The following is a 115343-nucleotide window of genomic DNA, read 5'->3' on the forward strand; positions in this document are numbered from 1 at the left end:
TGCTACAGACCACAAGGGAACACATCAAAACTATAACTTTCTTTGGGCGTTTGCGTTCAATATTATAATGATTGGGCAACTTTTAAAAAGCAAGCCTAAACAATGGTTTGTCAAATACTTGAAGTTTTTAGTTATCATGCTATGCCTCATGACATTACATTGGATTATTGGTGTTCAAGTGTTTGCTATAGCTCTAATCCCTCTGATGATAGCTATTTTTGTCAGATATGCTTATTTAGTCAATCACTTTTCTTCAAACAAAAGCGTATAACGGATTTTAACCTTTAAAGATGAAAATCAAAACTGCATACTGAAACCTACTGACCTCTGAAAAAAATAACGGTACTAAATGTTTTGATTAAAATATTTATATCTAGAAAAAAACCTCGTCTTTTAATATAGTATAGATCATACTGTAGCTTAAGTAAACTATCATCTACTGAAGACCCATATCTGGTTTTTACTTGGGCCCAACCAGTTAATCCGGGCTTAACAATATGCCTAGTTTCGTAAAAAGGAAGCAGATGCGATAATTCCCTAACAAATTCTGGACGTTCTGGCCTTGGACCAATCAAACTCATATCGCCTTTTAAAATATTAATAAACTGTGGGATTTCATCCAACCTGGTATTTCTCATAAATTTCCCAAATGGTGTAATACGTACATCATTCTTTTTTGCCCATTTCACACCATCTTTTTCAGCATTTTTTATCATAGTGCGATACTTAATGATTTTAAAAAGATGTCCGTTTTTACCTATTCTTTCCTGGGTATATAACAACGGACCTCTATTGGCTATAACATTTCCTAAAAGTATAAATGGTAAAAAAAACAATCCAGATACCAATCCAATCACAGATACCAATACATCAAAAAAACGATTGAAGAACAAGTACATTTTATTATGGTTACTCCTACTAAAAGGGAAGTATTTGTAAAAATCCTTACCTACGAATTGTACGGGGACCCGTTGCGTCATTTCTTCATATACCTGAGTATATTCTTTTATAGGAAAACCACCTTCTAACAACGTTATTAAATCTCGATATAAACTAGAAGTGATATTTTCAGAATTATAAGTTGCTACCACAATTTCCAAAATATTTCTGTCTTTAATGACATGAAAAATTTCTTTAGGACTATATTCCTTAATATCTTTAAACTTTACTTTTTCTTTTCTGTTTCTCTCACAATTAATAAAACCAACAATTCTATAATTGGGATCTGCAGTATTGAAAGCTTTTACAATAGCTTCTATATTAGAATTTTCTCCAACAATTAAAACATTTCTGTAAAATCTAGGAGAGACAATTAACGTAATATAAGCCCAACGCCAAACAAATAATGCAACTAGTATAGAAACATAAAAAAACACTATTTGCAAACGATTTTCAGGAAGAAGAGGTGTAAAAAAAGGTGTTAACAAATAAAAGAGTACCGTTACCGAAGTTGTAAGTATGATACTCGCTAAAATCCTATCTAACTTACTGGATTTTTGTAAATCATAAAGCTCAAAAATAGTACCAAATAAAGAGATGTACAAGACTAAAACAATGGCCCAATGCCAATTATTTTTAGTCAAAATAAAATAGTCAAAAGTAAAAGTATTTCCAACAAAATATAATACACCTAGCACAACTAGTACATCAAAAATACGAAGCAAAACCTTTCGTTCTGAGATGTTAAAGTGTATGTTGGTTTTGGGCATTAATCTTTCTCTTTTGCAATAAATATAATAAGTTTAACTGACTCTGAAGTTTAGGACAAAATTTTAAACCATTGATGTTTGACTACTTCCCAATCAAACAATTCTACTTTTCGTCTTGCATTATTTGTCATTGCCTCTATACTACTTGGTGTGTTCGTGAGGGTTTTAATTGCAAAGAGAAAAGCCTCGACGCTATTAGGTTTGACCAATAACCCGTCAACACCATTCTTAATTAAAAAGGGCATACCTCCAACATCGGTTGAAATTACTGGCAAACCCAAAGCCATGGCTTCGATAACGCTTACGGGTGTATTATCCACGTTGGTCGTATTAATGAAAATGTTATACTCCTTGGAAAGCTCTATCCATTCTTCTTTAGATAATTTACCTGTAAATTTTAGGTCTACATCAAGTACTCTAGCCAAATCTTTAACTTCATTTAAACTGCCATCGTTATCAGGACCAACCATGCAAAGTTCTGCCTTAATGTCTTCATCATTTAACGCTTTAAGGATTTGCACAGCTAAACTTGGATTATAAATATTTGAAAATGAACGCACCCATAACAATTTTACTTTATCAATACTTCTTTGTTTGAATGTATAATTTTTAAGTTCAATGCTATTGGGAATATATTCTAGATTTTTATAACCGGCTTGCTCAAAATTGAACATCAGGTATTTCGATGGTGCCACATTAATATGAGCGTTTTTGAAAATGGCTTTGGATAGCTTGGGTGATTTTTTTAGTCTATCTGGCAGTTGACCACCATGTAAAACAGGTATATACTTAATTTTTAATATCCTACACAACTGACTACACAGATAAGCGTAGTAAAAGTTCAACGTACTGTAAGTATCTATTAAAACATAATTTGAGGTATTCCTGTTAATATAAATATGATATAACATATCCAGTAAACGGATACCAATATTTTTTTTACTCGATGCTGTTATAACGTTAAGACCTTCCTGTTTAAAGTTATCACTCAAAGTATCAATAGTAGTAACCGTTTTATTGGCCAGTTTCAACTTATTACCTATGTAAAGTAGATTCTTCATCGATGGTCTTAAATCTAAGCTCTTATTTGTTCTAACTGCTTTACACCTCTTGGTTTAGTCTCATAAACAATATTCAATAAACATAACCCATAGACAAAAGCAGGCGCAGCTATACGCATGGCAGAATGATTTATAGTTAGTAACCAAAAAGCATAAAAGGAATAGAAAAATATATTAGTCTTATTTTTTAATCGCAGTATCAAAGGTGCAATTAACAAAATCAAAAAAGCTAAAATCCCAAATAAGCCATGCTCTGCCAAAATTCTACTCATTTCGTTATGAGATGCAGCTTCAATTCCTGTTTCGTTATAACGGACTTCTTTAACCTTTCCCACACCTATTCCTAAAAATGGATTATCTATAAACTCTTTAAATTCAAAAGCTAATAGATCTGCCCTTCCTGTAGTAACATCTTCCTTTGATCTTCCTGCGGCATCTTGATTAGCATAGCGTTTATCAATAAATCCGCTCGTTTCTAGAGAACTCACAAACCAAGTAAATAAAATAACTCCTAAAAAAACAAATATCGATAACCTGATACTTAGTTTCTTTTTTCTATTAACCTTTAAGTAGTACAACAGTAAAAACCCTAGAATCATTATGATTGCCGTAAGCACTCCTCCTCTACTAAATGTTACAATAGCTCTAAACCCCATTAGCCCAAGAATCCCCAAGTCTATTAACCTTGTTAATAAAATTTCATTTGACATAAAAAATCGAGTAGTCAAAACAAAAATACCCAGTCCTAGAACAGTTGCTACCTGATTTGGACCAAAACCTCCAGAAGCTGCAAAGTTAGAGGCAGTGCCTGTAACCACAGATTTTATATCTGGCGTAAAAAGAAATAAAAACACCAGCATACTAACCAATGGCAACAAAAATCCCAAAAGGATTATTTTAATTTGATTGAAAGTTATATTTCTTCGATAACAAAATATAGATACTAGCCCTAAACATACCGGACCACTTAAATTAAAGGCAATTGCCTTCCTGATGTTTGTCTCAAATCCCATATCTGAAACTGCCACAAAAATGGCTGGTATCAACAATAAAACATACAAAACATATATTAAGGCTTTACTGGTAAAACTAACGCTAAACATTCCAATCAAAACAAATAGAATAACTAGATATTTGCTAGCTTCATAAAAAAAAGTCCCTCCATTCATTCTTAAGAACACTTCTGCTCCAACCACATAAGCACTTGCCAATAGTACATAAAATGTCTTTTTTTGTTGTGAAACCATTACCACCTTGTAAAGACAGAAAAAAGTTGTAAACAAAAAATAGACAGTAGCCAATGGTTTCACAATAAAAACTGCAAAGCCCAATAAGCCATGAAAAATTAAAAGTTTGAAATATAGAGACAACTTCATTTTAAGTGAAGTTTATATATAGTTATTAATTTATTGACTACAGCAGTTTCAGAATAACTCTCAGTAACTTTTTCAAACAAACGTATTGCATTTTGAGTTCGTAGTCTTTTGTCGCTAATATATTTAATTATAGCCTCCTTTAAGGCTCCAATATCCTCTTTATTTATAAGTAATCCTTCTTTGAGAGAAGAGACTACCTTAATACAATCGCCTACATTAGTTACTACGACTGGTAATTTTGCAAAACCATATTCTAATAAAGCTATGGGTAAGCCCTCTGATTTAGAAGACAGAACACCAATATCACATGTTTTGAGGATATTTGATATATCCTGTTTACTACCATAAAAATACACACTGCTATTTAGTTGCAATTCACTTACCAAAAATTTCAAAGATTTGCTGTACTCATCTTCAAAATCTTTACCAACACAATGCAATGTCCAATCAGGATAAACTTTAATTACTTCTTTAAAGGCCTTCAACAAAGTTTTATGATCCTTTTGGGGTCTTAAATTCGCTAAGTGAATAATTCTCATCCCAGCTTCCCCGCTCAACCTTGTAACAGGTTTATTGTTATCAGGTAATGCAAAATTCGGTAGATAATCTATATAATTACAGTTAAGTTTGGTTTCTGCCCAGACTTTTAGTTTAGTATTCACACTTAAAACATGAGAAAAAAATCTGGAAGTAACAGGTAAAACCCCTGATTTTCTATGATTTATAAACTCACTGTTACCATAATGATCATGCCAAATAATTTTAACTTTAGGGTAAAGCAACTTGATTAAAACTGCCAAAAAGAAAGAACTGGAATGTGCATGAATCAAATCTATCTCATTGACTCTGATAAAAGTTTTTAATTTTTTGATAGCTTTAAAATCTATTCTTCTGTTCTTATCAAGAAATAAGTATTCAACGTTATCACTAATACTATCTTTTAAAATTCCTTCTTTCCGAGTAGCGCATAAATAGGATTTATCAATTCTATTCGATAATGCATTAGCCGTATTAACCGCAACTCGTTCAGTTCCTCCAACATCCAAAGAATCCACTAATTGAAGTACCTTCATATTAATTCAGAAGTTTTTTTATTTCAGATTCAAATACGTCTAAAGTATAATTCTGAGACCATTGTGCAGCCAAAACGGAGATTTCACTTAAATCGTTACCCCTATTTAGGTAATTAATAATACGCTTTACAGCCATATCTTTATTGGGCTCAATTAGAATCCCTCTTTTTCCCTCATTTAACATAAATGGCACACAAGATACTCTGGTAGAGATAGGGATAACTCCAAAAAACATGGCTTCTGCAATAACTTTAGGCCAACCTTCAGACTTTGATGGTAAAATCAAAAAATGAGCTTGTTTCAAGGCTTCTTTTATTTCTCGCTTTTGTTTGTTACCATGGATTGTAATAAATTCATCCAACTGGTTATCAGCAATATAATCTTGTAACTGTTTCTTTAAAACTCCATCTCCATAGAAGTCTAACGTAACATTTTCAACATCTCTTTTTAATAGTTCAATTATTTTTATTGTCAATAACGGTCGTTTACCCTCTACAAGACTACCCATAAAAACAAACTTCAAATTGTTGGAATAATCTCGTTTTTTTATTGGTTCTATCTCATTTTTAAAATAAGTAGCTGTGAAAAAGGATTTAATGTTTTTGGTCTGATTTTCCCAACTGCCATACACTAAAACATGTATATTCTTTGTTAAAAAAGTATTGCTTAAAATACGTTTCTGAATCTTGTAACTTAGCGGTTGTTTGGAATTAGGGTCCCAATTACCAGCATATTTGGCCGTTTTTATTTTAGAAGGAAATAACATTTGAACAAAACAACCTATCAAACCAATGTTTCCTGGACACCTCAAATGAATATGATCTGCTTTTCTACAGGCTTGAAATATTTTAAGGAAAATTAATGGTAGTTTTAAAATTGAGTTCAAAACCTTTTTAAGAGAAATAAATGCAATTTCAGGTATCTTTACAAAAGTTAAATTTTTATGTGCATAGGCTATATCTATATTAGAAAATTCTTCATTGCATAATGGAGCAACTACAGTTACATTGTCTACATGCTTAAACCATAAATTCATCTCCCTTACGTAGGGCGCATAACCATAAAAGTCATTTCCTGTTTTTTTATGTACAACGTGTGTAATTATTAAAAAACTCATGATTCAACCTTAGGCTTATTAAAAATCAAAGAAAACCAGCCTACTATACGCCCAATAGTTTCGGTAAAAGCCTCACTACTTTTTTTCGGGTTACGATTAAATACATTTGTAAATCTTATTATGGTTAACATAAGTGCAGTAGCATTCCATTTCAGCCTTGATTTTAAATTTGGTGAGGGATACTTAACCCTCCAAACATACCAGCCATTTCTTAGCACCATTTTACCATAACTAAACTGGTCGGGTCTTCCAGAAACATCATGATGATGTTCTAATTGGGCACCAGTATTAATATACAAGAATCCTCTTTTCGCAATTCGTAATGAAAAATCGGCATCTTCATACAAACCATATCCTTCAAAGTAGGGCGAAAACTTTAAAGTTTCAAAAACTTCCCTTTTGAAACTTGAAACACCACCCATTAACTGTTCAACTTGGTAAATTTTCCCAGTTGGCGGCAAAAAACTAACCGAACGCCCATGAGAAAAACTAGGCATAAAACCAGGAGCAACATCAGGCAGCAACCCCAAAAAGCGTCTGATTTTAAACCTTGAAGGTTCATTACGTATAAAATCATCAAAATAAAATTTTGACTTATCGTTTTTACCTTCTGATTGCTCCCAAACTACTTCATTTGTTACATAACCCCCAACCGCCAAAGCATCTAATTTTTTATCATAGGTTGATAGCAAAACTTCAAAATAATCAGGCCTTAACACGGTATCATCATCTAAAAAACAAATGATTTCTGTTGTCTTCGAAACCAAACTAATACCGTAATTACGTTGTTTTGTCAGTCCTCTATATCTATCCTCTACCTTGAAATATTTTAAATTTTTAAATTTGTGTGTTTCTAATTCTAGTTTAGTATCATCATTTATAGAGCCATCAACAATTAAAATTTCATTTGGATATAAAGTTTGTAAATTAACAGAACCCAACAATTTCAGCAAAACTTTTGGTCTCAAGTATGTGCATATAATAAGTGAAAACCTCATATTATTCAGTTCGCTTTCCTAAAGCCAATAATTTCTTAGCATAAAAAACAGATTTATTAAACTGTAATAATCTTTTAGGGAGTTTAATTAATCTCAACAACAATTCAACCTTTGGAGCTTTAGAAAAATAGAATACAAAATACTTTATTTTGTACTCTCTTCGTTGCTTTACTGTATAATGTTTGAAAAATTGATACATGATTGTTGGACTTGGCACTGGTACAATACGTTTAACCGGAGTATCTAATTCCCATGGTTGTTTTTTCCTTTTCTTTCCCTTAATTCTAGATTGCGTTCCCCAAAACCTATAACCTCCAATTGGTGGTTTTAAATGTAAATTAACGGAAAAAGGATTATGCAATACCGTTACTCCTAATTTTGTAATCGATAAACCAAAATCACTATCTTCACCATAACCTCCATCATAATTTATATCATTTCCAATTAACTTATCAACCACATCTTTAGATACGCAAGAATTAGCATTACTAAATGATTGAGCAGCCCCAACCTTCCAACGTTCATCGCCTAATTCTTTCAATTTAAAATCTAAATCGGTTAAATCTTGCTCCTGATAATCTGCTCTAATATCCAAACCATTACAGGCTTTAGCTTTGTACGTTTGTAATAACCTTATGTGATTTTCAATAAACTCAGGTTGAATTCTTATATCGTCATCTCCAAAAACAATGTAATCTCCACTACATAATTCTATGGCCTCATTTCTTGCCCTACAACTTCCTTTTGTGGTTTGCCATTTAAAAACTACATTGAAAGAATAGTTTTCATCATTATATAAAGACTCATCTCTTTTATCTTTAGGAGTTGCATCAACAACTACAACTTCAAACGGTTTATAAGTTTGATTTTCTAAATCATTCAACAGATTTAAAGTAAACTCCTGACGCAACATGGTTGGTATAATGTAACTAACTTTTGGAGTACCTTCAATTGGATTAATTTTTCTAGGTTTTAATTGTACTTTTTTACTCTTAAACTTATAATTACTATTGGCAAATCTGTATCCGCTAATTTCCTTTAACTTCCAAAATCCACGTCTAAAAAGCATATAAATACTATGAGATTTTTTGAAGTTTTTTTTATAAAATGTATAAATATCTTTTGTCGATATTTTTATATTTTCTTTAGATGATTCAAACAGACCTTTTACATATAACGGAATAGCACCTTGATAACGCAATGAATTAAACCCTAAATCCATAGCAGATGTTTGAATATTTTCATAATCAAGATCAAACCCTTTGAAAGTTTCCCAAACATGTTTTCTAATGGCAAAGGCTTTGGGGTTTATTCTCCAGCTTACACAATGGTCAAGATTATCAAAATCATTGGCATACCAGAAATACACTACGGTTTGGTAAACTATTTCTGGAAAAGCATTTTTATAACCTTGGTCTAAACTACTATGCCACACATCTCCTTCACCTAATGAAAGTTCATCAAGCAAGATTAAATTAGGGTTTCCTTTATAAAGAATAGCTTCTCCGTTTGGTGTTATATGTTCTTTAAATTCCATTAAACCTCTAATACTTTTTTATAAAATTCAATAGAACGCTTTGCAACCAAATTATGGTTGAACCTACTTCTAACTTTCTCTCTTGCAGCTTTTCCAAACTGTTCTTGTTTCGTGACATCATACAAAAGTTCTAATATCCTACTCGAATAATTCTCATGATTTGTTGGATGTACTAAAAACCCCTCTTTCCCATCATCAATCATTTCTCTTGCCCACCCAATATTTGATGCCACTATAGCTTTCTCCATAGCCATAGCTTCTAACCATGATACAGGAAGTGCTTCGGCAAAAGTAGGAAACACACAAACCGTTGCTTCTTTTATTAAATCCTGAATTTTGGAATAACTTACTGGACCAAGATAATTAACTTTTGCAATAGCTTCTTTACTAAATAAAGGCTTTATAAGCTTCCACGTTGAAGAAGATTCTGTTTTTATATCTCCGCTATCTTTCCCAACCAATACTAATTCCACCTCTTGATTTTCCTTATTTACTAAGTTGAATATTTTGGGTAATTCAAATAGTCCTTTTTTTCTAATTAGGGTACCAAAATAAAGAATACTCAATTTAGTATTCATTGATTTTTGTGGTTTAAACAATTCAGCATCAATACTATTTGGGATTACAGTAAAATCTCTTTCAAGCCCGAATAGTTCATTCGTTAAATTTCCCGTAAATGCACTTACGCTAATAACACCACTTGCATTTTTTAAAGCTCTTTTTTCTAAGAACTTATTTTTGTATTTAACCTTACGGCTATCTAAATAACAAAAATAGGTGTCACTTCCATTTTGCCTTATAACTAAGGGACATTGTGGTTTTATAAAAGACGTAAATCCCGTCCAATCTGGAGCTTCAACAATATCAATTTCACCAGATTTATATAATGAGTTTATTAATTGTTCAACCTTCTTTTGAGTTAAAATAAGTGATAGCCCTTTAATTTTAATATTTTTAATTTTATAAAAACTAATATTGTTTTCTTTGAAAGACTCATCTTTATCTTGACCATAAATTAGTAAAGTAACTTGATGTCTTAAATCAGTCAATGCAGCGGCTAAATTAAAAATACTTGTTCCAATGCCTCCAGACTTACCAGTTTTAGTATGAGGGTATTCTGGCGTTAAAAATGCTATCTTCATTATGCCAACAATTTCATATAATTTACTACCATTAAATCTATTGAATATTTGCTTTCTATCAATGTTCTTGTATTCGTTTTTATTCCAATTTCTCCTAAAAATATCGCCTCAATAATCTCTCTTAATTTCTTGGTATCTCTAGGCTCAAAAATATATCCATTTTCATTATTAGTTACAACCTCTTCATTCCCTCCAACGTTAGTGGTTATTACTGGCACATTTGCTGCTAAACTTTCAAGAATTGATAAGCTAAAACACTCCATATGTGTAGGTTGTAACATATAATCATATTGATGATAAATTTCATTTAGATTAGATACGCTTCCTTTAAAAGTAAATACGTTGTTTAATGATAGTAAGTTCACTTTAGCTTTAAGCTCATCTTCATATGGACCTTCACCATATAAATCTATTATTAATTTATCTCTAACAAAATCGGGCAACCCTTTTACAGCCTCTATTAAATCTTGAACACCTTTTGATTCTCTTAGATGCGATGCCACCACAAACTTTGGAAACTTTTCTTTTCTATTAGAATTAAATCTAATTTGATTAATAATAATTCCATTATAAATAACAGAAGTTTTAGAGTTTAAATGATTTCCAAAATCTTTTAAAACTTCAGTTGCAGTATATTGTGAAACACCAATAAACTGGTCTATACATTTTGAATATAAAAAACCTTTAATTCTCTTTTTTAATTTCTTTTTTAAAGGATAACCTCTTAATGGTCTTGGATTATGGTCTATTGCAACAATTTTAGCACCGGTTTTCTCTTTAAGCTTGCAATAAAACGATGTACAAAGCTCAACAAAATGAGTAAAGACTAAATCATATGTATTTTCAATTTTATTAATAACCGAAATTTCAAAGGACACATCAGATCCGGAAGCAACAATATGAAAGTCTGAATATCTACCATGATTGGAATAGTTTGGAAAGAACCAGCGAACATCAATATTATTCTCTTTGCATTTTTTATCAAAAACCCAAAAGAAATAGTCCATTCCTCCAACTCGATCCTCTAGAAGCTCATAGTTACAAATTACAGCTATTCTTTGAGTCATTTTAATAAATTATCAATTGTTTCAATTTATAATAGCACTTAATGCTACCCACATGTTTTTTGATGATTGTGTTGGTGTTTTTCCCACAACAATTTTGTACCACTTTAAAGCATCTTCAACATTAGATATTTTACCGCTTAGAACCTCTAAAACCAAAGATTCTAATTGGGTTTTATTTGTACAAAAAACAACTGCTTCTTTTGTAGGCATTGACCTAAAATGAACATATTTGTAATTTTGCCCAATGTCTCTAATTCCTTTTTTTAACTGTGGCTGCTCATAGTTGTAATATATGCAGGGTTTATTATGGGCTACAAAATCAAAAACAGTTGAAGAGCATACGTTGGTTACAAACTCGCTATGCTCACAAACGTTGTAAAGCATTTCTGAATCATCTATGGTGGGCAGCATATCACCTCTATTATCAATTTGATTCCAAAAAGGGTTTAACACCCTTATTACATCCTTATTTTTTTCAAGCACATCATTGTATCTATCAGATATATCAAAAGGGCACTTTCTATAAATTATCCCTAATTGGTTACCTTTTGTATTTAAGCTTTTTACCGCTTTTGCAAGATCTTCTAAATAATGTTGATCTAAAGGAGATGTTGTTCTATCATCTCCAGAAAAACATATGTACTTAGTATTAACATCTAAATTATTATTTCTAAAAAAAGTTTCCCTAGATTGTTTTAGGTTTTTATTGTAATGCATCTCAAATTGAGGAGTTCCTGTAACTATAACTTGTTTCTCTTCAATAAAAGGGTAATACTTTAATACTTCCTCCTTCATTAAGTCACTCCAAACAAAATAATAATCTGTCTCTAAAACTTGCATTGCTTTAGGAACATTATCCCATGACTGAACAAAACAGATTGTTTTTATACCCAAATCTTTGGCAGCAAGTAATGCACTTAATGCTTGTGTATTTCTTTGATTAGTACAAAAAACAATATCAGGTTTATGCTCTTGTAATTGTTGTTTACATAGATGGTACTTGTTATTTTTACGCTCAAACCTTTCAACTTTTCTCTTAAGCCTTTCTAATCCTCTTTTAGAACCAAATAAAGTTATTAGAAACAATATGAATAAACTTTTTAATGTATTTTTTAAGCCTTTAAAATTCAGAGGAAACTTATAAGAGTCATAAACTTCATCCTTAAAATCTTTTCTAGATATATTTAACTCAATACGTTTTCTAGCTCTTGAGTAAATATGTGTTAATGGATGAATAGAACTGCTTTCTATTTTTAGTTCATTATAATTAAATGTTTCTTTTATTGGAAAAGCACAGCTACTCCAATAGGTAATATCATATCCCATTTCATTACCTATTCTATTAAATGAAGAAAATACAAAATTTCTTAAACCACCACCATCTGGAAGAAGTACAAATACTTTTTTAGCACACATAAATAGTTAAAAAAACAATTAATTTTTCTTATACTTTAGTTTGTCTCTCTGCATTTTTTCAATTGGTAAGACATCCACACTTTTATAGTTTAAGGCTTTATATACTGCTTTTAAATCTCTAGTTAATTTTCTTAATCCCATAGGTTCTAATGAGGCAGCATGGTCTGTACCTTTCCAGGTTCTATCTAGTGTATAATGGCGTTCGATAATATTGGTTCCCAATGTATATGCAGCTATATCAACTGCAATACCTAAATGGTGACCTGAGAACCCGATATACTTCAACTTATCTCTATAGTTTTCAAGCAATAACTCAATATCCAACAAACAAACATCTTCAAAAGGTACTGGGTAACCTGATGTACAATTATATAACACTAAATCTTTGTTTCTTCTTTTATTTGTGAATAGATTCACAATTTCATCTATTTCTCCTTTAGTTGTCATGCCTGTTGATACATGGATTTCTCCGGTATAATTATCACATAACCATTCTAATAATTCAAAATTATTGTTACATGCCGATGGAATTTTTAAAAATAATGGATTTAATGATGCTATTTCTTTAGCAGAGGTTAAATCCCAAACTGAAGTAGAATATATAACCCCAATTTCTTCACAATACGCCTTTAGCAAAGTATGATCCTCTAAACTAAACTCTAAATATTCTCTATGTAATCCATACGTTTCTCCATAAGAGTTTGATGGGTTTGGATGTGGTTTGTTGTATTGTTCTTCTGTTAAAAGTTCTTTATTATTTCTTTTTTGAAACTTTACAGCATTTACGTTACAAAATATCTTCGCAACCTTAATTAATTCTTTAGCTATTTGAATATCACCCTTATGATTACATCCTATTTCGGCAATTACGAAAGGTTCATTATACTTTTTCATAAATAAACTTAGTTAAAATCTTTTATTATAATTTAAAATAAAAGTACAGGCTTCTCTAATAGCTCCTAAAGATTCTTTTGATAAAACAACATCTGCATTATGTTTAACTATATTAACTGCATTATTAGGCGTTAAAGACCAACCTACACTGCACATGTTTGCTAAATCATTTACATCATCACCCATATAGGCGATATTACCTATGTTTATATGCTTATCAGACATAAAGTGTTGTAACAATGCATATTTATCTTTAACCCCTAAAAAGGTATTATCAATTTTCAATTTTTTCATTCTTTGTTTAACCAATTCTGAATTCTCTGATGTCATTACCAATACTTCAATACTATTATCTCTTAAAATTTCTAATCCCATACCATCTCTCATGTCGAACTGTTTAGCAAATTCTCCATCTTTAGAGTAAAGCACTGTTCCATCTGTAAATACGCCATCTACATCTAATACAAAATGCGTAATTTTTTTTGTTTCCTTTTGCTTTTTCAATCGGTTAATTAACAAACTCTCTATTATAGACCAATCTGTTTCATTATCTATCTCATATAAAGTTTCTTCTGGCATTTTAACTAAACCTATGTTTCCGCTTACTCTATTCTTAGAATTTATAAATGCCTCTTTGGTAGTAGCATATACAGCACCATTTTCAATAAGTAAACCTTCAAAATCTTGTCTACGTGGTCTGTTAAACACATCATAATTTAAAGGTTTCCCATCTTCATTCCACACAAATCGATGTGTATTAACCACCGTTAAAGCCGAATCATAATCTTCATTTAAAACTAAATCTAGAGTATTGTTTATATCTGATGAAGTAGTTAACGGGGACGTTGCCTGTAACAGGCATAGAACCTGAAAATCATATTGTGTTTCTTCGCAAAACTCTATTAGGGCACTTTCAGTTGATGCTTTATCACTGGCGTTTTCTTCTCCTCTTAAAATTGCCTTTACTTTGTTTGTCCAATTATACTGATTATCGACAAATTTTATTATTTCAGGATCATCAGTAAAAACAAAAACTTCATCAAGACTTGAAAAAATAGCTTCTTTTAAAACCCAAGAAAACAATGACCTACCAACCAATTTCTTCTTGTTCTTATTTTTAATACTTTTCGACCCTTTACGCAGTGGGATACATCCAATTGTTTTCATAAATTATTCGTTAAAACTTTTATTTATAAATAAAGCGTCGGTTTTTGATGCTAAACCATTTTCTGTTATAGTGAAGTCGTAAAATCTAACTAAAGAAAAACCCAATGATTCTAGGTAAGATAAAATTTCGCCTACCGAGGGTTGCCCTATAAAGTTTTTATCGAAAAGGAGTTCTAAAAAAATAAACTGAATTTTATTTTGCATTAACATGCTTTTTGCTCCTTTCAAAATTTTTAACTCAAAACCTTCAGCATCACTTTTTAAAATATGGATTTTATCAACTTTATTCTTACCACAATAAGAATCGATACTAATAACTTTTACATTGTAAGTTTCTTTTAGGCTTGCTTTACCATAAGCTCTGTTTAAAAAAGAATTGATAGCATCCCAAGAATATTCGTTAAATTTTAATTCACCCTCTTTCTCTGCCACTCCCATATTATTAAGCATGATATTTGGTTCTTTACCAAAATCCTTTTCTAATTGGTTGTAACAATATTTACTTGCCTCAAAACCATGGATAATTGAATCAGGAAATATATCTTTAATTTTATTCAAGGTTTGCCCATGATTCATACCAATATCAAAAATTACAGGCGTAGTTTCTTTTATTTGACTCTTACATGCAGAAAAAGAGTTTAGGTTTTGTAATGAATGCTCACTGATTTTAGAAACAAGATAACCTCTTTTTAATAGGTATTTTTTCAAACCTTGTTTTACCTTTTTCATAATAACAACGAATTTAACTTTTGTCTCTCAGACGTTATCTAAACTTAACTTAGAGTTATATTTCCGTTTTAACAACATAAAATATCCTTACTCTACTTTTCAGAACCTCAAAAGGACATAAATTTTATTCAAATTTAAAAAGCATCACCTTTACTTAGTTTTTCTTGCAACCAATCCATAACTCATACCCCTAGCTAATGGATTTCTTAATTCTATTAGAGATTCTGCTCTAGCCTTTAACCAATCTTTTATTGATGCTCTTTTGTCTTTTTTATATTGAATATCAACAATGGCATATTCAATAATCTCAAAGCCTGTCCTTTCTAAAAACTCATATACCACATGTTTCCATGGGGTAAAAACATGGTTTTCTTTAAGATGCTTTTCCTGAAAGGCATAAAGACTACCCCTTATAAACAAACTTAAGGTATTTTTACTAGATTGCGGGTTTGGTGTGGTTAATATTAGAATTCCATTTTGCATCATATGGTTTGAAATATTTTGTAGCCCTAAAAGTGGATTATCTAAATGCTCTAACACCTCTAGAAAAACTACCATACCGGCCTTTTCAGATTGTTTTGGCGCCGGAATATTTAAATTCCAAATTGTTGCTTCATCAATTTTCCTAACATAATCAAAAGGTTGCCATTTTGCTTTAAGTTCTTCTACATGTTCTTGCATATGTCCATAACCAGCCCCAATATCACTAACTATTTTATTAGGGGATTGCGAAATATATTTTTTAAGCATGGCTTTAGCAAACTCTCCTCTATTTTTATAAATTTTAACGTTCTCTTTCACAACTGTTTGATTATATAACACTAAGCTTATTTTGGATTCCAATATAACACAGTTTCTGGAAGCCTTGAGTAATCATTAAATTCTTTTTTTGACAATCTATTAACACTCTTCACTAAACGTGGTGAGTTAATTATAATATCTCCTAATGCTTGTAAAATTGCTAAAAGAGCTTTCGTATCTCCTTTAAATACTTTTGTTTTGATTTGAATCCATAGCGTATAAACAAACCGTTTTGGAATTTGATTAAATGGATAAAACAAAATATACAGATACCAACCCGATCTTAATGAACGTCTTAGTCTAATTTGATAGTCTTTATGGGTTTTTCTACTTTTTACGTCTACCCTATGATGCACTAAAACGTTTGGAGTATAATGTACTTCCCAATCTTTCTTAAACAATTGATATGATGCAAAATCTTCTTCACCATAAAACACAAACCAGTCTGGATAGTTAGGTATATCTTTCCAAGCTTCCAATCTCCACGCATGACCACAACCTACAAAACCTTTAACCCTAGAAATATCCTGAAAGTAATTTAATTTTTCAGGCAATACTTTACCCCAAAAAATTCTGAATGCCATTACAGCACATTTCTTATTTGTGCTAAAATAATTTTCTATATACTCTAGTGTATCTTGAGAAACTAAATGAGCATCATCATCTAAAGTTATGGCATATTTTGCTTTGGTTAAATTAAGCAATCTGTTCCTGCTATGTATCAACCCTTTACTTTTATCATTAACAATTAATTGAATGCAGTTATAATTGGATTTAATGAAATTAGATGTTCCGTCTGAAGAACCATCATCACAAATAATAAACTCAATATCATCATCTTGAACAAAATCAGAAAGATGTTCTAAGGTCTTTTTTAAATCAGGAAGCCGATTTTTTGTTGTTATTAATATTGAGAATTGGGGTTCTTTTAATTTCATATCATACCTTTATAAGAGAGAGCATATGTAATTGTTCAAATAAGGCTAATCTTTTTAATCATATAAAATACTGTCTAGCATTAATTTAAAGTTTTTATCGCTAAAATAATTACCAAAAGGATATACAGGTTCATTCGACTTTAAACGAGCATCGATAAGTTCTTTAAGTTTAGATTTTATTTCTGATACATCATTCATATTTGCAACATATTTCTTGTCTGAAATAACACTTCTCAATTCACTCTTTTCTGGAGATATACACAGCACTGGTTTGTTACATGATGCTATAAAAGAAGCCTTACCAACCAAAATATTACAGTATACAGGGCCATTCTCTAAAATCACCAAAATATCCCTTTCATAAACCTGCTCATTATATGAGTTTGAAAAATCTAAAGTATCATAAATCTTAATATTTTCATGATCTTTATACTTATCCATCAGTTGTTTCGCACCATCTCCTTTTACTCTTAGCACAAATTCTGTCTGTTCTTTATAATTTGAGTTATCGCTTAATAAACTGCCATAAGCCTGTAACATATTTTCAGGATTCCTACCAAACATTAATGCTCCGCTATATGATATACTTATTTTTTTCGATTTCTTAACTACTTGTTCCGTATCAGACAAATTAAAAACAGATACATCAAATTGATGTGGTAACGTATAAAACTTCTTTTTTGAGGCATACAAATTTTGTAAATCATGAGACATATAATTTGCCGTAGTTGCACAGGTTTTTGCCTGATTCACAACCTCTATCATTCGCTTTAACCTAAACAAATCTAATTTTGAGGGCTTTTTGTTATAACCAACATACCAAGCTAAAGGATAAGGGTCATGAAAAACCAGTATTGCTTTTCTTAAAATAGGTAGATTATGAGTAGCCAAAATAGTTTCATGTTCTAAACCAGAGCTAGTCACAAGAATATGGTCATACTTTTCATAATTTATATTTGCTATAATTTTTGCATATTGATTTTGAACATAACGTTCATTTAAAGACTCGTGTAATAACCTCCAATAAAATCTATTTAAAAAAGTTATGTACCCTGGTCTTTTAGTGTTTACAATGTTCTTTACAATGTTATTAACGGGTAATAAATCTAAGTGATCTTCTGTATCTTTAAGTATAAAATACTGTACATCTATCTCAGCATTAGGGTAGGCTTTTCTTAGTTTAGCTAAAAAAGATCTTCTACCGACTCCAGCACTGCTTCCAACAACTCTTAAATCTTGTACTAAAACCAAAAATTTCATTGAATACTCTTTTTAACTTTCACAAATAATGACAAAAACCTCGAGTATTTATTAAAGGATAGGTATAACCAAAATAACTTTCCCCACCTTGAAGGGGTTTTCTTGTTATTCATTTGCACTTTTTCAAGCCTGTTGAATAAAGTATTAACAAACTCCTTTTGATATCCTCTCCCATATTCAATTAATAAATATCTATAAAACTTAAACCAAGCTTCATTTTTTTCTACTGAGTCTTCTTGTCCTGAAATATTTTTATTACTCATCCGAAAATAAACAATAGCATTGTTTATAGTAAAAATATTATTATTACTTGAAAACTCAACTACTGCCAATGTATCACTAGACCATGCCAAAGGAAAATCTTTAAAACCAATACTATCAATTTTTTCTTTTTTAAAAATATATTCGCTCAAAGAGCTTCTGGTTCCTCCCTTAAATTTTCGAATCAAAAAATCTGTAGCATTTTCTAATGGTGGATGTTGATATATCTTAGAAGTTATTTCACCCTTTTCATTAATTACCTGGGTGGCAAACCTAATTACCGAAGCCTCTTCTTTTTTTACTCTATCTAAGTTTTCATAAAAACTAGACACAAAATTAGCTCCTAATGTATCATCATCCCCTAATATTTGCACCCATATTTCATCTTCAACCATTTCTAAACATCTCTCCCATTGCTTTACCAATGATTTTCCACCCAAATTTGCTGAAAACCTATGATATGAAAACGAAAATTGGTCTTTATACTTTTCTAGCAGTTTATCTGGTGGCTCCAGACCAGCGTCATCACCAATATAAACATGAAACCTTTTATCTGTTTGTTGAGATAAAGACATAAGTGTTTCCTCAAAGAAATCATGCTTGTAATATGGAATAACTATAGCCAACATAATTATACCTTTATTTTTTCTTAAACTTTAAAAAAAATGGAAATAACTTTCTAAACACGCCCAATAACCTTATTTGTTTCAATACTTTTCTAATCATTAATCCCGCTTGGTAAGGGTTTGACTCTTTAACCTCACTTAATTTGTTTTTATATTTTTCTTGTTCTCTGTAGTATCTTGAAATCAAAACTTTTGACAACTTTTGATACTCATCTTCATTTAAAAAAGTTTTGAAACAGTCATAAGCTAAAATTTGATCATGATGTAAGCTCTTTGTTTTTGTTCTGCTTTTAGGGTTTTTTCTATATAAAACTAATGGTTCATTTAAGAAAACAGCCTTAGCTCCTTCATTGAATATTTTAACCCAAACAATCCAATCTTCTTGAGCAGTTAAATTTTCAGGAAACCTTACGGTCTGAAATAAAGTAGATTTAAAAAACCCACAATGGATTGGAATTGAAAAGGTATCATTCCATTTATAAAGCAAATTCTCAAAATCAAATTTTACATTTTGCAATTTACAATATGGTTCAAATTCTTTTTTAAAGTCTACCGACACCATATTAAAGTTAGTAATTACCAACCCTTCGTTAGCATTGTTAGAATAGTTTAGGACTTCTAATGAAGATTCTAATTTTCTTTCTTTTAAATAATCATCAGCATCTAAAAATTGTATAAATTGACCCTTTGCTATGTCTAGACCAAAATTTCTAGTTGCACTTACACCACTATTTTCTTTAAAATAATATTGGAACCTTTTGTCTTTTTCAACCCATTCTTTAGCTATGGCTTCAGAATCATCAAAACTTCCATCATTCACAATAATACACTCCCAATTGGTATAAGTTTGATTATAAACCGAGCATAAACTATGGTCTAAAAATTTACCTTGATTATAGCACGGAACTATTATTGAAACTAAATCATTATTCATTCCTTTATGATTTCATTATAAAATTGTCCCCATTGCTCATCAATCAAACTTTGAGAATACTGCTCACTTACAAACCTTGAAGCATTCTCTCCCATATCCTGTAAAACCTTTCTATTTTCATGTAAATATTTCACTTTTTCTACAACTTCATTAACATTAAACTCTTCACAAATAAAACCAGAAATTTCATTCTTTACAGTATACTTAACACCTCCTGAATCAAAAACTATAGCTGACAGTCCACACGCTTGTGCTTCTAAGGTTGCCAACCCTTGGGTTTCTCTTCTACCATTCTCAACAGGTACTGCTAAAAGCAAGTAAATATCATGTTGCCATAATACATCTCTAATTTCACTTGAATTTTTACTTCCTAATAACTTAATATTATTGGTGAGTTTATATTCATTAATTAAAGTTTCTAAGTTCTCTCTTTCCTCTCCCGCTCCAATAATACTTAATCTGGCTTCTATTCTAAGGTTTAACAATTGTTTTACAACCTCAATACAATACTTTTGACCCTTTACATTATCTAATCGACCAACCGTAATTAATTTTATAATGTTAGAATCCTTTTGAGTTGGCTTAGGATAAAAATAAGAGGTATTTACTCCAACCGGTATAACTTTTAATTTATCTTTTGAACATCCTAGACCTTCTATTTTATTTGATAGATACGGTGTATTTGCCGTAATAAATGAGTTGCTTGCAAACAAATCATTGTAATAGCCATTATTATCAATATAACCGTAAAGAGGAAAAAAAGCATCATGACCGTGAAATGTAACAATAACTGCTGGCTTTAAATATTTTATTTTTTTTAGTTTATCTATTGGGGTTGAATTTGTACCATATTGAATATGAAAGATACTTGCTTTATTAAACTTCTTATAAAACACTAATTGATAAAGCCAAGTTAAACTGAATGTTTCTTGTACTCTGTAATACCTAAATATATAATTGATATCACTAATATTCTGAATTAATAACAATATCCATTTTAAACTTCTTATAAATTTATTTTTAGGAATTCTGTAATCTTGAATTATAACTCTTTCCTGCAAATTATACTTTTCAATAAGGCTAATATTTTCTCTTATAAACTTTCTGGTGATAATTTTTATACTAAATCCAAGTTTAATAGCCGTTAAAATTTGTGCCACCAAAAAGGTTTCTGAAATATGCGGAAACTGTGGTATTTTAAAAATAACCTCTTTTGCTTTCTGATTGTAATTTCTTTTCTTGAACACTCTTGAGTTTTTAAGAAATTAAATACCCTATTTTTAATTGCCTCAAACCAAATACTATTATAAAACAGGTTAAAAAGCAAGTAACAGAAACTAATGCAATACTTAATAAAGGATTCATTAAATAAACATTAAAACCTATTAAGTTAAACAACTTAAGCACTAAAGGATGCATAAGAAATATGCCGTAACAGCACTGACTTACGATATTAGAAATTCTATTTACTCTAATATTTGAAGGCTTTATCTTGTTTAAGCTTACAAATACACCATAAGAAACCATAAGAGCATTTAGACTTAAATACTCGTAAAAGAAATCATAGAAACCACCATTTCTGATGGTCATAAAATAGGTGCCTAAAACTGTAATACTTAAGCCTGAAACTATTGCCAATACTGCCATCAACCTACTCTTAGTATTCCAGTTAGTAAGGTAAAACCCTAAAATGAAATAACCTATAAATCCAGAAAAATAAGCAAGATCTATTTTAGGCAAATAATTATTTAAAACAGGTATAGCAGCAAATAAAGTAACCACCCAGACACCCAAAACATACAAAACATTTTTACTCGTAGCATTTTTAATCCATGGTCTTAAAATTGGTGTAAATAAATAAAGACCAAGTAAAACATAAACAAACCATAAATGATACTCACTTCCATAAAATATATCTCTAAAAACCTTTTTTAAATCAAAAATTTCGTTATTAAAAAAATACCTATTTGCAATACTGTAAACTAATGACCATACAAGAAAAGCAGGCAAAATCTTAATAAATCTCTTTTTGAGAAAATCTTTTAGGTTGTAATCTCTATTCAATAACAAAGCACCACTAATCATAAAAAACATTGGTATAGAATACCTGCTAAAACTATCAAAAACATTCGCAACATTCCATTTGAATTGTGAAATCTCTCCGTACTGTACAACTAAAGGTCCTGAAACATGTATTATGATTACTGATATAGTTGAAATAATTCTTAACAATGAAATTCCAAATTGATTTTCAGAGGCAGATATTATTTTTCCTTTCATTGAAATAATGATTTAAATATTTGTCTTCTTTTTATGTTAAGAACCCAAAGAGCGTCATTAAAATCAAGTTTATAAATGGATTTTAACCTCCATTTTTTTGTAATTCCTTTTATGGAATTTGAAAAATACACTTTATAAAATATTTTTCTCTTAATTATTTTTAAAACGCTCTCTAAATCTTTTTGCGAGTATACTTTAGCATTTTTATTTACTTGTTTCAATTCATTAATCCAATTAATAAAACCAGAAAACTCACTCAATTTCAACTCTTTATTTAATAGTAACATTTTAGTGATTAAAGCATCTGAATATAGTTTTGCATTGTACTTTATTTTTTTAAACAAAAACAATTTTATAGCAACATCTCCTTGTTTTTGAATTTCTTTATATACCGCAGACACTTGTGTATTATGTGTTCTATATAAATAGAGTATTTCTTGAATATTATAAAATTTGCATGACCAAGCTATTCTAGACCAAAAATCGTAGTCCTCAACATGTACTTTTTCTTTATTAAAAGAGTATCCTTCAAATGCTTTTCTCTCAAACATAACAGCCCCCATAGTCATTGAGCAATGTATAAGCATATTTGCTACTATTTCATCATGAAATTCTTTATGCTTTATAATTTCTTCCTTATCTCCAAATGTTTTTAACCAACACCCACATACTTTTATGTCTTGGTCATTTTCTAATATAGCTAATTGTTTTTCAAACCTATCTGCTACACTTATATCATCACCATCCATTCTAGCTACATATTTACCTGTAGCTAAACTTAGCCCTAAATTTAAACAATCTATTAGCCCCGTATTGTTATCTTTTTCAACCAATTTAATACGTACATCATCATATTTTTTAATTAGCGCCACACTTTTATCCGTTGAGCCATCATCAATAATTAAAAGTTGAAAATCTGAAAATGTTTGATTCAAAATACTGTCTACAGCTTCATTTATATAACTTTCGTTATTATAAACCGGCATTAATACAGTTATTTTAGGTGCTATCATCTTAGTCAGTAGCAATACTTTGATATGTTTCCTCTAAAATTTGAATGAAATATCTTGAGTTTCTTGATTTCTCAATATCTCTAAATTGAGCATTGGATAGTTTTTCCGCTTCATCTTTATGGGTTAAAATTTTAAAACTTTGATCTACAAATTGATTAAGGTTTTTATAATGTGGATATACAGAATTGAATGCATTATTTGGATTTGGGAAAAAATCCCAACATATTAAAGGTACACCGGTAGTGCAAACATCAAAACCAGCATAACCTGCGGGTCTATCATTATTATACCCTTGAAACCATGACATATCAATATGCTCATTATTAATAGTACTTACTATACTTTCTTGATGGCCTCTAAAAAAAACCTTTTCTTTAATAGCCAAACGCTCAAGAAAAGAAACCACGCCTTCTTTAACAGGATCTCCACTACCAAAAATATGCAGTTCGCAGTTGGGTAATTTATCTAAAAGCAATTGAAAGCTATATAAAAAAGGATCTAAAGGTTTGAAACGATCTAACCTTGTGAAAATGGCTATTTTTTTAACTTCTCCATCAACAAAATTCCATTTATTCTCTTCAGAATTTATTTTTAAAACTAAAGGGAAATAGGTGTGTTTTACATTTTCAAACTGATTAAGTTCAGACTTTAACTCCTCGTCCTTAAAACCAGAAATAAAATGATAATCATATTTAAAATTAAAAGCCTTATAAATATCAGGCTCTTGAAATCTAGCTGTCATTATATGTATTAAACTCTTGATATTTAAACTTTCTGGCAGTGTATGTACAAAATTATATTCTCCCATCCAGTGTATAACATCATATGTGCTTAAAAAATTATAAAATGAGGTTTTCCATTTAGCTTTCTTTTTTTTAAAAGCATTATTTGTTAACTTATGAAATAAGCGCTCAAAAAAACTATGCTTTTCAGAAGTTAGAAATGCATCTATATAACTGATATTGGTTCCTAAATCTAAATGCTTCTTCTCATAGAACCTATTTTTCCAGGTATCTGAAGTTTGATTATCCTTTTCTAAACACAATATTGAAACCTTAAATTTATCTTTATTCAAAGCTGCATCAATCTCATAAGCAAAACGTTCTGCACCAGCTTGATGTAAAGAACCAACAACAAATAAAATATTATGCTTCTGCATTATTAATAATATTAATTATTTCATCTACATCTTCTAAACTCAATTCATAAAATAAAGGTAATCTTAATAATTTATTGGAATATTCATTACTCCAAAACAACTCATCTCCCGAATAAGAATCTTTATAAAATTCGCTTTCATGTAAACTTAAATAATGAAAAACAGCATGGAAATTCTTTTCTTTTAATTGCCCAATACACTTAGCTCTACTTTCTATAGAATCAAAAACTAAGTAAAAAATGTGTGCATTATTGGTAGCATAATCTGGAATATAAGGTAAATTCAACTTGTTTTTAGAACAATTAAGTCCATTATAATACCGATTCCATATTTCCTTTCTCTTATTTTGAATCTTATCCAAACACTCCAATTGCGCCCATAAAAAAGCTGCAACTATTTCAGAAGGCAAAAAAGAAGACCCAATATCTATCCATCCATACTTATCAACCTCACCTCTAAAAAAAGCTGATCTATTTGTACCTTTCTCCCAAATTATTTCTGCACGTTTAGCAAATTGTAAATCATTTATTGCTAACATACCTCCTTCTCCTGAAATAATATTTTTAGTTTCATGAAAAGAAAAAGTAGATAAATGCCCTATAGATCCCAAGGGGTTTTTAACTCCATCTTTACCTGTATAAAAACTGTCAATCGATTGTGCAGCATCTTCTACAACATAAATACCATGAGTATTAGCCAATGCCATAATAGAATCCATATTACAAGCTATTCCTGCATAATGAACTACCACTATAGCCTTAGTTTTTTTTGTAATTAATTTATCAAGTTTACTGACATCTATATTAGGGTTTTCCTCACTTGAGTCAGCAAAAATAATTTTTGCTCCCCTCAAAACGAATGCATTAGCTGTAGATACAAACGTATAAGAGGGCATAATTACCTCATCGCCAGGTTTAATATCTACCAAAATAGCAGCCATTTCTAAAGCATCAGTACATGAGGTTGTTAGTAAACACTTTTTAAAAGAATATCGTTCTTCAAAAAAAGTTTGACATAGTTTGGTATACTTACCATTACCAGATATTTTACCAGATGAAACAGCATCAATAATATACTGTGTTTCATTACCTGTTAAATATGGCTTATTAAACGGAATCATTATCTAATAAATTTAGCTGGGTTACCATAAAAAACTCCACTTCTACTTATAGCTTTTGTAACTACCGCTCCAGCCCCAATTTGAGTTTTTTTAGCAATTTTTAAGTTATCAATTATAGTGCAATTAATCCCTAAAACACATTCTTCTTCTATTGAAACAAACCCTGCAACTGCAACTCTAGGGGATAAAAAACAATGTTCATTAATTATTGAATCATGCGCTATTGAACAGCCTAAATTTAACACAGAATTAAACTTTATTATAGCCTTTTGATCTATTTCACACTTAGGATAAATAATACACCCTTCCTCTATAACCGCGGAAACATCTATCCATGAAGAACTATGTATTATAGTTGCAAAAGGTATTTTTTTATAATAAGTTTTGAATATCTTTTTTCTAACATTTAAATGTTTATACCCAATTCCTATGATAAGTTCATCAAAGTCTCCATTTTTAAATTTCTCTGATACCTCACTTATTTTTCCTAAAACATTAAAATCTCCTATTTTGTTTTTACTTGTAAAATCATCAAAATAAACCACTTTTTGGTAGTGTCCATCTGTAATGGCATAATGAGCTATTTGCTGTCCAAGATGTCCCGCGCCAACAATCGCAAGTGTTTTCATAAAATTAATGCGTTAAGAAATTACTAGAGTTTTCTCCTTCATTAAAAATTAAATCTAGTATAGAAACACCATGTTCAAATGGTGGATATAACTGATTATACTCTTTATATTTTGAATAATCCATCCATTCTAAATTTAAGTTATTATCATTAAATAGGTTTTCATCAATATAACTTTTTGCCGCTGGACCTGATATATAACTTGTTCCCTTAGATTGTTTAATTAAATCAATTAATCTTTCTGTTTTTCCTTCAATTAAATTATAATCTGTAGAAAAACTTAGTTTTGTTTTTATGTTTAAAAAATTACAAATGTTTTCTATGAAAATAAAATTAATTTCTGACAAACTGCTAGTTTTAGAAGCCTGATGATATAGGTCAAAAACAAAATCTTTATGGTTTTTAAAATACTTTGCCTTAGCATAATTAGCTTGCAAAGTTTTTATATGTTTAGTAACCCAATTATTATTTGATATCTGAGTTTGATTGATAGTTTGTGATAATTTCTCTACACGAACTGGTATGGTTATCCAACTAACTCCGGTTGGAGTTTTTATCTTATTTCTATTTCTCCAGTCGTTCTTGGTGTATTGCATTTCATCATAAATAATGAACTCATCTACAGATGCTATCAAATCAAAATACCCTTTCCATGGGATATAGTTTGACTGAAGAATAGCAATCTTTTTCATTAATTATGAGTTATTTATAACTGTCCATGACAAATCAGGTCTTATTAAACCATTAACTTTTCCAAGATAACCTGATTCTCGTTTTACATCCTTAATCTCAAATGATAAAAATTCTGTGTCTTGAAATAATTCTTTCCTTTCTTCAGAATTAATATATAAGTGAATCTGATAAATATTATTATTTAAAAAATTAGCTGGAATTTCACATTTTAGCTCAGTAACCGATTCAAAATTACATTTTAATTTTGAAGCTGAACCAAATACTACATCACCTTTAATAGTTATTAAATCATATCCCACAAAAATCAATGAATTTTCAGTTAGATTCAAAATCTTTAAACGAAAGTCAATTGCCGATGTCACATCTAAAACATCATTAATATTATCAGAAGTAGCATTTTCAATTCCGGCATAAAGAATTTTTATTTTATCATTTCCTAGGGACTCATCAACAGATTCAAAACTTAATATCCTGCTAGAAATTGAACTATTATTTAGATAATTAGAAACAACATCTGTTGGATTACCCTCATCTGTAACAACACCATTTTCTAAACTTATAACTCTAGTGCACAAAGTTTCAATTGCCGCCATATTATGACTCACAAATAAAACAGTTCTTCCCTCTCCCTCGCTAATATCTTTCATTTTACCTATGGCTTTCTTTTGAAACTCTGCATCTCCAACTGCCAAAACTTCATCAATCACCAAAATTTCTGGCTCTAAAAAAGCTGCCACCGCAAAAGCCAATCGAACTGTCATACCACTGGAATACCTCTTAACTGGGGTGTCTATGTAACGTTGACATCCAGAAAATTCAATAATCTCGTCTATTTTAGAACTAATTTCCTTTTTAGTCATTCCTAGGATAGCTCCATTTAGGTAAATATTTTCACGTCCAGTCATCTCTCCATGAAAACCAGTACCCACTTCTAATAAAGAAGCAATACGCCCTTTAGTTTTTATTTCTCCAGTAGTTGGAAGCGTTACTCTTGAAAGAATCTTTAAAAGGGTCGATTTTCCAGCTCCGTTTTTGCCAATAATTCCCAATATCTCCCCTTTGTTAACTTCGAAATTAATATTTCTTAAAGCCCAAACATAATCTGAACTTCCTTTTAAACTCCGGTCATTAGCTTCTCCAATTTTTAAATACGGATCTTCTTTACCTCTAACTTTATGCCACCACCTGTTTAAATCATGACTAATGGTACCTGTTCCTACTAATCCTAAACGGTATTGCTTACTAATATTTTCAGCTTTTAAAATAACGTGGCTCATAACTATACCGTATCTATAAACTGTTTTTCTGTTCTATTAAAAACAATTAAACCTATTAGAAAAACGAAAAGACTCAATAAAAAAGTGTAAATCAATTTTTCCCAACTAAACAACCCAACATTAAGTAACAAATACCTAAATCCTTCAATAATTTGAGTTAAAGGATTATACTCAACAAAAGGCACAACCCAATCTGGAAATTTTAAACGCGCCTCTTCAACTGGATATGGTACTGCCGACAAATACATTAATAATTGTACGCCAAAACTAACTAATACAGTTAAATCTCTGTATTTTGTTGTCATTGCAGATAAAAGCATCCCGAAACCTAACCCTAACAAAGCCATCATTAAAACATAAATAGGAAATATCAAAATTATTGGTTTCAAGTATAAATCATCTCCAGATATCATAAAATAACCGTAAAACCCAAAAAAGATAACTAATTGAATAACAAACTTTAAAAGGTTTGAAAATGTTACAGACATGGGCATTATAGCTCTGGGAAAGTAGACTTTACCAAAAATATTCTGGTTTTTAGTAAATGTATTTGAAGTACCAGTAAGACACTCTTTAAAGTAATTCCATAAAGTGATACCTGCTAGGTTAAACAAAAAAGGATTCACATCTCCTGTCTTTATTTGCCCTAAATTATTAAAAATAAGTGTAAAAATCACAGAAGTAAACAATGGTTGGATGATATACCATAGGGGACCTAAAATTGTTTGCTTGTACAAGGTGATTATATCACGTTTCACAAATAGAAACAATAAGTCTTTATATTCCCAAATTTCGATTAAATTTAGGCTAAACAAACTCTTTTTAGAAGAAATTGTGTAGAGCCAATCCTCAGATTTGTTTTTTTTTACCAAAATTATTGAGCTTAACTATTATCAGAGCCTCGAACTTTTAAAGTAGATTTCAACCTAGCAAAAAAACCTGAATCTTCCTGGGCATTTTCATGATAACCCTTAGCATAATTACCATAACCATAACCATAACCGTAGCCGTACCCATACCCCATACCATATTTAGCCTTTCTATTATAGGCATTATAAACAATACTTATATTTTTTATTTGCCCTGAATTGAACTTTTCATTTATAAAATTCAACATCCACCTTTTAGTATAATCTTGTCTCACTATATAGAGCGAAGCGTCTACGTAATCAAATAACTCCAAAGCATCGGCAACTAATCCCAGAGGTGGAGTATCTAAAATAACATATTCATATTGCTCTTTGAGTTCTTTTATCAAACTTTCAAGCCTCGAACCAATCAATAACTCCAAAGGATTTGGTGGAATAGGTCCAGACGTAATAACATCCAAGAAATCAATATTTGTTTTTTGCACAATCTCTCCTAATGATTTTTGACCTATTAGATAGTTAACTGCACCAACATCATTTTTTATATTAAAATCACCGAAAATCCTAGGTTTTCTTAAATCTAAACCCACTAACACCGTTTTCTTTTCACTAAGAGCAAAAACCGTTGCCAAATTCATGGAGCAGTATGTCTTTCCTTCACCACTTACAGTTGAGGTAACCAAAAGCGTCTTAGTACCTTTAATATCTTTAGTTTTATAAAAATATTGCAAATTGGAACGCATGGCACGAAAAGCTTCAGCAACTACAGATTTAGGCTTTTTGTGAACTATTAAATTATTTTCTAGTTTGCTTTTTGCAACAACGCCTAAAATTGGAATTGGCGATAACCGTTCAACGTCTATAGGACTATGCACCCTATTATCTACAATGGTGAGAATTAAAGCCAATAACATGGGGACAAGCAAGGCTACAAATAAGGCAAAAACATAACGAACATTTAGATTTCTACCAAGAAGTTGTGCGCCAGAATTTTTTGCGGAATCGATAATTAAAATATCTGAAACATTAGACGCTTTAATTATTTCTGCCTCTCCTCTTTTTGCTAAAAATACGTTGTAGGTTTGTTCACTTAATGAATACTGTCTCTCTATAGTAATTAACTGTTGCTGATCTTCTGGAAGTTTACTAAACTGAGTTTCAGCATTATTAAGTTTACCCTTAACAAGTTTAAGTTCTCTTTCCAGTACATCTGTTGCAGCCTTAATGTTCTCTTGCAATACATTTTTAAGCCCTTCAATTTGTCTGTTTAGGTCGTTAAACACAGTGGCATCACTTCTTACAGAGTACTGAAGTTTAGATTTTTGTACAGATAATTCATTTATTTTGGCAACATTATTTAATATGTTTACGTCTTTAATTCCAGCAATAGAAGGTGCTGGAATATCTGTAAACGAACTACTTGTTATTAGATAATTTTTAAGGTTAGCATAGTAATTAAGTTGTCTATCAATACTTTCTTTTTCAATATCTAAATTTGTGATTTTATCATTCAATAAGACACTTTCGTCATCTAAACTAAAAAACTTATTCTTCTTTCTGTAATTGTTCAGTGCCTCAGCATTATCTGATAGTTCGCTTTTCACTCTAGATATCTGCTCGTCAATAAACTTGATAGCTTTTGTAGCATAAAGGTTCTTTCTATACAACTGATCTTCAGTTAGAACAGCTACAGCCGTATTCAAATAATCTACAATCTTATCTGTGTTTTTATCTATAAGAGAAATATCAAGAATAGGTGAACCTTTAGGGTTAGAGACGCTTGTTCTACCATTATAACTAGCTACAACTCCATCAAAATTATTAAATTGAAAAAAGTAACTTTCGGTTTTACTAGGTTTGCTTCTTCCACTTAAATTCAATGTTCCTTTCAAGAAAGGTAATGTCAATTCTTCTCCAATTTTAAATTGCCTCTTAAAATTGCCAGGGCTTACATTTAACGAAGTAATTTCTTTATCAATATAATTTTGAGCACTTACTACATTACTGGTAAATTCTACTTCTAGCTCATAAATCTCTTTATCCAAAAAAGTTATCTTTATTGGAATTCCTATAAGTTGCGGATAATTATAATCATGATGAAATCTAAAAGGTGCAGATTTATATATATCCTGCTTAGTAAACCGCCCTTGTTTTAAATAACTTTTATAAAATTCTAAACGATCGACTACCTTTTCATGATGTGACCTGGATTTTAAGGTAACTATCATAGTCTGAAGTTTAGAGGTAACCCCACCCCAGTTAAATGTTAAACTAGCGTTGGATGTAAATAGGGGATTACTGTCGTCTTCAATTGAAATTTTTGTTCCTAATCGATAAGAGAACTCTTCCCTAATATTCTTTTGGTAAACATAAAAAATACCAACCATCAAAAGAATAACAAACAAGTACCAGTAACTTAATGCACGAAATAAAAACTTCTTTACATCGAAACTCGAGGCAGTAGGTTCTGAAACTTCAAACTCATCTACCATAGACTTTATAAGTTTTTAGTTAAGAAATACGTAGATACCAAAACGGAAAACAGGGATGCAATGGTTGTAAGATTCTGAAAAGCTGTTTGTCCTGCTCCAATGGCTTTTCGTTTTAGCGGCTTAACCAAAATCATATCATTTGGTTGAATAAAATAGTAGGGAGATGTCATTGCGGTAACATCTGTTAAATCGATATGATGTATTTTTTGTGCATCAGGATATTGCCTAACAATCATAACATCTGTGCGATCTCCAGTTTCTAAAATATCTCCTGCATTAGCAAGGGCCTCTATAATATTTACCCGATCTTGGTAAAGTGTATATACGCCTGTTCCACCAACTTCGCCGGTCACAGAATATCGAAGTCCCGCTAATTTTACAGTAACAAATATTTCAGCGGTTTCCTTAAAATATTGCTTCAGTAATTCCGATTTTACTTTAGTTTCTATTTCCTTGATTGTAAAACCTAAAACGTTTATTTCACCTAGAATAGGAAACTTAATATTACCATGTAAATCAACAGTAAAACCATTAAAATACAGACCTGCTTGCCCTTGCTGAGCAATATTATTATTTCCTCCTGTGTCTACCGGGTTAAAGATACTCACCAACTCCTCATCTAAAGCCTTTACATTAATACTTAGAATATCGTTTATTTGGACTCTGTAAGGTTTTGCCAACTCCTTAACCAGAATTGAATCTGAAATCACTGTTCCTTTATCTTGAAGATACACCACATCCTTGTTGGTAATACAGGAACTAAATAACAAACTTAACAGAATGATATAAAACCAAATATATTTTTTCATTCGGAGCTATTTGAATTAAAGCAAATATAACTTTTCATCATGAATAATAAAACTGATGCAGGATTTTATGGTTTTTTGTTCGTTATTTGCAAAAAAGGGCATCTTGAATTACTTAACAGTTGAAAACTTATCGAAATCTTACGGAGAGGTAGTACTTTTTGAAAACCTTTCTTTTAGTGTGCACAAAGACCAAAAAATTGCTTTTGTTGCAAAAAATGGTACTGGAAAAACCTCTATTTTAAAGATACTTTCTGGTGAAGATGAAGCCGATTCTGGAAATGTTATTTACAGAAAAGACATTAAGGTAGCTTTCTTATCACAAGACCCAAAATTCGACAATAATCTTACAATTGAGGAAACTATTTTTGCTAGTGACAACCCTATCCTTAAGATTATTCACAACTATGAACGGTCACTTTTAAATCCGGATGATACAGAAGCTTATCAAAAAGCGTTTGATGACATGGAGCACCATAACGCTTGGGATTTTGAAACACAGTACAAACAGATTCTATTTAAGCTGAAACTAGAAAATATAAATCAAAAAGTAGGCTTGCTTTCTGGCGGACAAAAAAAGCGCCTTTCATTGGCCAATGTCCTCATAAACAAACCTGACCTGCTCATTCTTGATGAGCCTACCAACCATTTGGACCTAGAGATGATTGAATGGCTCGAAGCTTTTTTTGCTAAAGAGAATATCACACTTTTTATGGTAACTCACGACCGTTACTTTCTGGAACGGGTTTGTAATGAAATTATTGAATTAGATAAAGGCCTCCTTTATGGATACAAAGGTAACTATTTATACTACCTAGAGAAAAGAGATGCCAGAAAGGAACGCGAAGCAGTAGAGGCAGGTAAGACTAAACAACTATTTAAAAAAGAACTAGAATGGATGCGGAGACAGCCTAAAGCCAGAACTACAAAATCTAAATCTAGAATAGATGATTTCTTTGAAATAAAACACAAGGCTCACCAACGTAGAAAGGAATATCAAGTCCAACTTGAAATTAACATGGAGCGTTTAGGAAGTAAAATTATTGAATTCCATAATGTTTCTAAATCCTACCAAGACAAGGTTATTCTAAAAGGATTTGACTATACCTTTAAAAAAGGTGAACGTGTTGGGATTATTGGGAAAAACGGTACTGGAAAAACCACATTTTTAAATATCCTTACCCAAACAGACCAGCCAGATGCTGGTAAAGTGGTAAAAGGTGAAACGGTAAAGTTTGGATACTATACCCAAAACGGCATAACAATCAAACCAGAACAAAAGGTAATTGATGTTATTCGTGAATTTGGTGATTACATTCCTTTAAAGAAGGGACGACAAATTAGTGCCCAACAACTATTAGAGCGCTTTTTATTCAGTCGTAAAAAACAATATGACTTTGTTGAAAAATTGAGTGGCGGTGAACGTAAAAGACTTTATTTATGTACGGTTTTAATCCAAAATCCCAACTTTTTAATTCTTGATGAGCCAACAAATGATCTTGATATTGTTACACTTAACGTCTTAGAGAGTTTCTTACTTGATTTCCCGGGATGTATCATAGTAGTTTCTCACGACCGCTACTTTATGGATAAAGTTGTAGACCACTTATTTGTTTTTAAAGGCGAAGGCGTAATAGAAGATTTCCCCGGAAACTATACTGATTATAGAGTTTATGAAGACAGCCAACCTGTAATATCAAAATCTACCGAAGAAAAAAAAGACAAGGATTCATGGAAACAAAATGAAGCCTCTAAATTGTCTTTCAATGAAGAAAAAGAACTCAGAAATATTGAGAGTAAACTGAAATCTTTAGCCTACGACAAAAAGCAATTAGAGGATAAATTCTTAAACCCCGATTTAAGACAAGAAGAGATAAATAAATTATCAGAAGAGTTACAGGAGATTATTGAAACCATAGAAACTAAAGAAGAACGTTGGTTTGAACTTTCGGAAAAGTTAGAGAATTAACCCCATGTGGTATCTAATTATTCAATACTTTAAGTTCTTATTAAAATCCACCAACCAACACGGTGTTCACTCCCCTTTTATTTACGATTTGATTACCAAGTGTTTTTATGAAAAAACAGATTATCCTGAATATAAAGACATTCAAAACTACAAGAGTACTCTAAAAAATAATGACGCCATAATATCTGTTGAGGACCTAGGTCCTGGCTCGCGAAAAACCAAAACCCATCAAAGAAAAGTTTCCCAAATTGCTAAAATATCAGGCACTAACCTTAGTAGGAGTAAATTGCTTTTTAGATTATCTAAATACTTTAAACCCAATCAAGTTTTAGAACTAGGCACTTCATTGGGAATAGCTACTCATGCGGTTCACCTTGGAACTCCAAATTGTAACATCTTAAGTATCGAAGGGTGCCCTAATATTTCTAAATTCACTTGTAATCGATTAAAACCTCTCAAAAATATTACAATTGAAAATGCTAATTTTTCCGAAGTTCTTCCTAACCTGTCAAAACATACTTTCGATTTGATTTTCTTTGATGGCAATCATCAAAAAGAAGCTACTTTAAATTATTTTGAAACTCTCTTACCTACAGCGCACAATAACTCCGTATTCATTTTTGATGATATATATTGGTCTAAAGGCATGACAGAGGCCTGGGAGACCATAAAAAAACATCCAAAAGTTTCGGTTACCATTGATACTTTTAATTGGGGGTTTGTTTTTTTTAGAAACGAGCAGGCGAAAGAAGATTTTGTTATAAGACTTTAGCTATCTTTAAACAAAGTTATATCTATGCTGCTTTACCTAGCGATTATATTTTTATTATTTGGATTAGTCAATCACAATTTTAGAAAAAATCAGAATAAACTGAGAAATAGAAGCACAAGAAATTTCCGTGAAAACTTTCAAAAGAAAAAAGAGACCAAAAATAAGGAATCGTTGTGATTTTGCTGGTTAAAGCCTTAACTTGCATAGTATGAAAGTATATACTAAAACCGGAGATAAAGGAACTACCGCTTTATTTGGGGGTACAAGAGTTCCAAAATACCATTTAAGGATTGATAGTTATGGTACAATAGATGAACTTAACTCTCATATTGGACTCATTCGAGACCAGAATATAAATCAACACCATAAAAATATTTTAATTGAAGTTCAACACAAACTATTTGTTGTTGGTGCTATTCTGGCAACCGATCCAGAAAAAGCTGTTTTAAAAAATGGCAAGGAAAGACTAAACATTAATAAAATAGACAGCGGAGATATCGAACTTCTAGAGCAGGAAATGGATGCTTTAAATGAGTCGCTCCCCCAAATGACACACTTTGTTTTGCCCGGAGGTCACCAAACGGTGTCATTCTGTCACATAGCACGTTGTGTTTGCCGAAGAGCAGAGCGTCTATCTACTGCACTCAACGATTCAGACCCTTTAGACGCTAATGTCCTAAAATACATTAACCGCCTTTCTGACTACCTTTTTGTATTGGCACGAAAGTTGACACATGAACTGGGAGCAGAAGAGGTAAAATGGATTCCTGAAAAGAACTCTTAACCTTTACGCCCAAGAATATCAATATTGCAAAAGTTTTTAAAAGTTTGTAACCCAAAAGAAAAACGCTCTTTTATTTTATGATTAAATAATTCAAATTTTTCTTGCACGTTTAAACTAAAAAATTATTTTTGCAGAAAATTAAACCTATAAGAAATGTATTGGACTTTAGAACTAGCATCTTATCTAAGTGATGCCCCATGGCCAGCTACTAAAGACGAGTTAATTGACTATGCTATTAGAACTGGTGCTCCATTAGAAGTGGTGGAGAATTTGCAGTCAATCGAAGACGAAGGAGATTCTTATGATTCCATTGAAGAGATCTGGTCTGATTATCCAACAGATGAAGACTATCTGTGGAATGAAGACGAATATTAAGCTATAAGATAAACCATAAAAAAAGTCTCTAACCGAGGCTTTTTTTTTATCCTTATTTAGGCTTAAAACCTAACAAGATGTATCTTTGAGTATTTACAAAAGATACAAGAACACATTAAAATTACACTAGGAAAAACCTAGATAAAATATACTACACGCTATGAGTTTTTTAAATTCAGTCTTAAAAGTATTTGTTGGAGACAAATCTAAACAAGACGTAAAAGCCATCATGCCAATCGTAGACAAAGTAAAGTCTTTCGAGTCTGCCTTAGAAGGGTTATCGCATGATGAATTAAGATATAAAACAGTTGAGTTCAAGGCTAAAATCGCCGAAGCCTGTAAGGATTTAAACGATCGTATAACTCAACTTACAGAGGAAGCTGAAAACACCGAGGATATTGATAAAAGAGAAGATATTTATCAAGATATCGATAAACTACATGACGATGTTTACGACATTACAGAAGGTGTTTTAAACGACATATTGCCAGAAGCGTTTGCTGTAGTTAAAGAAACGGCTAAACGCTTTGTTAACAACACTTCAATTACAGTTAAAGCTACTACTTTCGACAGAGAAATTTCTGGCAGCAAAGAATATATAACTCTTGAAGGAGACGATGCTACTTGGGCTAACTCTTGGGATGCAGCCGGTAAACCTATTACCTGGGATATGATCCACTACGATGTTCAGCTTATCGGTGGTATTGCCATGCACCAAGGTAAAATTGCCGAAATGCAAACCGGTGAAGGTAAAACGCTTGTTGCGACATTACCTGTTTACTTAAATGCCCTGGCTGGAAAAGGGGTGCACTTAGTAACGGTTAACGACTACTTAGCAAAACGTGATAGCGCATGGATGGCGCCGATTTTTGAATTCCACGGATTGAGTGTTGATTGTATCGACTACCACCAACCTAACTCAGACTCCCGTAAGAAAGCCTATAACGCCGATATCACTTATGGAACTAACAACGAATTTGGTTTTGACTACCTACGTGATAATATGGCACATTCGCCAGACGACTTGGTACAGCGTCCGCACCACTACGCCATTGTGGATGAGGTAGATTCGGTTTTAGTTGATGATGCCCGTACACCATTGATTATTTCTGGACCAATTCCTAAAGGTGATCACCATGAATTCAACGAGTTAAAGCCTAAGGTTGATGATATTGTTAGTGTGCAACGCAAATACCTAACAGGAGTTTTAGCCGAAGCAAAAAAACTTATCAAAGAAGGCGATACTAAAGAAGGTGGTTTCCAGTTATTACGCGTGTATCGTGGTATTCCTAAGAATAAAGCACTTATTAAATTCTTGAGTGAAGAAGGTATAAAAATGCTTCTTCAAAAAACCGAGAATTTTTACATGCAAGATAACAACCGTGAAATGCCAAAGGTTGATGCTGAGCTTTATTATGTAATCGACGAAAAAAACAATCAGGTTGAATTAACCGATAAAGGTGTAGAATACATTTCTGGAAAAGACAACCCTAACTTTTTTGTAATGCCTGAAATAGGTATGGAAATTGCAAAAATTGAAAGTCAAGGGTTATCGGCAGAAGAAGAAGCCAACCTTAAAGAAGATCTATACAAAGAGTTTGGCGTAAAATCTGAACGTATACACACCCTCAACCAGTTGTTAAAAGCATACGCCTTGTTCGAAAAAGACACACAATATGTGGTCATGGACAATAAGGTAATGATCGTAGATGAGCAAACGGGACGTATCATGGATGGTCGTCGTTACAGCGACGGTTTACACCAGGCCATCGAAGCCAAAGAAAATGTAAAGATTGAAGATGCTACCCAAACTTTTGCCACGGTAACCTTACAGAACTACTTTAGAATGTACCGTAAGCTATCTGGTATGACTGGTACTGCGGTTACCGAAGCTGGTGAGTTCTGGGAAATCTATAAATTAGATGTTGTTGAAATCCCAACAAACAAACCTATTGCACGCGATGACCGTGAGGATTTAGTCTATAAAACCAAACGTGAAAAATACAATGCTGTAATCGATGAAGTAACTGAATTATCTAAAGCCGGACGCCCCGTTTTGATTGGTACAACTTCGGTTGAAATTTCAGAGTTATTGGGAAAAATGCTAAGCATTAGAAAAATTCCTCATAACGTATTGAATGCAAAACAGCATAAAAAAGAAGCTGAAATCGTTGACCAAGCTGGTAGAAGCGGACAGGTTACCATTGCAACCAACATGGCGGGTCGTGGTACCGATATCAAACTATCTGATGAAGTAAAAGCCGCTGGTGGTTTAGCCATTGTAGGTACAGAACGTCATGACTCGCGCCGTGTAGACCGTCAGTTACGAGGTCGTGCTGGTCGTCAAGGAGATGTTGGTAGTTCTCAGTTCTACGTGTCTTTAGAAGATAACCTTATGCGTTTATTTGGTAGTGAGCGTATCGCTAAAATGATGGACCGCATGGGATTAAAGGAAGGTGAAGTCATTCAGCATTCCATGATTTCAAAATCTATTGAACGTGCCCAAAAGAAAGTTGAGGAAAACAACTTTGGGGTGCGTAAGCGTTTATTGGAGTATGACGATGTTATGAACGCCCAACGTGAGGTGGTTTACAAACGTAGAAAACACGCCTTACATGGAGAACGCCTTAGAGTGGATTTAGCAAATATGATTTTCGACACTTCGGAAGGTATTGCGCAAACCAATAAAGGCGCAAACGATTATAAAAATTTCGAGTTTGAATTGATTCGTTATTTCTCAATGAGTTCGCCAATTACTGAAGAAGAATTTGGTAAACTCTCAGAACAGGAAATCACTTCTATCATTTATAAAGCAGCCTTTGAGCATTACCGTGAAAAAATGGAGCGAAATGCCGACTTGGCCTTCCCGGTGATTAAAAATGTTTATGAAAATCAGCGTGATAAATACAAGCGTATTGTGGTACCGTTTACAGATGGTGTAAAGAGCTTGAATGTGGTTACCGACCTAGAAAAGGCCTACGAAACCAATGGTAAACAATTAATTACCGATTTTGAAAAGAACATTGCTTTAGCCATTATCGACGATGCTTGGAAAACCCATTTGCGAAAAATGGATGAGCTGAAACAATCGGTACAGCTGGCCGTACACGAACAAAAAGACCCTTTATTGATTTATAAGTTCGAAGCCTTTGAATTATTCAAGGCCATGATTGACCAAGTAAACAAGGATGTTATTTCATTCTTATTTAAAGGAGAATTACCACAAGAAACTCAGAATAACATTCAAGAAGCTAGAGCTAGGAAACAAGAAAAGGTACAAACCACCAAGGAAGAAATTCCTAATCTTGATGAACGTGCTGCCGAAAGTAGAGCTGCTGGAAACACCCAACGTCAACAACAAATTGTGGAAACCATTGTTCGTGATAAACCAAAGATTGGACGTAACGACCGTGTTACTATTAAACATGTTATGAACGGTGAAAACAAAACCCTTAAATATAAACAAGCAGAACCTCTAATTGCAAAAGGCGATTGGGTTTTGGTTGAGGATTAATGTCATGCAGAACTTAGTGAAGCATCTTTAATTTTAAGATTCTTCGTTTCACCCTGAATGACAAAAAAACTCCCGATAGAAATCTATCGGGAGTTTTTGTTTTGACAGCTATTGACTTTGTAAAAATTTTCGGCTACCTTCGTTTAACAATCGATAAACTTCATTAAAACGGAAGTCTATCTAAACGTTGTAAATAATTGTGAAACAAACATTCGTTATATTCTTAAACTTAGTAATTCTGATTTTTGTTGGATGTAAACCTGCCAATATCTCGGATTTAAATAAGCGGATAAATATTGCGAATAAAGTGAGCGTAGAAAATTCGCCATTTGACTCTGCTAAATCAATGGAAACTGAATTGAAAAGACAACTTGATTTTAGAGACAAATACACCAAAAAACTCGTAGAATTAAGAAATGAATATCCTAATCAGCCAATAATATTAACTGAAAGCTATATGTTTATTTGTATGGGTTGCGTAGCGGATTTTGTATCCATATTTACAGACGGAATACTATATGAATATACGTTGGATTCTGGGAATAAGGAATATGTTGAAAAATCAAAAAGTATAACCGTAGAAGATTTAGTTTTTGAAGGAGGTGCACAAGATGACATTAAGGAAATTTATGATGCTATAATTGCGAATGAAAATTGGAATGAGAATCCGAAAAAATACGGCGATGAAAACTGTTTTGATGGAAGTCAAACATTTTACACAGTTTACGATAGGTCGAGTAACTTTAAAAGTATGTATTTAAGATGTTGGACGCCAGCAGATTTCAGAACGAAAAACTGAGCGGAAACAACTATTTACAACAAAGTATAAAAATAATAGGGCAATGAGTACTAAACCCAATGGTAATAGCATATTTGCAAGGTCGCCAAATTTTTAAATTTGGCTTATTGAAAGAAAAGTAATAAGAAAAATTAAAAAAATTCGGCTTGTGTTCAACCGAATGGTTCGTGCGTTTTTTCCGCCCTACTATTTTTATACACGACCGTTAAACGAACTCAATCAAAAAAGTTTCAAAATTAGATTAGGATCAGGGCTATTTCTTGAATAAAAATCAAGATCCTTTCTAGCACAAACCCCAGGATAATCACCCGTATTGCCTTGCAAATCTTTGATAACTTGAAAATGTAAATGCGGTGGATAATTGCCATTTACAGTATCATCTCCTAAAGTTGCAATCTGTTCTCCTTGTTTAAAAACTTGTCCAATCATTAAACCTTGGATTGATTCTAAACTTAAATGGCCGTAAAGTGTATAAAAGGTTACATTAGCAACACTATGCTCAAGTAGTATTGTTGGGCCATAATCTCCAAAATTGGTGTTATTTTTAAAGCTATGTACCTTGCCCTCTAAAGGCGTGTAAATGGGAGTTTCTGTTTCACTCCATAAATCAATTCCCAAATGAATATTGCGTTCTTCTTGAGCTTGTTTATTAAAATGTTGGCTTCGCTTATAAATATTCCTAACCTCTAAATACCCGCCATAAGCCACAGTAGCATTATGAGATTTGATATAATTGTTTACAAAATCGCCTAATTTTTCAGTTGAAGAAACATCTACCTTATTCAAAGCGTTATTAGTTTCAGATAAATCTATGGGGATGTATTTGGAATTTGGAATGGGTGTATCCAATACACGAATCGGCTCCGAACTCAGAGTTTTCAAGACGTTTAAAAAATCTATGGAATGCATCAATTCAAAAATAAGAAAATGAATGATATGCAACCTTTAGATTGTATTTAGAAAATAACATGCTAAGCTACAACGTCACCATACAAATCAAAATCTTCGGCTTCAGTGATTTTAACAGTAGTAAACTCACCTGTTTTCAAATAAGTAGAAGAGGCATCAATTAAGACTTCATTATCAACATCTGGAGAATCAAATTCAGTTCTACCCACAAAGTAATTCCCTTCTTTCCTATCGATCACCACTTTAAAAGTCTGACCAATTTTCTCTTGATTCAATTCCCATGAAATCTGGGATTGAATCTCCATGATTTCATTGGCGCGATCCATTTTTATATCTTCGGGAACATCATCTTCTAAAGCATAAGCTCCTGTATTTTCTTCATGAGAATAGGTAAAACACCCTAAACGTTCAAAACGCATCGCCTTAATCCAATCTTTCAGCAATTGAAAATCGGCTTCAGTCTCACCAGGATATCCCACAATTAAAGTGGTTCTTATGGTCATTTCGGGCACTAGAGTTCTAAAGTCCTTAATTAACTTGGTCGTTTTTTCTTTGGTCGTCCCTCTTTTCATACTCTTTAAAATGGAGTCTGAAATATGCTGCAACGGAATATCTAAATAGTTACAGATTTTAGGTTCGCGCTTCATAACCTCTAATACATCCATGGGGAAACCCGTTGGAAAAGCATAATGCAAACGAATCCACTCAATACCATCTACTTTAACTAAGGCTTCCAACAACTCTGCTAAATTTCTTTTCTTATATAAATCCAGTCCGTAGTAGGTTAAATCCTGTGCAATGAGAATAAGCTCTTTCACGCCATTAGCAGCTAACTTTTCAGCTTCTATAACCAAATCTTCGATAGGCGTACTTTTGTGTTTCCCTCGCATAAGTGGAATGGCACAAAAGCTACATGGTCTATCACAACCTTCGGCAATTTTTAGGTACGCATAGTTTTTGGGTGTGGTTGTTAATCGCTCTCCTATAAGCTCATGTCTGTAATCGGCACCCAATACTTTTAATAACCCTGGAAGTTCGGTAGTTCCAAAATACTGATCTACATTTGGAATTTCCTTTTGCAAATCTGGCTTGTAACGCTCACTTAAACAACCTGTTACAAAAACTTTATCAACCTCGCCTTCCTCCTTTTTCTGCACATACTCTAAAATAGTATTCACACTTTCCTCTTTGGCGTTGTTAATAAATCCGCAAGTATTGATGACCACAACATTACCTTCCTCTTCATGAACAACGTCTTTACCACTGGCCTTTAATTGCCCCATTAACACCTCGCTATCGTAAACATTTTTACTACAGCCAAGGGTAACCACATTAATCTTATTTTTCTTTAGAGTTTTCGTTCTCATACCTTTCGTAAATGTGAGCGCAAAGATACGGAATGGTTTATGATATATTATTGTATATTTTAAACTTAAACCCTGAAGAGTTTTGAGGGTATAAATCATAAACGTGCTATCATGAAAAAAACAGTCTTTTCTTTCTTTTTCACTTGCTTGGGGATTCTTATTTCCTTTTCACAAAACACCAATAAAGATATCCTGTATTTCCCTCCTTTAAACAATAACGAATGGGAAACGATTACTATGGAGGAAACCCATTGGAAAACTTCTGAGGTTGAGCCCCTACTGAATTATATTGAAAGCAAAGGCACAAAGGCATTTATCATATTGAAGGATGGAAAAATTGCTTTGGAATGGTATGGTAACGGCGCCGATTCTAACTCAGTACTTCCCTGGTATTCGGCAGCCAAAACACTAGCCGCATTTACTATTGGTATCGCTCAAAACGAAGGCTATTTAAGCATTGAAGACCCTTCAAACAATTACCTTAGAAAAGGTTGGTCTAGTTTAACCGAAAGTCAAGAAAGTAAAATTACTGTGAAACATCATCTTAGCATGACAACCGGTTTAGACTACACTGTAATGAATAAGAATTGTACTCTGCCAAGGTGCCTAACCTACAAAAATGCTCCTGGGAGTTTTTGGTATTATCATAATGCTGGATACACAAAAACCCATAACATAGTAGCGGGAGCCGTAAAACAAAGCTTTGAGTCTTATTTCAATGAAAAGTTACGAGATAAAATAGGGATGCAGGGCGAATGGAAACGCCTTGGATATGCCAAACCTTTTTACAGTAATGCTCGAAGTATGGCAAGGTTTGGACTTCTTAACCTAAATAAAGGCATTTGGAATAACACTCCAATTTTAAAAGACCCTGAATATTTTAGCGCCATGGTCAACACCTCCCAAAATCAGAATGAAAGCTATGGTTATTTATGGTGGCTAAACGGAAAAGAAAGTTACAGATTACCCGGGTTAACAAAGAAATTTGATAGTAAACTAATCCCTAATGCACCAGATGACCTTATTGCAGGATTAGGTAAGAACGACCAAAAATTATACGTTGTACCGAGTAAAAATATAGTCGTCGTTAGGATGGGTGATAAAGCCAAGAAAACTAGGTTTGGACCAAGTAATTTTGATAATGAGTTGTGGGAGAAGCTAAATAAACTTATTGATTAATGTCAGTTAACCTATTGTCAAAAAAAAATTAATCAACAAAATGCACGTGGATTCATGCTTTCGCAGGAATGATAGATTATTTAAAGAAAGAATCTACAAACTCGTATTTATTGAACACCTGCAAATCTTCAATGCCTTCACCTACTCCAATGTACTTAACCGGGATTTGAAATTGATCGGAAATTCCAATTACCACACCACCTTTGGCTGTACCATCCAGTTTGGTTACAGCTAATGACGTTACTTCTGTAGCCGCTGTAAATTGTTTAGCTTGTTCGAAGGCATTCTGTCCAGTAGAACCATCTAGTACTAAAAGCACATCGTTGGGAGTATCTGCCACCACCTTTTGCATTACACGCTTTACTTTGGTAAGCTCGTTCATTAGGTTCACTTTATTATGTAATCTTCCTGCAGTATCTATAATAACAACATCGGCGTCTTGGGTAACGGCACTTTGTAAGGTATCAAACGCCACAGAAGCAGGGTCACTACCCATATTTTGCTTTACAATAGGAACATCAACCCTATCTGCCCAAACTTGTAATTGATCAATAGCCGCCGCTCTAAATGTATCTCCCGCACCTAAAACAACTTTTAGACCTTGTTTTTTAAACTGATAAGCTAGTTTACCTATGGTAGTAGTTTTTCCAACGCCATTAACACCAACCACCATGATTACGTAGGGCTTTTTATCACTGGGAACAACAAATTCGGTTTCCTCGCCTACATTGGTCTCACTCAATAAACCAGCTATCTCCTCTCGTAAAATTTGATTCAGCTCATCGGTTCCCAGATATTTATCCTTAGAAACACGTTCTTCAATACGCTCAATAATCTTAAGAGTAGTATTTACACCAACATCACTGGTTACTAATACCTCTTCTAAATTATCTAAAACCTCATCGTCTACTTTAGATTTTCCGGCTACCGCCTTACTTAATTTACCAAAAAAACTAGATTTAGATTTCTCCAAACCTTTATCTAGTGTCTCCTTTTTTTCTGAAGAGAATATTTTCTTAAAAAAACTCATTCTTTTGAATGTTTATTTGTTGATGTGTTTGTTCGTTTAACTTTCCTGTTATAATCTGAACTAACACAAATACCTGACCACAAAATTTTACTGCTATTTTGGCAGAAAAACGCTCAAATATAAACATAAAAAAACTGCTTTCTAAAAAAGAAAGCAGTTTCTAATATTATAAGAAAAGCTTGTGTTTACTTTTTGTTTAAAAAGTCATTTACTTGGTCTGGAGCCATAATAGACTCAACAAACATATAAGCTCCTGTTTTAGGTGACTTAACCATTTTTATGGCTTTAGTTAACCTTTTTGATCCTGTTTGTAACGATGCTACTGCTTTCTTTGCCATGACTTATTATTTTATCTCTTTATGAACTGTCATACGCTTAAGGATAGGATTGAATTTTTTAATTTCCATTCTATCTGGCGTATTTTTCTTATTCTTTGTTGTAATGTATCTTGAAGTTCCTGGTTGACCAGAAGCTTTATGCTCTGTACATTCTAAAATTACCTGGATTCTGTTACCTTTCTTTGCCATTTCTTAATTTCTTTTAAATGCAGCTATTATTTTAAAAATCCTTTAGCTCTAGCTTCTTTGATTGCTGCAGAAATCCCTATTTTGTTGATAGTCTTTAATGCAGATGTAGAAACTTTTAAAGTTACCCATTTATCTTCCTCTGGAATGTAGAAACGTTTCTTAACTAAGTTAGCATTGAATCTACGCTTAGTTCTATTTAATGCGTGAGACACGTTGTTTCCAACCATTGCCTTCTTCCCTGTAAGTTCACAAACTCTTGACATTATATATAACTTTAAATTTTTGTTGCTTAAAATCGAGGTGCAAATATACAAATTCTTTAGATTATGACAATCTAAATTTTATCTATTTTTAAAAATTTCTTTTAGGAGCATTTCAAGGGCCTTATTTACCCCTCTGTTAATTACTTTTATGCGGTGATTTCCAAGACTGAATTTTTCTGAATACACCCCATGTTTGGTAGCAATGGCGATAAAAACGGTGCCTATTTCTTCGTCAGATTCTCCTTTGGTTGGACCTGCATTACCTGTAGTAGCGACCGCAAAATCTGAGTTGAATAATCTTAGGGCATTACAAGCCATCGCTTCTGCTACTTGATGACTGACCACCGAATGCGTTTTGATAATGTCTGGAGAAACTCCTAACACGTTAATTTTAGATTCCGTAGAATAGGTTACCACGCCACCGTTAAAGTAAGCCGATGCACCTGAATGTTTTGTGAACTGTTCGGCCAAATTTCCTCCAGTACAGCTCTCAGCTATAGCTAAAGTCATTCCTAGTTTGGTTAGCCTTTTTGCTATGATAATTTCGGCCGACCCTTCTTCGTCTTCAAAACCGAAGAACTCATTTTTTATTAGTGGTAATACTTTATCTATTTCGGCATCTACCCTTTTTTTAAGTTCTGCTTCGTGAAAACCTTTTGTAGAAAGACGCAATCGCATTTTACCTAGATTGGGCAAGTAAGCTAACCTCATATCACTGGGCAGTGCATCCTCCCAAGATTCAATTCTTTGGGCTAAAGCACTCTCACCTAAACCATAAACCAACATGGTTTTATGGATTATATAAGGACAATTATATTTTTCTTTAAGCTTAGGAAGCACCTCATTTTTCATCAAAGACTCCATTTCATAAGGAACACCAGGAAGAGAGATAAACGTTTTATCTTCTTTATCAAACCACATGCCTGGAGCAGTGCCCATTTTATTCATAAGCGGTATTGACTTAGAGGGCACCAACGATTGGTCTTTATTTACTTGAAGTATTTTATCACTTATATGCCTTTTCCATAACCGTTCAATATTCTCTAGAACAACAGTATCTCTAACCAATGTATCATTGAAATACTCAGCAATGGTCTTCTTTGTAATGTCATCTTTTGTTGGTCCTAGTCCACCGGTAAGAATTATGATATCGGCTCGCTCTTCGGCTTCGTATAAGGTTTTGAGAATGTGCTCACGGTCATCTTGAATTGATGTGACCTGATAAATGGAAACCCCTATCTTATTAAGTTGCTTGGCAATAAAGGCGGAGTTCGTGTCTATTACCTGACCGATAAGAAGTTCATCGCCTATGGTAATAATCTCTGCCTGCATAACTATTACAAATTAAAGTCGGTTTTAATTTCTTCTAAAGCATTCTCTACTGCTGTAGCAACAGTTTCTAATTGTTTAGATATATCTTCACCTTCTTTGGTGAATTTACCCCAATCCTGCACCTCGATAAGTGTATCTAAAACCCCTAGCTCGAACAAATCTACTGTAGGTTTCATTTTATGAGCTGCTTGATAAGTCTCGCTATAATCTAATGCCGCAACAGCATTTTTTAGGCGCTCTAAGTCTGGCCCCATTTCTTCTATAAATGCCTCTGCTAGAGTTGCAATAAAATCCTCGTCGTTATCTGCTAACTCTTTTACTCTGAATAATTTGTAATGTTGTTCCATTATTTAACTATTATTGAAAACATCTCTTTGTTTTCTATAAATCCTTTCAATTTATCGTTAGCAATTATACTGCCAACACCAGCAGGAGTGCCCGTAAATATAATATCTCCAATCTTTAATGTGAAATATTTTGAAACATATTCTATAATTTCATCAATTTTCCATAACATGTGGCTCGTATTTCCTTTTTGAACAATATTATCGTTCTTTTTTAAGGAAAATTCAATGGCATTAATGTCCTCCACTTCAGTTTTTGGTATCCATTTACCTACTACGGCCGAACCATCAAAAGCCTTTGCTTTTTCCCAAGGCAGTCCTTTTGCTTTTAGTTTCTTTTGTAAATCTCTTGCTGTAAAATCTATTCCTAAACCAATTTCACTATAATATTTATGAGCGAATTTTTTATCGATATACTTCCCTATTCTATTGATTTTCACCAACACCTCAACTTCATAATGTATGTCTTCCGAAAAATCCGGAATAAAAAAAGGTTGTTTTTTTAGTAATATGGCCGAATCTGGTTTTTGGAAAACAACCGGTTCTTCGGGCCTTTCATTTTCCAATTCTTCAATGTGTTCGGTATAATTTCTACCTATGCAGATTAATTTCATGAAGCCTCCCCTAGCCCCTCCAATGGAGGGGAACTCTTAGTTTAATAGTTATACAATTTTCGTATTCATTTACTCTCGCAAAGTCGCCAAACCACAAAGTTCAGACTTAATTTTTATTTTTTATACCTGCTTCCTGCCCGAATTGCAAGCGGGCGCAGGAATGACAGGCTAAAACAATTTATTGTTAAGCCCTCTTAATTTAATATTGGTCAAGACCTTTTTGGTGTATAGCGGGAAATCTGCATTGAGTAACCAACCGAAATAACCCGGTTCCTTTTCTAAGATTTCTGTTACCAATTTACCTTTGTGCTTTCCAAATGAAAAACACTCCTCTCCATTTTTATTATAGGCTATAAAACCAGCAAAGTCTGCAAACTTTTTCCTTGAACTAAATTCGGCTAAAAACTTAGTGTTATTTTCTAATTCATCGTACTTTTCTAATTGTGCTTTTAAAACCTCATAAGTAGCATTGGTATCTGCTTCAGCACTATGGGCATCATCCAAATTTTTATCACAATAAAATTTATAGGCTGCACTTAGGGTACGCTGTTCCATTTTGTGAAATATGGTCTGAACATCGACTGCCTGACGATTTTTCATATCGAAATCGACCTCAGCTCGCAACATCTCTTCAGCTAATAACGGAATATCGAAACGGTTGGAATTGAATCCTCCTAAATCTGAATCCTTAATCATATTATGAACCTCTTTGGCCAGCTCTTTAAATGTTGGTTTATCTGCCACATCTTCATCATAAATTCCATGAATGGCACTGGACTCTTTCGGAATGGGCATTTCCGGATTCACGCGCCATGTTTTTCGTTCTTCCTTACCGTTAGGAAACACTTTTAAAACAGATATTTCAACTATTCTATCGCTGGTAATATTAATTCCAGTCGTTTCTAAATCGAAAAAACAGATGGGTTTATTGAGGTTGAGTTGCATTTAATTTTAGCGCTTTTAATTTATTATCGAATTCTTGTTTATAAATATCCCATCTTTTTTTTAAAAAAAGATTATCATAAGGCAACTTTGTTTCTGAAGATTCTAAATAATAATCTCCGTTTGGATGAAGAATTATCATTTTAAGCCCATCCGATATTTTATTAAACATCCTTTTAATTTGACCATCGTAGTCTTGATACCAAAATAAATCTTCTATCTGCTCAGGATGTCCATTATTTTTAAAATAAACGTTTAAATAAAGTATTTTTCTCTTCCATCGCTTGTAATAAAAGAACGCTCTTTTGCTTGAATCCAAAAAATCATCGTAAGTGATTTCAAATTCTTTAGTTGAATCATGACTACTAATGAATAAATTTTTAATCGGGTATTCCGATTTCGCTCTTAACGTATCCATATAATTGACAACGAACGTTTTGTTGGTATCAACCTTATATTTTTCTTTAAAAAAACTGTATAACTGATTCTTTTCTTGAGGGGTCAGTTTTCCAAAACAATATTTTGGTCTTAATTTGAAAATGGAGATTGAATCTGTATGATAATGATGGCTTGTGAATAAATCAGAATTAGCGCTTTTATGAAAAATTTCTTTTTCTAAGAGATTATTTTGCTCGTCTATGTAAATGGTTTTATTCTGAGAAAAACAAATAAAACAATTGCAGAAAAATAAAACCAAAAATGTAAGTCTGAACCTAAACATGGTGTGGAGTAAAGTTAAACTGTTTTAACAAAAAAACACTGAGGTTTTTAATTCGGTTTTATATCTCTCTATTCACATCCCAGGCCTCTAAATAATCTTTTACAGCTTTTACAAACATGCCGCCTAAAGCACCATTTACAACACGGTGGTCGTAGGAATGCGATAAAAACATCTTGTAACGAATACCTATAAAATCACCTTCTGAAGTTTCTATTACTGCGGGCACTTTTCTAATGGCTCCCAATGCTAAAATACCGACTTGGGGTTGATTGATAATGGGCGTTCCCATGATGCTTCCAAAAGACCCAACATTGGTTACCGTATATGTGCCATCTTGAATATCATCTGGTTTTAATTGATTATTTCTGGCTCTATTGGCTAAATCATTAACCTTGGTAGCCATACCAACTAAGTTAAGCTGGTCTGCATTCTTTATAACAGGGACTATTAAGTTTCCATCTGCTAAAGCTGTTGCCATACCAAGATTGATATTTTTCTTCTTGATAATAGAATCGCCCTGAACTGAAATGTTAAGCAATGGGTAATCACGGAGTGCCTTAGCAACAACTTCCATAAAAATTGGCGTAAAGGTAAGTTTCTCACCCTCTCGCTTTTGGAAATCATCTTTCACTTTATTTCGCCAGTTCCAAACTTTAGTTACGTCGGCCTCGATAAAACTTTGAACATGCGCAGAGGTTTTTAGTGACTCTGTCATGTGAGAAGCTACTAATTTACCCATGCGGGTCATCTCAATAATTTCGTCTTCCCCACTTGATAATACGGGTGCAACAACTTCCTTTTTAGCTGGTGTTTCAACTTTAGTTTCAGCAGGCTTTGCTATAACCTCTTCTTTAATAATTACTGGTTCCTGTTTTTTATGCCCTCTGTTTTCAACGTAATCCAGAATATCATTTTTGGTAACCCTACCATCTTTTCCTGAACCAGCAATTGCATCTAGCTCGTCTTGAGAAATACCTTCTTGCTTGGCAATATTCTTCACCAAAGGAGAGTAAAATCGTTTTCCGCTAGAAATAACTGGAGTTACCGTTTCTTTGGCAATAGCGATGGTTTCCTCAATGTGCTCAGCAGCTTGCTCTTCAATTACTTCTGGAACAGCCTCATTGACTGGTTTTTCTTCGCCTTCGGTTTCAATCACCGCAATAACTTCACCAATTTGCACAACATCGTCTACGTTAAAAAAACGTTCTACAATTACACCATCGACTTCACTTGGTACTTCGCTATCTACTTTATCTGTTGCAATCTCTACTATGGGTTCGTCCATTTCAATAGTTTCCCCCACTTCTTTTAACCAAGAGGTTATGGTTGCTTCTGCCACACTTTCCCCCATTTTTGGTAATTTAACTTCAAACTTTGCCATATCAATAAAGTAACGCTTCTAGTCTAATTTGCGTTTGCAAAATTAACGAAAAAGCACCGATTTATTTAAATTATCCCTAATAAATAAATTAGAATGTAATGATTTGTCCTCTACCTTTCGAATCATTACTTCCTATGATGAAGCTGGAATCTTTTGGTAGAATCTTGAATGTTAATTTTTTACCAACAGACAAATCTTGCATCAATGAAATCATCTTTTTATAGCTTATATGATTCGTATCGAAAATAATTTCATTGTTGGGTTGGATAGTTTCTAAATCGCTATCTAAAACAATTTCTTTACCCAAAACACTTTGTAGTTTAGGATTTATCTCCTTAGAAACCAACCGATACACATTCACTTCTGCTGTTTCAAGTTTGGCATGTTTTCTAAAAACATAGGCCATTCTTATACCTAGCCAGACCAAGGCATCAAAAAGATAATTTCTTTTGAAGTGCTTTCGGTAAAATATTTGCATAGCGCCATAAAACCTACGGGCGTAATTTTTATCTTTAAGTGTGCTTTCCCCTTTGAAATGTATGACACTCGTGCCTCCAAAATAATAATTCTTGTAGCCTTGCTTTAACACCTTATAAGACAAATCGATGTCTTCTCCATACATAAAGTAATCTTCATCAAAGCCTTGAACAACATCGTAAACATCTTTCTTCACGAACATAAAAGCACCAACCAGAACATCTACATCACCCGCTCCATTTTCGGATACATGATTGGCATAATAATACTTGGAATCACCAATCATCTTTTTAAATGCGGCTTTTACAACCGGAATATTGCGCTTGCTTTCTGGTAAAAACGTTCCACTACCATCTATTAACTTACAGCCAATAATGCCCAAATCATCTTTGGTATTATACAGTTTAAGCAGTTCACTAAAAGTATCTTCGGCAACAACAGTATCTGGATTTAAAATACACAGGTATTCTCCCTGCGCCTTACTTACCCCTATATTATTACCTTTAGAAAACCCTAAATTTTGCTTATTCTCTACAAGTTTCACTTCAGGGAAAAATGTTTTTACCATATCGCAACTATCATCTTCAGATGCATTGTCTACTACTATAATTTCTGAAGGAATATCGCTTGTAGCCGCTTTTACACTTCGCAAACACAGTTCTAAGAAATGCCTAACATTATAGTTGAGTATGACTACAGAGAGTTTCAATATTAAAGGCTATAGTTTTAGTGAAGATTCAAAAGGAATTCTATTAACGATACTTCGTCCCAATGTAATTTCATCGGCATATTCCAGTTCGTCTCCCACCGAAATCCCCCTGGCTATGGTTGAAGTAACTACGTCGTAATCCTGAATTTGCTTGTAAATATAAAAATTTGTGGTATCACCCTCCATAGTTGAGCTTAAAGCAAAAATAAGTTCCTTTATTTTCCCTTCCTTAACCTTATTTACCAACGAATCTATATTCAAATCTTGTGGCCCAATACCATCCATTGGTGAAATTTTTCCACCTAGTACATGATAAAGTCCTTTGTAAGAACTTGTATTCTCGATGGCCATGACATCCCTAATATCCTCGACTACACAGACCATCGCTTCGTTCCTGTTGTTAGCAGAACAAATTTCGCAAAGATCGTGGTCACTTATATTATGACAAGATTTACAGAATTTAATCTCGCTTCGCATTGCCTGTAAAGCTTCGGTAAGCGCTGTAGTCTGTTCTTTTGGTTGTCGTAACAAATGTAACACCAAACGCAATGCAGTACGCTTGCCAATTCCTGGAAGTTGAGACATTTCGTTCACCGCACGTTCAAGTATTTTTGAAGAAAACTCCATAATCGCGAAATTACAATATTATATTAATTGGGTGATAGGGATTTAATCATCTTTTTGATTCAAGTTCACAAGTAAACTTTATAATTTGTATTTTGAAAACCAAATATAATTTATGAGCGCTACTCAAATACTACTACTTATTGCCGCCTATTTTGGTGTTTTAATACTTATCTCATATTTTACTGGCAGAGAAGATACCAATGACGCCTTTTTTAAGGCTAACAAATCGGCTCCATGGTATTTAGTCGCTTTTGGGATGATTGGCGCCTCCCTCTCAGGAGTCACCTTTATATCTGTGCCTGGTGCTGTAGAGGCCAAACAATTTGGATACTTACAAGTGGTATTTGGCTATTTCTTTGGTTATCTGGTGATTGCCTATGTATTGCTACCCATATACTACAAACTAAATTTAACCTCGATTTACACCTATTTAAAAGACAGATTTGGAAACACAAGCTATAAAACTGGAGCTATAGCTTTTTTGGTTTCTAGAATAGTTGGTGCTGCTTTTAGGTTATTTTTGGTTGCCAAAGTGTTACAGCTTTTAGTTTTTAATCAATTTGGTGTTCCTTTTGCAATTACCGTAGTCATTACAATTGCACTTATATGGCTATACACCTTTAAAGGCGGCATTAAAACCATCATTTTTACCGATACACTGCAAACACTTTTCATGCTAATTTCTGTAATAGTTACCATTGTGTTTTTGGCTTCTGCCATGGACTTACATAATATTTCGGACGTCTATCAAAATATTAAAGAAAGTGCTATGAGCAAAGTGTTCTTCTTTGAGGATTTCAATGATTCGCAATACTTCATCAAAAGCTTTTTAGCCGGGATGTTCATTACAATTACCATGACTGGGCTAGATCAGGATATGATGCAAAAAAACTTAACCTGTAAAAATCTGAAAGAAGCACAAAAAAACATGATTTCGTTTAGCATTGTTCTTGTATTTGTGAACATCCTTTTTTTAGCTTTGGGTTTATTGCTTTCACAATATGCCTCCCAAAATGGTATAACAGCAAAAAAAGATGATTTGTTCCCAACCATCGCCATGCTTCCGGAAATTGGCATAGTTACCTCTTCATTCTTTTTATTGGGATTAATCGCGGCAGCATACTCTAGTGCAGATTCGGCTTTAACTTCTCTAACAACTTCATTTTGTATTGATATCATAGAACTCGACAACAAGCCCGTTCAAGCTCAAAAAAGCATTAGAAAACGTACCCACATAACCATTAGCATTATCTTAATTATTGTGATTATTCTTTTTGATGCTATTTTTAAGGATGTTTCTATTATTTGGGAATTATTCAAAGCTGCCGGTTACACTTATGGACCATTATTGGGGCTTTTCGCCTTAGGCATCTTTACCAAAATAGAGGTGAAAGACAAATACGTTTGGGTAATTGCTATCGTTGCGCCTATTCTATCTTATTTTCTTAATGCTTATTCTGTAGACTTGTTGAATGGCTATCAAATTGGTTTTGAAATATTGATAGTTAATGGACTCCTTACATTTCTTGGCCTAATATTGATTCGTAGAAAGTAAAACCAAAGTACAGGAAGCCTCAAAATGAATATCATTTTGTTTTAAGAGCTCAAACAATTCTGGATTTTCTGTTCCTGGGTTGTAAATTACCCTTTTAGGTTTTAAGGATATTATATAATCGTAATACTGCTTTTGCCTTTTGGGATTTAGGTACAACGTTATAGTGTGTATATCCTTGTAAAGCTCTAGTTCAGTATCTATCTCTACTCCAGAAACAACACCAGATTTCAATCCAAAGGCAAGGGTGTCAACTCCGTTACTAACTAGCCTTTGTATGGCGTAATTAGAATATCGGTTGGGCTTTAAAGAGGCTCCAAAAACTAATGTTTTTTTATTCATCCTTACTTGTTTTCTTCTATTTATTTAAAATTAGTCTAAATATTAAAAGATTTATCTAAAACTTTTGTTAAATGCAAGTGCTTAATCTGCTTAATACTTTCTCTTTGTGCTTTTAATCAAATCAATCAAAAAAAACGTAAAATGAAAAACTTATTTTTCATCTGCTTTATTCTTCTCTCAAATATTTCCTTATCCTACTCAGAAAACAATAATGACATAGACAATCGTGGTTCTATATCTGGAACGGTATTAGACGCTAAATTAAAGCAACCCTTACCATATGTAAATGTTATTATTAAAAACGAAAACAACGTAACTTTAACTGGGGGTATCACCCTAGATGACGGATCTTTTAAAATTGAAAAAATTGCCGATGGCAATATTGTGGTTAGCATCCAATACATTGGGTATAAAACCTTTTCAAAAAAAGTAAATATTACAAAGGGCAACTATAAGGTGAATTTAGGTAACATCTATCTAGAGGAAGAAGCCGAAAGTTTAGATGCCGTAACTGTTGTTGCCGAAACGTCTACCATCCAACAAAAGGTGGACAGAAAGGTTATTACCATTGGTAAAGACCTTACCACAGCCGGAGCCACAGCAAGCGATATTATGAATAACATACCCTCTGTAAATGTAGACCAACAAACGGGAAATATTAGCTTAAGAGGAAATGAAAATGTTAGGGTAATGGTCGATGGTAAACTAACCAATGTACCAATAGCCCAACTGTTAAGACAAATACCTTCTACTTCTATTAAACAAATAGAGTTGATTACCAATCCTTCTGCCAAGTATAATCCAGAGGGTATGAGTGGTATTATTAATATAAAGTTACACAAGAATACCAAACTTGGGTTTAACGGGAACCTTAACGTTGGGCTGACCAAAGAAATTTTTGCGAAGTTCAATAGTTCTATAGATATGAACTACCGAAACGGTAAATTTAACTTTTATGGCAATTATGGCAACAACATAGGTAACAACGATAATTTTGGAGAAATTAACAGGTTAGACGATAACTCTAGACAAGATTTTAAATTTGGCAACAACAATAAATCGCACCTTTACAAACTTGGTGTAGATTTTTATATGAATGACAATAACACCATTTCATTCTTTACAAACCAAAATATCTTTAATGGCGCTGGCTTTGGTAATACTTTAATTACCTACACTAATTTAGAACAGCAGCAATTATTCAAAAACAAGACCAAGAACAATTCTGGACAATACAATTTAGCTTTCAAACACAAGTTTAAGAACGAAGATGAAACCCTAGATTTAGAATTGGATTATAACGATTTTGAGAGGGATGAAATTGCAAATTTCGACTTTGTTAATTTCAATTTTCCACCAAACTATGTAGATGACGTAGACACAAAAAGAGACAGAACTACCATAAACTTGGATTACGTAAAACCACTTAATGACAAAGAAAAACTAGAATTAGGTGCAGAGGTAAGACTATTTAATTCTGATATTGACTACGAATCTACTGGTCTCTCTTTCGATTCCATAGGAAATACAATCCAAACGCCTAGTACGGTCTTCGACTACAGTCGAAACATATATTCTGTTTATGTTTCTTATGGAAAAACGATAAACGAAAAGTGGAATTATCAAGTTGGAGCCCGTGCAGAACAAGTTTTTGTAGATGCCGAACCTCTTCAGCTATTCAATAACAATACATCGTTGTTTTCTCCTTTTGAAAATAACTATTTTCAAATATATCCCTCGGTATTTTTAAGCTATAGCCCTTCAGAAAAAAAGACGTTTCAGTTTAGTATGAGTAGACGGGTAGACAGACCTGGTCTACAACAAGTCAATCCTATAAGGGAATGGAGTACGCCGCGAGTATCTTCTTTTGGAAATCCAGAACTGGTTCCTCAATTTACAAACTCGGCAGAATTTAACTTTACTAAAAACTTGAAAAATGGTTCTATTACAAGTGGGGTGTTTTTTAGGTTGATTGAAGACAATATAAACCGCTTTGTTAGAATTGACAGAGCAGACATTACTACAGGAAATGTTATACTGTCCTTTGATAATTTTGATAGTACTACCGCCTTTGGTATAGAACTATCTTCTAACTACAGGCCTACTAAATGGTGGAGCCTTAACGGTAGTTTCGATTTGTACTCTCAAACACAAACAGGTATTACTGAGTTTTTAGATTTAGAAACCAACGATTATTCATTGGCCACTATAGATGATATTAAAGCAAATAAAACTGAAGTAAATAACGTGGTATGGAATTTAAGATTGTTTAATAATTTTAAAGCTAGTAAGAAACTAAGTTTCTCGCTTTTTACGATGTATAGAGGAGAAGAAAAAGGTATTCAGTTTACTAGAAAGCCCATGTTTATGGTAAACACAGGTATGCGTTATTCTTTCCTTCCAGACAATAGAGCTACATTCAGCGTTAATTACAGTGATATTTTTAACACTATGATGTTCGAATTTGAGGCCAATAATCCATTTCCGGGCATTGGTGCTTTTAACTGGGAAAGCAATACCTGGAATATTGCGCTTGCCTACAGGTTTGGTGGAGGCAATTACAGAGCATTAAGAAGAAAACAGAGAGATAGCAATACAAAATCTAGCGGTGGCGGATTCTTATAGACTCAATGTACACTAGTCTTAAATATTTTTATTCCATTTGAAATCAAACCAAAAGTAATTCAGCTCAATTAATCACTCTTTGTAGACAAACAATATAAGAGGTAAAACAAGATGAATACTATCTGTAACAATTCTAAATAGAGGTGTTTCACTAAAGTTTTTGTTATATGGAGTAACTAATGCTCTTTATGGGCGTCTATCTAATATCAAATTCAATCAATCAAAAAACATCAAATGAAAAACTTATTTTTTCTGTGTTTTGCGCTCATGTGCTTAACAGCAAAGGCAAACACTACTCCAACAAACACCATTGATAATAGAGGTTCTGTTTTCGGTACAGTACTAGACGCTAAACTAAAACAACCTTTACCTTACGTTAACGTAATCATTAAAAATGATAAGAATGAAACTCTTACAGGAGGTATCACCTTAGACGATGGTTCATTTAAAATAGAAAAAGTTGCAGATGGTAGTGTGATAGTAAGTATTCAGTACATAGGCTACAAAACCTATTCTAAAAATATAACAATTGGTAAAGGGAGTTACAAAATTAATCTAGGTGACATCTACCTAGAAGAAGAAGCCGAAAGTCTGGAAGCCGTAACTATAATTGCCGAAACTTCTACAATTCAACAAAAAGTAGATCGTAAAGTAGTAAACGTTGGAAAAGACCTGGCTAATATGGGAACCGCAACAGATATCATGTCGGCCGTCCCTTCTGTTAGTGTAGATGCCCAAACGGGTGATATTAGCCTGAGAGGAAATCAAAACGTTAGAGTTATGGTCGATGGTAAACTGTCTAATATTCCTGCAGCACAATTGCTAAGACAACTACCCTCTACTTCGATAAAGCAAATAGAATTAATTACAAACCCTTCTGCTAAATATAACCCGGAAGGCATGAGTGGGTTAATTAACATCATACTCCACAAGAATACCAAATTAGGTTTTAATGGTGGACTTAGTACAGGATTGCGTTACCAAAGAGAAGCCAAGTTTAACAGTTCCTTGAATATGAACTACCGTAATGGAAAGGTAAACTTGTACGGTAGTTATGGAAACAATATTAGAAAAGGTGTAAATTTTGGAAGAATCAATCAGATAGAGAACAACACATTTCAGGCTATAGATTTACGTGATAACAATAAATCCCATTTATTTAAGATTGGAGTAGATTTTTATTTAAACGACAAGAATACCATTTCGTTTTTCACCAATCAAAATACCTTTAGCGGTAAGAACGATGCCACCTCAGATTTCACTTTTATTGATACTCCCTTAAATAATCAGAGACAGGTTACATTTTCTGAAAGCGACAATAATTCGGGGCAATACAATTTTAATTACAAACTGGACTTTACTAAAACCGGACAACATATTGAACTGGAAATTGACCACAATGCCTTCGATAATAATGTAGATACAGACAACGGACAGTTTGGAAATAGCGTAAGACCAGACTTTCTGGAATTTACTGAAACTGAAAGAAATCGAACCACTATAAATCTAGATTATGTAGACCCAATTAGTGAAAATGCCAAATTGGAACTAGGTCTGCAAGCTCTATTATTTGACAATGATATTTTTTACGAATCTGATGCCAGAGTTAGAAACGAAAATGGCATTTATATTCCAACAAGCACCGATTTCTTTTATGAGAGAGACATTTACTCCGCGTATGTTAACTACAACAAAAAAGTAGACAAATGGTCTTATCAATTAGGCTTAAGAGCCGAAAATGTAAACGTTGATGCTATAGCTTCAGAAATAGACCTAACTAATAATGAGGAACTGATAATTCCTTTTGAAAACCAATATTTTCAAGTATATCCATCTGTGTTTCTTACCTATTCACCTTCAGAAAAGCACTCATATCAGTTAAGCTACAGCAGACGTATAGATAGACCTGGAGTAGGTCAAGTAAACCCAATTCCTGTATGGAATACTCCTTTAGTTTCAAATTTTGGAAACCAGTCCTTAGAACCTCAGTTTACAAACTCCGTAGAATTCAACTACACTAAAAATCTTAAAATAGGAAATATTACGGGAGGGGTATTCTACAGGTTAATTGAAGATGAAATAAACAGAGCTGTTAAAGTAGATCGATCAGACTTACAATCCAATAGGTTTATATTAACCTTCGATAATTTTAGCAACACCACAGCCTATGGTGTTGAATTGTCCAGCAATTTGAGGCCTACTAAATGGTGGAGCTTAAATGGTAGTTTCGATTTGTATTCCCAAACTCAAAAAGGAATTGCTGAAAGTATAGACCCTACATTAACTAACCCAACAGAAAACGACATCGTGGAAGAATCTGTCGAAGTCGTAAATACAATTTGGAATTTTAGAGTATTCAACAACTTTAGCGTAAGCAAAAAACTAACTTTTACAGCATTTGGAATGTATAGAGGTAAAAACACTGGACTTAATTTTGAAGTTGACCCCATGTATTTTGTAAATCTTGGTATGCGCTATTCATTCCTTGATAACAAAGCTACCTTAGGCTTAAGTTTTAATGATGTCTTAAACACACAACGAATAGCTATTTTAAGTGAAAGACCGTTTTTACAAAATGCTAATTTCTCTCCAGAATTTAGAACATTCTCTCTAAATTTCAATTACAGATTTGGTAATAGTAAATACAGAGCAAAATCTAGAAAGCGCAGAGATAACAACGAAAAGCAGGTTCAAGGTGGCTTATAAAACTACATTTGTGGCCTAATTAATTTTTGATGGTTAGTGTTAAATTAGGTTACAGATTAAAAACCCCAGAGTTTATCAATTCTGGGGTTTTATTTTTTATTTAATATTTAAGACAATAAAAATAAAAGAACTTACGTTACCATAACATACAATCTAGCCATAACGAAACATAATTATTTAGAGTTAGTCGTCTTACACATTAAATTCGTATCAGATTTGTATATTTTCACAAGAAACTCGATACCAGAAGTATCGAGTTTCTTTGTTTTTACTGTTAAAATTAGTTAAATCTTCTGGGGACGTGCAATAAACAAGGCTTTTATCCGTCTAATAATTGAGATTCTTCACAATTAGTGTTAGTTGGAGTTGATTAATAGCTGGGGAACCCTGGAACTTTTTAAGTTCCAGGGTTTATTTATGTTACCAATTTATTACGACACTTCCCCAAGTAAACCCACTACCAAAAGCTGCAAGAATAACGTTATCATTCTCTTTTATTTTTCCTTCTTCCCAAGCTTCTGTAAGCGCAATAATTACCGAAGCGGCTGTTGTGTTACCATACTTTTGAATATTATTATAAACTTGGTCGTCTTTTAAACCAAACTTCTTTTGAATAAACTGGGATATCCTTAGGTTGGCTTGATGAGGTATCAACATATCTACATCTTCTTTGTTAAGCCCATTAGCTTTGAGCCCCTCTACAATAGCCTCACTAAATCTTACCACAGCATGTTTAAAAACAAACTGACCGTTCATGTAGGGGTAATACGAAGTATCATTGGGGTCATTAGCCTCTAATATTTCAGGAACCCAATGTTTAATACTTGGCCCAAGAACAGTTAATTCCTCTGCATATTTACCTTCAGAATGTAAATGAGACGACAATATACCTTTTGTATTATCCTCTGTTCTACTTAAAACAGCAGCTCCTGCGCCATCACCAAAGATTACGGTTACTCCTCTACCTCTTGTAGACTTTTCTAATCCTCCAGAATGATATTCAGAACCAATTACTAAAACATTTTTATACATCCCTGTTTTAATAAATTGATCGGCCACAGCAACAGCATAGACAAAACCAGTACATTGATTTCTTATATCTAAAGCACCAATGGTGGGCATCTCCAACATATCCTGAATTTGCACCCCACAACCCGGGAAATAGTAATCTGGACTTAATGTTGCAAAAACGATAAAATCGATATCATCCTTAGTTAGACCAGCACGCTCAATAGCGATTTTAGAGGCCTTTGCACCCATTACCGCTGCAGTATCTTCACTACCCGGTTTTATCCATCGTCTTTCTTCAATGCCTGTCCGTTCTCGAATCCATTCGTCATTAGTATCCATCATTTTGGAAAGATCATCGTTCGTAACAACATGTTCTGGCAAATATTTTCCAAGGCCAATTATTCTAGAATTGTACATAAGCATTTCGTTTAGTATTACAAATTACAATAACTACAAACAAATTCCAAGTACTAAATTCTAAGTCCCAAATAATGTATTACCTCTATTTAGATTTGGAAATTGGAATTTGAACATTGCTTTTTTGACAAAAAAGCAGTCAGTTTGTCACCTTTTTGCTCTTGGTATTTTTTTTGACTATTCAACTTTCAAGAAATTAAACTTATAATTAATTAGATTCCCGCCTTAGTGGGAATGAAAATAAATTTATTTATCATGACAAAAGGAAGTATTAATGTTTCGGTAGAGAATATCTTTCCGTTAATTAAGAAATTCTTATACAGCGACCACGAAATCTTTTTACGTGAGTTAATTAGTAATGCCACTGATGCCACTCTAAAATTGAAACACCTTTCTAACATTGGTGAAGCTAAAGTAGAATATGGCAACCCGCAGATTGAAATTAGAATAGATAAAGATGCCAAAAAGCTTCATATCATAGACCAAGGTTTAGGTATGACTGCAGAGGAAGTAGAAAAGTACATCAATCAAGTTGCATTTTCTGGAGCTGAAGAGTTTTTGGACAAGTACAAAGATTCAGCAAAAGATTCTGGAATTATTGGCCACTTTGGTTTAGGATTCTATTCTGCATTTATGGTAGCCGATAAGGTTGAAATTATCACCAAATCGTTTAAAGACGAACCTGCGGCACACTGGAGTTGTGATGGTTCTCCAGAGTTTACTCTAGAAGCACATGACAAAACTGAAAGAGGGACTGAAATTATTCTTCACATCTCTGAAGGCGAAGAGGAATTTTTAGAAGATGGAAGAATTAGAGAGCTTTTAACCAAGTACAACAAGTTTATGCCAGTGCCAATTAAATTTGGAACCAAGGAAATTAACGACCCTGAGCATGAACCAGCAACCATTACCGATAAAGATGGCAAAGAGACTAAAGAGCCCCACAGACAGATTACGGTTGATGACATTATAAACAATCCTAATCCGGCTTGGACTAAACAGCCAACCGATTTAAAAGATGAAGATTACAGCAGTTTCTACCGTGAATTGTATCCAATGCAATTCGAGGAGCCGTTATTTAATATCCACTTAAATGTTGATTATCCATTCAACTTAACAGGGATTTTATACTTCCCTAAAATGACGAACGACTTAAATGTTCAAAAGGATAGAATTCAATTGTACCAAAACCAAGTTTTCGTTACTGATAATGTTGAAGGTATTGTTCCAGAATTCTTGACCATGTTACGTGGTGTTATTGACTCACCAGACATTCCATTAAACGTTTCGCGTTCTTATTTGCAGGCCGATGGTGCTGTTAAAAAGATCTCATCTTATATTACTAGAAAGGTAGCCGATAAATTAAAGTCGTTATTCAACAATAACCGAGAAGATTTTGAAGCCAAGTGGAACGACATAAAGGTTGTGATTGAATACGGAATGCTTTCAGAAGAAAAATTCTTTGAAAAAGCAGACGCATTTGCTCTATATCCTACTGTTGACGGCACTTACTACACTTACGAAGAGTTATACAACAAGATAAAGGCAAACCAAACCGATAAGGATGACAAATTGGTAATTCTTTACGCAGCCGATAAAGATGAGCAACATAGTTACATTGAATCTGCCAAAGCTAAAGGTTACGAAGTATTGTTATTAGATTCACCTATTGTTTCTCACTTAATCCAAAAATTAGAAAGCACCAAAGAAAATGTTTCTTTTGCTCGTGTTGATGGTGACCATATTGATAATTTAATCAAGAAAGATGACACCACCATTTCTAAATTAGATGAAGACCAAAAGAAATCTCTAGATGAATTATTGAAAGAAGTTATTCCTTCAGAAAAATTTATGGTACAACTAGAAGCTATGGATAGTGAAGCATCGCCTTTCATCATAACGCAGCCAGAATTTATGCGTAGAATGAAAGAAATACAAGCTACAGGCGGCGGTGGTATGTTTGGTATGGGTAATATGCCAGAAATGTACAACTTAGTTGTTAACACCAATCATGAATTGGTAAGCGAAATACTTAATACAAAGACAAAAAAGAAACAAGAACGCTTAATCAACCAAAGTTTAGATTTAGCACGTTTATCTCAAGGTCTATTAAAAGGCGAAGAGCTTACCAACTTTATTAAGCGTAGCTACGATATGATTAAATAGATTATTGTTCTACCGAACAACATCTCATTATATTCTAAAACCATCTTGTTTATTCAAGGTGGTTTTTTTGCATAGTGACTTGGTGTAAATTATATTTGAAACTTAAAAAAACTATTATGAGATATTTTATTCCGATATTAACTTTAGTGCTCCTGTTTTCCTGTAAATCTGAAAGTGATGATTTATTTAAAGATTACAGAGCAGAAAACGAGCAAGAAATTCAAGATTATATTGCTCAAAATAATTTAAATGCAACGCGTAGCAATTCAGGACTATACTATGTAATAGACGAACCAGGAACGGGTGATCAACCTTCTTTTTCTAGTAATGTAACCGTGGCCTACAAAGGCTACTTAACTAATGGTAGCGTTTTTGACCAAAGTGATAGTTCGGGTATCTCGTTCGATTTACAACGTGTCATTCCGGGATGGACCGAAGGTATCACCTATTTTAAAGAAGGAGGAAGTGGTCTTTTATTAATTCCCTCGCATTTAGCTTATGGTAACCAAGGTATAGGTAACATACCTGGTGGTGCTGTTTTGATATTTGAGATTGATCTAATATCTGTAAATCAATAAAATAATCTAAAATACGCTCTATTCTAGTTCTTTATATTTGATTTTACAGCAACTTAGCGTTTAAATATACTTTTCTGAAGTTTTTTATGTATCTTATACATAACTAATTGGTTTAAAGTGTCTTCAGGAAATTCCATAAGTAAAGAGATTTTCAGAAATCTTTCTTTTTCAAAGGAAGAACTGGAAATAATCAATGCTGTTTTTTTTAAAGAAACATTCTGTAAAGGCACGCAATTACTTAAGTCTGGAGACTATGTAGACAAACAGTATTATATCATCGAAGGATGTTTAAGATCTTATTACACCAACTCCCAGGGCAGGGATTATACAGTTCAGTTTGCGGTAAAAGATTGGTGGATGAGTGATTACACCGCTTTCTTCTCACCTTCAAAAGCCATAATGAATATTGAAGTTATCCAAAAAGCTACCGTCTATGGCATTACTCATAAACACAAGGAATACCTTTATCATAAAGTTCCACAAATAGAATCTTTTTTTAGAAAAAAACTGGAAAGAGCTTTTGCGGCTTTTCAAAAAAGGATATTGTCTGAATTATCGTTAACCGCCTCCGAGCGCTATATTAATTTTATAAAGGCTTACCCCAATATTGAAAAGACAGTCAAAAATTATCATATTGCCTCTTACTTGGGTATTACAACAGAAAGTCTAAGCAGAATAAGGAAAGAACTTTCTAACAATTACATTTATTAACATAAGTCAAGTTTTTTAAAAATAATCCAACATACCTTTGCAGTTCAACATGGTGTTCAATTATAAAGAATAATGTGTTGGTTAATAGCTACCAAAGCGTATGGCCTAACCATACGCTTTTTTATTTAAGCAATATCTTTCTCTTAAAAACAAGTATTTCAGGCTTTAATGACAAAAATCATATATTAATACACTATCTATTTAGTCCTTTGCATAAGAATCTTAAAATTTAAATCTTATGCTCGAGAATAGAAGAATATACTTGCCCCCTTTAAGTTTAATTGGACCAGGAGCCTTAAAAGACCTGGGTGAAGAGTTAAAAACATTACCATACAAAAAGGCACTATTTGTTACAGATGAAATGCTGATAAAAATTGGAGTGGCCGAGAAAGTTATCGATGTACTCAATACTTCTAATATTCAGTCTGTTGTATTTAGTGATGTACAACCCAATCCAACAGTAAAGAATGTAAATGATGGCCTGGCACTTTTACAAGAAAACGAATGTGATTTTATAATAACACTTGGAGGAGGCTCGCCTCAAGATTGTGGAAAGGCTATTGGTATTCTTGCCAATAATGGAGGTAATATTGAAGACTACGAAGGTATTCACAAATCTCAAAAACTTTCTCTACCAATTATAGCCATTAATACTACCGCAGGTACCGCCAGCGAGGTAACCATCAACTATGTAATTACAGATGAAAAACGCCATATTAAGATGGTAATGGTTGATAAGAATTGCTTGGTATCTATTGCAGTAAACGATCCCGAGTTAATGCTTGGAAAACCTGCTGCACTAACTGCCGCAACTGGGATGGATGCCTTAACTCATGCTATAGAAACCTATATAACCAAGGGTGCTTTTGGCTGGTCTGATGCTCTTGCTCTGGAGGCTATTAAATTAATATCCGAAAGTTTAGAAAATGCCGTTAAAAATGGACAAGATTTAGAGGCGAGAAGTAAAATGGCTTGGGGACAATTCATAGCTGGACAGGCATTCTCTAATGCTGGCTTAGGGTATGTACACTCTATGGCTCACCAATTGGGTGGTATGTACGACTTACCACATGGTGTTGCCAATGCCATTCTCTTACCACATGTAGAACAGTTTAACCTTCCTGCTTGCGAGAAAAAAATGAAAAAAGTAGCAGAAGCTATGGGTGTAGACGTTTCTAACATGAACGACAAAGAAGGGGCTGATGCTGCTATCGAAGCCATTAAAACTTTATCTAAAGCGGTTGGTATACCTTCTGGATTAAAAGAACTAGGTGTTAAACCAGAAGATTTCGAGGAAATGGCTAAAAATGCACTTGCCGATGTTTGTACTGGAGGAAACCCAAGGGAAGTAAACCTAGAAGATACTATTGCCATATATAAAGCAGCGATGTAGAATTTACTCTAAAATGTTATATAATTAAATTTTAAAACCATAAGGGCTTAAAAATCCTTATGGTTTTTTTGTGATTGGTTTTTTAAGTTACTAACAAAACTAAATTTTAAATAAAAAACACCCCTGACATAATTCGACATTCACCCGTTTAATTTTGCATATAAGTTTAATCAATAAATCAAATTTAAAAATGAAAAATGCAATTAACTGGTTTGAAATCCCTGTGTCTAATTACGAACGTGCAAAAGAATTTTACAGCACTGTTATGGATTCTGAAATCATGGACCACCACATGCCTGAGCAAAATGTAAAATATGGGATGTTTGCTCACGATAACGAAAATAATGGTATTGGTGGTGGACTCATAGAAGGAGAAGGACAAACTCCAACAAGCGACGGACCAACTATTTACTTAAACGGTGGGGAAAACCTAGCTGTTCCATTAGGTAAAGTTGAAGCAGCTGGTGGTAAAATTATTATGCCTAAAACCGATATTGGTGAAAACGGATTTATGGCACAATTCATTGATACCGAAGGCAACCGCATAGCACTGCATTCGTTCAATTAACTGTAGAAACCGATTCAAAATTCATCGATGAAGACGTAAACAAAATTTACATCAATCAAAAAAAAGAGGATAGCGAATTGATTAACGGTTCGCTATCTTTCTTCGGTACAAACTACATTTTGTTTTCAATAACTAACAAAATCTAATTTCACCTCAGTAACCACTTCGATAGCATCTACAATTTTTTAATTTGATTTTTTTGTTAATTTTCGAATAAAAAAATTTTTAATCCTTTTGTATCTATGTCTCAGCTATCAAGACTCATATCTATTCTTACCATACTCCGTTCCAAGCGGCTCTTAACCGCGCCTGAATTAGCAGATAAGTACCATGTTAGCGTACGAACTATTTACAGAGACATTAGGAAATTAGAAGAAGCCGGCATACCGGTTACAACCATAGAAGGCAGAGGGTATTCTTTAATGGAAGGTTATCAAGTAGCTCCTGTTCAATTTACCGAGAAAGAAGCCAATGCCCTAATAACGGCACAACATCTTGTTAGCCAAAGTAAAGATGCTTCTTTTGCCAAAGATTTTCAGGAAGCACTTACTAAGATAAAGTCGGTGTTTAGAACGTCTATCTTAGAGAAAAGTGAATTATTAGATAGTAAAATCCATGTTTTCGATTGGGATTATGAAGATATTTCCAGTAATGCACTTTCCGAAATTCAATTGGCTATTACCAATTTAAATTTTGTTGAAATAAACTATCAGAAAGCAGATGACCCCAATATTACATTCAGAAAAATAGAACCTTATGCCTTTTATTCTACAAATCACAAATGGATACTTATTGCCTGGTGTCACTTCAGGAATGACTATCGCGCTTTTAGAATAGATAGAATAAAACATTTTAAAATATTACAAGAGCAATTTAAAGACCGTAAGTTTACACTCCAAGACTATTTTAAATATGATTCTTATGAGCATTAATAGATTCGTTTTATTTATTTTTAAAACATGATAATAACCTCAACCAATATAGCAAAACCTACTACCTTTCTTTGGAATGGAAAAGAAGTAACCACAGGCATATACAAAGAACCCATCAACACTCCTATATTCTTAGGTAAATCTGATGTTAAGAATGATGAAGTTACCGATAGAAAAAACCATGGTGGTGAATTTAAGGCCTGCTACCTTTTCTCTGAAGACCACTATGACTACTGGAAAAACCTTTATCCTAAATTAGATTGGAACTGGGGCATGTTTGGAGAAAACTTAACGGTTAAAGGGTTAAATGAAGACACCATAAAAATTGGAGATATTTACAAAATTGGAGAAACCCTAGTACAAATTACACAACCTCGTGAACCATGCTTTAAATTTGTTTATAAATTCGGCTCTCAAGACGTTTTAAAACAATTTATTGACCATGGCTATCCAGGCACTTATATTAGGGTTTTAGAGGAGGGGTACGTAAAAACTGGTGATACATTTAGATTGATAAAACAAGCTGAAAACAGCATAACCACAGCACAATTTTTCAGATTGTTATTTGCTAAAAACAAGGATAAAATCCTTATTGCCTCTATCGTAGATAATGATGCTTTACCTAAAAGAAAGAGAGATAGCCTAAGAAATTATCTCGTTTCTTCTTAAAAAGAAATTTCCTTTTTGTACTAATTCAAAGAAATTTCTGTTATATATTCACGCTTTATTAAATAATTTCGTGATTTCCTAGCGCGTTTTACCTTAATTAATCTATGGATTTAACAAACCCGTTAGTATACGGTATCCCTTGCTTTCTTGGGCTTATTTTAGTTGAGCTCACCTATAGTAAAACCCATAACAATAAACAGCTCTATAATTGGAAAGACCTCGGCTCTAGCCTGTTCATGGGAATTGGCTCAGTAGTTCTAGCCCCTTTAATTAAAACAATATCTGCTATAATTATATTCAATTATTTATATGATTTGTTTAATCCAATGGTTAATGGAGTTAGAACAAATATAATGGGGTGGGAATCTTTTGGGTATTCTTGGCCTGTTTGGATAGCCTGTCAGTTTTTAGACGATTTCACATATTATTGGTTTCATCGCCAGAACCACATGGTACGTTTTCTGTGGGCTGCTCATATTGTCCACCATTCTTCTGAGAACTTCAATTTGGGAACAGCTGTTCGTAATGGCTGGTTCACAATTTTGTACAAACCTCTATTTTATATGTGGTTACCTGCAATAGGTTTCCCACCAGAAATGGTTATTGTTTGTTTGGGTATAGAAGCGCTTTGGCAATTTCAACTACACTCTGTGTATATTCCTAAAATGGGAGTTGTAGAAAAAGTATTCAACACCCATACCATGCACCAAGTTCATCATGCTAAGAACTTAGAATACATGGACAAAAACCATGGCGGGTTCTTAAATATTTTTGATAAGCTATTTGGCACCTGGAAAGCGTTAGACGAAGATATTGATATAGAATATGGTGTAACCAAACCGCCAAACTCCTACAACCCATTAGTTATTCTTACTCACGAGTACAAAGACATTTGGAACGATATGAAAAAGAGTCCTAATTTATATCACAAATTCATGTATGCTTTTGGACCTCCCGGTTGGAGCCATGATGGTAGTACACTTACCATAAAACAGATGCGACAAAAGATTTCGAATAATAATAAATAAGTTTTTAGTTATGACCGAAGCAGAAAAAATTGCTAAACTCTTAGATATGCAACCACATCCCGAAGGGGGATTCTTCAAGGAAACTTATAGAAGTGAAGGCTCTATTGACGAAGCAGATTTAAACAATCATATTACAGGGAGACGAAACTACTGCACTGGGATTTATTTTTTGCTAACCTCAGGTTCTTTTTCGGCATTCCATAGGATTAACCAGGATGAAATGTGGCACTTTTATAAAGGCTCTTCCTTAAACTTGCACGTCATTTCAGAAGATGGAACATATTCCAAAATTATTATCGGCAACGATTTAGAAAAAGGAGAAGTACCGCAATTCACAGTAAAAGCAAGAGATTGGTTTGCTTCAGAAGTTATAGATAATGGTGATTACGCGTTAGTAGGTTGCACAGTATCGCCAGGATTTGACTTCAGGGATTTTGAACTTCCGAAAAGGGAGACTTTAATTTCTAAATTCCCTGAGCATCAAGAAATAATTACTAAACTTACCAGAGTTTAAACTCCCCCTAGTCTTTTATTGAAATGGTTTTTTAAAAAAGTTATCTGTACGCTAAACATAATTCCGAAGAGAATAACAGCATAAACAATAGTTTTTGATACTGACAAGTTCATAAAAGTGTCAAACAAATTATTATCGGATAACATACTGAAATTAACCCTATCAAATATTGAAGTTGCTTCCATAGAATTAGAATTATAAGCAAATGTTAACACCATTGCTATAACAAATCCAAATATTACAAACCAACCTTTTTTAGTAATCAACGGTTTGTAAACAATAGACGTTGACGACTTCAAATCTGAAATTTGAGTCATTACTGAAGCTGTAAAATCCAATTTCGGACTTTCCAAAGGCGCATTTTCAAATACCTCTTTTCCTAATTCATCTAAATATTGATCTGTTTTCTTATTCATAGCGCTCAATTATTTCAGGTTCTATGTTATTCTTTAAAATCTTTGCCAGTTTTTTTCGACTTCTAAAAAGTTTAACCTTAACATTATTAGGCGTTAAGTTCATGGCTACTGCAATTTCCTCTAAAGATTGCTCATCATAATAATATAAAGTTAGTAAAAAACTATCATCAGCTGGTAAAAGCGCAATACAACGCTTAATGGCCTCTGCTTTTTCTTCGTTTTCTAAGTTAGTTAAAGCATTATGTACCGTTTTTACTTGACTTTCAGTGTATTCATTTATAGCAACATTATTCAGAAATTTTTTATTCTTCTTTATCCTATCTAGGCTGGTATTGTAGGCAATTTTATAAACCCAAGTGGAAAATTTAGAATCGCCTTTAAATCTATTCAAGGATTTATACATTTTTATAAACGTATCCTGAGCTACTTCTTCAGCCTCTTCTCTATTTTTCAGCATTCTTACAGTTAAAGTATAAACCATATCCTTGTATCGGTCTACCAAAATTGCAAAAGCCTGGGTATCCCCATTTAAAGTAAGATTGATGTAATGTTGATCGTTAGTGGTCATTTTCAGGTAAGACGACCATAACTCTGTTTAGGTTACAGATTCGAAAAAAAAATAAAAATGTGTAACCTGATTAAAAGAACTGTCGTCATAAGGATAAACACATTAAAAATAATCAATTTAAAAACACACAGTTATGCATTCAGAATTAATCATTATACCCGTTGTATTTGGTGCCATCTTCGGAGTCTTTTACTTATATTTTTCTACAAGAAACAAAGAGCGCTTAGCTTTAATTGAAAAAGGAGCAGACGCTAGCATATTTTTAAAAGGCCGAACACACACTGCTCCAATTTGGAAGGTTTTAATTTTAAATCTAGCCTTATTGCTTATGGGTATAGGTGTTGGTATTTTCTTAGCTTCAATACTGGAACACTATACTACTTTGGGTGAAGTTGTATATCCGGCTTGTACGTTTATTACGGCTGGTTTAGGTTTGTTCTTGGGATTCAATATGACGAAAAACTTAGATAAGGAATAGATAAAACCGTTAATCAAAAAAAAAAAACCTGCTTTTCTTAAAAAGATTAGCGGGTTTTATTTTACGGGAAAATCGAAATAAGTTTTAGGATATGGCTCATCTTTTAGTGTGAAATGCCACCATTCCTTTGGGTAATTTTTAAAACCGTACTTAAGCATAATAGCTTGTAAAAACTTCCTATTGCTTCTCTGCTCTTGAGTAATTTTATCATATTTCACCCATGATTGCATACCAAAAAAATCAAAAACACTCCCCATATCTAGGGGTTCACAAGTAATAGTGTCTATAATAGTCAAGTCAACCGTACTTCCTTTACTATGTCCTGACCTGGCGGCTATATATTCTTCCTTAAAAAGATTCCGCTTCTTCACATCGGGATAATAAATAGATTTGTTAAGGGTATCATTTAAATCTTTTGCCCAACGGATAAAATGATTAACAGCTGTTTGGGGTCTATAGCCGTCAAAAACTTTGAGACTTAACCCTTTTTTATTTAATTCCTCTTGAACCAATTTAAGTGCCTCGGCCGTTTCCTTTGTGAGTAGGAGTTTATTAGCTTCATAACCGTCTACTCTTCTACCTAAGAAATTTTCATTTGAATAATATCTTAATTCTACTTCTATATTGGGGATAACTTCTTTAACATACACAAAACCTTGCTGTAACTGGGAAAACGCAGTATTTAAGAATAAGAATATTATGAATTTCACAAGGGTTTTCATTCCATGCTAATTTAGATAAAAAAGTTAGGAAAGTTATAAAAACAAAAAAACCGAGTTCCCTCAAACTCGGTCTTTTCTTAATTTGCTTTTTTATTACGAAGTAGATTTAGGGTCTCTATATCGACAACATAATGCAAATATTAATTAATTAATCCATTGAACTAAAAAGTGTGTTATTTAGTACACTTCAAAGATAGAATTATATTTCAATTACAAACGATTAAAAACCATATTAATCGATGTAATGCATTTTATTTTAACATTTAAAGATGAAAACATGTATTTCACCGATAAAACGTATGGTATTGAAATTGAAAAACAAATTAACCCATAAAAAAAGCACCTTAAAAAGGTGCTCTTTTACTAACTAACCAACCAAAAATATGAATTACAATTATTAAGTTTAAAGTAACCACTCAATAAACTATATAATAATTGAATGAATATACTTTTTAATAAACAAGCATCGTGCCAAACTAAAAAACACTCCTCGTTTAATTTTATATATCTTGTCATTTAATTCATAAAATACTTTTAATGAGTACTAAACCACTATTTACAGACGACAGCATTGTTTTTGGTCTGTTAATGCTTGCACTCGGTTTTGTTTTTTTTACATCATCAAGTAAAAAAAATTTCTGGAAATCATTTTACAATTACATACCCGCATTACTGATGGCTTATATGCTTCCTGGTGCCCTAACTACTCTGGGAATCATAGCACCAGAATGGACTACTGTTAGTGAATCTGGGGAAACAATAGAACATAAATCCCAGGTGTATTATATAGCCAGTAGGTTTTTATTGCCCGCTGCTTTGGTTCTAATGACTTTAAGTATCAATTTAAAAGCCATATATAACCTTGGGGCAAAAGCACTGGTAATGTTCTTGACTGGAACCATTGGTGTGATTATCGGCGGACCCTTAGCCATTTTGTTAATATCAATAGTTTCTCCAGAAACCGTCGGCGGTATTGGCCCTGATGCTGTTTGGAGAGGATTGGCCACTTTGGCTGGGAGCTGGATTGGAGGAGGTGCCAATCAGGCTGCTATGTTAGAAATCTATCAATATAATACCGATAATTATGCTGGAATGGTCATTGTAGATATCGTTGTTGCCAACATATGGATGGCTATTTTATTACTAGGGATTGGCAAATCAGAAAAAATAGATAAGTGGTTAAAAGCAGACAATACCGCCATTGAAGCTCTTAAAGCAAAAGTATCGTCCTACTCTGCTAAGATTTCAAGAAACCCAACACTTAGCGACCTGATGGTTATATTAGGTATTGCGTTCACCGTTGTAGGTATAGCACATTTTGGAGCTAACTTAATATCCGAGTTATTACTATCTAATTTTGAATTGGTTAGAGACAAGTCATCAGCTATGTCATCATTTGGATCTCAATTCTTTTGGATGATAACAATAGCCACTGCTCTAGGCATTTTGTTATCGTTTACCAAATTCAAACAATACGAAGGTGCCGGGGCAAGTAAAATTGGAAGTGTGTTTATCTATATCCTTGTTGCTAGTATAGGTATGAAAATGGATTTGACTAAAATTGCTGATAACCCAGGTCTAATTTTTGTTGGCCTCGTTTGGATGGCAATTCATGTTGGTTTATTGGTTGTGGTGGCTAAAATCATCAAAGCGCCTTACTTTTTCTTGGCAATTGGAAGTAAAGCGAACATAGGTGGTGCCGCATCTGCTCCAGTAGTAGCTGCAGCTTTTCACCCATCTTTGGCCACTGTTGGCGTTCTGCTTGCGGTATTTGGTTATGTTGTTGGTACTTATGGAGCCATGCTTTGTGCAGAGTTAATGAAAATTGCCGCGGGAGGTTAGCAAATAATTAATTTTTATAAGATATTTGCCAGCAAACAAAAATCTAAATGAAACAAATAGCACTCTTATTTCTTGCATTGTTAATTATTAGCTGTGGTGAGGAAAAGCACGACCTAACGGTTAAAGTAGACGTAGAGGGTCTTAAAAAAGGAACGATTTACCTAAAAAAAATTAACGATACAAGTCTGGTTACTGTAGATTCAGTATCGGTTAATGGAGCGTCTACATTGGTACTTCACAGTAAGCTAGAGTCTCCGGAAATGTATTATCTATACCTAGATAAAAACAGTGATGTAGAAGACCATATATCGTTCTTTGCAGATAAGGGCATTACAGAAATAAAAACCTCTTTGAAATATTTTGCGTTCGAGCCAAAAATTACAGGCAGTGATCAACAAAAGGTTTTTGAGGAATATCTAAAAATCGACTCACGATTTAAAAATGAAAACTTAGAGATTATCAAAGAGTCTTTTGAAGCGCAAAAAATTGGTGACACGGCCAAACTGAACGCCATTCAAAAACATTCTAACAGCTTATTAAAACGCAAATATTTGTATACCGTAAATTTTGCGCTTAATCACAGCGACAGTGAAGTAGCCCCTTATCTTGCTTTAGCCGAAATTTATGATGCAAGACTTAACTTATTAGATACCATAAACAATTCTTTATCTCCAAAAGTAAAAGCATCTAAATATGGTAAAGAATTAGAAGCTTTTATTGCTAAAATTAAAGCAAAGGAATCGCAAAGTGAATAGCGAAAAACATCTTCATAGATATAACAAAAAAGACCTTCCGTAATGGAAGGTCTTTTTTTTGAGCCGATAGAGGGACTCGAACCCACGACCTGCTGATTACAAATCAGCTGCTCTAGCCAGCTGAGCTATATCGGCTTTTAACGGGTGCAAATATAAAATCTAATTTATAATTTGCAACACTCTTGATAAAAATAATTACAACTTATTAATTTTACCTAATAAGGCTTTACCTTTATCTTCCAGCTGGCTACTTATTGATTTGAAATGTGCCTTGGCGTTATCTACATTTCTTTTATTTACTTGAGCTATCAAATCGTCAAAAGTTGCTATAGCTTCGTCTACTATAGCTTCGCTTTTTTCTGCATTTTTATCTAAGTGCTCTAAAGCTTCTCCAATAACATCTCCTAATACATTATTGATATCTTTTTTAAGGTCTCTTTTACTCGCCATTATTAAGGGTTTTTAGTTTAACTAAATATAAATAATTATTTCAACAACAAATTAGTTTCCTGAATAGGTAACAAAGTTTCTTGGTGTTTCGTATAAGGTAATCTCTAAATCTAAATCGGCATCTATTTTGGGTCTCATTTTATTGTAGATAACTACCGATATATTTTCAGCTGTTGGGTTTAAATCTTTAAATTCTGGTACTTCAATATTTAGGTTTTTATGATCAAAAGCCTCTTCTACTTCCTCTTTTATGATTTGCTTTAAAACCTTCATGTCTACAACATAACCTGTTTCCTTATCTATTTCGCCTGTAACGCTTACTATTAGCTCGTAATTATGCCCATGGAAATAAGGATTATTACATTTATCAAAAACCGATTCGTTTTTTTCATCGCTCCAATCTTTTCTATAAAGTCTGTGAGCAGCATTAAAGTGCGCTTTTCTACTTACTGTTACTCTCATTTGCAGTTACGTTTATATGTTCGTAGAATTTATCGAAAATTACCTTAAACCATTCTGTATACAAAGCTGGATTTAAACTTATGTCAAGCTTCACAGCCTCTAAAGGCATCCACTTCCAGCTAGCAACTTCATTAGGGTTGATTATTGGCTCATCATTGTATTTCCCCAATAAAACATGGTCATATTCATGTTCTGTAAGCCCATTATCGAAAGGCGCTTTATACATAAATGAAATAGACTCTTGAAGCTCTGTAACAAACCCCATTTCCTCTTGCAATCTTCTTTTTCCAGCTTGAATATTACTCTCACCATCCCGCTGGTGACTACAACAAGTGTTTGTCCAAAGTCCTGGAGAATGGTATTTATCTAATGCTCTTTGTTGGAGCATTAATTCATTTTTATCATTAAAGACAAAAACCGAAAACGCACGATGTAGTACCGCCTTTTTATGAGCTTCCATTTTAGGCATCAGACCTATTTGCTCATCGTTTTCGTTTACAAGAATTACTTTTTCTTCTTCCATAGCATAACAAAAATACAAACAAAATTATACTTGTTTGCAAAACAAGAACAAATAAAAAAGCACTTAAATCCTTAAGTGCTTTCTAATATTAATAATACGTCTTGAAATTTACATCTTTATAATTATAAACTCAGACCTTCTGTTAAGTTGATGATCTTCTTCTGAACAGCTTACACCGTCCGAACAGTTATTAATCAACTGAGTCTCTCCATAGCCCTTAGCGCTTTCAATTCTGCTCGCTTCAATCCCTTGACTAATAATATAATCTCTAGTAGATTTTGCTCTTCTATCAGATAAATCTAGATTATACTCATGTGTATTTCTAGAATCTGTATGGCTTTCAATCTTAATAACCATATTAGGGTATTGCATCATTAACAAAACAACTTTATTCAACTCAATAGAGGCATCATTACGAATAAATGATTTATCTAAATCGAAATAGATTATACCGATTTTGATTTTTAGTAAACCATCTTCCTCAACAATTAACCTATTTAAAGTCTCTAAACCTAAAGGCACAATGGTCTCACCAGATTCATCTAGTGTTTTTACCAGCTTATCTTTCTCGGTATACCCAGTTTTTGTAGCTATTACTTTGTAAGGCGTTCCACAGTTTAAAGTCTGATTGAATTTGTAAGCGCCATTAAGATCGGTTACAGAACTCGCTAACTCATCGCCTTCTTGTGAAACTAAAGCCATTTTTACATTTGCTATACGCTCACCGGTTAAAGCATTAGACACGTAACCCTTAATTAATTGGTCGCACGATGGTTCCGGTAATCTAACAAAAGAGTAAATATCGTCATCTCCTTTTCCGGTCAATCGGTTTGAACATACAAACCCTCTGTCCTCTGCCTCTTTAATAATAAATCCGAAATCATCCATTTCACTGTTTAAAGGTGCTCCTAAATTTTGTGGCTTAGTAAAGTTTTCATCAATAATTTTACTTTGGTAAACATCCAAACCACCTAGGCCTAAATGTCCATCTGAAGCCAAATACAAAGAGTTATTGGTAATAAAGGGAAACATCTCCCTTCCTGCTGTATTTACGTTTTCTCCCAGATTTCTTGGTTGCGAATAGCCATCTTCTAAAATATCTACCACAAAAATATCGGTTGCACCAATAGATCCGGGCATATCTGAAACAAAGTATAACAACTTACCATCTTCACTCACCGTTGGATGTCCAACAGAATAATCTTCACTATTAAATGGAAGTTCCATCACATTTTGCCATGTTAATGCACCTTCTTCGTCTTTTAAAAGTTCTGCGCTGTATAACTTTAAATGATTGGTGCCTTTATTATCTCTACCTAAATCGCCATTGTAATTATTTCTGGTGAAATATACTTTGGTTTCATCTGGCGAAAAAGCCAATGTAGCCTCGTGATACTTGGTATTCAATGCTTCTGAAAATTCACCTGATTGTCGCAAGTCTGATTCTATTTCGTTAAGGTCTCCAACAAACATATTCAAGAAAGGTTGTTCATTCCAATGATAAACCCTTGTGTGAAATACAGAGGAATCTACCGCCGAAGAAAAAATCAATTGATCTTTGTAATATTGCGCACCAAAATCTGAATACTTGGTATTAACCGACACATTCTTTAAAGTAAATCTCGATTCCAAATCAAGGATATCTTCAACTGTTAATTCTTCTTGACTTAAATGTTTGGCTCTAATGTCTTCCTTTTTTGTTCTTTTAGAAAACTCTTTCATCCAACGCTTGGCATCCTTATGTTTACCAATACCTTGTAACGTATGGGCGTATCTAAAGATATACTCTGATTCAACGCTCGAGTAAAACTCAGAAACCAACTTATCGTACCACTTATAGGCATCCTCCATATCGGTATTAAAGAAGTAGGCATCACCTGTTCTTTGAAGCAATCTTTTATATTCGGCTTCGTCGTAATCACTTTTATTAAGAAAAGTTCTTAGTTCCGTTTCATATAAAACTGCCGCTTCTTTGTACCATAATTTGTCAAATAATTTATCTGCCTTCTTGATTCCGCTTTGAGAGAACCCGAAGCTAGACAAACATAAAACCGTTATAATTAATATTTTTCTCATAGTTATTTATGTTAAAAGAAACGAGGTGATTTTAATTGTTTTTCTTTCGATTTTAATTCGAAACGTATCATAATCTCATGTGTTCCGTTATTAAAATTCTGAAGTTCAGTGGTTGTGTAATCATATGCATAACCAACCATGAGCTGAGGACTTAATTGCAAACCAATCAATCCACTAACAGAGTCATCCCATCGATATGCTACGCCTAATCGTAAAGTTTCATTGAACAAAAAGTTTGCTGAAACATCTGCTATTATAGGTGCTCCAACCACAAACTTCCCTAAGAAAGCTGGTTTGAATTTCACAGTGGGGCTTAAATCAAACACCTTTCCTGCAATTAAGAAATAATGCAATCTTTCGGCTGCAACGGCATCTTGAATTTCATCATAATGCTCATCGGTCAAAAAATTAGGTACAGATAATCCAACATAAGTATCTTCATTGTGCCAATATATTCCGGCTCCTATTGTTGCCAAGAACTTATTGTTTATGTTATTCTGAAAAATTGCTTCAGATTCTTGGTATAAGCCTTTAGTGAAATCAACATTTAGCATTCTTCCACCACCTTTAATTCCGAAGGATAATTTACTATTATCATTTAAGTGTACCGTATATGAGAAATTGGCATCAAAGAAAAACTCATCTGAAGGGCCTACTCTATCGTTTACAATAGAAAATCCTAAACCAACATTTTTCCCAACCGGAGACTCAATACTAAATGTTTGAGTCTCTGGAGCTCCGTCCAGTCCTACCCATTGGGTTCTGTGCAAACCTGTTACGGTTAAGTGTCCCCTAGACCCAGCATAAGCCGAATTTACGGTTAAGGTGTTGAACATATAATCTGTGAACTGAGGGTCTTGCTGTGCATTACCAGTAAACGTTAATAACAGCGCTAACACAAAGGTGCTTATTGACAAGCTTTGCTTGGTGTTTTTATCTATATTTTTATATTTTGAAAACATCTTCTTAATTTTTTTATCCGTTATTACCTTACTAAATATAACCATCCTGCTTTTTGTTTAGAGCCATCTCCTAGGTCCAGTACATAATAGTACGTTCCAACAGGTAGCTTTTCGTTTTTGTTTAGAACAGATCGTCCGTTAGACACTCCATCAAATGTGTTGTCATAACCTTCTTTGGTGTAAACTAGGTTACCCCATCTGTTATAAATCTTTAAAGTATTATTAGGATAATTGTTAATACAATCTATATAGAAGAACTCATTCTTTCCGTTTCCGTTAGGCGAGAACTCGTTATAAATTGTTAAACACTCTGGATCAACAGTAGCTGTATCAGAATCATTACTTCCGTTAGAATCAATTTGATCTAAGAATTGTAATGAAGCTGTGTTTAGATAATCGTTTACATCTAACACCGTTACTGTTATTTCTAATATTTCAGTTAAGCCAGCCCCTATTAAAGGTACTTGCCAAACACTTGTCTCCTCGCTGTAATTTCCTGATGAAACTGTAGCCGATTCAAAACGATACCCTTGAGGCAACACATCTAATATTTCTACAGATGTTGCATCTATGCCTCCTAAGTTCGACGCAGATATTGTAAACGTTATTACATCTAAAATACTTGGGTTAGCATCACTCACTTCTTTTACAATCTCAATATCAACTATTGGTGTATTTATTTGAGCATTGTCTTCATCATCTTCACTTTGGTCACCATTGTCATTATTTGGTGTACTATCTGGATCCCATTGATCTGCTGCAATAATTTCTGCAACGTTAACATATTCACCATCAACTAGTGTTGGCATATTAACCGTTGCCTGATAAGTGATAGTCAAACCTGTTAATGGTACTGTTAAGTTATTCCAGATGATTTCGTCATCATCTATGAATCCACTATTACTAATATTGACAATATTACTGTAACCAACTGGCACAATATCTTCTATGGCAACACCAGTAGCTTCGTTAGCTCCAGCGTTATCAATTTGAAGTGTAAAGGTTATAACTTCTCCAACATTGGCATCGACATTACTAACCGATTTGCTTAAACTTAAATCAGCTGTTTCAGTTAGAATTAAGATACCATCTTCATCATCCTCACTTTGATCACCGTCATCATTGTTTGGTGCAGAATCAGGGTCAAGAACATCACTGCCTGTTATCTGGGCTGTGTTCAGGTATTCATTGGTTGCTCCTGTTGGTGCATTGACCAACACATCAATAAATAATATTTGAGAGCTTCCACTTTGAATGGTTCCGGCATTCCAAACTCCAGTACTTTCATCATATAATCCAGAGGTAGCACTGTATAAAATGAAGTCGAATCCAGAAGGTAAAATATCGGTTACCTCTACACCTGTAGCAGCATCTGGTCCAAAGTTCGTTACCGTTATTTGGAAGGTAATCTCATCACCAACATTAGGTGTAACATCACCATCAACGACCGTTTTTTGTAATGACAAGTCTGCCATGGCCTCAACTGGAGTTACCAATACATTATTTTCATCATCTTCACTTTGGTCTCCATCGTCGTTATTTGGTGACGAATCATTATCCAACACATCGGATGCTGTTACTTGAGCTATATTCAAGTAGTCGCCAGATGTATTTACAAGTACATCAATCAATAGGGTTTCTGTTGCTCCGTTAGCTACAGTTCCTACATTCCATACTCCTGTGTTTTCATTATAAGTTCCTGATGTTGAACTGAACAGTACAAAGTCGAAACCTGATGGTAATAAATCTGTTACTTCAACACCTGTGGCATCTTCAGGACCATCATTAGTAATGGTTAAGATGAATGTGATTTCAGAACCAACTAGAGGGGTTAAATCACCGTCCACAACGTCTTTGGTTAAAGATAAATCTGCAACTGAAGCTATTGGTGTAATGACTTCGTTATCTTCATCATCTTCACTTTGATCACCGTCATCATTGTTTGGTGTAGAATCGTTATCTAAAACATCCGAAGCTGTTACCTGAGCTATATTCACGTAATCTCCGGTTGGATTAACCAACACATCTATCAATAAGGTCTGTGTTTCACCAGCGCTAACAGTTCCAACATTCCATAATCCTGTGTTTTCATTGTAGGTTCCTGCAGTTGAACTGAATAAGATGAAATCAAATCCTGATGGTAGTAAATCTATTATTTCTACTCCCGTGGCATCTTCAGGACCATCATTAGTCACAGTTATTTGGAACGTGATTTCAGTTCCTACTAATGGAGATGTATCTCCATCTACAACTACTTTGTTTAATGAAAGGTCTGCCATTGGAGTTACTGGTGTAACTACTGCATTATCTTCATCATCTTCACTTTGATCACCGTCATCATTATTTGGTGTTGAATCAAGATCCAATATATCTGAGGCCGTTATTTCTGCTACATTCACATAGTCACCTGATGTATTGACAAGAACATCTATTAATAATGTTTCTGTTGCTCCATTAGCTACAGTTCCAACATTCCATACTCCGGTATTTTCATCATAAGAACCTGATGAAGCACTGAATAATATAAAGTCAAATCCTGATGGCAGTAAATCTACAACTTCTACTCCAGTAGCATCTTCAGGACCATCATTTGTTACCGAAATTTGGAATGTAATTTCAGTTCCCATTAATGGAGACGTATCTCCATCAACAACTATTTTGTCTAATGAAAGGTCAGCTGTTGGAGTTACCGGTGTAACTACTGCATTATCTTCATCATCTTCACTTTGATCGCCGTCATCATTGTTTGGTGTAGAATCTATATCTAAAATATCGGAAGCAATAACCTCTGTTACGTTTACGTAATCTCCGGTTGGATTTACAAGGACATCAATCAATAGAGTTTCTGTAGATCCGTTCATAACCGTTCCGACATTCCATACTCCTGTATTTTCGTCATAAGTTCCAGATGATGCACTAAATAATATAAAGTCGTATCCTGATGGTAATAAATCAACTACCTCTACGCCTGTAGCATCCTGCGGACCGTCATTAGTCAATGAAATTTGGAATGTAATCTCAGTTCCCACTAATGGAGACGTATCTCCATCTACTACTATTTTATCAATTGAAAGATCCGCAATAGGAGTTACCGGTGTAACTACTGCATTATCTTCATCATCTTCACTTTGATCTCCGTCATCATTGTTTGGTGTAGAATCTATATCATATACATCTGATGCCGTAACTTCAGCAATATTTAAATAATCACCTGTTGCATTTACTAAAACATCAATTAATAAAGATTCATACTCCCCTGCTCTTACACTTCCTATATTCCAAACACCTGTATTCTCATCATATAATCCGGCTGTTGAACTGTATAATATAAAGTCATATCCTGATGGTAATAAGTCTACTACTTCTACTCCAGTAGCATCTTGTGGTCCATCATTAAACACTCTAATCTCAAATGTAATTTCAGAACCTATTAACGGTGTCAAGTCACCATCAACGACAAATTTAGTCAATGATAAATCTGCTTGTGCTGGAACGATAGTGAGTTCGTCCTCGTCATCGTCGTCACCGTTCGTGTCACCGTCCTCGTCAACGGTCTCGTCCGTGGTCGGGTCACTGTCAGGATCGTACTGGTCGCTCGCGGTTATCTGGGCTACGTTCGTGTACTCCCCGCTGGCCCCCGTAGGTGCGTTTACCGTTGCCTCGTATGTCAATACCACCGTACCGTTATTTGCAGCTACCGTCAATCCTGTCCACGTTGCCGTGTTCCCTGATTGAGAACCGCCGTCGTTTACTGATGTTAACGTATAACCTACCGGTAAAATATCCTCTACCGATACACCCGTAGCTACGTCAGGTCCGGCGTTGGTCACCGTCAAGGTGAAGGTTACCGTATCACCTACATTGGGAAGGTTATCGTTTATCGTTTTTACTATACTTAAATCCGATTGCTGTGGCACTACTGCCGCAGTCGCCTCATCGTCGTCAGAGATACCGTCGCCCATATCGTCTGCCGATTCATCGGTCGATGGATCGCTATCGGTATCGTACTGGTCGGCCACGGTTATCCTTACTCGGTTAACGTACTCGTTTGCAGCTCCAGTAGGGGCATCCACGGTAGTATCGAAGGTCAGGGTCACCGTATCCGTACCCAACGGTACGCTAAGGCCCGTCCAGTCGATAACGTTGCCCGTTGCTACACCAGAGTTGCTGATGTTGGCTATCGCACTGTATCCAACAGGCAATACATCCTGTACTGATACTCCTGTCGCCGCTACGTCGCCGGCATTGCTTATCGTGATGGTGAACGTCACTGTGTCCCCTACGTTAGGGGTAGCATCGCTCACGGTCTTGTTTATGGATAGATCCGAGGTCTGAGGGGTCACCGTGAAGCTGTCCTCCTCGTCCTCACTCTGGTCGCCGTCGTCGTTATCAGGATCACTGTCTGGGTCGTATTGGTCGGCAGCAGACACTTCAGCGATATTGGTATACTCACCGATCGCTCCAGTCGGTGCACCCACCGTTACCTGGTAGCTCAACGTAATGCTCGCTCCGTTGGCGATGCTCAATCCCGTCCAGTCTATCTGGTTCCCCGTTGCAGAACCACCGTTGTCTATGCTCGTTATTCCGCTGTAGCCCACAGGAACAATATCCGTTACCGATACGCCTGTGGCACTATCCGGGCCGTTGTTGGTCACTACGATTTCGAAGGTAACCGTATCGCCCACGTTAGGAGTGGCACTGCTTCCTGAGCTGATGCCCTTGGCCAGCTCTAAGTCCGCTTGTTCCGGTGTTACCGTCTCGTCGTCCTCGTCGTCCTCGCTCTGGTCGCCGTCGTCATTGTTTGGCGTACTGTCCGTATCGTATTGGTCGCTTCCTGTAATCTCCGCTGTATTATTGTATTCACCAGTAGTTCCCGTTGGGGCATTTACCGTTACCTGGTAGCTTACCGCCAATCCTGTCAACGGTACGTTCAATCCGTCCCATGTGATGGTCGTATCCCCGGCATTGTAAACACCGCCGTTGTCTATCGAACCACCTACCAAGGTATACCCCACTGGCAGTACATCGTCAAGGCTTACACCCGTGGCAACAGATGCCCCAGCGTTGCTGATAGCGATATTGAACGTTATCACATCACCTACGTTCGGCGTAGTGTCGCTTACCGTTTTATCTATTGAAAGATCGGATGTCTGTGGCACAACCGTGAAGTTGTCCTCGTCGTCCTCGCTCTGGTCGCCGTCGTCGTTGTTTGGCGTACTGTCCGTATCGTATTGGTCAGCAGCTGTTACTTCTGCTACGTTCCCATATTCTCCCGCTGCTCCGGTAGGTGCGTTAACGGTCGCCTGATAGGTCACCGTTATGCTTCCCGCTGCAGGTACGAACAAGCCTGTCCAAGTTGCCGTGTTACCGGCCCCTGTTCCCGCATCGTTCACCGTACCCAAGGTATAGCCTATAGGCAATACATCCTCTACCGATACGTTGGTAGCATCCTGAGGCCCTGCGTTGCTGATTACCAGCTCGAAGGTCAGTACGTCGCCTACGTTAGGCGTTGCACTCCCAGATGACAGGCTTTTTGCCAAGGACAGGTCTATCTGTGCAGGCGCAATGGTCAAGCTGTCCTCGTCATCGTCGTCTCCGTCCGTGTCGCCGTCCTCGTCAACGGTCTCGTCCGTGGCCGGGTCACTGTCAGGGTCGTACTGGTCGCTCGCGGTTATCTGTGCTACGTTGGTGTACTCGCCCGCTGCTCCAGTTGGAGCGTTCACAGTGGCCTCGTACGTCAATACCACTGTACCGTTATTTGCAGCTACCGTAAGACCAGTCCACGTTGCCGTGTTGCCCGATTGGGAACCGCCGTCGTTTACTGATGTTAACGTATAACCTACCGGTAAAATATCCTCTACCGATACACCCGTAGCAACGTCAGGTCCGGCGTTGGTCACCGTCAAGGTGAACGTTACCGTATCCCCTACATTGGGAAGGTTATCGTTTATCGTTTTTACTATACTTAAATCCGATTGCTGTGGCACTACTACCGCAGTCGCCTCATCGTCGTCCGCGATGCCGTCGCCCATATCGTCTGCCGATTCATCGGTCGATGGGTCGCTATCGGTATCGTACTGGTCGGCCGCTGTTATCCTTACTCGGTTAACGTACTCGTTTGTAGCTCCAGTAGGGGCATCCACGGTAGCATCGAAGGTCAGGGTCACCGTATCCGTACCCAACGGTACGCTAAGGCCCGTCCAGTCGATAACGTTGCTCGTTGCTACACCAGAGTTGCTGATGTTGGCTATAGCACTGTATCCAACAGGAAGCACGTCCTGTACCGATATGTTGGTTGCCGCTACGTCACCGGAATTGCTTATCGTGATGGTGAACGTTACCACATCGCCTACGTTAGGCGTAGCGTCGCTCACTGTCTTGTTTATGGATAGATCTGAAATTTGTGGTACAACTGTATAACTATCCTCATCATCTTCGCTTTGAGTACCATCATCATTATTTGGTATGCTATCAGGGTCGAATTGATCTGCTTCGGTTACCTCCGCAAAATTCCTGTATTCATCTAGTATACCAATAGGAGCTTCAATTGTAACCTGATAACTGAGTGTAATACTGGTTCCATTTGCAATATTTAAACCTGTCCAATCTATTTGATTATCTGTTACAACACCGCCATTTGTAACATTAGTAATTGAGCTAAAACCCGGTGGATTTAAATCTATTACTGCAACGCCAGTAGCATCATCAGGACCAGTATTAGTAACAATTATCTCAAAAGTCACCGTATCTCCTATATTTGGAGTCGCACTGCTCCCTGAACTTATTGTTTTTGTTAATTCTAAGTCAGCTTGCTCAATTGTAAATGTGGCATCATCTTCGTCATCTTCACTTTGATCGCCATCGTCATTATCAGGTGTACTGTCTGGGTCAGGTAAATCACTATTTGTAATTTGAGCAATATTAGTATAATCTCCTGAGCCATTGATTATCACATTGTAAGTTAATGTTCTAGAAAGTCCGTTGTTAAGAGATAAGTCACTCCATACTATTGAATTGTTTCCAATAATGTAAACTCCTCCATTTGAAATTGTTCCCGGCACTATATCATAACCTGAGGGTAAGAGGTCTTCAATATCTATTCCTGTAGCATCACCAGGTCCAAAGTTTTCTAATAAAATTGAAAAGGTTACTATATCTCCGACTGCTCCTGAAACAGGGGCGGCCGTTTTTGTTAATTGAAGGTCTGCTGTTTCCAAAGTTACCGAAGCGTCATCTTCATCATCTTCACTTTGATCACCATCATCATTACCAGGTGTACTATCTGGATCAGCTTGATCTGAAGTTGCTATTTCAGCTATGTTATTATATTCTCCAGTGGCTCCGGTTGGCGCATTTACAGTTGTTGTAATATTAATCGTAGCTGGTGTTGATGTGGTTACAGAACCAATGTTCCAAACTCCTGTACTAGAATTATAATTTCCGCCGGAATTATCACTTTGATAAGTAAAGCCAATTGGTAATTCATCCTGAACGGTAACATTTGTTGCAGTATCTGTTCCTGAATTCGTAACAGTAATGGTGAATATAACCGTGTCTCCTACACTAACATTTGAAGCAGAAGCTACTTTTTGAAGCGATAAATCTGATGACTGGATAGTCACAGACGCATTGTCCTCATCATCTTCACTTTGATCTCCATCATCATTATCTGGTGTACTATCTGGGTCTAGACTATCGCTTGCAGTTATCTCTGCTAGATTTGTATATGCTCCGCTACCATTTACTGTGGCATTAAATGTTAAATCTAAAGTATCTCCACTATCAATATTTAAATTGGTCCATGTAATGGTTTGAGTAGCCACTTCAAAAGACCCTCCGTTAGATACCGTACCTGGTACTAAGGAATAGCCTAGAGGCAATACATCTTCAACACTAATGCCGATAGCATCTGAATTAGGCAAAACACTATCATTGTTTAAAATAGAAATAGTAAACGTTACAATATCCCCAACATTTACAGAAGATGGAGCAACTGTTTTTGATAATTCCAAATCTGAAATTGGGGTTATAGTTAGTGTCATTGTATCACTTGCTTCGCTACAAGTTCCATTACTAACAGCCCATTCAAAAACATAGGTACCAACTGCCGTGCCCGTAACTTGAGTACCTGGATCATTAGCATCTGCAAATCCAACCGTAGTTGGTCCCGAAACTTGACTCCAAGTTCCTATTCCTGTAGAAGCTGGAGTTGCACCTAAGAAAACTGGAGTTAATTCTTGTAAGGTTTGATTTGGCCCTGCTTCAGCTGAAACAGGATCGGCAAAAATAACTATCTGCATTGAATCAGCTGATGAACAGCCTCCATTTTCAGCCGTCCATGTAAATTCATAAGTTCCCTGACTTAAACCTAAAACGAATGTATTAGGGTCATTTGGTGAATCTATAAGTGCTGGATTCCCTGCGGTTTGTGTCCATGTTCCAGTTCCTACTGTTACTGGAGTAGCATCTAAACTAGTTAAATTAGCGGAACAAAACTCTTGATCTGGCCCAGCATCTGCAGTAGATGGTGGGGTATCAGTAAAGGTGATTGTAACTGTATCAGATTGAGGAGCACATAGTGATGGACTTTGAAATGGATCTGATGGACTAGGAGGGTCTGATGGTGGAGGGTTGTTGGAAACCGTCCACTCAAGAACATATGTACCAACTTCAATATTAGTCATTCCTGTTATAGGATTATTTGGAAAGTCTATTGTTGTTGAATGTCCGGAAGGCCCGCTAATGATTGACCACGCTCCAATACCAGAAGTTGGTGCCGTAGCAGATGTTAAAAAATCTGTTTGACATGCATTGGTTTGATTAGGTCCCGCCTCAACTGGGTCTGGGACATTATACACTTCAACTCTAACAAAATCCGATTTATCGACACAGAAATTAGAATCAAAGTTTAATTCAAAGATATAAAGCCCTTCCTGTAGGCCACTAACATTTGTAGTAGCACTGTTATTAGGAGTATCTATAGTAACAGGACCTGAACCTGATGGTTGAGAAATTAGTCGCCATTCTGAAGTTACATCCCCAGGAATTGTGGGGACTTGAGGCGCTGGAGGGTCAGGTAAATTACCCGTTGTTAATGTTGCTGTTGTTGTAGAGCCTAGTCCTCCTCCAGTACAAACTACTTGGTCTTGACCTGCATCTGGATTTTGACTTGGACCGTTACTGACTGTTACAGCTACATCTTGTGGTGTATTGGAACACCCTACATAATCTGTTGTATACCTGAACACATAACTATTTCCGGGTACAACAGTAGCATTTGCAGTATTACTGTTACTTGGTGATTGCGTTGGTGTATGCGTAACTATTTCAGCTGGTGTTGGTGCGCCCCCATTAACAGAGAGAACACTCCATGTTCCTGTAGTACCTGTTGTGGCCTCCAAGAACACACTATTCACCTCACATAGGTCTTGATCTGAACCTGCCGAAGTAGCTGGAGCAAATACATCAACAGTAATCTCATCTGTAGAATCGGTACATAACGGAGAATCGCTAAATACAGTCCATCTGAAGACATAACTACCAGTATATAATCCTGTTATATTGGTTGTTTCGCTATTAGGTGAAGCTATTGTTGGTGTATTGGGACCTGAAACTACAGTCCATACGCCCGTACCAGTAGAAATTGGTGTCGCCGATATTATTGTATTATCTGCACACACTGTTCGATTTCCACCTATTATACTTGCTGCAGAAGCCGGTAAACCAACCTCAATAGTAACTGTGTCGGCAGCATTTGCACTTGTACAATTACCATAAGTAATTACCCATTCAAAAACATAGGTTCCATCTAATAAATTAGTGAATTCTGCTGTTGGACTATTAATATCATCAACTGTAAAACCAGTTAATCCAGATACTAGACTCCAAGTTCCAACACCACCAAAAGGCGTTGGGTCATCAGCATTCATTGTGAATGACAATCCAACTGGGTCTAGACATAATGTTTGATCTGGCCCTGCATCAATGGCAGCAGTAGTATCTGAAATAACCACTTCAACTTGATCTGAAGTTGAAGGACACGTATTTGTTGTTGGTGGCGTATACCCTATTTCCCACTGAAATACATATTGACCATTTACTAAACCGGTTACACCAGAAGTTGGGTCATTTAGGTCTCCAAAAGCTACCGAAGATGGACCCGATATTTGTGTCCATGTTCCTGTTTCATCTGTATCAGGTGTGTTAGCACTTAAATTTGTAATACTATTTGTGCCAGAAGACAGACAAATATCAGCTCCAGCATCTGCTATAGTTGGTGAATCTTCACTTCCTGTATCAATAGTAACCGTATCGGAAGCAGGCAAGGCACAATCTAGTTCTCCTGGTCTTTCATCTAATGTCCATGTTAATGTGTAGCTGGTATTAGCCGTTGTAAAACCATAAGCTATTGCATTTGGGTCATTAACATCTGAGAATGTTATACCCGGATCTGCTGAAGACCAAACTCCTATTTGATTATCTCGAGGAGTATCTGCATTCAACTGAACTGGAGCACTAATACAAACCGATTGGTTTACTCCTGCTTCAACTGGTAAATTACTTAAAGGCCCTACTCTAATCTCTACGTTATCTTCCTGTACATCACAGCCATTACCTGCAAAAACCGTATAAGTAAAATTATAAGTACCAGGCAACAAACCTATTAGCGCTGGCTCTTGAGCAAACCTATCGCTTATTACAGCATTTGTCATTCCTGACGGCCCGCTAATTAAAGACCATATTGAACTTTCACCTAATTGAATAGCACTTCCTGCTAAATTTCCATCGGTCTGACCACAAATAAAATCTTGATCGGTACCTGCATTAGCACCAACAGCCTCTGTTGACACATAAATATTAATTGTACTGTTGGCTGCATCACAACCTCCAACAAGTAAATTCCCTGTTCTTCTTCTTCTAAAATTAACGGTGTAGACTCCGGCTACATCAAAATTAATTGTAGCTGTTCCATTATTAGAACCCCCTAAACTAACATAACCTGTTGGAAAACTTATAGAAGAAGCACTTGGGCCACTTACTATACTATAATCCGTTCTATTACCACTTGAGGAAGTATATGGAATATTAAAAGTTAAATCGCCACAAGCTCCAGTAATATCGTTTCCTCCATTTGCGGTTATACTTACGGGATCTGAATTATAACTTAAATTTACAGTTGCACTAGTATCACAACCGGTGTTGGTATTAGTTATCGTATATCTAAACGAATATGAATTGGGTGCGGTTAAACCTGTAACCCTAGTTGTGCTGCTCGTAGGATCTTCTATGGTAATTGTAGCCGTAGGACCTGAAATTTGGGTCCATTCAACAGTTTCGTTAGTAAAATCTGGTAAAGACCCTACTAATGTAGTTTCTGTAATTGAAGCATCACAAAATCTTTGATTATTATCTGAAATAGATGCATTAGACACATCTTGTGTAGCAGCCGGAACGGTAATCGTTACGGTATCTGAACCAGACGCACATGGCCCAACTACATCCCATCTAAATTCATAAACTCCCTCAAATAAATCGGAAACTGATGTTGTGTTACTATTCGAGTTATTAATGGTTGGAGTTGTCGGCCCCGATACAAATGACCAAGTACCTATTTGTCCTCCTCCACCATTTCCTGCAAATGATGCATTCAAACTAGTGCTTTGCGAAACGGTATAACAGTTAGACAACGTCTGATCAGAACCAGCCTCTACAGGACTCTGACCACCATAATTAGTAACCGTAATTTCATCGAATGAGGAACAACCATTTCCGGAAATAGTCCAACGTAATGTTGTACTACCTGCTGAGGTCTCAGACAAATTTATTGTTGAAGTGGCCGAATTTGGTTGATTAATAGTAACTCCTGCATTATTACCTCCCTCTATGGTCCATACGCCAGTTTCTCCAGGATTTAAAGGAGAGTTACCGGTAATATTCAAAGACCCCGAACTATCGGGACAAGAATCTAAACCAGTACCAGCATCTGCAATAGTGATAGGGTTTACAGTTACACTAACCGTTTGAGATGGTGTATCTCCATTAAAACACTCGGCCGAAAGTTCAAAAATGTAAACGTTTCCAGCAATAGCTCCAGTAATAATGGGATCTTCGTCAGACGGATCGCTTATTATTACTGTTGGTCCACTTACCTGTCTCCAGGTTGGTCCAGCAGCATAAGTATCTGGAGTAGTACCATCTAGTTGAAACGTTTCATTAACACAAATTGTTTGGTCTAACCCTGCATTGATTGTACACGATTGTGCCTGTAAAGAACTGTGACCAAATAAAAAAACAACGAATAGCAAGAGCGTAAACTTAACACACTTAGCTACTTTGAATTGGAAGTAATTGTCCATTTAGAGTAAGTTATTATTAGATTAATTACAATCAAAAAGTAAAAGCTTTGGTAAAAGGGGACTTTAACTTTAATCGATTAAATGCAAATATATTCGATGAAATGCATTTATCCAAATTTTTATAGAATAATTTTAATTTTAATTTATTGTCCCAGCTCTTGATGATATAATTATGTGACACTCACCAAAATTTAAGGTCACTTTTTTATAACAATGATTTCAAGTCGTATTTTATAAAGTTATATTTGCCGAAATTTATTTTTATGTCTTTTTTACAAGAAATAGAGCGCAGAAGAACCTTTGGTATAATTTCCCACCCAGATGCTGGTAAAACAACATTAACAGAGAAACTACTTCTTTTTGGAGGTGCTATCCAGGAAGCCGGCGCGGTAAAAAGTAATAAAATAAAGAAAGGTGCCACTAGTGATTTCATGGAGATTGAACGTCAACGTGGTATATCGGTTGCAACTTCGGTGTTGGCATTTGAGTATAATGATATTAAAATAAATATTCTTGACACACCCGGTCATAAAGATTTTGCCGAAGATACTTTTAGGACCTTAACAGCCGTAGACAGTGTAATTGTAGTAATTGATGTTGCCAAAGGGGTTGAGGAACAAACCGAAAAGTTAGTAGAAGTTTGTAGAATGCGTAACATTCCCATGATTGTCTTTATCAACAAATTAGATAGAGAAGGAAAAGATGCTTTCGATTTACTTGATGAAGTTGAACAAAAACTAGGATTAAGAGTAACACCTTTAAGTTTCCCAATTGGTATGGGATATGAGTTTAAAGGCATTTATAATATATGGGAGAAAAACATTAATTTATTCAGCGGTGATAGTAGAAAAGATATCGAAGAAACAATTGAAATTTCAGATTTAAGTTCTTCTGAATTGGATACACTTGTAGGCGAACATGCTGCTGATACACTTAGAGAAGAAATTGAATTAGTTGAGGGTATTTATCCTCAATTTGATAAAGAAGCCTATAGAAGTGGAGAATTACAACCCGTATTTTTTGGTTCTGCATTAAATAATTTTGGAGTTAGAGAACTTTTGGATTGTTTCGTAGAAATTGCACCAACACCTAGATCGAAACAAAGCGATACAAGGTTGGTGAAACCTGATGAAAAAAAATTTACTGGATTTGTTTTTAAGATTCATGCTAACATGGACCCTAACCATAGAAACCGCTTGGCTTTCGTAAAAATTGTTTCAGGAGAATTTAAAAGGAATACGCCTTATTTACATGTTAGGAATAATAAAAAGTTAAAGTTCTCAAGTCCGAATGCTTTCTTTGCTGAGAAAAAAGAAATTGTAGACATATCTTATCCAGGTGATATAGTTGGTTTACAAGATACCGGAAGTTTTAAAATAGGAGATACACTTACCGAAGGTGAAGTCATGAATTATAAAGGTATACCTAGTTTTTCTCCTGAACACTTTAGATATATTAATAATGCAGACCCTTTAAAATCTAAGCAGTTAGCAAAAGGGATTGACCAGTTGATGGATGAAGGTGTTGCCCAATTATTTACTCTAGAATTAAACGGAAGAAAGGTTATTGGTACCGTTGGGGCATTGCAATATGAAGTTATTCAATATAGGTTAGAAAACGAATATGGGGCCAAATGTACCTATGAAAATTTAAATGTTGCTAAAGCTTGTTGGATAGATCCTGAAGATGAGAAAAATGACGAATTTAAAGAGTTTAAACAGGTGAAACAACGCTTCCTTGCTAAGGATAAGCAAGGGCAATTGGTTTTTCTTGCAGACTCTCTGTTTTCATTGCAAATGACACAGCAAAAATACCCTAGTATTAAGTTCCATTTTACTTCGGAATTTGAGTAAAGTCTAGATTTAAGACAGTCTATTTTAGATAAAATTTGGTTTTTTATCGATATTTTTATACATTTAGTCGATTAAAAAATTACCAAACCTGAATAAACAGCCCTGCTTATGGAAGTGAATGCCAACGAATTCAGTAATGAGGATATTACTGTTACCTACGACCCTTGTAAATGCATGTTATCCGGGACTTGTGCCAAAGAACTCTCTGAAGTTTTTAGTGACTCAATTATACCTTGGGTAAATTTAGATAATACAGAAACAGGTAAAATAATTGAGCAAATAGAACGATGCCCCTCTGGTGCTTTAAATTATTTTAAACATAGAAAAAGACAAGCCTCTTAAAAAAAAGCCTTGAAATATTTCAAGGCTTTTTTTACTCTATCACTTAGGATTCGATAAGGTTTATCAAAAGAATATTTAAAATTACTTTTAATAATCAGATGCTAAAATAACTTCAACATGATATATCTGTCAAATTTATGCTTCGCCTGTTGGTCCGAAATTTAAAGGAATTGGTGGTTGCTCGTAATCTTTGATTTCTCCATGTGCATTTTCAAATCTGTTTACGTTATCTGCTAATGCTTTAAGCAACCTTTTAGCGTGTTGGGGTGTTAGTATTATTCTAGACTTCACTTTATTCTTAGGAACCCCGGGCATAATATTAACAAAATCCACTACAAATTCTGAAACCGAATGGTTTATAATAGCTAAGTTAGAATAAGTACCCTCGGCAACTTTTTCATCCAATTCTATATTTATTTGACCTTGTTTTTGTTTATCGTTTTCGTCAGCCATAATTTCTAATTTAAATTAAAAAGCCTTCAAGTAAATTACATGAAGGCTTTTGTTTTATAGATTCCCGCCCTCGCGGTTTATCAATTCTTAGTTGTAATTCAACTCTTGCTTTACTTGCATCATTTCGTCAAATTCTTCTTTAGAACCTACGATGATATTAGAATAACTTCTCATACCTGTACCTGCTGGAATTCTGTGTCCAACAATTACATTTTCTTTTAGTCCTTCTAAAGAATCTACCTTACCTGCTACAGCTGCTTCGTTAAGAACCTTAGTAGTTTCCTGGAACGATGCCGCAGAGATAAATGATTTAGTTTGAAGTGATGCTCTTGTAATACCTTGTAATATTGGCGTTGCTGTCGCTGGACTAGCATCTCTTGCCTCAACAAGTTTCTTGTCTTCTCTTCTTAAAATAGAATTTTCATCTCTTAATTCACGAGGTGTAACAATTTGACCTGCTTTAAGATTTTCAGAATCACCAGCATCTTCAATAACTTTCATTCCGAAGATATCATCATTTTCTTTGATGAAGTCTGCTTTATGAACTAATTGATCTTCTAAGAAAATCGTATCACCAGAATCAATGATTCTTACTTTACGCATCATCTGTCTTACAACAACCTCGAAGTGCTTATCGTTAATCTTCACCCCTTGTAAACGGTATACTTCCTGTACTTCGTTCACTAAGTATTGCTGAACAGCTGAAGGTCCTTTAATATTTAAGATATCGTTAGGCGTAATAGAACCATCAGATAATGGCATACCTGCTTTTACGTAATCGTTCTCTTGAACAAGAATCTGATTAGATAACTTCACTAGGTATTTCTTAATATCACCTGTTTTAGATTCTACTATAATCTCACGGTTACCACGCTTGATTTTCCCGAAAGAAACCACACCATCAATCTCACTAACTACAGCTGGGTTGGATGGGTTACGAGCTTCGAATAACTCAGTTACACGAGGTAAACCACCTGTAATATCACCTGCCTTAGCAGACTTACGAGGTATCTTAACTAACACCTTACCAACATTAATCTTCTCACCGTCATCAATCATTAAGTGAGCTCCAACTGGTAAGTTGTAAGAACGGATTGTTTCTCCCTTACCATCCTCAATATGGATTGTTGGGATTAACTTCTTATTTCTAGATTCTGAAATTACTTTTTCTTGGAATCCGGTCTGCTCATCAATTTCTACTTGATAAGTTACACCTTGCTCGATGTTTTCGTATTTAATCTTACCAGCAAATTCTGAAATAATTACGCCATTATATGGATCCCATGTACAAACAACATCGCCTTTACTTAATTTCTGACCATTTTTGATTGCTAAATGTGAACCATAAGGAATGTTATTGGTACTTAAAGTAATACCTGTTTTCTCGTCTACTAATTTAACCTCAGATGTACGAGAGATTACGATATCAACTTCATTTCCTTCGTTATCTTCTCCTTTAACAGTTTTTAAATCTTCAATTTCAGCAACACCATCGAACTTAACGGCTAGCTTGTTATCCTCAGAAATGTTACCTGCAATACCACCTACGTGGAACGTACGTAATGTTAACTGAGTACCAGGCTCTCCAATTGATTGAGCAGCAACAACACCAACAGCTTCACCGCGCTGTACCATTTTACCGGTAGCAAGGTTACGTCCGTAACATTTCGCACAAATACCTTTAGTAGCTTCACAAGTTAAGGCAGAGCGTACTTCAATAGTCTCAATCGGAGAATCTCCAATAGCTTTAGCAATATCATCTTCAATTAACTGACCAGCTGAAACTAATAACTCATCGGTTAATGGATTGTACACATCATTTAAAGATACACGACCTACAATTCTTTCTTCTAAAGTTTCAACAACTTCATCATTCTTCTTCAATGGTGCAACTTCTACACCTCTCAGCGTACCACAGTCTTCTATGTTAATGATAACATCTTGAGATACATCTACTAAACGACGTGTTAAGTAACCTGCATCTGCCGTTTTAAGAGCGGTATCTGCAAGACCTTTACGAGCACCGTGTGTAGAAATAAAGTATTCTAAAATTGAAAGACCTTCTTTAAAGTTAGAAAGAATTGGATTTTCAATAATCTCACCACCACCTGCGTTAGATTTTTTAGGCTTAGCCATTAATCCACGCATACCAGTTAACTGACGGATTTGCTCTTTAGAACCACGAGCTCCAGAATCAAGCATCATAAATACCGAGTTAAATCCTTGTTGATCCTCACGGATACGTTTCATAGATAACTCTGTTAACTCTGCATTGGTAGATGTCCAAATATCAATTACCTGATTATAACGTTCGTTGTTGGTAATAAGTCCCATATTATAGTTACCCATAATACCATCAACTAAACCGTTAGCACTATCAATCATAGTTTGTTTCTCAGCAGGGATAATAATATCTCCTAAACTGAATGACAAACCTCCTTTGAATGCAAAATTAAATCCTAAGGTTCTAATTGAATCCAAGAATTCAGCCGTTTCTGGTACAGATGTAACTTTAAGAATATCACCAATAATATCTCTTAATGATTTCTTAGTTAATACCTGATTGATATAACCTGCGGCTTGAGGTACATGTTGGTTGAATAATACACGACCAACAGTAGTCTCAACAATCATTCTATCTAATTTACCATCTTCATTTAGGTCTATCGTTCTAACTTTTATACCAGCATTCAAATCTACGCGCTTCTCGTTGAAGGCAATTTCTACTTCTTCTGGAGAGTAGAAAGTCAACCCTTCACCTTTAATAGGTAATTCTGGAGTAGATTTACGCTCTTTGGTCATATAATAAAGACCAAGAACCATATCCTGAGATGGTACTGTTACCGGAGAACCATTCGCTGGGTTTAAGATATTATGAGATGCCAACATCAATAATTGACATTCTAGGATTGCCTCTGGTCCTAATGGTAAGTGTACCGCCATCTGGTCACCATCGAAATCCGCGTTAAATGCCGTACACACTAATGGGTGTAATTGAATTGCTTTACCCTCGATTAACTTAGGTTGGAACGCTTGAATACCAAGACGGTGTAACGTAGGAGCACGGTTTAGTAATACTGGATGTCCTTTAAGAACATTTTCCAAGATATCCCAAACTACTGGCTCTCTTTTATCTATGATTTTCTTTGCAGATTTTACAGTCTTAACAATACCTCTTTCAATTAATTTTCTAATTACGAAAGGTTTGTAAAGCTCTGCTGCCATGTTCTTTGGCAATCCACATTCGTATAATTTTAATTCAGGACCAACAACAATTACAGAACGTGCAGAATAGTCAACACGCTTACCAAGTAAGTTTTGACGGAAACGTCCTTGCTTACCTTTTAATGAATCTGATAATGATTTTAATGGTCTGTTAGAATCTGTTTTTACTGCTGAAGATTTACGTGTGTTATCAAATAATGAATCTACAGATTCTTGTAACATACGTTTCTCATTACGCAAGATTACTTCAGGAGCTTTAATTTCAACTAAACGCTTTAAACGATTGTTTCTGATGATTACTCTTCGATATAAATCATTTAAATCTGAAGTAGCGAAACGACCACCATCTAATGGTACTAAAGGACGTAATTCTGGTGGAATTACAGGAATAACCTTCATAATCATCCATTCTGGACGGTTCTCACGATTATTGTTAGACTCGCGTAAAGCCTCTACAACTTGTAAACGCTTTAATGCTTCTGTTTTACGTTGTTTAGAAGTTTCAGTATTTGCTTTATGACGTAATTCATAAGACAAGCCTTCTAAATCAATTCTTGACAACAACTCAATTAAACACTCAGCCCCCATTTTAGCGATGAACTTATTAGGGTCTGTGTCTTCTAAATATTGATTGTCTTGAGGAAGTGCTTCTAAAATGTTCAGATATTCTTCTTCAGTAAGAAAATCCATTTTTTGTAATGGTTCTCCTTCTTCATTCTTAGCTAAACCTGGTTGGATTACTACATAACGCTCGTAGTAAATAATCATATCCAACTTCTTAGATGGTAATCCTAATAGGTAACCAATTTTGTTTGGTAACGAACGGAAATACCAAATATGTGCAACAGGTACTACTAAGTTAATGTGACCAACTCTATCTCTACGTACTTTTTTCTCAGTAACTTCAACACCACAACGGTCACAAACGATACCTTTATAACGAATACGCTTATATTTTCCACAAGCACACTCATAATCCTTTACAGGACCAAAAATACGCTCACAGAATAAACCATCTCTTTCTGGTTTGTGCGTACGGTAATTAATAGTTTCTGGTTTTAAAACCTCTCCTCTTGAATCTGCTAAAATAGATTCTGGTGATGCTAAACCAATAGAGATTTTATTGAATCTCTTAACTGTATTTTTATCTTGTTTTCTTGCCATAATATATGGATGAAATGATTTTTAATTTACTACTCTTCTAATCTGATGTCTAATCCTAAACCTTTTAATTCATGCATTAATACATTGAATGATTCAGGTAATCCTGGATCTGGCATTGGTTCACCTTTAACGATACTTTCGTAAGTTTTGGCTCTACCAATAACATCATCAGACTTAACAGTCAATATTTCACGTAAAGTACTTGATGCACCGTATGCTTCAAGTGCCCATACTTCCATCTCTCCAAAACGCTGACCACCAAACTGTGCTTTACCACCTAATGGCTGTTGCGTAATTAACGAGTAAGGTCCAATAGAACGTGCGTGCATCTTATCGTCAACCATGTGTCCTAATTTCAACATGTAGATAACACCAACAGTTGCCGCTTGATCAAAACGCTCTCCTGTACCACCGTCATATAAGTGCGTATGACCAAAACGAGGCACTCCTGCTTCGTCTGTCAACTCATTAATTTGGTCTAGAGTTGCACCATCAAAAATAGGTGTAGCAAACTTGCGACCTAAATTTTGACCTGCCCAACCAAGAACAGTTTCATAAATCTGTCCGATGTTCATACGAGATGGTACCCCTAATGGATTCAATACGATATCTACTGGCGTTCCATCTTCTAAGAATGGCATATCTTCTTGACGAACGATTCTTGCAACAATACCTTTGTTACCGTGACGTCCTGCCATCTTATCACCTACTTTAAGCTTACGTTTCTTAGCAATATAAACTTTTGCAAGCTTGATGATTCCTGCTGGTAATTCATCTCCAACTGAAATAGTGAACTTTTCACGTCTTAGAGCACCTTGAAGATCGTTTTCCTTAATCTTGTAATTATGGATTAAATCTGCAACAAGAGCATTAGTATGATCATCTGTAGTCCATTTACCAGATACTAAATGAGCATAGTCATCAACAGCATTTAACATCTTTAAAGTAAATTTCTTCCCTTTAGGGAATACCTCTTCACCTAAATCATTGAAGATTCCTTGAGCTGTTTTACCGTTTACGATAGCGAATAATTTGTCAATTAAAATATCTTTTAAATCGTCAAATCTTCTATCGTATTCAGCTTCTAAAGCTAAGATATCATCTTTATCTTGTGCTCTCTTACGCTTATCTTTTACTGCTCTAGCAAATAATTTTTTATCAATTACAACACCATTTAATGATGGAGACGCTTTTAATGATGCATCTTTTACATCACCAGCTTTATCACCGAAAATAGCACGTAATAATTTTTCTTCAGGCGTTGGATCAGATTCACCTTTAGGCGTAATCTTACCAATTAAGATATCACCGGGCTTAACCTCTGCACCTACTCTAATCATACCGTTTTCATCAAGGTCTTTAGTTGCCTCTTCAGAAACATTAGGAATATCATTAGTTAATTCTTCGTTACCTAATTTGGTATCTCTAACTTCTAATGAATACTCATCAATATGAATAGATGTAAAGATGTCTTCACGTACAACTTTTTCAGAAATTACAATCGCATCCTCAAAGTTATACCCTTTCCAAGGCATGAAGGCCACTTTCATATTCCTACCAAGTGCTAACTCACCTTTTTGAGTTGCGTATCCTTCACATAAAACCTGACCTTTAGTAACTCTATCTCCCTTAACCACAATTGGCTTTAAGTTGATTGAAGTACCTTGGTTAGTTTTTCTGAATTTGATTAATTCGTAAACCTTTTCATCACTATCAAAGCTTACTTTAGCCTCATCCTCTGTACGGTCGTAACGAATTCTAATTTCATTTGCATCTACATAAAGTACTTCTCCTTCTCCTTCAGCATTAATCAATACTCTAGAATCTGAAGCTACTTGACGCTCTAAACCAGTTCCTACGATAGGCGCATCTACTCTTAATAATGGTACTGCCTGACGCATCATGTTCGATCCCATTAACGCACGGTTCGCATCATCATGCTCTAAAAACGGAATTAAAGACGCCGAGATAGATGAAATCTGGTTTGGCGCTACATCTGTATAATGTAATTCATTTGGATCTATCACAGGGAAATCACCTTCCATTCTGGCAATAACCTTATCATGTAATATCTTACCATCACCATCAACTTCAATAGTTGCTTGAGCGATTAATTTCTCTTCTTCTTCCTCTGCACTTAGGTAAGTAGGTGCGTTTTTAATATCTACAACACCATCTTCAACTTTTCTGTAAGGCGTCTCAATGAATCCCATAGAATTCACTTTCGCATAAACTGAAAGTGATGAAATCAAACCAATATTCGGTCCCTCTGGAGTTTCAATTGGACAAAGTCTTCCGTAGTGTGTATAGTGAACGTCACGAACCTCGAAACCAGCTCTTTCACGAGAAAGACCACCAGGTCCAAGTGCCGATAAACGACGCTTATGAGTAATCTCTGCTAATGGATTTGTTTGATCCATAAACTGAGATAACTGGTTAGTTCCGAAGAATGAGTTAATTACTGAAGACAAGGTCTTCGCGTTAATCAAATCAATCGGTGTAAACACCTCGTTATCACGAACGTTCATACGCTCACGAATGGTACGAGCCATACGCGCTAAACCAACACCAAACTGAGAAGACAACTGCTCACCTACTGTACGTACACGACGGTTAGATAAGTGATCGATATCATCAATCTCTGCTTTTGAGTTAATAAGCTCGATTAAATATTTAATAATGGTAATGATATCTTCTTTGGTAAGCACTTGCTTATCCATCCCGATATCAAGACCTAATTTTTTGTTCATTCTGTAACGCCCAACTTCACCTAATGAGTAACGTTGATCAGAGAAGAATAATTTATCAATAATTCCTCTTGCTGTCTCCTCATCTGGTGGTTCAGCATTACGTAATTGTCTGTAGATATGTTCAACAGCCTCTTTTTCAGAGTTTGTTGGATCTTTTTGAAGCGTATTGTGAATAATGGCATAATCACCTTGCTCAGACGTTTCTTTGTGTAAAAGAATAGTCTTTACTTCTGCTTCTAGTATCTCTTCAATATTTTCTTTGTCAAGAATTGTATCACGATCAAGCACAATCTCGTTACGCTCGATAGATACAACCTCTCCCGTATCTTCATCAACAAAATCCTCGTGCCATGTATTAAGTACACGAGCTGCTAACTTTCTTCCTGAATATTTCTTAAGTCCAGATTTTGAAACTTTAACCTCTTCGGCTAAATCAAAAATCTCTAAAATGTCTTTATCACGCTCAAAGCCTATAGCTCTGAAAAGCGTTGTTACAGGTAACTTCTTCTTTCTATCGATGTAAGCATACATTACCTGATTGATGTCTGTAGCAAATTCAATCCAAGAACCTTTAAAAGGAATTACCCTAGCTGAATATAATTTAGTTCCGTTGGCATGGAAAGATTGTCCAAAGAATACCCCCGGAGAACGGTGTAATTGAGATACAACAACACGTTCTGCACCATTGATAACAAAGGTACCACTTGGAGTCATGTAAGGAATAGTTCCTAAGTATACGTCTTGAACAATAGTTTCGAAATCCTCATGTTCAGGATCTGTACAGTAAAGTTTTAACCTTGCCTTTAAGGGAACACTGTAAGTTAATCCTCTTTCAATACACTCATCGATAGCATATCTAGGTGGATCTATGAAGTAATCTAAAAATTCTAAAACAAATTGATTTCGAGAATCTGTGATTGGAAAGTTTTCCATGAAGGTGTTATACAATCCTTCGTCACCTCTTTCTTCAGACTTTGTTTCTAATTGGAAAAAATCCTGGAAGGATTTAATTTGAATATCCAAGAAATCTGGATATTCTGTTCTATTTACAATAGACGAGAAATTTAATCTTTCAGCTTGTGTTGACAACATCAATGAACGGAATTTTGATTAAAAAAAATAATGATAGCGTATGTACTCTTTATATACGCAAAATGGTTTAGACCTGGGAGAACTACTCTCCAGGCCTAAACCTTTGTGTTTTTGGTTTACTAAGCTTACTTAAGCTCAACCTCAGCTCCAGCCTCTTCTAATGAAGCTTTTAAGCCTTCTGCTTCGTCTTTAGAAACACCTTCTTTAATAGCGCTTGGTGCTTCATCAACTAATCCTTTAGCTTCTTTTAAGCCAAGACCTGTTAATTCTTTAACTAACTTTACAACAGCTAATTTAGAACCACCTGCCGCTTTAAGGATTACATCGAATTCAGTTTTTTCTTCTGCAGCTTCTCCTCCACCAGCAGCACCTCCACCAGCAGCAACAGCTACAGCTGCAGCAGCAGGCTCGATACCATACTCATCTTTTAATATAGTAGCTAACTCATTAACTTCTTTTACAGTTAAGTTAACTAATTGTTCTGCGAAATCTTTTAAATCTGCCATTTTTCTATCGTTTTAAAATGTGTTTTTTAATAATAATTTATTTGTGTAAAAAGTGCGTACGCTTTAATACTATCCTTCTTTTTCAGATAGTGTTTTAATAATACCAGCCAGTTTTCCACCACTTGATTGAAGTGCTGAAACAACGTTCTTAGCAGGCGATTGTAACAATGTTACAATTTCACCAATCAATTCTTCTCTAGACTTGATATCTACTAAGGCGTCTAACTGATCATCGCCAATGTAAATAGCTTCCTCAATAAAAGCTCCCTTTAATAAAGGTTTCTCTGATTTTTTACGGAAGTTCTTGATTAACTTTGCTGGTGCATTACCTGTTTCAGAATACATCACAGATGTATTTCCTTTTAAAACAGTTGGAAGCTCTCCAAAATCTTTATCTGAAGCTTCCATTGCTTTTTCAAGTAATGTGTTTTTAACTACAGCCATTTTTACGTTTGCTTTGAAAGCAGCACGACGTAAATCTGAGGTTGCTCCTGCGTTTAACCCAGAAATATCTGTTAAATAGATATTTGCATTTTCAGCTAATTCTCCAGTTAACACCTCAATTACTTGCGATTTTTCTTCTCTAGTCATAATATAAGTTTTTAACTATTTAAATTAACCAATCTTTGGGTCAACAGCTACACTAGGACTCATTGTGGAAGACATAAAAATACTCTTCACGTAAGTTCCTTTTGCCGCAGTTGGCTTAAGTTTTATTAATGTTTGTAATAATTCATTTGCATTACCTGCAATCTTATCAGCACTGAATGATGCCTTACCTATAGCAGCATGTACAATACCAGTTTTATCAACTTTAAAGTCAATTTTACCAGCTTTTACTTCTCCTACAGCTTTAGCAATATCCATTGTTACCGTACCAGTCTTTGGGTTAGGCATTAAACCACGAGGACCTAATACACGTCCTAAAGGACCTAATTTACCCATTACACTAGGCATAGTGATAATAACGTCAACGTCTGTCCAACCACCTTTAATTTTGTCAAGGTATTCTTGTAAACCAACGTAATCTGCACCAGCTTCTTTAGCCTCTGCTTCTTTGTCTGGTGTAACTAATGCTAATACTTTCACATCTTTACCAGTACCATGTGGAAGTGAAACAACCCCTCTCACCATTTGATTTGCTTTTCTAGGATCCACTCCTAAACGAACTGCAATATCAACTGACGCATCAAATTTAGCATTGGTAATTTCTTTAATCAAAGCTGAAGCTTCATCTACAGAATAAAGTCTTCCTTTTTCAATTTTCGCTTGAGCTTCTTTTTGTTTTTTTGTTAATCTTGCCATTTCTTAATGTTTTAAAGATTAATTAGGGAATTGCCCTGTTACAGTTATCCCCATAGATCTAGCAGTACCAGCTACCATTTTCATGGCAGACTCCACAGTAAATGCATTTAAATCTTGCATTTTGTCTTCTGCGATAGTTCTTACTTGATCCCAAGAAACTTTAGCTACTTTTTTTCTGTTTGGTTCACCTGAACCTTTCTTCACCTTGGCCGCTTCTAATAATTGTACTGCAGCTGGAGGTGTCTTGATCACAAAGTCAAATGACTTGTCTTTGTAAACAGAAATTACAACTGGTAAAACTTTACCAGCTTTATCTTGAGTTCTAGCATTAAATTGCTTACAGAACTCCATGATATTAACCCCAGCAGCACCTAGAGCGGGTCCAACCGGTGGCGAAGGATTCGCTGCACCTCCCCTAACTTGTAGCTTAACTACTTTACTTAACTCTTTTGCCATTTTTAATAATTTAATTTGATACAATTCTTATAGTTGGAAGCAAAAGAATGTATCTATATAGTGTAACAATTATTATACTTTTTCAACTTGCATATAGCTTAACTCTAATGGTGTTTTTCTTCCGAAAATCTTTACCATTACCTCAAGCTTACGCTTTTCTTCGTTAATTTTCTCGATAGTACCATCAAACCCGTTGAATGGTCCATCAATTACCTTAACTGTTTCTCCTTTAGTAAAAGGAATGGCGACGTTAGTTGTTTCTTCTACTGCTAATTCGTCTACCTTACCTAACATCCTGTTTACCTCAGATTGCCTTAATGGCACAGGGTCTCCTCCTTTAGTTTCTCCTAAAAAGCCGATAACATTAGTTATACCTTTTATGATATGAGGAATTTCACCTGATAAATTAGCCTGTATCATAATATAACCCGGGAAATAAACTTTCTCTTTGCTTATTTTTTTCCCGTTCCTAATCTGAATCACTTTTTCTGTTGGAACCAAAACCTGATCAACATAATCTTGCATACCTAAACGAGCAATTTCATTCTCGATATAAGTTTTGATTTTGTTTTCTTGACCACTTACAGCCCTAACAACGTACCATTTTTTTTCGCTAACTTCAGACATAAACTTTTTAACTAATTAATTCAAAGTATAAACTAATAACCTTAGTAAAAACTGTATCCACACCCCAAATAGCTAATGAAAAAATAATAGAGAATACCGCTACCAAAACTGTTAAACTTTGTGCTTCTGCCCAAGTAGGCCAAGTCACGTTAGTTTTTAGCTCGTTAAATGATTCTTTAATATAATTTATAAAACCTGCCATTTATGTTTTTATTTGAACACTTTGCTTTGACTGCGCTCAGCACATTCTCGCTCGGTGTAAACTTATTGAGAGACTATAGTCTCAAATTGTATTTGCACGGGTTGAGAGACTTCCTTCGTCTACGCTCAGGATAAACTTCTCGTCTCATGACTTCTAGCACGGGTTGAGAGACTCGAACTCCCGACACCTGGTTTTGGAGACCAGTGCTCTACCAACTGAGCTAAACCCGTAAATATAAGTCAAGGTATTCCCGTTAAAACCGGAATACCTTAAACTTATAATATATTTAACTGTATTAGTCTAAAATCTCAGTTACCTGACCTGCACCAACAGTTCTACCACCTTCACGGATTGCGAAACGTAAACCGATGTTCATCGCAATTGGCTGAATTAATTCAACAGTGATAGTTAAGTTATCTCCAGGCATAACCATCTCAACTCCATCAGGTAAAGCAATGTTACCAGTTACGTCAGTTGTACGAACGTAGAACTGTGGACGGTAGTTGTTGTGGAATGGTGTGTGGCGACCACCTTCTTCTTTTTTAAGGATATAAACCTCAGCTTTGAATTTAGCATGAGGAGTTACAGAGCCAGGCTTAGTGATTACCATACCTCTAGAGATTTGAGTTTTCTCAATACCTCTTAATAAGATACCAGCGTTATCTCCAGCTTCACCTCTGTCTAATATTTGACGGAACATCTCAATACCAGTAATTGTAGAAGTTAATTTCTCAGCTCCCATACCGATAATTTCAACAGGATCTCCAGTTTGAGCGATACCAGTTTCAATTCTACCAGTAGCAACAGTACCACGACCAGTAATAGAGAACACATCTTCGATTGGCATTAAGAAGGGCTTATCCATGTCACGAACTGGTTCTTCAATCCAAGAATCACAAGCTTCCATTAATTCCATAACTGTATCCACCCATTTTTGCTCACCATTAAGTGCACCTAAAGCAGAACCAGAAATTACAGGGCCATTATCTCCATCATACTCATAGAAAGATAATAAGTCTCTAACTTCCATATCAACAAGCTCTAAAAGCTCTTCATCGTCAACCATATCAACTTTGTTTAAGAAAACAACGATACGAGGAATACCTACCTGACGACCTAATAAGATGTGCTCACGAGTTTGTGGCATAGGACCATCTGTAGCAGCAACCACTAAGATTGCACCATCCATTTGAGCAGCACCAGTTACCATGTTTTTTACATAATCGGCGTGACCTGGACAGTCAACGTGCGCATAGTGACGGTTAGCAGTTTGATACTCTACGTGAGATGTATTAATAGTAATACCTCTTTCTTTTTCTTCTGGAGCGTTATCGATTTGATCGAAATCTTTAGCTTCAGATAAACCTGCGTCAGCTAATACTTTAGTAATAGCAGCTGTTAAAGTTGTTTTACCGTGATCTACGTGTCCAATAGTACCTATATTTAAATGTGGTTTTGAACGATCAAAAGTTCCTTTTGCCATTTTTTAAAAATTTAATCTTAGTTATATAATAATATTAGTGTATTCTAATTCAATTCTAAATTGAGCCAACGACGGGATTTGAACCCGTGGCCTCTTCCTTACCAAGGAAACGCTCTACCCCTGAGCTACGCCGGCGTAAAGTGTTTACATCCTCATTTAGCTTAAATGAGATTCCTGCCTTCGCAGGAATTTTAGAGCGGGAGACCAGGTTCGAACTGGCGACATTCAGCTTGGAAGGCTGACGCTCTACCAACTGAGCTACTCCCGCTTTTTGATTTAACGATTGACGATTTACAATTTTTGATTTCTACACTTTAAAATCTATACTCGTAATTCTACAATCTAAATCTAAATAAGTGGGAAGAGCAGGATTCGAACCTGCGAAGGTAAAAACCAACAGATTTACAGTCTGTCCTCGTTGGCCGCTTGAGTATCTTCCCAATTAATTTTCAATATTTCCAAGAACTTTTCTTCTTTCTTAAGAGCCGATAGAGGGACTCGAACCCACGACCTGCTGATTACAAATCAGCTGCTCTAGCCAGCTGAGCTATATCGGCATTTTTTTACACTTTTTTGCATAAAAAAAGTCCGCTATTTCTAACGGACTGCAAATGTATTGATTTATTTCATTATTCAAAACATTTTTTTAAAAATTTTATGGATTAAATAACATTTAAAATTCTGTTATTTTTTCACTTTAAATAAGATAGTAGCATTTAAGAAATCCACTGGGGCTATGCTATAAATGAGCTCTTAGTTTTTCTTTTCGCTTTTTTAATTGTCTTTCAAGTGAAGACGCTGCCATATCAGCACCCTCCTCAAAAGATTTACATTGCTTTTTGACTACAAAACTATCTCCGGGAACACTTACTCTGGCTTCAAAAATTTTATTCTCTTTATCACTGGTATTCTCTACCTTCAAAAAAACATCAGATTTTATTACTTTATCATAAAACGTATCTAGCTTGTCCATTCTTTTCTGAATGAAATCAAGTAGTTTTTTGTCTGCGCTAAAATTAACTGATTGCATGTTTACCTTCATAATTTTACTTTTTTTGGTTAGACAGTAAATTATTGCTGTTACTTCTTACTTCTTGGGTGTGCATTTATGTGCACTTTTTTTAATTCGGCTATGCTATTGTGGGTATATATCTGTGTGGCAGCCAAACTGGAATGTCCAAGAAGTTCTTTTACAGCATTTATATCGGCACCTTGGTTTAGTATATGTGTAGCAAAAGAGTGCCTTAAAATGTGTGGACTCTTTTTTACTTTTGAAGATGCCTTACTAAAATAGTTATTTATTATTCGGTAAACAAGTGTTTCGTAAATTTTAGATCCCTTTTTAGTTAAAAAAAGAGCGTCATGATGATGAATTTCATCAAGTTCAGTTCTTAAATTTAGATAGTTTCGTAAGGTATCCTGAACTGGTTTTATAAGCGGCACAATCCGTTCTTTATTTCTTTTACTCAGAACCTTAAGTGTCTTGTTGGTTAAATCAATGTTTGATAGTTTTAAATTCACAAGCTCTATTCTTCTTATCCCCGTAGAATAAAATAACTCTATCACTAATTTATCCCTTATACTCTCAAAATCCTTATCATCATAAAAACTGTCCAACACATCTACTATTTCAGTTTCAGAAAACGGTACCTGTACCTTTTTTCTTGTTTTCAAGGCTTTATGCTTAGACAAAGGATTGATTTGAATATTACCAATTCTTAAAAGAAATTTATAATAAGAATTTAATGAAGAAACTTTTCTGTTTATGCTTCTATTTGCAAGTCCGTTATCCACCATCTGCACAATCCAACTTCTAATTTGAGAATAATTGACTTTATCTAAATTATTGGTATCATGCTGAGACATAAGAAATTCCAAAAAACTTTCTATGTCCTTTTTGTAAGCATTTACAGTTAGTACAGAATACTTTTTTTCCAGTGACAAATAGTCTGCAAATGATTTAATGGACATACTTTAAAGTTGAAAGTCTAAAGTTAAAAGTTTATTTTGAATGAAGACGTTTTTCAAATAAATCACCAATAAGAAGTTTACAAAACAAAAAATCCCGCTAAAAGCGGGATTTAATATCTGTGATTGGCAAAAAATTAAATGTTTTCTGCGTCTCTTAATTTTTGAATGTACTGAGCCTTTTGAATTTGAGCTCTACGTGCTACAGAAGGCTTTGTAAACTGCTTACGAGTCTGTAATGCTCTCTTTGTACCAGTTCTATCAAACTTTCTCTTATAACGCTTTAGCGCTCTATCTATATTTTCTCCTTCTTTTATTGGTATAATTAACATAGTTCTTAACCTCCTCTCTTTTAGAATTTCGCTTGTTTCTTTAAGCGGGTGCAAATATATAAACTAATTTATAACTCACAATTTTTAACAACAAAATAGTTTATGTAGCTTGTTTATATTCTTTTTTATCGATTACCATCTTAGATAAAATCTCTTTGAGAATTTCTGATGTCCCGCCACCAATTGGCCCCAATCTACTATCTCTTAACATTCTTGCAAGCGGATAATCTTCCATATAACCATAGCCCCCCAGAAATTGTAAACATTCGTTAATTACATAATCTGCCATTTTAGTGGACTTCAACTTAGAAATAGAAGCTTCTTTAACCACATATTCTCCCCTATCTAATCTGGAAGCTACAGCATAGTTATAGGCTTTGCATAATTCCATATCGGCATACATATCCACATATCTGTGTCTTAGTGCCTGAAATTTATTTAATTCTTTGCCAAAGGCTGTTCTTTCAGACATATATTGCAAGGTATACTCTAACGCATATTCTGCTCTAGCATGAGCATTAACTCCCATAACCAATCTCTCAATGGCGAAATGCTGCATGATGTAAGAGAAACCAAGATTTTCTTTTCCAAGCAAATTAGAAACTGGTACTTTCACACAATCAAAAGCTAGCTCAGCAGTATCAGATGCTCTCCAACCCAATTTATTTAGTTTCGTAGCAGATATGCCTGGCGTGTCCCTATCTATAACAAAAATACTAATGCCTTTATTACCTAGTTCGGGACTTGTTTTAGCTGTAACCACTAAATAGTCGCTGTAAACCCCATTTGTAATAAATGTTTTAGATCCATTTATGATGTAATGATCACCTTCTCTAACAGCCGTAGTTCTCATTCCTGCTACATCACTGCCTCCTGAAGGTTCTGAAATACACAAGCAACCAAGTTTGTCTCCAGAAATACTGGGAACAAGATATTTTTGTTTTATCTCTTCAGTTCCTTCAGCATTAAGATGAGTCATTGATAGATATACATGCGCCCAAACGGAAGCAGCAAAACCTCCAGAATTAACTCTCTGAAGCTCTTCTTGCAATATTACTGTGTAGAAAATATCTAAGTCTGTGCCCCCATAGGCTTCAGGATAATGGATGCCGAAGAACCCCATATCACCAAACTTTTTCCAAATAGAGGGGTCTATTGTTCCTGTTTCTTCCCACTCATCTACATGTGGAACAACTTCTTTTTTTAAAAAATTTCGAAGGCTGTCCCTAAAGAGATTATGTTCTTCTGTGAAGTACATTTTCGTCATATCAAAGCAAAATTTTAATCAAACAACAAATATAATCCAATTATCTCTAATTTATTTACTGGGAAGTCTTTTACTTTTGTTAATTCTTCAATGTTTTTATAGCCCTCTCTCAATGTACGCTCTTCAATAATATTATAGGCAATATCATAATCTATGTATTGAACAGTTACAAGCTCATCAATAGAAGCTGAATTAATTTTAATCTTAGTTATTGGTCTTGGCGTTTTTACTGTAAATTCTTTCGTAATGCGTTCTACTACCTCAGGAGTTAGTCCATAGATATAGTTTAGCTGAACATCAGCTATAAAACCGCCAACAAATTTATTTCGGTATTTAACAATTCGTTTCGAAAGTACTTCTCCAACACCATTAACAGTTTGAAGTTGTTGAGAGGTCGCCTTATTTAAGTCTATCTTCTGTTTATACGTTTTAGAGACCTTAAGTTTTGGTAAATCTTTGTTTGCATTTAATGTTGTGTTCGTTACCCATTCAGGAAATTTGAAATACTTTGAAATGGCCACCAATAGAGAATCTGAAATTTTGGTTACCTCTTGAAATTCTTGAGTAGAATTAATCCATTTCCCTTCACTTCTAAATTTTAAAAGTCTATCGATTTCTTCATTAGACATACCTAAACTTGCTCCCTTATAATCTGAAATAAAGTTTGGATTGAAAGGGTATATTTTTGGTTTTCTAGACTCAATCTCGATAGCCTTGAGTGAATCGAGTTCTTTACTAAAAGCATTGATTGCCTTCTCATCAACAACAATTTCTTTTGAAGAGAAGTCGATAAAGAAATATGCACACTGAAGTACTACTATTAGCACTAATAATAAGAAAATCCCATTTCGTTGCTGTTTAGTAAACGTAAAATGGGATTTCATATGTCTTTATTTAAATTCTAGGATTTTGCTTCTTTTATAGCGCCTATATAACGCTTAACCTCATCCCTAACTTTAGGAAACAAGAAATATAAACCTATTACATTGGGTACCGCCATAGCAAAAATCATAGCATCCGAAAAATCTGTTACAGCTCCCAAGCTAGCAGCCGAGCCTACTATTATCATGAAACAAAATAGAATCTTAAAGGTGTAATCTGAAGCCTTGGATCTACCAAATAAAAACATCCAAGACTGTAAGCCATAATAAGACCAAGAGAGCATTGTGGAAAAAGCAAACAATACAACAGCAATAGTTAATACGTAAGGAAACCAGGGCAACACAGATGCGAAAGCCTTAGAGGTTGCTAAAACACCATCTGGAGCCTTAACACCATACTCCATTATACTTCCATCTCCATTGGTTATGATAATTACAAGAGCTGTCATAGTACATACAACTACTGTATCTATAAAAGGTTCCAATAGGGCCACCAAACCTTCAGAAGCAGGGTATTTAGTTTTTACAGCAGAATGTGCTATGGCTGCCGACCCAACACCAGCTTCATTTGAGAAAGCTGCTCTTTGAAAACCAATTATTAAAACGCCAAGCATACCACCTGTAATTCCTTTTGCGTTAAACGCACCATCAAGAATTTGGCCAAATGCAGAACCTATTTGGTTTATATGCATGAATATTATGACTATGGCCGCCAAAAAGTATATCCCAACCATAAACGGCACAACTTTTTCTGTAATACTACCTATACGCTTAATACCTCCAATTATAACGATTGCTACAAGTACGGCCATGATGATTCCGAAGATGACTCCCGCAGAAGTAGAGTCGGCCCCTATCATGTTATTAAACTGCTGAGCTGCCTGATTGGCCTGAAACATATTGCCGCCACCAAATGAACCTCCAATACACATAATTGCGAAAATTACAGCCAACACTTTACCTAAACCACTTTTACCAACATCTGTTAGTCCTTTTTTCAAATAATACATTGGTCCTCCATATACTGTTCCGTCATCACCAATATCTCTATATTTTACGCCTAATGTACACTCTACAAATTTTGAAGACATACCCAATAACCCGGCTACAATCATCCAAAACGTGGCTCCTGGCCCTCCTAATGAAATAGCAATAGCAACACCTGCAATATTTCCTAAACCTACGGTTCCAGATAGCGCTGCGGTTAAAGCTTGAAAATGAGACACTTCGCCTTCATGATTTTCTACTGCAATAGTTTCTAAAATATCGCCTCCAGGGGTGGGATCACCTTTCATACTCATAGACTCATGATGGTCAATGTCATCATACTTTCCCCTAACAATATTTATAGACACAGGAAATAATCTAATATTCGCAAACTTAAAAACTAGGGTGAATATCAAACCTGCGGCCAACAACCAAATTATTACAATGGGCATAGAGACACCCTCAGTAAGATTTATGGAAGTAAATATAAACCCACTCCAAGCTTCTGAAATTGGCGCAAACCATTCATTAACCTTTTCATCTAAACCTTTTTCAGCGGTTTCTTGGGCAAATGTTAAAATTGAAAATGTGAGGGTAAAAAATAAAAGAAGATACTTCTTCATAATATATGTTGTATTTATTAATTATTTGAGAAAAACAATGTATTGGATAAGCAAGATGCTAAAAATAATCGACTCGTTAAAATTGATGTTAGGTTTTAAACATTTTCAATTTCAATATCGAAAGCCGAATTTAGTTCCTCTATTTGCTCTGGTCTACCTAAAACTATAATTTTTGAATTGGTCTCAAGTAAAATTTCTGGTTCCGGATTTACAGTATATTCACCTTTGGAATCCTTGTAACCAATAATGGTACAACCCGTTCTTTTTCTTAGGTCCAGATCCTTAATAGTTTTGGCTTTTTGTGAACTATATAATTTTTCTACTGCAACTTCCTCTATATTTATGTTAGACTCCCCAACAATGGCCAAATTATCTATAAATTCCATAAGGCCTGGAACCACAACTAACGAGGCCATATGGTCGCCTCCTATCATATCGGGCAAGATAACATTATCGGCACCAGCAAATTTAAGCTTATTGTAAGACGATTCTTGAGACGCCCTACTTATTATATTGATATTTTTATTGAGTTGTCTTGTAGATAATACTACAAACAAATTATCGGCATCGTTAGGTAAGGCCGAAATAAAATTAGAAGCTCTGTCTACACCGGCTAAAAGCAATGTTTCATCTTCGTTAGCATTTCCAATGACGTAAGGCACCTCATCTAACCTCAAGCGCTCTTCTACTTCTTTATCTTTCTCTATAACAACAAAAGCCTTGTTGTGTGCTTGAAGCTTTCGTACGGCTTGTTTTCCGTTTCTTCCGTAACCACATATTACGACGTGGTCTTTAAAACCGTCAATCTGTTTTTGCATCTTTTTATGTTTTAATTCTTCGACATCGTTCTTACTTAATATGTACTCTGTAATTATGGAAATCGCATAACCAACTATAACTACACTGGCTAGTATTAAAAATATAGTAAATATTTTTGATTGATCATCTAGTGGTTGAACCTCACCAAAACCCACTGTTGTCATGGTGATAACGGTCATGTATAGTGCGTCGACTAGACTATATTCTGAAATAAACATAAACCCAACAACACCAATAAGCATAAGTACTCCTAACAACATTACAGCTGTGTAGATTTTTGACCGAAAAAGTCTAACTAAAGGGTTACTCATAAAAAATTACAAATCAAAAACAGACGACCGCTTTGTATAAATTAAATCCTTGATACGCATCCAAAATGCCAAAAACAAATACAAAGCAAACCCAAATCCAACGGTTACAAAAGTTAAGTACATGAAGCTAGTTCGAACAACCTTAGCCCTTATGCCAAACCTGTCTGCTATGCGTTGGCAGACATAGTAACCATGTTTTTGAAAAAAATATAGTGGTTTATATATGTTCATCCCGCAAGTTAATCTTTACTTAACAAGTTTAAAAGTTTATTGGCTTAAAATTGTACTACCAATGGCACATTGTATGCATCTATTTTTATCACAATATGCCGATTTAAGTTGAATAAGCGCTTGAGAATCCATTGCAGACCTAGAAACTTGCTTTAAATTATTAAACGATGTAATTATACTGTTCTTTTCTGAAGCTATTTTACTGGCTATTTTCAATACCTCATCCTGAGAATCATGTCCTAACTGCTTTGAATAACAGAACTTAATCGGCAACATGGTATTGATTAAAAGTAAGTCTATGAAAGATTTAGTTAACGTCTTAGCAGAGGCTTTAGATTCCTTTTGAAATGTATAATGATTCTTCCAAAAATCTGAAGTCGAAACTCTAAACAGTTTATAAAAACCATCTCTATTATTGGTTTCTATAATTTTTGAGAAGAGGTTTTGATGTTCATGGTATAAACAGGCCAATTGAGAAAGCCTGATAGTTGGAAAATTTAAAGGACGTAGCCTGAAAAATTTCACAGGCAAAACATGATTATTATTCAAACCAAACTTTTGACCAA

98 protein-coding genes and 6 tRNA genes (2 of these 104 cut by a window edge) are annotated in these 115343 nt (G+C 34.6%); 25 read left to right on the plus strand and 79 right to left on the minus strand.

The window, feature by feature from the left end; translation table 11 throughout:
- Positions 1-271, plus strand: the 3' end of a protein-coding gene (locus M0214_RS00280) for a DUF4105 domain-containing protein (RefSeq protein WP_248723482.1). Its footprint begins 905 nt before the window's first position; 271 of the gene's 1176 nt are visible here — the last part of the coding sequence; its start codon lies off the left edge, out of view; the stop codon is at positions 269-271.
- 46 nt (positions 272-317) lie between these two features.
- On the opposite strand, the gene M0214_RS00285 is transcribed toward M0214_RS00280, so the two are convergent.
- The 29 genes from M0214_RS00285 to M0214_RS00425 all read right to left on the minus strand — a co-directional run bounded on the left by M0214_RS00285 (position 318) and on the right by M0214_RS00425 (position 32446).
- Entirely contained in the window at positions 318-1709 is a 1392-nt protein-coding gene (locus M0214_RS00285) for a sugar transferase (RefSeq protein ID WP_248723483.1), read from the minus strand.
- Between the two features lie 50 nt (positions 1710-1759).
- On the minus strand, positions 1760-2770 hold the full coding sequence (locus M0214_RS00290) for a glycosyltransferase family 4 protein (RefSeq protein WP_248723484.1): 1011 nt from the start codon (positions 2768-2770) through the stop codon (positions 1760-1762).
- Positions 2771-2784: 14 nt separating this feature from the next.
- Positions 2785-4017: an O-antigen ligase gene (locus M0214_RS00295; protein WP_248723485.1), complete on the minus strand. Its 1233-nt coding sequence runs from the start codon at positions 4015-4017 to the stop codon at positions 2785-2787.
- 125 nt (positions 4018-4142) lie between these two features.
- Positions 4143-5219, minus strand: coding sequence for a glycosyltransferase (locus tag M0214_RS00300; RefSeq protein ID WP_248723486.1), 1077 nt, complete (start codon positions 5217-5219; stop codon positions 4143-4145).
- 1 nt (position 5220) lies between these two features.
- A complete protein-coding gene (locus M0214_RS00305) occupies positions 5221-6336 on the minus strand; it encodes a glycosyltransferase family 4 protein (protein ID WP_248723487.1) in 1116 nt (371 codons plus the stop codon).
- Positions 6333-7334: a glycosyltransferase family 2 protein gene (locus tag M0214_RS00310; RefSeq protein WP_248723488.1), complete on the minus strand. Its 1002-nt coding sequence runs from the start codon at positions 7332-7334 to the stop codon at positions 6333-6335. The genes M0214_RS00305 and M0214_RS00310 overlap by 4 nt, the downstream gene beginning before the upstream one ends.
- Position 7335: 1 nt before the next feature.
- Complete coding sequence (locus M0214_RS00315) at positions 7336-8871, minus strand: glycosyltransferase family 2 protein (RefSeq protein ID WP_248723489.1); 1536 nt, start codon at positions 8869-8871, stop codon at positions 7336-7338.
- Positions 8871-10013, minus strand: a complete 1143-nt coding sequence (locus tag M0214_RS00320; RefSeq protein WP_248723490.1) for a glycosyltransferase family 4 protein — start codon at positions 10011-10013, stop codon at positions 8871-8873. Before M0214_RS00320 ends, M0214_RS00315 begins: the two co-directional genes overlap by 1 nt.
- On the minus strand, positions 10013-11080 hold the full coding sequence (locus M0214_RS00325) for a glycosyltransferase family 4 protein (protein ID WP_248723491.1): 1068 nt from the start codon (positions 11078-11080) through the stop codon (positions 10013-10015). Before M0214_RS00325 ends, M0214_RS00320 begins: the two co-directional genes overlap by 1 nt.
- A gap of 21 nt (positions 11081-11101) precedes the next feature.
- Positions 11102-12496, minus strand: a complete 1395-nt coding sequence (locus M0214_RS00330; protein ID WP_248723492.1) for a CDP-glycerol glycerophosphotransferase family protein — start codon at positions 12494-12496, stop codon at positions 11102-11104.
- 18 nt (positions 12497-12514) lie between these two features.
- The gene (locus M0214_RS00335; protein WP_248723493.1) at positions 12515-13390 is read right to left on the minus strand and encodes an N-acetylneuraminate synthase family protein; all 876 of its coding nucleotides are present in this window, start codon (positions 13388-13390) and stop codon (positions 12515-12517) included.
- A 12-nt stretch (positions 13391-13402) separates the two neighbouring features.
- On the minus strand, positions 13403-14557 hold the full coding sequence (locus M0214_RS00340) for an acylneuraminate cytidylyltransferase (protein WP_248723494.1): 1155 nt from the start codon (positions 14555-14557) through the stop codon (positions 13403-13405).
- A gap of 3 nt (positions 14558-14560) precedes the next feature.
- A complete protein-coding gene (locus M0214_RS00345; RefSeq protein ID WP_248723495.1) occupies positions 14561-15286 on the minus strand; it encodes an FkbM family methyltransferase in 726 nt (241 codons plus the stop codon).
- A gap of 150 nt (positions 15287-15436) precedes the next feature.
- The gene (locus M0214_RS00350; RefSeq protein ID WP_248723496.1) at positions 15437-16087 is read right to left on the minus strand and encodes a methyltransferase domain-containing protein; all 651 of its coding nucleotides are present in this window, start codon (positions 16085-16087) and stop codon (positions 15437-15439) included.
- 26 nt (positions 16088-16113) lie between these two features.
- Entirely contained in the window at positions 16114-17025 is a 912-nt protein-coding gene (locus tag M0214_RS00355) for a glycosyltransferase family 2 protein (protein WP_248723497.1), read from the minus strand.
- A gap of 54 nt (positions 17026-17079) precedes the next feature.
- Positions 17080-18285, minus strand: a complete 1206-nt coding sequence (locus M0214_RS00360; protein WP_248723498.1) for a hypothetical protein — start codon at positions 18283-18285, stop codon at positions 17080-17082.
- A complete protein-coding gene (locus M0214_RS00365) occupies positions 18282-19175 on the minus strand; it encodes a glycosyltransferase family A protein (protein ID WP_248723499.1) in 894 nt (297 codons plus the stop codon). The genes M0214_RS00360 and M0214_RS00365 overlap by 4 nt, the downstream gene beginning before the upstream one ends.
- 10 nt (positions 19176-19185) lie before the next feature.
- Positions 19186-20106: a glycosyltransferase family A protein gene (locus tag M0214_RS00370; protein WP_248723500.1), complete on the minus strand. Its 921-nt coding sequence runs from the start codon at positions 20104-20106 to the stop codon at positions 19186-19188.
- The gene (locus tag M0214_RS00375) at positions 20103-21353 is read right to left on the minus strand and encodes a glycosyltransferase (RefSeq protein WP_248723501.1); all 1251 of its coding nucleotides are present in this window, start codon (positions 21351-21353) and stop codon (positions 20103-20105) included. Before M0214_RS00375 ends, M0214_RS00370 begins: the two co-directional genes overlap by 4 nt.
- Before the next feature lie 10 nt (positions 21354-21363).
- Positions 21364-22386: an acyltransferase gene (locus M0214_RS00380; RefSeq protein ID WP_248723502.1), complete on the minus strand. Its 1023-nt coding sequence runs from the start codon at positions 22384-22386 to the stop codon at positions 21364-21366.
- Positions 22383-23399: a glycosyltransferase gene (locus tag M0214_RS00385; RefSeq protein ID WP_248723503.1), complete on the minus strand. Its 1017-nt coding sequence runs from the start codon at positions 23397-23399 to the stop codon at positions 22383-22385. Before M0214_RS00385 ends, M0214_RS00380 begins: the two co-directional genes overlap by 4 nt.
- Before the next feature lies 1 nt (position 23400).
- Positions 23401-24558 (minus strand): hypothetical protein, encoded by a 1158-nt coding sequence (locus M0214_RS00390; protein WP_248723504.1) that lies wholly within the window; start codon positions 24556-24558, stop codon positions 23401-23403.
- On the minus strand, positions 24545-25678 hold the full coding sequence (gene rffA, locus M0214_RS00395; RefSeq protein WP_248723505.1) for a dTDP-4-amino-4,6-dideoxygalactose transaminase: 1134 nt from the start codon (positions 25676-25678) through the stop codon (positions 24545-24547). Before rffA ends, M0214_RS00390 begins: the two co-directional genes overlap by 14 nt.
- Positions 25678-26307, minus strand: coding sequence for an acetyltransferase (locus M0214_RS00400; RefSeq protein ID WP_248723506.1), 630 nt, complete (start codon positions 26305-26307; stop codon positions 25678-25680). The genes rffA and M0214_RS00400 overlap by 1 nt, the downstream gene beginning before the upstream one ends.
- A 4-nt stretch (positions 26308-26311) precedes the next feature.
- Positions 26312-26998: a WbqC family protein gene (locus M0214_RS00405; RefSeq protein WP_248723507.1), complete on the minus strand. Its 687-nt coding sequence runs from the start codon at positions 26996-26998 to the stop codon at positions 26312-26314.
- Positions 26999-27001: 3 nt separating this feature from the next.
- Positions 27002-28276 (minus strand): ABC transporter ATP-binding protein, encoded by a 1275-nt coding sequence (locus M0214_RS00410; RefSeq protein ID WP_248723508.1) that lies wholly within the window; start codon positions 28274-28276, stop codon positions 27002-27004.
- 2 nt (positions 28277-28278) lie between these two features.
- Positions 28279-29148 carry an ABC transporter permease gene (locus M0214_RS00415; protein WP_248723509.1) on the minus strand — a complete coding sequence of 290 codons (870 nt, stop codon included), beginning with the start codon at positions 29146-29148 and terminating at the stop codon, positions 28279-28281.
- Positions 29149-29159: 11 nt separating this feature from the next.
- Positions 29160-31637, minus strand: a complete 2478-nt coding sequence (locus M0214_RS00420) for an exopolysaccharide transport family protein (protein WP_248723510.1) — start codon at positions 31635-31637, stop codon at positions 29160-29162.
- A gap of 5 nt (positions 31638-31642) precedes the next feature.
- Complete coding sequence (locus tag M0214_RS00425; protein ID WP_248723511.1) at positions 31643-32446, minus strand: polysaccharide biosynthesis/export family protein; 804 nt, start codon at positions 32444-32446, stop codon at positions 31643-31645.
- A gap of 103 nt (positions 32447-32549) precedes the next feature.
- On the opposite strand from M0214_RS00425, the gene M0214_RS00430 reads away from it, so the two are divergent.
- The 6 genes from M0214_RS00430 (at position 32550) to M0214_RS00455 (ending at position 40656) form a co-directional block, all read left to right on the plus strand.
- Complete coding sequence (locus M0214_RS00430) at positions 32550-34412, plus strand: ABC-F family ATP-binding cassette domain-containing protein (RefSeq protein ID WP_248723512.1); 1863 nt, start codon at positions 32550-32552, stop codon at positions 34410-34412.
- Positions 34413-34416: 4 nt separating this feature from the next.
- Positions 34417-35184: an O-methyltransferase gene (locus tag M0214_RS00435; RefSeq protein ID WP_248723513.1), complete on the plus strand. Its 768-nt coding sequence runs from the start codon at positions 34417-34419 to the stop codon at positions 35182-35184.
- A 208-nt stretch (positions 35185-35392) separates the two neighbouring features.
- Complete coding sequence (locus tag M0214_RS00440; RefSeq protein ID WP_248723514.1) at positions 35393-35968, plus strand: cob(I)yrinic acid a,c-diamide adenosyltransferase; 576 nt, start codon at positions 35393-35395, stop codon at positions 35966-35968.
- A gap of 153 nt (positions 35969-36121) precedes the next feature.
- Positions 36122-36343 (plus strand): DUF2795 domain-containing protein, encoded by a 222-nt coding sequence (locus tag M0214_RS00445; RefSeq protein WP_019387375.1) that lies wholly within the window; start codon positions 36122-36124, stop codon positions 36341-36343.
- A gap of 160 nt (positions 36344-36503) precedes the next feature.
- Positions 36504-39857 (plus strand): preprotein translocase subunit SecA, encoded by a 3354-nt coding sequence (gene secA / locus M0214_RS00450; RefSeq protein WP_248723515.1) that lies wholly within the window; start codon positions 36504-36506, stop codon positions 39855-39857.
- Positions 39858-40056: 199 nt separating this feature from the next.
- On the plus strand, positions 40057-40656 hold the full coding sequence (locus M0214_RS00455; protein ID WP_248723516.1) for a hypothetical protein: 600 nt from the start codon (positions 40057-40059) through the stop codon (positions 40654-40656).
- Between the two features lie 219 nt (positions 40657-40875).
- Here the strand turns inward: M0214_RS00455 and M0214_RS00460 are convergent, their stop codons facing one another.
- Entirely contained in the window at positions 40876-41538 is a 663-nt protein-coding gene (locus tag M0214_RS00460) for a peptidoglycan DD-metalloendopeptidase family protein (protein ID WP_371873516.1), read from the minus strand.
- Between the two features lie 89 nt (positions 41539-41627).
- Positions 41628-42932: a 30S ribosomal protein S12 methylthiotransferase RimO gene (gene rimO / locus M0214_RS00465; protein WP_248723518.1), complete on the minus strand. Its 1305-nt coding sequence runs from the start codon at positions 42930-42932 to the stop codon at positions 41628-41630.
- A gap of 111 nt (positions 42933-43043) precedes the next feature.
- Here rimO and M0214_RS00470 point away from each other — a divergent pair, with 111 nt between their 5' ends.
- The gene (locus M0214_RS00470; protein WP_248723519.1) at positions 43044-44111 is read left to right on the plus strand and encodes a serine hydrolase; all 1068 of its coding nucleotides are present in this window, start codon (positions 43044-43046) and stop codon (positions 44109-44111) included.
- A gap of 76 nt (positions 44112-44187) precedes the next feature.
- On the opposite strand, the gene ftsY is transcribed toward M0214_RS00470, so the two are convergent.
- The 12 genes from ftsY to recR all read right to left on the minus strand — a co-directional run bounded on the left by ftsY (position 44188) and on the right by recR (position 53078).
- Positions 44188-45141, minus strand: coding sequence for a signal recognition particle-docking protein FtsY (gene ftsY / locus M0214_RS00475; protein ID WP_248723520.1), 954 nt, complete (start codon positions 45139-45141; stop codon positions 44188-44190).
- Positions 45142-45326: 185 nt separating this feature from the next.
- Positions 45327-45479, minus strand: coding sequence for a DUF4295 domain-containing protein (locus M0214_RS00480; RefSeq protein ID WP_076697604.1), 153 nt, complete (start codon positions 45477-45479; stop codon positions 45327-45329).
- A 6-nt stretch (positions 45480-45485) separates the two neighbouring features.
- Complete coding sequence (rpmG, locus tag M0214_RS00485; RefSeq protein ID WP_008271040.1) at positions 45486-45668, minus strand: 50S ribosomal protein L33; 183 nt, start codon at positions 45666-45668, stop codon at positions 45486-45488.
- A 26-nt stretch (positions 45669-45694) separates the two neighbouring features.
- Complete coding sequence (gene rpmB / locus M0214_RS00490; RefSeq protein ID WP_248723521.1) at positions 45695-45931, minus strand: 50S ribosomal protein L28; 237 nt, start codon at positions 45929-45931, stop codon at positions 45695-45697.
- 78 nt (positions 45932-46009) lie between these two features.
- Entirely contained in the window at positions 46010-47263 is a 1254-nt protein-coding gene (locus M0214_RS00495) for a competence/damage-inducible protein A (protein ID WP_248723522.1), read from the minus strand.
- A 5-nt stretch (positions 47264-47268) separates the two neighbouring features.
- Entirely contained in the window at positions 47269-47610 is a 342-nt protein-coding gene (locus M0214_RS00500) for an Hpt domain-containing protein (protein WP_248723523.1), read from the minus strand.
- Positions 47610-48221: a fumarylacetoacetate hydrolase family protein gene (locus tag M0214_RS00505; protein ID WP_248723524.1), complete on the minus strand. Its 612-nt coding sequence runs from the start codon at positions 48219-48221 to the stop codon at positions 47610-47612. The genes M0214_RS00500 and M0214_RS00505 overlap by 1 nt, the downstream gene beginning before the upstream one ends.
- A 168-nt stretch (positions 48222-48389) precedes the next feature.
- The gene (locus tag M0214_RS00510; RefSeq protein WP_248723525.1) at positions 48390-49166 is read right to left on the minus strand and encodes a 3'-5' exonuclease; all 777 of its coding nucleotides are present in this window, start codon (positions 49164-49166) and stop codon (positions 48390-48392) included.
- A complete protein-coding gene (locus tag M0214_RS00515; protein ID WP_248723526.1) occupies positions 49147-49581 on the minus strand; it encodes a hypothetical protein in 435 nt (144 codons plus the stop codon). Before M0214_RS00515 ends, M0214_RS00510 begins: the two co-directional genes overlap by 20 nt.
- Positions 49582-49942: 361 nt before the next feature.
- A complete protein-coding gene (locus tag M0214_RS00520) occupies positions 49943-51265 on the minus strand; it encodes a dihydrolipoamide acetyltransferase family protein (RefSeq protein ID WP_248723527.1) in 1323 nt (440 codons plus the stop codon).
- Between the two features lie 88 nt (positions 51266-51353).
- Positions 51354-52451, minus strand: coding sequence for a glycosyltransferase family 2 protein (locus M0214_RS00525; protein WP_248723528.1), 1098 nt, complete (start codon positions 52449-52451; stop codon positions 51354-51356).
- 9 nt (positions 52452-52460) lie between these two features.
- Complete coding sequence (gene recR, locus M0214_RS00530) at positions 52461-53078, minus strand: recombination mediator RecR (protein ID WP_248723529.1); 618 nt, start codon at positions 53076-53078, stop codon at positions 52461-52463.
- A 112-nt stretch (positions 53079-53190) separates the two neighbouring features.
- Here recR and M0214_RS00535 point away from each other — a divergent pair, with 112 nt between their 5' ends.
- A complete protein-coding gene (locus M0214_RS00535) occupies positions 53191-54633 on the plus strand; it encodes a sodium:solute symporter (protein ID WP_248723530.1) in 1443 nt (480 codons plus the stop codon).
- Here the strand turns inward: M0214_RS00535 and M0214_RS00540 are convergent.
- Complete coding sequence (locus tag M0214_RS00540; protein ID WP_248723531.1) at positions 54610-54972, minus strand: CoA-binding protein; 363 nt, start codon at positions 54970-54972, stop codon at positions 54610-54612. The two genes, M0214_RS00535 and M0214_RS00540, sit on opposite strands and share 24 nt — an antisense overlap.
- Positions 54973-55113: 141 nt before the next feature.
- On the opposite strand from M0214_RS00540, the gene M0214_RS00545 reads away from it, so the two are divergent.
- Positions 55114-57597, plus strand: a complete 2484-nt coding sequence (locus M0214_RS00545; protein WP_248723532.1) for an outer membrane beta-barrel family protein — start codon at positions 55114-55116, stop codon at positions 57595-57597.
- Between the two features lie 234 nt (positions 57598-57831).
- Positions 57832-60303, plus strand: coding sequence for a TonB-dependent receptor domain-containing protein (locus M0214_RS00550; protein WP_248723533.1), 2472 nt, complete (start codon positions 57832-57834; stop codon positions 60301-60303).
- A gap of 420 nt (positions 60304-60723) precedes the next feature.
- On the opposite strand, the gene M0214_RS00555 is transcribed toward M0214_RS00550, so the two are convergent.
- Complete coding sequence (locus tag M0214_RS00555; RefSeq protein ID WP_248723534.1) at positions 60724-61731, minus strand: 3-oxoacyl-ACP synthase III family protein; 1008 nt, start codon at positions 61729-61731, stop codon at positions 60724-60726.
- 255 nt (positions 61732-61986) lie between these two features.
- Between M0214_RS00555 and htpG the strand changes: the two genes are divergently transcribed.
- The 9 genes from htpG to M0214_RS00600 all read left to right on the plus strand — a co-directional run bounded on the left by htpG (position 61987) and on the right by M0214_RS00600 (position 70290).
- Positions 61987-63897, plus strand: coding sequence for a molecular chaperone HtpG (htpG, locus tag M0214_RS00560; protein ID WP_248723535.1), 1911 nt, complete (start codon positions 61987-61989; stop codon positions 63895-63897).
- 116 nt (positions 63898-64013) lie between these two features.
- Positions 64014-64475 carry an FKBP-type peptidyl-prolyl cis-trans isomerase gene (locus M0214_RS00565; RefSeq protein WP_248723536.1) on the plus strand — a complete coding sequence of 154 codons (462 nt, stop codon included), beginning with the start codon at positions 64014-64016 and terminating at the stop codon, positions 64473-64475.
- 117 nt (positions 64476-64592) lie between these two features.
- Positions 64593-65186, plus strand: a complete 594-nt coding sequence (locus M0214_RS00570; protein ID WP_248723537.1) for a Crp/Fnr family transcriptional regulator — start codon at positions 64593-64595, stop codon at positions 65184-65186.
- A 238-nt stretch (positions 65187-65424) separates the two neighbouring features.
- Positions 65425-66579, plus strand: coding sequence for an iron-containing alcohol dehydrogenase (locus M0214_RS00575; protein ID WP_248723538.1), 1155 nt, complete (start codon positions 65425-65427; stop codon positions 66577-66579).
- A gap of 190 nt (positions 66580-66769) precedes the next feature.
- Positions 66770-67147 carry a VOC family protein gene (locus tag M0214_RS00580; RefSeq protein ID WP_248723539.1) on the plus strand — a complete coding sequence of 126 codons (378 nt, stop codon included), beginning with the start codon at positions 66770-66772 and terminating at the stop codon, positions 67145-67147.
- Positions 67148-67389: 242 nt separating this feature from the next.
- Positions 67390-68079, plus strand: coding sequence for a YafY family protein (locus M0214_RS00585; protein WP_248723540.1), 690 nt, complete (start codon positions 67390-67392; stop codon positions 68077-68079).
- Between the two features lie 27 nt (positions 68080-68106).
- The gene (locus M0214_RS00590) at positions 68107-68748 is read left to right on the plus strand and encodes an MOSC domain-containing protein (protein ID WP_248723541.1); all 642 of its coding nucleotides are present in this window, start codon (positions 68107-68109) and stop codon (positions 68746-68748) included.
- 104 nt (positions 68749-68852) lie between these two features.
- A complete protein-coding gene (locus M0214_RS00595; RefSeq protein WP_248723542.1) occupies positions 68853-69776 on the plus strand; it encodes a sterol desaturase family protein in 924 nt (307 codons plus the stop codon).
- A gap of 10 nt (positions 69777-69786) precedes the next feature.
- Entirely contained in the window at positions 69787-70290 is a 504-nt protein-coding gene (locus M0214_RS00600; RefSeq protein WP_248723543.1) for a cupin domain-containing protein, read from the plus strand.
- Here M0214_RS00600 and M0214_RS00605 read toward each other — a convergent pair.
- Both M0214_RS00605 and M0214_RS00610 read right to left on the minus strand, forming a co-directional pair.
- Positions 70287-70706: a hypothetical protein gene (locus M0214_RS00605; protein ID WP_248723544.1), complete on the minus strand. Its 420-nt coding sequence runs from the start codon at positions 70704-70706 to the stop codon at positions 70287-70289. The genes M0214_RS00600 and M0214_RS00605 overlap by 4 nt on opposite strands.
- Positions 70699-71274 (minus strand): RNA polymerase sigma factor, encoded by a 576-nt coding sequence (locus tag M0214_RS00610; protein ID WP_248723545.1) that lies wholly within the window; start codon positions 71272-71274, stop codon positions 70699-70701. The genes M0214_RS00605 and M0214_RS00610 overlap by 8 nt, the downstream gene beginning before the upstream one ends.
- 133 nt (positions 71275-71407) lie before the next feature.
- Here M0214_RS00610 and M0214_RS00615 point away from each other — a divergent pair, with 133 nt between their 5' ends.
- On the plus strand, positions 71408-71752 hold the full coding sequence (locus M0214_RS00615) for a DUF6249 domain-containing protein (RefSeq protein WP_248723546.1): 345 nt from the start codon (positions 71408-71410) through the stop codon (positions 71750-71752).
- Between the two features lie 56 nt (positions 71753-71808).
- On the opposite strand, the gene M0214_RS00620 is transcribed toward M0214_RS00615, so the two are convergent.
- Positions 71809-72474 carry a M15 family metallopeptidase gene (locus M0214_RS00620; protein WP_248723547.1) on the minus strand — a complete coding sequence of 222 codons (666 nt, stop codon included), beginning with the start codon at positions 72472-72474 and terminating at the stop codon, positions 71809-71811.
- 537 nt (positions 72475-73011) lie between these two features.
- Here M0214_RS00620 and M0214_RS00625 point away from each other — a divergent pair.
- Both M0214_RS00625 and M0214_RS00630 read left to right on the plus strand, forming a co-directional pair.
- Entirely contained in the window at positions 73012-74316 is a 1305-nt protein-coding gene (locus tag M0214_RS00625) for a DUF819 domain-containing protein (RefSeq protein ID WP_248723548.1), read from the plus strand.
- A 47-nt stretch (positions 74317-74363) separates the two neighbouring features.
- Complete coding sequence (locus M0214_RS00630) at positions 74364-75071, plus strand: DUF4369 domain-containing protein (protein ID WP_248723549.1); 708 nt, start codon at positions 74364-74366, stop codon at positions 75069-75071.
- 61 nt (positions 75072-75132) lie between these two features.
- Here M0214_RS00630 and M0214_RS00635 read toward each other — a convergent pair.
- From M0214_RS00635 to M0214_RS00665, 7 genes are all read right to left on the minus strand, one after another.
- Positions 75133-75206: transfer RNA gene (locus tag M0214_RS00635), tRNA-Thr, on the minus strand.
- Positions 75207-75266: 60 nt separating this feature from the next.
- Positions 75267-75521 (minus strand): hypothetical protein, encoded by a 255-nt coding sequence (locus M0214_RS00640; protein ID WP_248723550.1) that lies wholly within the window; start codon positions 75519-75521, stop codon positions 75267-75269.
- Positions 75522-75572: 51 nt separating this feature from the next.
- Positions 75573-75983 carry a 6-carboxytetrahydropterin synthase gene (locus tag M0214_RS00645; protein WP_248723551.1) on the minus strand — a complete coding sequence of 137 codons (411 nt, stop codon included), beginning with the start codon at positions 75981-75983 and terminating at the stop codon, positions 75573-75575.
- Entirely contained in the window at positions 75964-76506 is a 543-nt protein-coding gene (gene idi / locus M0214_RS00650) for an isopentenyl-diphosphate Delta-isomerase (RefSeq protein WP_248723552.1), read from the minus strand. Before idi ends, M0214_RS00645 begins: the two co-directional genes overlap by 20 nt.
- Before the next feature lie 108 nt (positions 76507-76614).
- Positions 76615-78582, minus strand: a complete 1968-nt coding sequence (locus M0214_RS00655; protein WP_248723553.1) for an OmpA family protein — start codon at positions 78580-78582, stop codon at positions 76615-76617.
- An 11-nt stretch (positions 78583-78593) separates the two neighbouring features.
- Positions 78594-79544, minus strand: coding sequence for a type IX secretion system membrane protein PorP/SprF (locus M0214_RS00660; RefSeq protein ID WP_248723554.1), 951 nt, complete (start codon positions 79542-79544; stop codon positions 78594-78596).
- 23 nt (positions 79545-79567) lie between these two features.
- The gene (locus tag M0214_RS00665; RefSeq protein ID WP_248723555.1) at positions 79568-91900 is read right to left on the minus strand and encodes a gliding motility-associated C-terminal domain-containing protein; all 12333 of its coding nucleotides are present in this window, start codon (positions 91898-91900) and stop codon (positions 79568-79570) included.
- 263 nt (positions 91901-92163) lie between these two features.
- Here M0214_RS00665 and M0214_RS00670 point away from each other — a divergent pair, with 263 nt between their 5' ends.
- Positions 92164-93753, plus strand: a complete 1590-nt coding sequence (locus M0214_RS00670; RefSeq protein WP_248723556.1) for a peptide chain release factor 3 — start codon at positions 92164-92166, stop codon at positions 93751-93753.
- Between the two features lie 108 nt (positions 93754-93861).
- Positions 93862-94095, plus strand: coding sequence for a (4Fe-4S)-binding protein (locus tag M0214_RS00675; protein ID WP_248723557.1), 234 nt, complete (start codon positions 93862-93864; stop codon positions 94093-94095).
- A gap of 135 nt (positions 94096-94230) precedes the next feature.
- Here M0214_RS00675 and M0214_RS00680 read toward each other — a convergent pair whose 3' ends face one another.
- The 24 genes from M0214_RS00680 to M0214_RS00795 all read right to left on the minus strand — a co-directional run.
- Positions 94231-94548, minus strand: coding sequence for a DUF3467 domain-containing protein (locus tag M0214_RS00680; RefSeq protein ID WP_248723558.1), 318 nt, complete (start codon positions 94546-94548; stop codon positions 94231-94233).
- An 87-nt stretch (positions 94549-94635) separates the two neighbouring features.
- Positions 94636-98937 (minus strand): DNA-directed RNA polymerase subunit beta', encoded by a 4302-nt coding sequence (gene rpoC, locus M0214_RS00685; protein WP_248723559.1) that lies wholly within the window; start codon positions 98935-98937, stop codon positions 94636-94638.
- A 29-nt stretch (positions 98938-98966) separates the two neighbouring features.
- Positions 98967-102779, minus strand: a complete 3813-nt coding sequence (rpoB, locus tag M0214_RS00690) for a DNA-directed RNA polymerase subunit beta (protein ID WP_248723560.1) — start codon at positions 102777-102779, stop codon at positions 98967-98969.
- A 125-nt stretch (positions 102780-102904) separates the two neighbouring features.
- Entirely contained in the window at positions 102905-103285 is a 381-nt protein-coding gene (gene rplL / locus M0214_RS00695) for a 50S ribosomal protein L7/L12 (protein WP_248723561.1), read from the minus strand.
- Between the two features lie 69 nt (positions 103286-103354).
- On the minus strand, positions 103355-103876 hold the full coding sequence (gene rplJ / locus M0214_RS00700; protein ID WP_248723562.1) for a 50S ribosomal protein L10: 522 nt from the start codon (positions 103874-103876) through the stop codon (positions 103355-103357).
- A gap of 24 nt (positions 103877-103900) precedes the next feature.
- Positions 103901-104590, minus strand: coding sequence for a 50S ribosomal protein L1 (rplA, locus tag M0214_RS00705; protein ID WP_248723563.1), 690 nt, complete (start codon positions 104588-104590; stop codon positions 103901-103903).
- Positions 104591-104608: 18 nt separating this feature from the next.
- Positions 104609-105046, minus strand: a complete 438-nt coding sequence (gene rplK / locus M0214_RS00710) for a 50S ribosomal protein L11 (RefSeq protein ID WP_248723564.1) — start codon at positions 105044-105046, stop codon at positions 104609-104611.
- A 72-nt stretch (positions 105047-105118) separates the two neighbouring features.
- A complete protein-coding gene (nusG, locus tag M0214_RS00715; RefSeq protein ID WP_248723565.1) occupies positions 105119-105673 on the minus strand; it encodes a transcription termination/antitermination protein NusG in 555 nt (184 codons plus the stop codon).
- Between the two features lie 7 nt (positions 105674-105680).
- Positions 105681-105875, minus strand: a complete 195-nt coding sequence (gene secE, locus M0214_RS00720; protein ID WP_248723566.1) for a preprotein translocase subunit SecE — start codon at positions 105873-105875, stop codon at positions 105681-105683.
- Positions 105876-106032: 157 nt separating this feature from the next.
- Positions 106033-106105, minus strand: a tRNA-Trp gene (locus tag M0214_RS00725).
- 65 nt (positions 106106-106170) lie between these two features.
- Positions 106171-107358: an elongation factor Tu gene (gene tuf, locus M0214_RS00730; protein WP_248723567.1), complete on the minus strand. Its 1188-nt coding sequence runs from the start codon at positions 107356-107358 to the stop codon at positions 106171-106173.
- A 63-nt stretch (positions 107359-107421) separates the two neighbouring features.
- A tRNA-Thr gene (locus M0214_RS00735) sits at positions 107422-107493 on the minus strand.
- Between the two features lie 60 nt (positions 107494-107553).
- Positions 107554-107626, minus strand: a tRNA-Gly gene (locus tag M0214_RS00740).
- 89 nt (positions 107627-107715) lie between these two features.
- Positions 107716-107798, minus strand: a tRNA-Tyr gene (locus M0214_RS00745).
- A 43-nt stretch (positions 107799-107841) separates the two neighbouring features.
- A tRNA-Thr gene (locus tag M0214_RS00750) sits at positions 107842-107915 on the minus strand.
- Between the two features lie 182 nt (positions 107916-108097).
- Positions 108098-108400, minus strand: a complete 303-nt coding sequence (gene hpf / locus M0214_RS00755; protein WP_248723568.1) for a ribosome hibernation-promoting factor, HPF/YfiA family — start codon at positions 108398-108400, stop codon at positions 108098-108100.
- Between the two features lie 38 nt (positions 108401-108438).
- Positions 108439-109329: a tyrosine-type recombinase/integrase gene (locus M0214_RS00760; RefSeq protein ID WP_248723569.1), complete on the minus strand. Its 891-nt coding sequence runs from the start codon at positions 109327-109329 to the stop codon at positions 108439-108441.
- 134 nt (positions 109330-109463) lie between these two features.
- On the minus strand, positions 109464-109658 hold the full coding sequence (gene rpsU / locus M0214_RS00765) for a 30S ribosomal protein S21 (protein WP_248723570.1): 195 nt from the start codon (positions 109656-109658) through the stop codon (positions 109464-109466).
- A 100-nt stretch (positions 109659-109758) separates the two neighbouring features.
- Complete coding sequence (locus M0214_RS00770; RefSeq protein WP_248723571.1) at positions 109759-110925, minus strand: acyl-CoA dehydrogenase family protein; 1167 nt, start codon at positions 110923-110925, stop codon at positions 109759-109761.
- A 14-nt stretch (positions 110926-110939) separates the two neighbouring features.
- A complete protein-coding gene (locus M0214_RS00775) occupies positions 110940-111809 on the minus strand; it encodes a helix-hairpin-helix domain-containing protein (protein ID WP_248723572.1) in 870 nt (289 codons plus the stop codon).
- 17 nt (positions 111810-111826) lie between these two features.
- Complete coding sequence (locus M0214_RS00780; protein ID WP_248723573.1) at positions 111827-113416, minus strand: sodium:alanine symporter family protein; 1590 nt, start codon at positions 113414-113416, stop codon at positions 111827-111829.
- 95 nt (positions 113417-113511) lie between these two features.
- Complete coding sequence (locus tag M0214_RS00785) at positions 113512-114546, minus strand: TrkA family potassium uptake protein (RefSeq protein ID WP_305879788.1); 1035 nt, start codon at positions 114544-114546, stop codon at positions 113512-113514.
- 6 nt (positions 114547-114552) lie between these two features.
- A complete protein-coding gene (locus M0214_RS00790) occupies positions 114553-114777 on the minus strand; it encodes a PspC domain-containing protein (protein ID WP_248723575.1) in 225 nt (74 codons plus the stop codon).
- Positions 114778-114813: 36 nt separating this feature from the next.
- On the minus strand, positions 114814-115343 hold the 3' portion of the coding sequence (locus tag M0214_RS00795) for a DUF2851 family protein (RefSeq protein ID WP_248723576.1). Its footprint extends 742 nt past the window's final position; only the last 530 of its 1272 coding nucleotides appear in the window; its start codon lies beyond the right edge, outside the window; the stop codon is at positions 114814-114816.

This window comes from Seonamhaeicola sp. ML3 (genome assembly GCF_023273855.1).
Taxonomy (GTDB): Bacteria; Bacteroidota; Bacteroidia; order Flavobacteriales; family Flavobacteriaceae; genus Seonamhaeicola.

What these genes read in the sequence shown, in the direction of transcription:
- htpG (WP_248723535.1), top strand. Translation starts at nt 61,987, where the DNA reads ATGACAAAAGGAAGTATTAATGTTTCGGTAGAGAATATCTTTCCGTTA.
- hpf (WP_248723568.1), bottom strand. Translation starts at nt 108,400, where the DNA reads ATGAAGGTAAACATGCAATCAGTTAATTTTAGCGCAGACAAAAAACTA.
- M0214_RS00785 (WP_305879788.1), bottom strand. Translation starts at nt 114,546, where the DNA reads ATGAGTAACCCTTTAGTTAGACTTTTTCGGTCAAAAATCTACACAGCT.
- M0214_RS00520 (WP_248723527.1), bottom strand. Translation starts at nt 51,265, where the DNA reads ATGGCAAAGTTTGAAGTTAAATTACCAAAAATGGGGGAAAGTGTGGCA.
- M0214_RS00480 (WP_076697604.1), bottom strand. Translation starts at nt 45,479, where the DNA reads ATGGCAAAGAAAGCAGTAGCATCGTTACAAACAGGATCAAAAAGGTTA.
- M0214_RS00470 (WP_248723519.1), top strand. Translation starts at nt 43,044, where the DNA reads ATGAAAAAAACAGTCTTTTCTTTCTTTTTCACTTGCTTGGGGATTCTT.
- M0214_RS00390 (WP_248723504.1), bottom strand. Translation starts at nt 24,558, where the DNA reads ATGCAGAAGCATAATATTTTATTTGTTGTTGGTTCTTTACATCAAGCT.
- ftsY (WP_248723520.1), bottom strand. Translation starts at nt 45,141, where the DNA reads ATGAGTTTTTTTAAGAAAATATTCTCTTCAGAAAAAAAGGAGACACTA.
- rpsU (WP_248723570.1), bottom strand. Translation starts at nt 109,658, where the DNA reads ATGTTAATTATACCAATAAAAGAAGGAGAAAATATAGATAGAGCGCTA.
- M0214_RS00400 (WP_248723506.1), bottom strand. Translation starts at nt 26,307, where the DNA reads ATGAAAACACTTGCGATTGTTGGCGCGGGACATCTTGGACAGCAAATA.
- M0214_RS00550 (WP_248723533.1), top strand. Translation starts at nt 57,832, where the DNA reads ATGAAAAACTTATTTTTTCTGTGTTTTGCGCTCATGTGCTTAACAGCA.
- M0214_RS00675 (WP_248723557.1), top strand. Translation starts at nt 93,862, where the DNA reads ATGGAAGTGAATGCCAACGAATTCAGTAATGAGGATATTACTGTTACC.
- M0214_RS00645 (WP_248723551.1), bottom strand. Translation starts at nt 75,983, where the DNA reads ATGAGAGTAACAGTAAGTAGAAAAGCGCACTTTAATGCTGCTCACAGA.
- M0214_RS00590 (WP_248723541.1), top strand. Translation starts at nt 68,107, where the DNA reads ATGATAATAACCTCAACCAATATAGCAAAACCTACTACCTTTCTTTGG.
- rplL (WP_248723561.1), bottom strand. Translation starts at nt 103,285, where the DNA reads ATGGCAGATTTAAAAGATTTCGCAGAACAATTAGTTAACTTAACTGTA.
- M0214_RS00365 (WP_248723499.1), bottom strand. Translation starts at nt 19,175, where the DNA reads ATGTTGGCTATAGTTATTCCATATTACAAGCATGATTTCTTTGAGGAA.
- nusG (WP_248723565.1), bottom strand. Translation starts at nt 105,673, where the DNA reads ATGTCTGAAGTTAGCGAAAAAAAATGGTACGTTGTTAGGGCTGTAAGT.
- M0214_RS00290 (WP_248723484.1), bottom strand. Translation starts at nt 2,770, where the DNA reads ATGAAGAATCTACTTTACATAGGTAATAAGTTGAAACTGGCCAATAAA.
- M0214_RS00620 (WP_248723547.1), bottom strand. Translation starts at nt 72,474, where the DNA reads ATGAAAACCCTTGTGAAATTCATAATATTCTTATTCTTAAATACTGCG.
- M0214_RS00565 (WP_248723536.1), top strand. Translation starts at nt 64,014, where the DNA reads ATGAGATATTTTATTCCGATATTAACTTTAGTGCTCCTGTTTTCCTGT.
- M0214_RS00535 (WP_248723530.1), top strand. Translation starts at nt 53,191, where the DNA reads ATGAGCGCTACTCAAATACTACTACTTATTGCCGCCTATTTTGGTGTT.
- M0214_RS00435 (WP_248723513.1), top strand. Translation starts at nt 34,417, where the DNA reads ATGTGGTATCTAATTATTCAATACTTTAAGTTCTTATTAAAATCCACC.
- M0214_RS00515 (WP_248723526.1), bottom strand. Translation starts at nt 49,581, where the DNA reads ATGGATACGTTAAGAGCGAAATCGGAATACCCGATTAAAAATTTATTC.
- M0214_RS00555 (WP_248723534.1), bottom strand. Translation starts at nt 61,731, where the DNA reads ATGTACAATTCTAGAATAATTGGCCTTGGAAAATATTTGCCAGAACAT.
- M0214_RS00505 (WP_248723524.1), bottom strand. Translation starts at nt 48,221, where the DNA reads ATGAAATTAATCTGCATAGGTAGAAATTATACCGAACACATTGAAGAA.
- M0214_RS00320 (WP_248723490.1), bottom strand. Translation starts at nt 10,013, where the DNA reads ATGAAGATAGCATTTTTAACGCCAGAATACCCTCATACTAAAACTGGT.
- M0214_RS00285 (WP_248723483.1), bottom strand. Translation starts at nt 1,709, where the DNA reads ATGCCCAAAACCAACATACACTTTAACATCTCAGAACGAAAGGTTTTG.
- M0214_RS00610 (WP_248723545.1), bottom strand. Translation starts at nt 71,274, where the DNA reads ATGACCACTAACGATCAACATTACATCAATCTTACTTTAAATGGGGAT.
- M0214_RS00370 (WP_248723500.1), bottom strand. Translation starts at nt 20,106, where the DNA reads ATGAATAATGATTTAGTTTCAATAATAGTTCCGTGCTATAATCAAGGT.
- M0214_RS00545 (WP_248723532.1), top strand. Translation starts at nt 55,114, where the DNA reads ATGAAAAACTTATTTTTCATCTGCTTTATTCTTCTCTCAAATATTTCC.
- M0214_RS00655 (WP_248723553.1), bottom strand. Translation starts at nt 78,582, where the DNA reads ATGAGAAAAATATTAATTATAACGGTTTTATGTTTGTCTAGCTTCGGG.
- M0214_RS00540 (WP_248723531.1), bottom strand. Translation starts at nt 54,972, where the DNA reads ATGAATAAAAAAACATTAGTTTTTGGAGCCTCTTTAAAGCCCAACCGA.
- M0214_RS00640 (WP_248723550.1), bottom strand. Translation starts at nt 75,521, where the DNA reads ATGGCGAGTAAAAGAGACCTTAAAAAAGATATCAATAATGTATTAGGA.
- M0214_RS00595 (WP_248723542.1), top strand. Translation starts at nt 68,853, where the DNA reads ATGGATTTAACAAACCCGTTAGTATACGGTATCCCTTGCTTTCTTGGG.
- M0214_RS00775 (WP_248723572.1), bottom strand. Translation starts at nt 111,809, where the DNA reads ATGAAATCCCATTTTACGTTTACTAAACAGCAACGAAATGGGATTTTC.
- M0214_RS00330 (WP_248723492.1), bottom strand. Translation starts at nt 12,496, where the DNA reads ATGTGTGCTAAAAAAGTATTTGTACTTCTTCCAGATGGTGGTGGTTTA.
- M0214_RS00580 (WP_248723539.1), top strand. Translation starts at nt 66,770, where the DNA reads ATGAAAAATGCAATTAACTGGTTTGAAATCCCTGTGTCTAATTACGAA.
- rplA (WP_248723563.1), bottom strand. Translation starts at nt 104,590, where the DNA reads ATGGCAAGATTAACAAAAAAACAAAAAGAAGCTCAAGCGAAAATTGAA.
- M0214_RS00410 (WP_248723508.1), bottom strand. Translation starts at nt 28,276, where the DNA reads ATGAGCCACGTTATTTTAAAAGCTGAAAATATTAGTAAGCAATACCGT.
- M0214_RS00300 (WP_248723486.1), bottom strand. Translation starts at nt 5,219, where the DNA reads ATGAAGGTACTTCAATTAGTGGATTCTTTGGATGTTGGAGGAACTGAA.
- M0214_RS00425 (WP_248723511.1), bottom strand. Translation starts at nt 32,446, where the DNA reads ATGAAAAAATATATTTGGTTTTATATCATTCTGTTAAGTTTGTTATTT.
- M0214_RS00500 (WP_248723523.1), bottom strand. Translation starts at nt 47,610, where the DNA reads ATGGAACAACATTACAAATTATTCAGAGTAAAAGAGTTAGCAGATAAC.
- rplK (WP_248723564.1), bottom strand. Translation starts at nt 105,046, where the DNA reads ATGGCAAAAGAGTTAAGTAAAGTAGTTAAGCTACAAGTTAGGGGAGGT.
- rpmB (WP_248723521.1), bottom strand. Translation starts at nt 45,931, where the DNA reads ATGTCAAGAGTTTGTGAACTTACAGGGAAGAAGGCAATGGTTGGAAAC.
- M0214_RS00495 (WP_248723522.1), bottom strand. Translation starts at nt 47,263, where the DNA reads ATGCAGGCAGAGATTATTACCATAGGCGATGAACTTCTTATCGGTCAG.
- M0214_RS00335 (WP_248723493.1), bottom strand. Translation starts at nt 13,390, where the DNA reads ATGAAAAAGTATAATGAACCTTTCGTAATTGCCGAAATAGGATGTAAT.
- M0214_RS00600 (WP_248723543.1), top strand. Translation starts at nt 69,787, where the DNA reads ATGACCGAAGCAGAAAAAATTGCTAAACTCTTAGATATGCAACCACAT.
- M0214_RS00585 (WP_248723540.1), top strand. Translation starts at nt 67,390, where the DNA reads ATGTCTCAGCTATCAAGACTCATATCTATTCTTACCATACTCCGTTCC.
- M0214_RS00670 (WP_248723556.1), top strand. Translation starts at nt 92,164, where the DNA reads ATGTCTTTTTTACAAGAAATAGAGCGCAGAAGAACCTTTGGTATAATT.
- M0214_RS00355 (WP_248723497.1), bottom strand. Translation starts at nt 17,025, where the DNA reads ATGAAATTAAAAGAACCCCAATTCTCAATATTAATAACAACAAAAAAT.
- M0214_RS00315 (WP_248723489.1), bottom strand. Translation starts at nt 8,871, where the DNA reads ATGGAATTTAAAGAACATATAACACCAAACGGAGAAGCTATTCTTTAT.
- M0214_RS00345 (WP_248723495.1), bottom strand. Translation starts at nt 15,286, where the DNA reads ATGAAAAAGGTAAAACAAGGTTTGAAAAAATACCTATTAAAAAGAGGT.
- M0214_RS00380 (WP_248723502.1), bottom strand. Translation starts at nt 22,386, where the DNA reads ATGAAAGGAAAAATAATATCTGCCTCTGAAAATCAATTTGGAATTTCA.
- recR (WP_248723529.1), bottom strand. Translation starts at nt 53,078, where the DNA reads ATGGAGTTTTCTTCAAAAATACTTGAACGTGCGGTGAACGAAATGTCT.
- M0214_RS00615 (WP_248723546.1), top strand. Translation starts at nt 71,408, where the DNA reads ATGCATTCAGAATTAATCATTATACCCGTTGTATTTGGTGCCATCTTC.
- rplJ (WP_248723562.1), bottom strand. Translation starts at nt 103,876, where the DNA reads ATGACTAGAGAAGAAAAATCGCAAGTAATTGAGGTGTTAACTGGAGAA.
- M0214_RS00660 (WP_248723554.1), bottom strand. Translation starts at nt 79,544, where the DNA reads ATGTTTTCAAAATATAAAAATATAGATAAAAACACCAAGCAAAGCTTG.
- M0214_RS00605 (WP_248723544.1), bottom strand. Translation starts at nt 70,706, where the DNA reads ATGAATAAGAAAACAGATCAATATTTAGATGAATTAGGAAAAGAGGTA.
- M0214_RS00780 (WP_248723573.1), bottom strand. Translation starts at nt 113,416, where the DNA reads ATGAAGAAGTATCTTCTTTTATTTTTTACCCTCACATTTTCAATTTTA.
- M0214_RS00305 (WP_248723487.1), bottom strand. Translation starts at nt 6,336, where the DNA reads ATGAGTTTTTTAATAATTACACACGTTGTACATAAAAAAACAGGAAAT.
- secE (WP_248723566.1), bottom strand. Translation starts at nt 105,875, where the DNA reads ATGGCAGGTTTTATAAATTATATTAAAGAATCATTTAACGAGCTAAAA.
- M0214_RS00325 (WP_248723491.1), bottom strand. Translation starts at nt 11,080, where the DNA reads ATGACTCAAAGAATAGCTGTAATTTGTAACTATGAGCTTCTAGAGGAT.
- M0214_RS00510 (WP_248723525.1), bottom strand. Translation starts at nt 49,166, where the DNA reads ATGCAACTCAACCTCAATAAACCCATCTGTTTTTTCGATTTAGAAACG.
- secA (WP_248723515.1), top strand. Translation starts at nt 36,504, where the DNA reads ATGAGTTTTTTAAATTCAGTCTTAAAAGTATTTGTTGGAGACAAATCT.
- rffA (WP_248723505.1), bottom strand. Translation starts at nt 25,678, where the DNA reads ATGATTCCGTTTAATAAGCCATATTTAACAGGTAATGAAACACAGTAT.
- M0214_RS00405 (WP_248723507.1), bottom strand. Translation starts at nt 26,998, where the DNA reads ATGAAAAAGATTGCTATTCTTCAGTCAAACTATATCCCATGGAAAGGG.
- M0214_RS00665 (WP_248723555.1), bottom strand. Translation starts at nt 91,900, where the DNA reads ATGGACAATTACTTCCAATTCAAAGTAGCTAAGTGTGTTAAGTTTACG.
- idi (WP_248723552.1), bottom strand. Translation starts at nt 76,506, where the DNA reads ATGGAAGAAGAAAAAGTAATTCTTGTAAACGAAAACGATGAGCAAATA.
- M0214_RS00445 (WP_019387375.1), top strand. Translation starts at nt 36,122, where the DNA reads ATGTATTGGACTTTAGAACTAGCATCTTATCTAAGTGATGCCCCATGG.
- M0214_RS00310 (WP_248723488.1), bottom strand. Translation starts at nt 7,334, where the DNA reads ATGAGGTTTTCACTTATTATATGCACATACTTGAGACCAAAAGTTTTG.
- M0214_RS00630 (WP_248723549.1), top strand. Translation starts at nt 74,364, where the DNA reads ATGAAACAAATAGCACTCTTATTTCTTGCATTGTTAATTATTAGCTGT.
- M0214_RS00295 (WP_248723485.1), bottom strand. Translation starts at nt 4,017, where the DNA reads ATGGTTTCACAACAAAAAAAGACATTTTATGTACTATTGGCAAGTGCT.
- M0214_RS00440 (WP_248723514.1), top strand. Translation starts at nt 35,393, where the DNA reads ATGAAAGTATATACTAAAACCGGAGATAAAGGAACTACCGCTTTATTT.
- tuf (WP_248723567.1), bottom strand. Translation starts at nt 107,358, where the DNA reads ATGGCAAAAGGAACTTTTGATCGTTCAAAACCACATTTAAATATAGGT.
- rpoC (WP_248723559.1), bottom strand. Translation starts at nt 98,937, where the DNA reads ATGGCAAGAAAACAAGATAAAAATACAGTTAAGAGATTCAATAAAATC.
- M0214_RS00625 (WP_248723548.1), top strand. Translation starts at nt 73,012, where the DNA reads ATGAGTACTAAACCACTATTTACAGACGACAGCATTGTTTTTGGTCTG.
- rpmG (WP_008271040.1), bottom strand. Translation starts at nt 45,668, where the DNA reads ATGGCAAAGAAAGGTAACAGAATCCAGGTAATTTTAGAATGTACAGAG.
- M0214_RS00770 (WP_248723571.1), bottom strand. Translation starts at nt 110,925, where the DNA reads ATGACGAAAATGTACTTCACAGAAGAACATAATCTCTTTAGGGACAGC.
- M0214_RS00680 (WP_248723558.1), bottom strand. Translation starts at nt 94,548, where the DNA reads ATGGCTGACGAAAACGATAAACAAAAACAAGGTCAAATAAATATAGAA.
- M0214_RS00385 (WP_248723503.1), bottom strand. Translation starts at nt 23,399, where the DNA reads ATGATAGCACCTAAAATAACTGTATTAATGCCGGTTTATAATAACGAA.
- M0214_RS00575 (WP_248723538.1), top strand. Translation starts at nt 65,425, where the DNA reads ATGCTCGAGAATAGAAGAATATACTTGCCCCCTTTAAGTTTAATTGGA.
- M0214_RS00790 (WP_248723575.1), bottom strand. Translation starts at nt 114,777, where the DNA reads ATGAACATATATAAACCACTATATTTTTTTCAAAAACATGGTTACTAT.
- rpoB (WP_248723560.1), bottom strand. Translation starts at nt 102,779, where the DNA reads ATGTTGTCAACACAAGCTGAAAGATTAAATTTCTCGTCTATTGTAAAT.
- rimO (WP_248723518.1), bottom strand. Translation starts at nt 42,932, where the DNA reads ATGAGAACGAAAACTCTAAAGAAAAATAAGATTAATGTGGTTACCCTT.
- M0214_RS00360 (WP_248723498.1), bottom strand. Translation starts at nt 18,285, where the DNA reads ATGAAATTTTTGGTTTTAGTACAAGATTTAAGAGTTGTTGGAAGCAGT.
- M0214_RS00760 (WP_248723569.1), bottom strand. Translation starts at nt 109,329, where the DNA reads ATGTCCATTAAATCATTTGCAGACTATTTGTCACTGGAAAAAAAGTAT.
- M0214_RS00420 (WP_248723510.1), bottom strand. Translation starts at nt 31,637, where the DNA reads ATGGTAGATGAGTTTGAAGTTTCAGAACCTACTGCCTCGAGTTTCGAT.
- M0214_RS00340 (WP_248723494.1), bottom strand. Translation starts at nt 14,557, where the DNA reads ATGAAAACAATTGGATGTATCCCACTGCGTAAAGGGTCGAAAAGTATT.